We start from the raw sequence: 111,828 nt of genomic DNA on the forward strand, positions 1-111,828 counted from the left end.
CAGAGGGAGCGCTTCGGTGGCGTCGGTCAGTCCGCTTCGTCGATCCAGGCCATCTGGATGGCCTCCAGGATCTTCTCGCCGCAATGGGCGGGGTCGTCGCTGAATTCAGGCAAGGCCATGACCCATTCGCGCAGTTGCGTAAAACGCAGCGTCTTGGGGTCTACGTCCGGATGCGCGTCGACCAGCGCGGCGGCAATGTCGTAGGTGTCGGTCCACTTCATCAATGGCCCTCTTTGGCGTGGTTGATGGTGTACTTGGGAATCTCGACCGTCAGGTCGGTATCGGTCACCAACGCCTGGCACGACAGGCGCGACGTCGGGGTCAGGCCCCAGGCCTTGTCCAGCAAGTCCTCTTCGTCGTCCGTCGCGTCTTCCAGCGCGGAATAACCTTGCTTGATCACCACGTGACAGGTCGTGCACGCGCACGACAGCTCGCATGCGTGTTCGATGTCGATGTGGTTGTCCAGCAGGACACGGCAGATCGACACGCCCTTGGGCGCGTCTTCGATCACGGCGCCCTCGGGGCAGTAATCGGGATGAGGCAATACAGTCAGTTTCGGCATACGTCTAATCAGGCGATCTCATCAAGTTTGCGGCCCGCCAGTGCGGCACGGATGCTGCGGTCCATCCGCCGCGCGGCAAAGTCGTCGGTCGCAGCCGACAGCGCTTGCACCGCGTCTTTCACCGTGTCCACGTCCTGCGCGGACTGCGCGGCAATGGCGGCCTGCAGGCATTCGTCAACATGCTTGCGTTCTTCCGCGTCCAGCAGGTCACCGTCGACGGCCAGGGCCGCCTGCACGGATTCCACCAACTGGCGCGCATCCACTTGCTGCTCGCGCAGCATGCGGGCGCGTGCGTCCGTATCGGCCTGCGCCACGCTGTCGGCCAGCATCTGCGCAATCTCGTCGTCGGTCAGCCCGTACGACGGCTTGACCGACACGGCGGCCTCGACGCCCGTGCTTTGTTCGCGGGCAGTCACGCTCAGCAGGCCATCCGCATCCACCTGGAAGGTCACACGAATGCGCGCGGCGCCCGCCACCATCGGGGGGATGCCACGCAGCTCGAACCGGGCCAGCGAACGCGAATCCGCCACCAGGTCGCGCTCGCCCTGCACCACATGGATGCTCATGGCCGTCTGGCCATCCTTGAACGTCGTGAATTCCTGGGCGCGGGCGACAGGAATGGTGCTGTTGCGCGGAATCACGCGCTCGACCAGCCCACCCATGGTTTCCAGCCCCAGCGACAGCGGAATCACATCCAGCAGCAGCCAGTCTTCGCCCGGCGCGCGATTGCCTGCCAGCAGGTTGGCCTGCAAGGCGGCGCCCAGCGCCACCACCTGATCCGGGTCCAGATCGGTCAACGGTTCCGTGCCGAATACACGGCCAACGGCGGCGCGCACGACGGGCATGCGCGTTGCGCCACCCACCATCACCACACCGCGCACATCGACCGCCTTCAACGACGCATCGCGCAGCGCGCGGCGCGCGCAATCCAGCGTACGCTCTACCAGCGGTTGCGCCAGTGCCTCGAATTCCGCGCGCGTCAGCACGACGTCGACGTCGCGCCCGTCCGCCAGCGTCAACTTCAGGTCGGCGGATTCGGCATCGGACAACGCTTCGCGCGCAGCCCGCGCCGCCATCAACAGCCCGCGTCGGTCGGCCGGCGAGAACTCGCCAGCGGCAAGCTTGGCCACGGCGTGGTCGGCAATCAAGGCGTCGAAGTCGTCGCCGCCCAACGCCGTATCGCCGCCGGTGGAGATCACTTCGAACACGCCTTGGGTCAGGCGCAAAATGGAAATATCGAAGGTGCCGCCGCCCAGGTCGTACACGGCATACACGCCTTCCGAGGCGTGGTCCAGGCCATAGGCGATCGCCGCGGCCGTGGGTTCATTCAGCAGGCGCAAGACATTCAGGCCGGCCAGTCGGGCGGCGTCGCGCGTGGCCTGGCGCTGGGCGTCGTCAAAATACGCCGGCACGGTGATGACCGCGCCCACCAGGTCGTCGCCCAGGACGTCTTCGGCACGCTGGCGCAACACCGCCAGGATCTGTGCCGACACCTCGACCGGGCTCAGGTCGCCCTGCGCCGTGCGGATGCGCACCATGCCGGGCGCGTCCACGAATTCATACGGCGCACGCGTGGCGCGCGCCTCTTCCAGCGAACGGCCCATGAAGCGCTTCACGGACACGACGGTATTCAACGGGTCTTCGGCCTGCTGAGCCAGCGGCTCGCGGCCGGTGGTGACTTTGCCACCCGGGAAATAGCGCACGGCCGAAGGCAGCAAGGCATGGCCTTCTGCATCAGGCAGCACTTCGGCGACGCTGCTGCGCACGGCCGCGACCAGAGAATTGGTAGTGCCCAGATCGATCCCCACCGCCAGCTTGCGCTGGTGCGGCGCGGGCGACTCGCCGGGCTCGGATATCTGCAATAAAGCCATGATTGTATTTTTCTGCTCAGTAGGCGGCGAAATCCGGGCGCCTGCTTCAGGCGCCCCAACGCGGCTTGGACTATCCGGCGGGCTGCGCGTGCGCCAGCTCTTCCGCCAGCTTTTCCACGAACATCCATTCCCGGATCTTCAGCCCGGCAGTCGCGTAGTCGCGCTCGTTGTCCAGCAGACGCGTCAGCGTGGCGCGCATCGCAGTGCGCGCCGCTTCCAACTCCGTCTGCAAGGCGGCCAGGGCATCGGCGTCGTCGCGCGCATCGTCCAGCATCTCGCGCCAGGTCATCTGCTGCATCAGGAAAGCCGTGTCCATGGACGTATTGCTTTCGGTCTGCAGATCAATGCCTGCCTGCTCACACAGGTAACGTGCGCGCAGCAAGGGATCCCGCAGCACGCGGTACGCCTCGTTCGCGCGCGCCGCCCACTGCATGGCCACGCGGCGCTCCGCGGGGCTGGCCGTAGCATAACGGTCGGGATGCACTTGCGCGGCGACAGCACGCCACGCGGACTCCAACGCTTGCGCGTCCAGGTCAAAGCGTGCCGGCAAGCCGAACAGGCTGAAGTGGTCGTCTCCAGCCAAGACTTACACCGTGAACGACTCGCCGCAGCCGCAGGTCGCCTTTTCGTTGGGGTTGCGGAACTTGAAACCTTCGTTCAGGCCTTCGCGGGCATAGTCCAGCTCGGTGCCATCCAGGTAAGCCAGGCTCTTCGGGTCAATGAAGACCTTCACGCCGAAGCTTTCGAACACGGCGTCTTCCGGCGCCGAGTCGTCCACGTATTCCAACTTGTAGGCCATGCCGGAGCAGCCCGTCGTCCTAACGCCGAGCCGCAAGCCAATACCCTTTCCGCGCTTCTGCAAGTAGCGCCCGATATGGGTGGCAGCCTGTTGGGTCAGGGTAACGGACATGATCAGCCTGCCACCGCTTCGGCCGGAACCGAGTGCTTTTCTTTGTAGTTCTGCACCGCGGCCTTGATCGCGTCTTCGGCCAGGATGGAACAGTGAACTTTCACCGGCGGCAATGCCAGTTCTTCAGCGATCTGCGTGTTGCGGATGTTCATCGCCTGGTCCAGCGTCTTGCCCTTGACCCATTCGGTCACGAGCGAGCTGGAAGCGATGGCCGAACCGCAGCCGTAGGTCTTGAAGCGCGCGTCTTCGATCACGCCGGCTTCATTCACCTTGATCTGCAGCTTCATGACGTCGCCACAGGCGGGTGCGCCGACCATGCCGGTACCGACCGACTCGTCCGACTTGTCGAACGAACCGACGTTGCGCGGGTTTTCGTAGTGATCCAGAACTTTGGTGCTGTAAGACATGTTATTTCTCCACGTATTTCTTGGCGCGGGCGCTTAGTGCGCGGCCCACTGCACGGTGTTCAAGTCAACGCCTTCCTTGGCCATTTCCCAAAGCGGCGACATGTCGCGCAGCTTGCCCACGCGGCTCTTGAGCAATTCAATGGCGAAGTCCACTTCCTTTTCGGTCGTGAAGCGGCCCAGGGTGAAACGAATAGAGCTGTGCGCCAACTCGTCGTTGCGGCCCAGCGCGCGCAGCACGTAGGACGGCTCCAGGCTGGCCGAGGTGCAGGCCGAACCGCTGGACACGGCCAGTTCCTTGATCGCCATGATCAGGGACTCGCCTTCGACATAGTTGAAGCTGACATTCAGGTTGTGCGGAACGCGCTGGTCCATGTCGCCGTTGAGGTAGACCTCTTCGATTTGCGACAGGCCATTCCAGAGACGATCGCGCAACATGCGGATGCGCTCGTTCTCGGTGCCCATTTCTTCACGGGCCAGGCGGAACGCTTCGCCCATGCCGACGATCTGGTGCGTGGCCAGCGTGCCCGAGCGGAAACCGCGCTCGTGGCCGCCGCCGTGCATTTGCGCTTCGATGCGGATGCGCGGCTTGCGGCGAACATACAGCGCGCCGATGCCCTTGGGGCCATAGGTCTTGTGCGCCGAGAACGACATCAGGTCGACCTTCAGCTTTTGCAGGTCGATTTCCACCTTGCCCGTCGCCTGAGCGGCGTCCACGTGGAAGATGATGCCCTTTTCACGGCAGATCTCGCCCAGCGTCTCGATATCCTGGACCACGCCGATCTCGTTGTTCACCATCATCACCGACACCAGCACGGTATCGGGGCGCAGCGCGGCCTTGAAGGTATCCAGGTCGATCAGGCCATCGTCTTTCACATTCAGATACGTGACGTCGAAGCCTTGGCGTTCGAGCTCGCGACAGGTATCCAGTACCGCCTTGTGTTCGGTCTTGACGGTGATGATGTGCTTGCCGCGTTCCGCGTAGAAGTTCGCGGCGCCCTTGATGGCCAGGTTGTCGGATTCGGTGGCGCCAGAGGTCCAGACGATCTCGCGCGGGTCGGCGTTGACCAGCTTGGCAACTTCTTCGCGGGCGCGCTCAACGGCTTCTTCGGAATCCCAGCCGAACGAGTGGCTGCGCGATGCCGGGTTGCCGAAGTTCTCGTACAGCCAAGGCACCATCTTGTCCACGACGCGGGGGTCAACGGGCGTCGTGGCCGAATAGTCAAAATAAATCGGGCGGGTGGTCATATCTACAACTCCTGATACTGCTTATACGGTGGCATTGGCGGCGACGGTCGTGGTCGGGGCGTTGGCGGCGGCGTTCGTGCCCCCTACCCGATTCACACGTACCGCGCAGGCCTGCGCTTGATTGTTGGCTTCCTGCAATTGGCGCACGCGCTGCTGATCAACCAGATCTTGCAGGGACACCGAATCCAGGTAATCGACCATCTTGCGATTCAACGTGGCCCAGAGCTCGTGCGTCATGCACTTGCCCGGCTTGCCGTCGTTGCCGCTCGTACAGTCCCGTTTGCCGCCACAGCTCGTGGCGTCCAGCGGCTCATCGACCGCGAAGATGATGTCGGCAACGGTCACGTTGCGCGCAAGGCGTGCAAGCGAATAACCGCCGCCCGGGCCGCGTACGCTATCCACGAGTTCGTGGCGACGCAGTTTCCCGAACAGCTGTTCCAGATAGGAAAGCGAAATATTCTGACGCTGGCTGATGGCCGCAAGAGTGACCGGGCCGCTATGCTGCCGCATAGCCAGATCGATCATGGCAGTCACGGCGAAACGCCCTTTGGTAGTTAGCCGCATGGTGGGTTCCCTGTGATTCGGCAATGGCCGCCAGCGAATCTAGCGGTCAATACCCGAGTAATTGGCTCAAGTATAGCCTATTCCCGACTAATTTGGTATGGCTCCCGGCTAGAAAAAACCGCGCATGTGCGCGGTTTTTTCACTGCCAAGTACGCCGAGAGCCGCTCAGTGGGCGGCTCTACGGCCTAGACGGTCACGCCGCCTGGTACTGGGTAGCGCGCTTACGGACCAGTTCAAGAACACCCTGACAGGCGTCTTCCAGATAATCGAGCACCTTGCCGAAACCATCGGCACCGCCATAGTACGGGTCAGGCACGGTGGCCTCCTCGAACTCATTGGCAAAGCGCATCAGCAGCATCAATTTGTGCTGATAGGTTTTGGGGCACTGCTGCTGCATGGCGGACAGATTGTCCCAGTCCATGGCGAGGATAAGATCAAAGTCGCGGAAATCTTCCGCGGTGACCTGACGCGCCTCACAGTGCGTGATCTCGTAGCCGCGCTTACGCGCCGCAGCCTGCGCCCGGGCATCAGGCGCCTCGCCGATATGAAACGCGTGCGTGCCCGCGGAGTCGATGCGAACAACATCGCCCAAACCCGCGTCGTTCACCAAATGGCGAAACACGCCCTCTGCGCTCGGCGAGCGACAGATATTGCCCATGCAAACGAAAAGTACCTTGGTCATCATGGAAGTAAGTGTGCGGGAAAACCCGAGATAAGGCAAGCTTTTTTTGCAATTATCCGATTGGATAAGGGCTGCCGAATATCCGGACTATTGTCATTGAAATCAATGAGTTAAGCGGATATTCAGTCGCAGGAAACAGGCTCGGATCCCGGGGATTCACGAAGATTGTGAAGCCGCAATTGCAACATTGCGGGTTTTACACATTTTCAGGAAGGCGTCAGCAAACAGACACGTTTTGATACGTGCTTTGCTACACCGCCCCATCCAGGAGCACCCGTTGCTTCAAGGCCGTCAAGGCATCGCGGGCGGCAGCGGCCTGCTCGAACTCCAGGTTCCGGGCATGGTCCATCATCAGCTTTTCCAGGCGCTTGAGTTCGCGCGCCAGGGCCTTTTCGTCCTTCAGGAATTCCGCCGGCACGGCGGCTTCCAGCGCATCGTGCTGAACCGGGGCGACGATACCGTCGATCAGTTCGCGCACCGCCTTCTGCACCCCGCGGGCCGTAATGCCGTTGTCGATGTTGAATTGCAACTGCTTGGCGCGGCGACGGCTGGTTTCCTCCATTGCGCGCTGCATCGAATCCGTAATGCGGTCGGCGTACAGGATGGCGTGGCCGTTCAGATTGCGCGCCGCGCGGCCAATGGTCTGGATCAGGCTGCGCTCGGAACGCAGGAAACCTTCCTTGTCCGCATCCAGGATGGCCACCAGCGACACTTCGGGGATGTCCAGCCCTTCACGCAGCAGGTTGATCCCCACCAGCACGTCGAACGTGCCCAGGCGCAGGTCGCGCAGGATTTCCACGCGTTCCACCGTGTCGATGTCGGAGTGCAGATAGCGCACCTTCACCCCGTGCTCGCTCAGGAAGTCCGTCAGGTCTTCCGCCATGCGCTTGGTCAGGGTAGTGACCAGCACACGCTCGCCCAGCGACACGCGCGCCTTGATCTGGCCCAGCAGGTCGTCCACCTGGGTGCGGGCCGGCAACACCTCAACCAAGGGATCGACGAGCCCCGTGGGCCGCACCACCTGCTCGACCACGTTGTCCGCGTGCTCTTTCTCGTAGGCGGCCGGCGTGGCCGACACGAAAACGCACTGGCGCATCCGCGTTTCGAACTCCTCGAGCTTGAGCGGCCGGTTATCCAGCGCCGATGGCAGGCGAAAGCCGTACTGCACCAGGGTTTCCTTGCGCGAGCGGTCGCCGCGGTACATGCCGCTCAGCTGCCCGATGGTGACGTGGCTTTCGTCGATGAACATCAACGCGTCCGACGGCAGGTAATCGATCAGCGTGGGCGGAGGATCCCCCGGCGCCGCGCCGGACAGGTGCCGCGAGTAGTTTTCGATGCCCTTGCAGAAACCCAGCTCCTGCAGCATCTCCAGGTCGAACCGGGTGCGTTGCTCCAGCCGTTGCGCCTCAACCAGATGACCGTCGTCGACGAAGCGCTTGACGCGTTCGCGCAGTTCTTCCTTGATGGTCTCGATGGCGCGCAGGACGGTGTCGCGCGGGGTCACATAGTGCGAGCCGGGGTAGACGGTGAACCGCGGCAACTTCTGGCGGATGCGGCCGGTCAGCGGGTCGAAGAGCTCCAGGCTTTCGATCTCGTCGTCGAACAGCGTCAGGCGCAGCGCGAGTTCGGCGCTTTCCGCCGGAAAGATGTCAATGGTCTCGCCACGCACCCGGAAGACGCCCCGGGTGAATTCCGCGTCGTTGCGCGTGTATTGCATCGCCACCAGGCGGGCCAGGATCTCGCGGCGGGAAATCTGGTCCCCGCTGCGCAGGATCAGGACCATCGCGTGATAGTCGCCCGGGTTACCAATACCGTAGATGCACGACACCGTGCCCACGATGATTGTGTCCCGACGCTCCAAGAGGCTCTTGGTGGCCGACAACCGCATCTGCTCGATGTGTTCATTGATGGACGAATCCTTTTCAATGAACAGGTCGCGCGTGGGCACGTAGGCCTCGGGCTGGTAGTAATCGTAGTAAGAGACGAAATACTCGACGGCGTTCTTGGGGAAGAACTCCCGCATTTCAGCGTAAAGCTGCGCCGCCAGCGTCTTATTGGGGGCCAGTACCAATGCGGGCCGCCCCATCCGGGCGATCACGTTGGCCATGGTGTAGGTCTTGCCCGATCCCGTCACGCCCAGCAACGTCTGGAACATGAGGCCATCTTCGACCCCCTGCGTCAGGCCGTCGATGGCCGCGGGCTGGTCGCCTGCAGGAGGATAAGGCTGATAAAGCTGAAACGGGCTGTCCGGATACTCGACGAATCCGGGCTTCACTTCCAGCCCCGGCACGGACGCAGCCGATGCCGACGCCGCCGTCAGATCCGCAGCGAGATCATCATTCAGATCTCCCGCGCTGCTCGGGTCTATTGGGCTCTTGGGCATGCTAGACTGTTCCAGGGTAAACCCCCCATTATCCACAGCACACCGTACTGCGTCCACCCATCCTCATCAGAGTCCCATGAGCAACCTTTTCGATTCCGTCGAACTCGCGCCGCGCGACCCCATTCTTGGTCTGAACGAACAATTCAACGCGGATACGCGTCCCGGTAAAGTCAACCTGGGCGTGGGCGTGTACTACGACGATCAGGGACGGATCCCCCTGCTGGGCGCCGTACGCAAAGCCGAAACCGCCCGCATCGAGGCCGCCGCCGCACGCGGCTACCTGCCGATCGAAGGCATCGCCGGCTACAACCAGGGCGCTCAAGCGCTGCTGCTGGGCAAAGAATCCCCGTTGGCCGCCGCCGGCCGCGTTCTGACCACCCAGGCTCTGGGCGGCACGGGCGCGCTGAAGATCGGCGCCGACTTCCTGCGCCAGTTGCTGCCGACCTCCAAGGTCCTGATCAGCAACCCCAGCTGGGAAAACCACCGTGCCCTGTTCGAGCGCGCCGGCTTCGAAGTCGGCACCTACTCGTACTACGACGCCGGCACCCGCGGCCTGAATTTCGACGCCATGCTGGCGGACCTGAAGGCCGCACCGGCCAAGACCGTCGTCGTGCTGCACGCGTGCTGCCATAACCCGACCGGCGTGGACCCCACCGCCGACCAGTGGAAGCAGATCGCCGCCGTCGTGAAGGAAAACAATCTGGTCCCGTTCCTCGACATCGCCTACCAGGGCTTTGGCGAAGGCTTGACGGAAGATGCCTCGGTCGTGCGCCTGTTCGCCGACCTGGACATGACCATGTTCATCAGCTCGTCGTTCTCGAAGTCGTTCTCGCTGTACGGCGAACGCGTGGGCGCACTGACGGTCGTGGCTGGCAGCAAGGAAGAAGCCACCCGCGTGCTGAGCCAGCTGAAGCGCGTCATCCGCACCAACTACTCCAACCCGCCCACCCATGGCGGCACGGTGGTGTCGACGGTGCTGAACACGCCGGAACTCTTCGCCATGTGGGAAGAAGAACTGGCCGGCATGCGCGACCGCATCCGCCTGATGCGCAAGCAACTGGTCGAGAAGATCAAGGAACACGGCGGCAAGCAGGACTTCAGCTTCGTCCTGCAGCAACGCGGCATGTTCTCTTATTCGGGCCTGACCGCCGCGCAAGTGGATCGCCTGCGTGAAGAGCACGGCGTCTACGCCGTTTCCAGCGGCCGCATCTGCGTCGCCGCCCTGAACAGCGGCAACATCGACAAGGTTGCCGCCGGCATCGCCGCCGTGCTGTAACCCAGAGCTTGGGCCATCTGGCCTGATTGCTGAAAAAGCGGAGCCTTCGGGCTCCGTTTTGCTAAAGGGGCCCTGGACTGGCTTGCTTTTTTGCGCTACGTCCCCCAGAATGGCGCTGTATATATGTACAGTCCGCTCGCACCGGATCATCGCCATGGCCAGCAAACTTACAGATCGCCAGCAACAAATCCTGGACCTCATCCGGCAAACCGTCACGCGCACCGGCTTCCCGCCGACGCGTGCCGAAATCGCCCAGGCCCTGGGTTTCCGTTCGCCCAACGCGGCGGAAGACCATCTCAAGGCATTGGCCCGCAAGGGCGCCATCGAGCTTACCGCCGGCGCCTCGCGGGGCATCCGCCTGAAGGACGGCGCCTCCGCCTCTTCGCAGGCTTCCCTGCCCATACCCTCGCTGGCGCAGCTGCTGCTGCCGCTGGTGGGCCGCGTCGCCGCCGGCAGCCCCATTCTTGCCGCTGAACACGTCGAACGCGAAGTGGGCGTCGACCCCCACCTGTTCGCGCAAGCGCCCGACTACCTGTTGAAGGTGCGCGGCATGAGCATGCGTGACGCCGGCATCCTCGAAGGGGATCTGCTGGCCGTGAAGAAGGCCTCTGAAGCCCGCAACGGCCAGATCGTCGTGGCCCGCCTGGGCGACGACGTCACCGTCAAGCGCCTGCAGCGCACCAACGGGCATATCGAGCTTCTGCCCGAAAACCCGGACTTCCAGACCATCGTGGTGGAAGCCGACCAGGAATTCGCACTGGAAGGCATTGCGGTTGGCCTGATCCGCACGCACGCGCTGCACTAGCCCGCGATCTTCTTCAAAGCCTCTGGCGCCAACGCGCCCTTGGCGCAAAAGAAAAACCCCGCCGCAGCGGGGTTTTTCATTGGGCGCCCTCTTTCGAAGGCGCCCTTGGGGTCGTGATCAGTGCTTGAGCACCGGATCGGTCGAACCCGGCTCAGCCGGCTTGGCCACCAGGGGCTCCTTTACCGCTTCTTCCTCAGCCAGCGGCTCAGGCAGGCGTTCCAGGGCCAGTTCCAGCACCTTGTCGATCCAACGGACCGGCACGATCTCAAGGTGGTTCTTGACGTTGTCCGGGATCTCCGCCAAGTCCTTGACGTTTTCTTCCGGGATCAAGACCGTCTTGATGCCGCCGCGGTGCGCAGCCAGCAGCTTTTCCTTCAGGCCGCCGATCGGCAGCACTTCGCCGCGCAGCGTGATCTCGCCGGTCATGGCAACATCGGCACGCACCGGGATGCGCGACAAAGCCGAAACCATGGCGGTCGTGATCGCGATACCCGCGGACGGACCGTCCTTGGGGGTCGCGCCTTCCGGCACGTGCACGTGCATGTCGTGCTTCTCGAAGACGCTGTCAGCAAACCCCAGACGGCGGGCACGCGAGCGCACCACCGTACGAGCCGCCTCGACCGACTCCTTCATCACATCGCCGAGCGAACCCGTGCGCTGGATGACGCCCTTGCCGGGCATGTCCGCGACTTCGATCGTCAGCAGGTCGCCACCGACTTCCGTCCACGCCAGGCCGGTCACCTGACCGATCTGGTTTTCCTTTTCGGCCATGCCGAAGGTGTAGCGGCGCACGCCCAGGTAGTCGCTCAGGTTTTCACCCGTGACATTGACCGGCTTGACCTCAAAGGTCTTGCCTTCGGCCTTGGCGCGATCGGTCTGGGTCAGCAATTGCTTGATGACCTTGCGGCAGATCTTGCCCACTTCGCGTTCGAGCGCACGCACACCGGCTTCGCGGGTGTAGTAGCGCACGATGTCGCGCAGCGCGGAATCGTCCACCGTCAGCTCGCTGTCCTTCACGCCGTTGTTCTTCATCAGCTTGGGCAGCAGATGGTCGCGGCCGATATGGATCTTTTCCTCTTCCGTGTAACCGGACAGGCGGATCACTTCCATACGGTCGAGCAGCGCCGGCGGAATGTTCAGCGTGTTGCTGGTGGCCACGAACATGACGTCCGACAGGTCGAAGTCGACTTCGATGTAGTGGTCCTGGAACGTGTGGTTCTGTTCCGGATCCAGCACTTCGAGCAGCGCCGACGAGGGGTCGCCACGGAAATCCATGCCCAGCTTGTCGATTTCATCAAGCAGGAACAGCGGATTGCGCACGCCGACCTTCGACATGTTCTGAACGATCTTGCCCGGCATGGAGCCGATGTACGTCCGGCGGTGGCCACGAATCTCGGCCTCGTCGCGAACGCCGCCCAAGGCCATGCGCACGAACTTGCGGTTCGTCGCCTTGGCGATGGATTGGCCCAGGGAGGTCTTACCCACGCCCGGAGGTCCAACCAGGCACAGGATCGGGGCCTTCACCTTGTCCACGCGCTGTTGCACGGCAAGATACTCGAGGATGCGTTCCTTGACCTTTTCCAGACCGTAGTGGTCGTTGTCCAGCACCGTCTCGGCATTGGCGATCGAGTTGTTGATCTTGCTCTTCTTCCTCCAGGGGAGGTTGATGAGCGTATCGATGTAGTTGCGCACCACGGTGGCTTCGGCCGACATGGGCGACATGAGCTTGAGCTTCTTGAGCTCGGCATCGGCCTTCTTGCGCGCCTCTTTGGGCATGTGGGCAGCGATGATCTTCTTTTCAAGCTCTTCGATGTCCGCGCCCTCTTCGCCTTCGCCCAACTCCTTCTGAATGGCCTTGACCTGCTCATTCAGGTAGTAGTCGCGCTGGCTCTTTTCCATCTGCTTCTTCACGCGGCCGCGAATCCGCTTCTCGACCTGGAGGATGTCGATTTCGGTTTCGAGCTGGGTAAGCAGACCTTCAAGGCGCTCGGACGTGCCGACGATCTCGAGCATCTTCTGTTTCTGCTCGAGCTTCAGCGGAAGATGCGCGGCGATCGTGTCGGCCAGGCGACCGGCATCATCGATGCCAGCCAACGAGGTCAGGATCTCCGGGGGGATCTTCTTGTTGAGCTTTACGTATTGTTCGAACTGGGCAACGATCGCGCGGCGCAACGCCTCGGTCTCGGAGCCTTGCATGGCGTCCGGCTCGATCGGCGTCACCTGGCAGGTGAAGTGCGAATCGGCGTCTTCAATGCTGTTGATGCGGGCACGCTGGGTACCTTCGACCAGCACCTTGACGGTGCCGTCGGGCAGCTTGAGCATTTGCAGGATGCCGGCTACGCAACCAATCTCGTAGACGTCTTCGGGGGTGGGGTCATCTTTGCCGGCGGACTTTTGGGCCACGAGCATGATGCTTTTGCCCGCTTCCATCGCAACCTCGAGCGCGCGAATAGAGCGCGGACGGCCGACGAACAGCGGGATGACCATGTGCGGGAACACCACGACATCGCGAAGTGGGAGCAGGGGCAGGTCGATCGGGTCGGAAGGCAGGGTCTGGCTGGCAGACATAGGAGGTTCCTCGGTATGACTCGGCGTATCGGGGACAGGAGGCCCGGGTATACCCCGAGCTATCCACGTCAGTTACGTCTGTTATGGGAACAATAGCCGAAAATTCAAGATCCCGGCGGTCCGATAAACAAAAGGCAAAAAAAAATGCCCCTGCGGGCCGCCAGGAAGGAAAAAAACCCGTTACAGGAACGGGTTTTGTTGAAATATCAGGCTGCGGCGTCGCGGACTTCTCCGCGGTCCGGCTTTTCCGTTTCGCCGGCTTCGTCGGCGTAGATCAGCAGGGGCTTGCCTTCACCTTCAATGGCGTTCTCGTCCACCACGACACGCTTGACGTTGCCTTGGGACGGCAACTCGTACATGGTGTCCAGCAGCGTCTGCTCGATGATCGAGCGCAGGCCACGGGCGCCGGTCTTGCGCTTGAGCGCCTTACGGGCAATGGCCTTCAATGCGGCTGGCCGCAGGTCCAGCTCGGCGCCTTCCATCGCGAACAGCTTCTGGAATTGCTTGAGCAAGGCGTTCTTGGGCTCGGTCAGGATCTGCACCAGGGCCGCTTCGTCCAGCTCGTCCAGCGTGGCGACGACAGGCAGGCGGCCAACCAGTTCAGGGATCAGGCCGAACTTGATCAGATCTTCGGGTTCGACTTCCGAGAACAGTTCGCCCACGCCGCGTTCCGACTTGGCGCGTACGGACGCCGAGAAACCGATGCCCGATTTCTCGGTGCGATCGCGGATGACCTTTTCCAGCCCGTCGAAAGCGCCGCCGACGATGAACAGGATGTTCGTCGTGTCGACCTGGACGAAGTCCTGGTTGGGGTGCTTGCGGCCGCCCTGCGGGGGCACCGAGGCAACCGTGCCTTCGATCAGCTTGAGCAAGGCCTGCTGCACGCCCTCGCCCGAGACGTCGCGGGTGATGGACGGGTTGTCGGACTTGCGGGAAATCTTGTCGATTTCGTCGATGTAGATAATGGCGCGTTGCGCCTTCTCGACTTCGTAGTTGCAGTTCTGCAGCAACTTCTGAATGATGTTCTCGACGTCTTCGCCCACGTAACCGGCTTCGGTCAGCGTGGTGGCGTCAGCCATGACGAAAGGCACATTCAGCATGCGCGCCAGCGTCTGCGCCAGGAGCGTCTTGCCCGACCCGGTGGGGCCGATCAGCATGATGTTGCTCTTGGAGAGCTCGACTTCGTCACCCTTGATCTCGCCGTGACGAATGCGCTTGTAATGGTTGTAGACCGCTACGGCCAGCATGCGCTTGGGCGAGTTCTGCCCAATCACGTACTGATCCAGGAAGGTCTTGATTTCGGCCGGAGTAGGCAGTTCGGAACGAATCGCCGCGCGCGCGGTCGCTTGCGCTTCCTCGCGGATGATGTCGTTGCACAGGTCTATGCATTCATCGCAGATGAACACCGACGGACCCGCGATCAGCTTGCGGACTTCATGCTGGCTTTTATTGCAAAACGAGCAATGCAGCACTTTTGCGTCTGCCGATCCCTTTTTTTCAGGCATATTTGTTTCGTATCTCAGGTAAAGATGCGCCAGACCGGATAAAGGGTCCAGCGCATGCGCTTACTCAAACTTGATGGCAGCGGGTTTGGATCAACCGGGAAGTCAGCCTTCCGAACGGGAGGTCATCACCTTGTCCACCAGTCCATACGATACCGCATCTTCGGCGGACATGAAGTTGTCACGTTCCGTGTCCAGGCCGATACGCTCCATCGACTGGCCGGTGTTCTCGGCCAGGATCCGGTTCAGGCGTTCACGCAGGTCCAGGATCTCGCGAGCCTGGATCTGGATGTCGGACGCTTGGCCCTGGGCGCCGCCCGACGGCTGATGGATCATGATCCGCGAGTTGGGCAGCGTGAAACGCTTGCCCTTCTTGCCAGCCGCCAGGAGGAACGCGCCCATGCTGGCCGCCAGGCCGGTGCACAGGGTCGATACGTCCGGCTTGATGAACTGCATGGTGTCAAAAATGGCCATTCCCGCATACACCGACCCGCCGGGCGAGTTGATGTACAGGGAAATGTCCTTGTCAGGATTCTCCGATTCCAGGAACAGCAACTGCGCCACAACCAGGTTGGCCGTTGCGTCATTGACCGGACCCACCAGGAAAATGAGCCGTTCGCGGAGCAGACGCGAATAGATGTCGTAGGCGCGCTCGCCGCGCCCCGACTGCTCGATAACCATGGGAATGTAGCCCAGGCCGGTGGGGGTCACCGAAGACCCGCCATTCATTGCCGCATAGAAATCGGTGAATCTCTGCATAGTGTTACGCCATCCCCATCAACTGATCGAAAGGCACCTTTTCTTCGGTGACCTTGGCCTTTTCCAGCACGTGCGCGACAACGTTGTCTTCCAGCACGATAGCCTCGATTTCAGCACGACGCTGGCGGTCAGCCAGGTAATAGCTGACAACCTGAGCGGGTTGTTCGTAGTTCTCGGCGAATTCTTCAATGCGCGCGCGAACTTGCTCGGGCTTGGCTTGCAGCTGGGCTTGCTTGACCAGTTCCGACACCAGCAGGCCCAGACGGACGCGGCGTTCGGATTCGGTCGAGAAGGCTTCAGCCGGGATCGGCACGGACTCGGCGTTCGGGATGCCGCGCTGCTTGAGCTCTTCGCGGGCAGCGGCAACACGGCCTTGCACGTCGTTGTCGATCAGCGACTTCGGCACATCGAACTTGCCGGCTTCGACCAGGGCGTCCATGACGCTGGACTTGGTACGGCCAGCCGAACGGACCTTGACTTCGCGCTCGATGTTGCTGCGGATGTCGGCCTTCAGCTTTTCGATGTCGCCTTCGGCCTGGCCGAGCGACTTGGCGAATTCGCCGTTCAGTTCGGGCAGGACGCCTTCAGCCACTTCCTTGACGGTGATGGTGAATTCGGCGGTCTTGCCGGCGACTTCCACGCCTTGGTAGTCGTCAGGGAACTTCAGTTCGAAGACCTTGGTTTCGCCAGCCTTCAGGCCGCGGGCGGCTTCTTCGAATTCCGGCAGCATGCGGCCTTGGCCGAGCACGAACGGGAAGTCTTCGGCCTTGCCACCTTCGAACGGCACGCCGTCGATGGTGCCGGCGAAGTCCAGCGTGACGCGGTCGCCGTCTTGCGAGGCGCGGCCTTCACGGGCTTCGAACGTGGCGCGCTGCTTGCGCAGGACGTCCAGGGTCTGTTGGACTTCGGCGTCGGTGACGGCGGTGTCAAAACGGGTGACGGCCAGGGACGACAGGTCCGGCACGACGACTTCGGGGTAGACCTCGAACGTGGCGGTGAACGCCAGCGTGTCGTCGGTGACGCCTTCAGTCTTGGGTTCCAGGTTCGGGGCACCAGCGACGCGCAGCTTGGCGCCGTCGATGGCTTGTTCGAACGCACGGCCAACTTGGCTATTGATCACGTCGTAGCGGATGCTGGGGCCATGGCTGCGCTCGAGCATGGCGAGCGGAGCTTTACCCGGGCGGAAGCCGGGGACCTTGGCGGTGCGAGCCACGCGCTTCAATTGCGCCTGGACTTCCTTTTCGACGTCGGCCACCGAGACGGCCAGATCAACACGGCGCTCCAGGCCGGAGAGGGTTTCAACCACAGGCTGCATTAAAAGACCTATTTTCCGAGAGATGAGATTACGGGCGGATAAACGCGGCATTTTACCGGAAACTTCCGGATCCCTGACGCAAAGGGGCGCGAGCCCCGGATTTGCCCGGATGCTCGCGCCCCGTTTTCCGCCCGAAAAGGGAGGGAGAACGTCTTTTCGACGCCTTTATTTGGCCTTGGCGATGCGATCTTCGATGTGCTGAGCGCGCTTGGCCGAGGACGGGTGCGAGCTCATCATATCGCTCTTGCCGCCATCCAGCTCGGCCAGCTTCTGAAATGCCGTCACCAGACCACGGGTGTTGAGCTTCTTGGCCTGCAGCTGGTCGAACGAATAGTCATCCGCGGCGCTTTCCTGCGATTGCGAGAATTGCGCATTGATGAACTTCTCGGTCAGGTCGCCCAGCTGCGAGGAATTCAGGGCGGCAACCGTCGCGCCACCAGCGGCACCCGCGGCGTCACGCGCGGCCGACACAGTGTAGGCCGTCTGCATGGCCTTCTTGCTGTGGCCCAGCGCCACGTGGCCGATTTCGTGGCCGACCACGCCCAGCACTTCGTCGTCGGTCATCATGTCCATCAGGCCGCTGTAGACGCGGATGCAGCCGTTGGCCATCGCCCAGGCGTTGACGTCCTTGGTGATGTAGACCTTGTAGTTGGCCTTCTGGCCATTGACCGTGCCGCCCAGCGACTTGGCGATCTTCTGCAGACGGACGTCGTACTTGCTGCCGGGGGCAGCGATTTTTTCCTGCGAGTCGCTTTGCGCGCAAGCCTTGTCGGACAAGGTCTTGATTTCGGCATCGCTCAGGGTGGCAGCTTGCACAACCTTGCTGCCAGCGCCCACCAGGCCGCCGATATCGAGGGCATGCGACGCAGAATAAGGGGCAAGCGCAACGGTCAACGCGGCAACGGTGTAGCGGATCTTCATGGGAACAAACTCCTCTTGACTGGCTCTATGCGAGTGAGGCGGCAATTCTATCCATGCCAAAAGCGCTCAAAGCGTTTCGCCACAGAGTTTCGCAAATGGCAGTTTCGCTTACATAAAAGCCCAGCAAACCGCGCACAGGCGTGCTATTGCGCGGCTTTCCCCAACATGAACGCGCCACAAAAAACTCATGCCCGGCAAGTCCGGGCATTGATAGAATTGCCGCCGCACTTTTCATCGCCCCATTACAAACGGCTCGCACCCAACATGCATAACACCCCCCCTCCCCGCCTAGGCCTGCTGCCCAGCCTGATCTTCAGTTCCCGCTGGCTGCAATTGCCCCTGTACCTGGGCCTGATCGTCGCGCAAGGCGTGTACGTCATGCTCTTCCTGAAAGAGCTTTGGCACCTGGTGACGCACGCCAGCAGTTTTGGCGAAATGGAAATCATGCTGCTGGTCCTGGGCCTGATCGACGTGGTCATGATCTCGAACCTGCTGGTGATGGTGATCGTGGGCGGCTACGAGACCTTCGTGTCCCGCCTGCGTCTGCAGAACCATCCGGATCAGCCCGAATGGCTGAGCCACGTCAACGCCAGCGTCCTCAAGGTGAAGCTGGCGATGGCCATCATCGGCATCTCGTCGATCCACCTGCTGCGCACCTTCATTGAAGCCGGCACGATCGGCACGCCCAACGCGCGCTTCACCGAAGCCGGCGTCATGTGGCAGACGATCATCCACGCGCTGTTCATCCTGTCGGCGCTGGGGATCGCGCTGGTGGACAAGCTGTCGACGACATCGACGCAAAAGCACTAAGTGGGCAAAAAAAAGCCCCCATGCGTTGCGCATGGGGGCTTTTTTATGGGCCGAACACCGGGATCCACCCCGGGGCGCTACCCGGAAAACATCAGGCCGCGACCTTGATGTTCTTGGCGCTCGGACCCTTGGGGCCGGTGCCGACCTCGAAGGTGACGCGCTGGTTTTCCTGAAGCGACTTATAGCCTTCGCTGCGGATTTCGGAGTAATGGGCGAAAAGGTCTTTGCTGCCGTCGTCGGGCATGATGAAGCCATAACCCTTTTCGGCGTTGAACCACTTAACGATGCCGGTTGCCATGGAGTGTCCTTGAACCTAGAAAATGCGATTGCTCGCGGGGCGCCAGATCATCAAGGATGGGAGAGGAAGCAACCGCAGCACCACTGACGGCGACAAGTTAACGCAGACCGCGTCGCTTGAGAATCTCGCTGAACCCAGTGTATTGGTGAACCCCGAAAAACGTCAAATATGCGAATGGTCGACGCGTCAATTCAATGCGTACGTCCGCATGACTAAGACGCTGGTCGCGGCCACTTGAAACGCGTCGTGCGATTGAACATTTTCACCTTGGCATGAACAGATACATGCCGATACCGGGTGCCGGTGAGGCCGTGCCGAGACTTTGGCTCCGCCCCGTTGAACACGCTAGCCAGAAAAGCCGCCGGCATCCAGGAATTGCTGCTCGGCCTGGGTGGTCTGGCGGCCCAGCGCCGCATTACGGTGCGGGAAGCGCCCGAAGCGCTTGATGATGTCCCGATGCAGGACGGCCCAGCGCAGGGAATCCGCATCCAGCGGCTCCATCAGCGCGACGCTGCGGTTTTGCGTCACGAGGCTTTCGGCGTGTTCGAACGGCATATAGAAGAATTGGCGCAGCTGCGGATCCACCGCCAGGTCGTGGCCGGAAGCGATCGCGCGTTCAGCGAAATACTGGGCCAGGGGATCGGTGGCAAACATGTGCGCCGTGCCGCGATAGGCATTGCGCGGGAATTGGTCCAGCAGGATCATCAGCGCCAGCGCGCCGTCGGCATCTTCCAGCCAGGCATCCAGATCACGCGACGCGGCGGCCCAATGCGCGGCTTCGAACCGCTGGCGGAACTCGGCATCGAAAGCGTCGCTCTTCGTGAACCACTGCTGCGGGCCTGCATCCATCCAGAACGCGACCACGTCTTGCGGCTGAACGGCAAGGGGCTTCGGGGATGATGAGGTCATGGCGGGGATCCTGGAGGCATGGTGAGCCCGCATGGCGGGCAACGCCCCTGCAGACCGAACTTCAGAAGGATACCGCGCAAAAACAAAAAAAGCCCCCGAAGGGGCTTTTTTGAAAACTCAGACCTTTACAGGACCTGAATCTTCGTGGCTTGCGGGCCCTTGGGGCCATTGGCCGTCACAAAGCTGACGCGCTGGTTCTCTTCCAGAGACTTGAAGCCAGAACCCTGGATTTCGGAGAAGTGAGCGAACAGATCCTTACCACCCGCTTCCGGGGTGATGAAGCCATAGCCTTTTTCCGAATTGAACCACTTAACGACGCCGGTTTCCATACTGTATTTCCTAGAGATAATGGGCAAATGCCCGGAGGTCACGAATCAATCAAGGAGGGGACAGTAGAACAATAACGCTGAGCCGGAAAAGGCACGGCACTGAACGAAAATCGCAACGCTTGTGATCGTGTGCCGACACTATCGTTATGTTCCCCTCACAAGTCAACATAATCCTAAAAAATACGTGCCAATAATGCAACAAAGAGAAACTGCGTTGAAAATTTGCACGTTTTCATAGGCAAAACTTGTCCCTGCATAGGTGTAAACACCCATACATTCATAAAAAAACAATCAAGGCTTATATAAATGCCGTCTAAACCCGTACACCCCTCATACGTCGTTCAGATAGGCACTTTGGTTTGCCGCCAGGCTTACTCGTCGATAGGTAAACCCAACAAATCGAGCGCCGCGCCAAAAGCATCGGAACCCGAGCAAAGGAAAACCGCCACGTCGCCGGGATTCATATTTTCCAGGACTTGGTCGATTTGTTCTTGCGCATTATCAACATTGTCGACATTTGAAGCGTGTATATCCGCCCCAGCTTCGACCTTTTCGATGGGAACGATGTCCGCGATCGCATTGAGATCGGTTACGCCCACCACGACATAGACGCTGATGGACTCGCCATCGATCGTCGTGAGCAGCTCGACGCCGCCCGTCACGTCGGCAAGGTGCCGACTTACTATTTCCATGTTCAATCTTCCTTGATCAGCGGGCCAAGCCCGCTTGGGCGCACGCACCGTGAAGGTGCAATCTCACGCCCAGGCGCGACTATAACAGCCTTATGCTAATGCTTCTTGACATTCGGACCCAGGGACTGCCTGGCGGCGCCGGACGTGGCTGCGACGCTACGGCAGCGCACCCCGGCTTCGGCCAGGACGCGGATCAGCGGCTTCTGGGCGGCCAGGAAGGCGTCCTTGTCGTCGCCGGCCAACTTGCAGATGAACATCTGGGCCAGCAGCTGGGTGCGGCGCGCCTTGCGGTTGCCCGCTTCTTCGGCCAGCCATTCGCCGATCCAGGTGGCAACGGCCTCGGCGTCGCCCTGCTGCTTGACGTGACCCAGCAGGTCATAGACCGTCACGCCGGCAATGCGGTCGTCTTCGCCGCGCGAAAGAAAGAGCTTGGCAGCCTGGCCCGAGTAACCGGGGATCAGCGCGAGGCAATCGCGTTCAGCGGGTTTCTTCATAGCGTTCTGTGTGTTTCGTTGTCGAGAACCCTGGACTGTAACCCGGCCTTGCGCCCTGTCGCATCGGCGCCACGGAACTCTGCTATTGTCGGCTTACCCATTTTCTACACGGTGAACATCATGCAACGCGATTTCGATCTGGTCGTCACGATTCTGGGCGCCCTGCGCGACGCGCCTGGCCCCAACCTGAGCACGCACGACATCAAGAACGCCGCCCTGGCCCCGCACCCCGAAGAGCAAGGCCTGCAGACCATTGCGCACCATCTGGACCTGCTGTCCGACGCCGGCCTGGTCAAGCAAGTCAGCGAGACGGCCGCCAGCGCCGCCGCGACGCGCTGGCGCATCACGTGGAAGGGCTACGATGCCCTGGAGCAGGACGAGGACGACGAAGAAGACGCCGAAGACTTCGACGCCGAAGAATAAGGCGGTAGCCTGGTGCTCAGCGGCGCTGCAGGATGCGCCGCGTGAGCAGCGATGCGGCAGTGCCGATCACCAGGCTGAACATGAAGGCGGCGATCGACAGCATCGCCGACAGGTCGCTGAAGCCACCATGGCGCGACAGCAGGAAAACCGCCACGAACACCGCGGCGGCCAGCGCGACCACCCCGATCAGCACCTGTTTGACCGAGCGCAGGCGGCCACAGAGCGAGCCGCCGACCAGCGCGGCCGCCACCATCGCGGCCATGGACCAGAACAAATATTCGTACTGCATGCGAACGTTCTCCCCCGAAGGCATGAAGGCGCCCGCATTATAGGCGCGGGATCAGCCCTGGGCGGCGACCGCCACCACGCTGATCTCGACCAGCGCGCCGTAGTGCAGCTCACGCGTGGGCACGATGGCCCGCGCGGGGCGGTGGTCACCGAATACCCGTTCGTAGACCCGGTTCACCTCATCCCATAGCGCGATATCCGGGATATACACCGTGACGCTGGCGACCGTTGCCAGCGAGGCGCCGGCGGCTGCCAGAATCGCCTTCACGCTGCGCAGGGCCTCTTCGGTCTGGGCGGAAGCCCCGTCCGCCAATTGCGGCTTGGCGCCTGCCTGCGCGGGCGCCCGAAACCCCAGTTGCCCCGAGACGAAGACAAAGCCATTCGCCCGTACCGCCTGTGAGTAATGCCCGGCGGGCGGCGTGGCGTCGGGGGTATTGATCAATTCCATCGTGGACTCCTGTTGATGTGGGTCGGGCGCGCCAGGACTTACCAGCCGCGGAAGCGTTCCCAGCGGGCCACCACGCCCGGCTCGCCCGGGCGCACCACCTGATAGGCCTCGTGCTGGGCGCAGGTGGCGCATGCGTGGTTGGGCACGATGCGCAGCTTCGTCCCCAGGGGCAGATCGGGCAGGCGCGCGCTGCTTCCCGCGCGCAGCATGATGATGCCCTGTTCCTGGTTGGTTTCGGCCAGCAGCAAGTCGGGATAGACCTTGCCGTCGATGTCGCACACCAGGCCATACAACTGATCCACCGGCTGCTTGGCCGTGCCGCGGTCGCGCGACATGGCCATCCAGCCGGCGTCAACAAGGATCCAGCCCTTGTCGGCCTGATGGCCGATGACGGTCGTCAGCACGGTGGCGGCGATGTCGTCGACCGAGCACACGCCCAGCCCTGCCATCACCAGGTCGAAGAACACGTACACGCCCGCGCGCACTTCCGTCACGCCATCCAGGTGGCGGGCGAAGTGGGCGGTGGGCGTGGAGCCGACGCTGACGACCGGGCACGGCAGCCCTGCCTGGCGGATCGCTTCGGCGCAGCTGACGGCAGCCCAACGCTCTTGTTCGGCCATGTCGGCGATCGCCTCCAGGCTGCGGCAGCCGTAGGACTCGCCGGCATGCGTCATGACGCCGCGCAGGCAGCCTGCGGCATGCAGCACGCGGGCAATGGACAACAGATGCTCGTGATTACCCGGCTGCACGCCGGCGCGGTGGCCGTCGCAATCGATCTCGATCAGCGTGGGCACGGGGCGGCCCTCGGCCGTGGCACGATCGGCGACCGCCTGGGCGGCTTCGATGCTGTCGACGACCACGGTCAGGTCCACGCCCTTGCCGCGCAAGGCGAGCACGCGGTCCAGTTTGGAGGGGGACACGCCGACGGCATACAACAGATCGGTGACGCCAGCCGCGGCGAACTGTTCGGCCTCTTGCAGCGTGGACACGGCGGCCGGGCCTTGGGGGCTGGCCATGACGCGGCGGGCCACGTCGATCGATTTAGGCGTTTTCAGATGCGGCCGCAATTGCACCCCATGGCCGGCCATCAGCGCGTTCAGGCGCTGGATATTGCGCGTCATGCGGGTTTCGTCCAGCAGCAGGCAAGGCGTGTCCAGGGTATCCAGGGGGGTCGGTAGATGGGCGGGTGTCATTGGGGCGGGTCTCGGCAGTTCAGATCGGGAGGACGCCAGGCGAGCCCGGGATCCAGTTGCATGAAGTATGGCGCGGCGCGCTCCGCACGTGTTTAATACAAGCTTAATTTTTAATTAAGCCGAATCTGAATGATCACCACCGATGACCTGCGGTTTTTCATGACCTTGGCGGCCACCCCTTCCCTGGCGCAGGCGGCGCGCGCCCTGGACGTGACGCCCCCTGCCGTCACGCAGCGGCTGCACGCGCTGGAAAAGCGCCTGGGCGTCAGGCTGGTCAACCGGTCGGGGCGCGGCACGGCACTGACCGACGAAGGGCGGCTGCTGGCGTTGCGGGCGGGACAGATCTGCGGCGAATTGGGCGATCTGGCGGATGAACTGGCGGGACGTCGCGGCGTGGTGGCAGGCCATTTGCGCGTGGTGGCGCCGTTGGGTTTCGGCCAGCGCTACGTGGCCGGACTCGTGGCCGGTTTTCGCAAAAGCAGCGACAACATCACCGCGAGCCTGACGCTGTCGGATGGCCCGCCGCGGCTGGCGACCGACAACTGGGACGTGATGGTGCATATCGGCGAGCTGCGCGATTCCACGCTGGTGGCCTACCCGCTGGCACCCAACCGCCGCATCCTGTGCGCGTCGCCCGTTTATCTGGCGCGCCATGGCGCGCCCGCCAAGCCGGAAGACCTGCGCGACCACGACTGCATCGCCTTGCGCGAAAACGACGAGGACGTGACGCTGTGGCGCTTCAAGCGCGGGCGCGGGCCGGCTGTCGGCGTGCGCATCGCGCCCGTGTTGTCGAGCAATACCGGCGCGGCCGCGCTTGAGTGGGCGCTGGCCGGGCACGGCATCGTCGCACGGTCGGAATGGGATGTGGCCGAACACGTGAAGGCGCGATCGCTGGTGCCATTGCTGGCCGGGTGGAACCTGCCTGACGCCAATGTGGTGGCCCTGGTGAAATCGCGCCAGGACCTGTCTGCGCGAACCGCCGGATTCCTGGCGCATCTGCGTGCGGCGTTCACCGCCACGCCCTGGCGCGAAAAAACCTAGGCGCGCCTAGTCCAGCATCGCTTCGGCTTCGATCTCGACCAGCCATTCGGGCAGGGAGAGCCCGCTGACGATGACCCAGGACGAGGGCGGCGGGTCCACAGGAAAGCGGTCGCGCAAGGCTTGCGCGATTACTTCCTGGTCTTCGCGGACCGTCTCGCAGATGTAGATGCGCAGCATGATTACCTGCGCCATGGTGCCGCCCGCCGCCGCCAGCACGCGTTGGATATTGTCCAGCGCGGCCTCGGTCTGCTCTTGCAAGCCGGGCCCGACGGTTCGTTCGTTGATGTCGACGCCGACCTGGCCGGATAGCAGCATCCGGCGCTGCCCCGTCACGATGACGGCCTGGCTGAATCCATACTGGACGGTGTTGAAAACGGTGTCGGGATTGACGACGGTTCGGGACATGATGTGCTCCTGTAGGCGGCGCGCCCCGCAGCGCGCCGGAACCGCCATTCTATCGAGACGCCCGCCTCAGGAAGCCACGCGCCCTGCCGCGCCGGCCCGCGCCCCCGGCAAGGCCACCAGCAGCACGATGGCGCCGGCGACGACCGCCGTCCAGAATCCCGCCCGGACGCCGTAGTGGTCGACCACCCAGCCCGCCATCGCCGCGCCGGCAGCCACGCCCGCGCCCAGGCCCGTCACCAGCCACGTCAGCCCTTCCGTCAGGCGCTGTCCGGGCACGCTGCTTTCAACCAGCGCCATGGCGATGATCATGGTGGGCGCAAACGACAGCCCGGCCAGCAGCACGCCCAGCGAGAGCGTGATGAGGTCATTCACCAGCAGCAACGGCAAGGTCGTGAAGGCCGTGACCGCCGCCGCAATGGACAGCATCCGCGCAAGCGGCATCTGGAATTTCAGCACGCCGAAAAGCAGCCCCGCCACGCAGGAACCCAAAGCATAGGCGGACAGGATCAGGCTGGCGCCCGCCGGCACCCCTTGCGCCCGGGCGAACGCGACGCTGAGCACGTCGATCGTGCCGACAATCACGCCCATGGCCGACATCATCGCCACCAGCGACTGCATCGGGGGCATGCGCAGCACCGAGGCCTCGCGCCCTGCTTGCCTGACCTGGACGGCGGGCGCGGTCGCCCGCTGCAGGACGAACGCCGTCACACCCACCGCCAGCAGCAAGGCTGCGGCGAGCGGTGCGGCCTGGGGAAACAAGGCCACGCTCAGCCCCACTGAAATGGGCGGCCCCACGATGAAGCTGAGTTCATCCGCCACGGATTCCAGCGCATAGGCCGTGCGCAACTGCGGTTGGTCGCGGTAGATTTCCGTCCATCGGGCGCGGATCATCGCGGGCATGCTGGGCAAGGTGCCCGCCAACACGGCAAAGACGAACAGCGTCCAATCCGGCGCGTTCCATTGGACGCATGCGGCCAGGCCGATCAGCGCCTGCACGCAAATGCCGGCCGCCACCGGCAGCACTCGCCCTTGCCCATGCCGATCCACCAGGCGCGAGATGCGCGGGGCCAGCAAGGCAGTGGCCAACGCAAAAGTGGCGGCAACGCCCCCCGCCAGCGCGTAGGCCCCGCGCACTTCCGACAGCATCGTGATGATGCCGATGCCGATCATCGGCAAGGGCAGGCGCGCGATCGCGCCGGCCAACACAAAACCGGTGGCGCCAGGCGCCTTGAACAACTCACGATACGGATTGGACACCGATAACCTTTAGAACCTGGTAGACGGCGAGATCGTATTCACATACATTGCGTATGTCAATTAACATACGCGCCGTATGTCACTGGAGAATTGCATGTCGCGTTCCCGCGCCGAGATGATCGAGGCCACTCGGACCAAACTGCTGGCGACCGCCCGGCACGCCTTTCATCACACGGGCTACGCCGCCACGTCGATGGACGATCTGACCGCAGCCGCTGGGCTGACGCGAGGGGCTTTGTATCACCATTTCGGTGACAAAAAGGGCTTGCTGGCGGCCGTGGTCGAACAAATCGACGATGAAATGGACGAACGGCTCAATGTGGTGTCGGCGCAGGCGGCCGCCCCCTGGGACGCCTTGCGCGGACGCTGCCGCGCGTACCTGCATATGGCGACCGAACCCGACGTCCGGCGCATCGTGCTGCAGGACGCGCGGGCGGTGCTGGGCCCGGCTTCCGAGGCCGCCCAGCAACAATGCGTCGCGTCGTTGGCCGGGCTGCTGCAGGGCCTGATGGCGGCGCACATCATCGAAGACGCCGATCCGCACGCGCTGGCGCGGCTGATCAATGGCAGCCTGGCCGACGCCGCGTTCTGGATTGCCGATGCGCCGGCGGGGGCTCTCCGCCTTGAGCAGGCCTTGCATGCGTTGGACCTGCTGCTGCGCGGCTTGCGGCGGCTCTAGGACACTCACTGCAGGACAGGCCTTCGATTGTGCATCGGCTGCAATGCACGTATTATCAAAGGATAAACTTGTTTAAATAATCCTGGAGACTGTTGTGGCCGTCAGCACCACCCCTGATTCAAGCGCTTCCTGGGCCGACCTGCTGCATGGCGCCAACGCCCTGCGCTCCATCGCCCTGGCAGGCGGCGTGGCGCTGCACGCCATCAATGTCTATATCGTCACCACCATCCTGCCCAGCGTCATCCAGGACATCGGGGGGCTGGAGTACTACGCCTGGAACACGACACTGTTCGTCGTGACCTCCATCATCGGATCGGCGCTAGCGGCCAAATTGATCGAAACGTTGGGTCCGCGCGCGGCGTACCTGGTAGCCGTCGCCATCTTCACCGCCGGCGCCGTCGTCTGTGCTCTGGCGCCCAGCATGCCGGTGTTGCTGGCCGGCCGCAGCGTCCAGGGGCTGGGCGGTGGCATTCTCTTTGCGCTCAGCTATGCGCTGATCCGGCTGGTGTTCGATGCGCCCCTCTGGTCGCGCGCCATGGCGCTGGTGTCGGGCATGTGGGGCGTGGCCACTTTGTGCGGTCCGGCGATCGGCGGCATCTTCGCCCAGACCGGCCATTGGCGGCTGGCGTTCTGGGCCTTGCTGCCTGTGGCCGCCGCACTGGCTTTGATCGTGACGTTCAAGGTCGGCGGCCGGGCTTCGGTGCCCCCTGCCCCGCCTTCGTCCTTGCCCCTGGGCACGCTTGCGCTGCTGGTGGCGTCCGTGCTGGCCATCACGCTGGCCAGCCTGTCGACGGATCTGGGCTGGAACCTGGCGGGCATCGCTGGTGGGCTGGCGATCGCCACACTGATCGCCCGAGTGGATTCACGCGCCAAGAAGCGCTTGCTGCCGACAGGCGCGTATTCGATACGCGCACCGCTGGGTGCGCTGTATGCCGTGATGTGCCTGGTGGTGGCCGCCATTACGACCGAGATCTTCGTGCCCTACTTCCTGCAGGTCATCCATCGCCTGTCGCCGCTGACCGCGGGCTACATGACGGCCGCGATGGCGGCGGGCTGGACACTTGCCGCGATGCCGAGTTCGACGCGCACGGGGGCCGCCGCCGATCGCCTGGTACGCCTGAGCCCCGTCGTGATCCTGGCTTCGCTGATCGGCCTGGCCATCATGACGCCGCAGACGGCGGTGCTGTCATCCGTGGCAGGCCTGGCGGCCTATATCGTCGCGCTGGCAGGCGTGGGATTCGGCATCGGGCTGGCATGGCCGCATTTGCTGACCCGGATCTTCAACGCCGCGCCCAAGGGCGAGGAAACGCTGACGTCGTCCTCGATCACCACCGTGCAACTGTACGCATCGGCGGTGACGGCCGCGCTGGCGGGGGTGGTCACCAACAGCGCGGGATTGGCCGACCCAGGCGGTGTCGAAGGTGCGCAGCACGCGGCGCGCTGGCTGTTTGCCGCCTTTGCCGTCGCGCCCGCGCTGGCCTGGCTGCTGCTTGCACGGGTCACGAGAGCGAACGCCGCCAAGCATTGAACCCGCGCGGTATCGACGAATCTTGGACCATCGGGCCTGAAATCCACCAAACGCGGTATGGAACGTCACACGGGTCTTTGTTACGCTGACGACACCTGAACAAGGTGACGTCCATGAGCAACAAGATCCGACTGCTTTGCGTTCAACCTTCCTCGCTTTCTGCGCGTTTCGCCTTCATGGCGATCGCCTTGCGATGGTCGATGGGAGCCACGCCACGTCCCTCCCGCCTGATGATCGGGCCGCACGAACTGGAACCGGTCGGCACGGAATCGGCCTTCTGGCAGTTTGCGCTACGCCATGCGCTACTTGGCCAGTCCTTCCTGGTGACGCGCGGCAGCCACTGGGATGTGGCCGCCTCGGTGGACGGCGACGAGGTCCGCGCGTTCGGCCGCAAATTTACCCTCAGCCAGTGCTTGTACTGACGGGCGGCTACACGCCGAATTCGCGCTTGCGATGGAATGCGGCCAGCTCCTCGGCCGTCCAGCGTTGCCGCGCCTCTTCCTGACAGCAAGTACGAAAGACAAGGGCTCCGACCTCAAGGAAGCGCGTGACGTCGGCGTCCGATAGTTTGGCCTGTACCTGCAACAGGCAATCTGCATAGGCCGAGAGTATGCCGTCCCAACCGTCGACCTTGCCCGGCGCAACGGGCTGCGAGATCATGCGCACCATCATTTCACTATGGTCCATGCGATTGTCCCCCCTCTGATACCGTGCCGGCGCCCTCTTCCAGCAGCCGGTCGCATGGAGCTTGCAGCAAGTGCCGTACCCGCGCCATGTGCCGCGCCCGCCCGCCTGCCGCACGCAGGCCGTCGCCGGCGAGGCGGTAAGGGCAAGCCCTGCAATGAAGAAACTACTTCCGGGCGGGCGTATCCGCCGCCCTTCCTCGCAGCAACGCATCGGGATGCGCCTGGAGATAATCCGATAGCTCCCGCAGCGATCTGGCAGCCCTGCCCAGTTCGCGCAACGCGACGTCCGCGTTCTGCGGCAACACGGCATCCGGCGCCAGCAATCCGCCCACGGCCGCCAGGGACCGATTGGCCTGCCGCAGCAAGGCCTGCGCCTCGGGCGCCAGCTTCGTGTCCATTCGCCTGACCAGGCTGGAGGCTGCGCGCAATGCCCCGCTCAGCTCGGTCCCGATCGCGTCGAACGGCACGCGGTCAAGCTTCGTGAGGATGCTGTTGACCTGTTGCTGCAATTGATCCAGGTTGTTCGGCACGGTGGGAATGAAGGGCTCGTCCTCCATCTTGAACGTGACCGGCTTGGCGTCCGGGAATTCGACCATCGCCACGTACAGCTGGCCGGTCAGCAGGTTGCCGATGCGCAACTGCGCGCGTGTGCCGCGTTCGATCATCGCCGCCAACAGTTTGCCGCTGGGGTGCTGCAAGTCGCTTCCGGCGTATTCCCTGATCTTGCCGAAGGTCTGCCCGCCCAGGCGTTCGGGATACAGCGTGGCGGACGCCACCGCGTAGAACTGCTGAGTGGTCCTGTCGAAATCCAGGTTGATCGCCGTCACGTTGCCGATGGTCACGCCATACGCATCGATGGGCGCGCCAACCACCAGGCCGCGCACGGACTGGTCGAATCGCATGCGGATGCGCAGCGGAATACCGTCGGGCTGGGCGCGGGCCGCTTCTTCGTTCTGGTAGATGACAAACGACGCATCGGCGGCCGCCGCCTGGTGGCTGCGCTGCTCCTGCGTGTCGAACGCCACGCCGCCGATGATCACCGACAACAGGGATTGCGACCGCATCTGCAACCCGCGGGCGTCCACGCTGAAGTCCACGCCGCTGGCATTCCAGAAGCGCGTGCCTTCATTGACATAGGCATCGTTGGGGGCGTCGATGAACACCTGCACGTCCACGCCCTCTCCGCCCTTGGACAAGCGGTATCCCACCACCTGGCCCACGGCGATGCGGCGGTAGTACACGGGCGACCCGATATCGAGCGACCCCAGATCCTTGGCCTGCAGCGTGAAGCGCTTGCCAGCGCGGTCCTGCGCCACCTCAGGCGGCACTTCCAACCCGGTAAATTCATACCGGCTCTTGGGACTTGCGCCATCCTTGCCACGGCTTCCCGCCGGATCCAGGCCGATATACGAACCCGACAGCAACGTGCCCAGCCCGGACACGCCACTTAGCGTCAGGCGGGGCCTGACCACCCAGAACACGGTGCCGTCCTGCAGCAGGCCGTTGGCGTCCTTATCGACGCGAATGGTCACGTCCACGCCGGAACGCTCCTGATTCAGGGCGACGCGTTCGACGAGGCCGACGGTGACCTCCTTGTAGCGAACCTGGGTTTTGCCGGCCTCCAGCCCTTCGGCGGTCTGGAAATGGATGACGGCCGTGGGACCCGCGCTCAGCCAGACCTGCAACACCAGCAGCAATCCGCCCACCGCCGCAACGATGGGCACGAGCCAGATCCAGGAAAGTCGCCGCCGCTTGTGCGGCAGGCCGGATGGCGTTTGACCAGCGGCAGAACCAGACTCAGCCATAGAGGGCAACCCCTTTGTGTACACGTCCGGACGCGAGGGCGGATTCCTACGCTAGCGTCGCGCCGCAGGCCAACCGGCGCAAGTGGGGGGATTCCCGGTGACCCACCTTCCACCCTGCCTGCAAATCCGCGCATTAGCGGGTAGCATGGCCGTCCCATTTGGAGGAAGTCAACGTGAATATCACCATCCGCCCCGCCACCCCTTCGGATGCGGCCCAAATCTACGCTTTCATCACCGAACTGGCCGTCTACGAGCGCGCCGCGCACGAGGTGATTGCCAGCGCCGACGACGTCGCCCGCACCTTGTTCGCCCCCCAGGCCCCCGCCAAGGCCCTGATGTGCCTCGTGGACGGAAAGGCGATCGGTTACGCCGTCTATTTCTACAGCTATTCGACCTGGCTGGGCAAGAACGGTATCTATCTGGAAGATTTGTACATCACGCCCGAACACCGCGGTATCGGAGCGGGACGCGATCTGCTTCGCCATCTGGCGCAGGAAGCCGTCGCCAACGGCTGCGGCCGGCTGGAATGGAGCGTGCTGGACTGGAACAAGCCGGCGATTGATTTCTACCGGTCCATCGGCGCGCTGCCGATGGATGAATGGGTGCGCTACCGTCTGGCCGACGAGGCGCTGCGCGGCTTTGCCGAAGGCCGCCGCGCCGCCACCTAGAACTCGGGCAGATCGAACAGCGTGTGCAGCGTGGAGCTGGGGACCGGCACGGACGCCAGATGCTCGCGTCCGTCGTCGTCGACCAGCACCCGCACTGCACGCAAGGCCACGCTGGTGCCTTCTACGCTGAAGGCCGTTTCAACATCCCCGCCGTCCTTGATGACGTCGATCACTTCCGATGCCGCCGCCGTCACGGGTTCAGTGACCCAGCCGGGCACGCCGCGCTCGGCCTGGCCCCAGCGCACGTAGGCGATATGCCCGCTGACGGGTTCTTTTCGAACGGCGACGATCACATGCAAAGACATCCAGGCCTCCCTAAAGTGTGGCCTGGATCGTATAACAAGTTGACGTAGGCAGGATGACAGCCCGCGTCACGGTTCGATGTCGATGGGGGCAAAGGACTTCACCAGGTCGTCCAGCTGCTTGAGCTGGGTGAGGAACGGTTCCAGCTTGTCCAGCGGCAAGGCGCTGGGGCCGTCGCATTTGGCGTTCTTGGGGTCGGGGTGGGCTTCCAGGAACAGGCCGGCCAGACCGACCGCCATGCCGGCACGCGCCAGCTCGGCGACCTGCTCGCGGCGGCCGCCGGAAGCCGCATCCAGCGCCGAGCGCTGTTGCAAGGCGTGCGTCACGTCGAAAATCAACGGACGGTTGCCCGTCACTTTCTTCATCACGCCGAAACCCAGCATGTCGACCACAAGGTTGTCGTAACCGAAGCTGGTGCCGCGGTCGCACAGGATCAGCTTGTCGTTGCCGGCCTCGGTGAACTTCTCGACGATGTTCAGCATCTGGGTCGGGCTCAGGAACTGCGGCTTCTTGATGTTCACCACGCGCTGCGTTTTCGCCAGCGCCACCACCAGGTCCGTCTGGCGCGCCAGGAAAGCGGGCAATTGCAGGATATCGACCACTTCAGCCACCGGGGCGGCCTGCCAGGGTTCATGCACATCGGTGATGACCGGCACGCCGAACTCCTTCTTGACCTCTTCGAAGATCTTCATCCCCTCTTCCAGCCCCGGGCCGCGGTAGGAGTGGATAGACGAACGGTTGGCCTTGTCGAACGACGCCTTGAACACGTACGGAATGCCCAGCTTGCGGGTCACGCGCTGGTATTCCTCGCAGGCGCGCAGCGCCAGATCCAGCGATTCCAGCACATTGATGCCGCCAAACAGCACGAAGGGGCGATCGTTGGCGCAGGGGATCGACGGGGAAATAACGACTTCTGGGGCGGTCATGATGAAGGAATCCTGTAGTGATAAGGCAGGTGACAGTGCGTAATGTACAACCTGCCCCGCCCGCTTTTCACCTTCCGGCCCGTATTTCCCGGCGTCTTACCGGCTGGCAAGCATGCGGCGCAGCACGCCGTCGCGCAGGACGTAATGGTGAAACAGGGCCGCCAGCGCATGCAGCAACGCCAGGATGATGATCGTCCAGGCCACCGTATCGTGCAGCCCGCCGATGAATCGGCGCTGCTCGTGGTCGATGGCGATCAGCGTGGGCACGTTGAACAGGCCGAAGAAGGCGAACGGCTCGCCCTGGGCCCAACGGAACAGGAATCCCAGCACGATCTGCGCGGCCATCAGCAGGTACAGCAGGCCGTGTACACCCGTACTAGCCACCCGGAGCCAGCCCCTGGAGGCGGGTGGCAAGCGCCTGCCCTGACAGAGGCGCCAGACGATGCGCAACACGAAGACCGCCGCGAACGCCAGGCCGAATGAGATGTGCAGCGATTGCAGCAAGCGGCGCGTTGGCGTTCCGCGCGGCAGGAAGCTCCAGGTCTCGGCCAGTGCGAACAGGCCGACGACCAGGAAGGCCGTCAGCCAATGGAACGCGATCGTGGTGCGGTCGTAGCGCGCCGCATCCGGATGGGCGGCGGGTAAAGGGGACGTCGTCATCAGCAGCGCTCTTGGGCAGGCAACAGCCCGCAAGCGTAGGGACATCCGACTTACGGCGTCCTGAGCGACAGGCTTTATCGCTGGACGCGATGAGGTTCACTGGCCACAATGATCCGTTGCGGACCGGCCGTCGCGCCGCCCGGCACTTGAAACAAAGGTGGGCTCATGGGTTTTTTCGATTCTCTCTTCCGGCGCAAGCCCTCGCCGGACCAGTTCGCCAAGCTGTTCGTCGCCGCGGCGCGGCGCGAAGGCTTCTCAAACGCGCTGACCTACAAGCCGGATGAATTCCGCCTGCTGCTGGGCGAAGGCTCGTACTTCAACCTGCACAACGCCTACCACGCGTATTGCAACACCCGCGGGGCGGAACAGAAGCGGGCCTTGCAGGGCTTCGTGTCCGCCTTGTCCAGCAGCACGCAAGGCACGCCGCAACAGGCCTCCGTCGCCCGGCCGATGCTCAGGGCCGTCATCCGCGGCCGCAGCGCGCTGGAGGACGTGCGCCTGCACCACGTCCGCACCGAGGGCAACGACTCGGCCTTTCACCCCGCCTTCCGCCCTTTTGGCGACGATTGCGTCGTTCTGCTGGCACTGGACCATCCTGACGCCATCTCCACTCTGACCAACGGCCCCGAGGCCGCATGGGGATTGACGTTCGAAGAGGCGCTGGCGATCGCCATCGACAATCTGCGGGACGCTCCCGACCATTTTTCCGAATTGGCGCCGGGCGTCTACCGCGGCGGCTGGGCGGACGGCTATGACATCAGCCGCGCGCTGCTGCCCGACATGCTGGAGCGCGTACCCGTGCGCGGCCGCCCCGTGTTCATGATGCCCACCCGCGACGTGCTGCTTGTCACGGGGGACAACGACGACGACGGACTGGTCGCTATGGTGGAATTCTGTCTGCAGGCGTTGCAGCATGGGCGGGTGGTCAGCGCGCACATGTACCACTATGAAGACCGCGAACCCTTGCGCTACCAACCAGGCAGCCCCGCGCTGGCGCATCGCCTGGCGCACTTGGCCCGCTTGCTGGACAAGTCGGAATACGACGCCCAGAAAGAGGCGCTGGATCACATCCACGAAGAACAGGGCATGGATATCTTCGTCGCCAACTACAACCTGTTCACCCAGGAGGAGGACCCCGCCACCTCGTTCTCGCTGGCGTCATGGACGCGTGGCGTGGACACGTCGCTGCCCAAGGTCGATCGCCTGGCGCTGGTCCGCCCGGATGCCGAAGACGAGATCGGCGAAGTCCGGGTCGTGTCATGGGAGCAGGCGGCGCATCTGCTGGAACCCCTGCTGACGCAGGAAGTCGGTTACCCCGTCAGGTACCGCACGCAAGGATTTCCGGCAGACGCCCTGCTGGCGCAGTTGAACGAAGTGACTTAGGTGTTGTTCGGCTAGCCCCGCTCTGCCGCCGGATTGCTGACCAGGCGGTAGGCGATGGCGCCGATGATGGAGCCGGCGATCGGCGCAACCCAGAACAGCCACAACTGCTCTATCGCCCAACCGCCCACGAACAGCGCCGGCCCGGTCGAACGTGCCGGATTCACCGACGTATTCGTGACGGGGATGCTGATCAAGTGGATCAGCGTCAGCGCCAACCCGATCGGGATGGCCGCAAAGCCGGCCGGCGCGCGCTTGGACGTAGCGCCAAGGATCACGAACAGGAAGCCCGCGGTCATCACTACTTCCGTCACCAGCGCGGACGCAAGCGAGTACTTGCCGGGCGAATACGCGCCATAGCCGTTTGCCGCGAAATGGCTGCCCTTGAGGTCAAAGCCCAGTTTGCCGCTGGCGATGCAGGCCAGCACGGCCGCCGCCACGATCGCCCCCAAGACCTGCGCGATCACATAGGGCAGGATGTCCTTGGCGGGGAACCGGCCGCCGGCAAAGAGGCCGACGGTAACCGCCGGATTGAAGTGGCCGCCAGAGATATGGCCCACCGCGAACGCCATCGTCAGCACCGTCAGGCCGAATGCCAGCGCGACGCCTGCGAAGCCGATGCCCAATTGGGGAAATCCGGCCGCCAGCACCGCGGCGCCGCACCCGCCCAGCACCAGCCAGAACGTGCCGAAAAACTCTGCGCCACAACGCTTGGGAAGCGAATACATGTCAACTCTCCGAATGCGAAAAGCCCAAGGTATCGCGCAGCGGCGACCACGACTTTAAAGAACTGAAAATCTTGACAGTTCTTGTCCGGGCCGGCGCCAGCGCCAGGGCATTGCTGACGGTAAGGCCCCCGGCAGGATCCGGCGATCGTGCAAACGGCCGATGCTGAAAGGCCCGGGTTTTTCGCGCTATCCTGATGTCGCCTCGAACCGCCCCAACAGGACATGGACGCCCCCACCCTCTTTCTCTATATCGTTGCCGTCAGTGCGGTGATGATCACGCCTGGCCCGTCGATGCTGCTGGCCTTGAACAATGGTGCTTGCCACGGCATGCGGGTCGCTCGCTGCGGCATCGCCGGCGCGGCGTTATCGGACCTGATCCTGATCGGCGCGGTGGGTTGCGGGCTGGGCGCGCTGTTGCAGGCGTCCGAGCAGTTGTTCTCGATCGTGAAATGGGGTGGCGCGGCCTATTTGCTTTATCTGGCATGGGCCATCTGGCGCGCTCCCGCGCAAGCCTTGCGGGCGAATGCCGAATCGTCGCCCGCAAGCGGCCGTTCAGCATTTTTCAGGGCGCTGTTCGTCGGGTTGTCCAATCCGAAGGGCGTCCTGTTCTTTTCGGCGTTCCTGCCGCAGTTCATCCAGCCTGCCGCGCCCGTGGCCCAGCAATACCTGGTGCTGGCAGTGACCAGCGCCGCCATCGACTGCGTGATGATGAGCCTTTACGCCTTCGGCGGACGCCACGCCATGCGGACGTTTTCCGCCCGGGTAATGACGTGGGTCAACCGCGGTTGCGCCGGCATGCTGGCTGCCCTGGCGCTGGGCCTGACGCTTTACCGGCGCAGCGACCTGCGCTGAGTCCGCGAAGGCGGATCAGCCCTGCACACGAGTGCACAACTCCACAAGCGTGCCGTCCGGGCAACGCAGATACGACACGACCTGCCCCCACGGCTTGGCCACCGGTGCGCTCAGTTCCGTGGCGCCCGCCGCGACGGCTCGCGCATGCGCTGCGGCCACATCGTCCGTCACGAAAGCGACTTCCATGCCCAGCGGTTTGGGGGACGACGAGGCTTCGATATGCCCGCCGTCGAAATTCATGTCGCCCAGCGCATGCGCGGCGAACGACAGCGTGGTCTCGCCCGTGTCGAGTTCGCCATAGGTTTGAGATTCATGCAGAAAGCGGCGGGAAAAGCCGAACGCGCGTTCGAAGAAAGTCAGCGATGCCGCGACGTCGGGCACATAGATGATGGTGTATCCGAATTTCATGATCAGCCTTAGCAAGTGAAACCGGCCCGGCCTTGCGGTTCGCGGCGGGTGGAACCCTTGATTTGATCAGAATGCTGGATATATATCCAGCACAATGATCCGACCGTTCCTTACGGTCAGATCATTGGCACTGAAGAGCGGATTGGCTCGCAGCGGGATGGCGTCAGCCCTTGAGCTGCCGCGGGTCCAGGCTCCACAAGGCATGGTCGCTGGTTGATACGCCCACCGCGCCGTGCTTCATCGCGATACCGATGTCCGTCTGATTGCAGACGAACCCCGACGCCACAATGGGAGGCAGGGCCTTCAGGTCCTGCTCCGCCATGTGCGTAAGCATCGGCGCCGGCATCAGCTGGACCAGATTGGGGTCGCTCTGCTCCAGCGCCTTGACGCTGCGCGGCCAGGTCGAGCGGTCGGTCACGAACACCTTCTGCATCGTGACCATACCCGCCCGGTTGGCGCGCTGGATGGTGGCCACGCGGGTGGACACCAGGCTGGCCACGCCGATATCGGCCAGGTACTCCACGCCGCCCTTGTCTTGCGACAGGCCTTCGCAGCTGTCTATGTTGACGATCGCGAACTTGCCCGCCCGGTTGAGCGCCGCGATCACGGGCGCCAGCTTGCGCAACTCGACGTTGGCGACGATGCCGATCTCGGCCACGCTGCCCACGAAGGTATTGATCTGCTCAAGCCCGTACATCGTCGCGATGACGGGATGGCGCGCTAGACATGCCCCGAATGACCTATCCATGGTTATCGATCTTCCTGACCGTAAAAGCGCGCATCGCTCAATCCCAGCTTGCCGGGGTTAAGGATGTTCTGCGGATCCAGCGTGCGCTTGATCGTGCGCAGCACGTCGAACGCGCCGCCCAGCGATTCCTGCATGTACGGCGCGCGCAACAGGCCCACCCCGTGATGGTGGCTGAGCGCGGCATTATATTTAATCAGCACGGCATTGGCCGCATCCCAGGCCGCGCGATACCACTGCGCGCGCCGCTCCACCTCGACCTCGCCGCGCAATGAGAAATACAGGCAGGCCCCGTCGACATAGGCATGCGACTGATGCGCGGAACCCGCCAGCGTGCCCGGCACCGCGTTGACCGCGGCCACCACTTCGGCGTAGATGCCCGGCAGATCGCTCCAGCGGCCCGCCATTTCCAGCGTGTCGGCCACAAATCCCGGGCTGCGCTTGAAGCCTTCGGCGCTCTTGCCGGTCAGGTAGCGGGTTTCCAGCCAGCGTTCGAAGACCGCGTCCCCATCCAGCTTCTCGCCCAGTTCCTCGCATACGCCCTGGCTGATCTCCATGACGGCGTCCACGATCTGGCGCGCGCCTTCGTCGGCCACCAGCAGCACGTTCAGGTCGGGCCGGTTGAACTGCACGCCGCTTTCCAGTTCGTCATACAGCCGCAGCGCCGCCGGGTTGGCGCCGCGCTGCATGATTTCGCGGCACGCCTCCAGGCCGATGGCGAACGTCTTGAAGCCATAGGCAATGGCGCGGCCGTAGTCCGGCAGCCGATGCAGTTTCAGGCGCAAACGCACGATCACGCCCAGCGTACCTTCGGACCCGATGAAGACCTGCTGCAGGTCGGCACCCACCGCCGCGCGGGAATAGCCGCCTACGCTGATCAGGCTGCCGTCGGCCAGCACCACATCCATGCCGAATACCATGTCTTCGATCTTGCCGTAGCGCGTGGACAACTGGCCCGCCCCCCGGCACGCCGCCCAGCCGCCCACGGTGCTGATGCCGAACGATGATGGCCAGTGGCCCATGGTCAAGCCATACTCGTTCTGGATCGTCTCTTCGAACACGTCGCCGAACATGCCCGCCTCCACCTCGACGATCTGGCTTTCGCGGTCCACGCCGATCAGCTTGTTCAGTTGGCAGACGTCCAGCACGATGCCCCCGCGCACGGGCAAGGCGGCGCCGGTGACGTTGCTGCGGCCCGCCGACACGGTGACGGGGATGGCGTCCGCGTTGGCGATGCGCATCACCGCCTGCACCTGCTCCACCGAAGACACCCTGACGATCACCGCCTGCGGCGTGGCAGGTTTGCCACCCGTTTCCGACATCATCGACCCCGCCCACCAATCGCGGGTCCAGGCGACGACATCGGTGGTGTCGGTCAGCACCTCGTCGGCCAAGTGGCGCAACGCGTCGATCTGCCCCGCAGACACGCGCACCGGATCGCGCTGCAACCCGGGTTCCGAGCCGGTCTGGGCCAATGCGGCGGCATAGGCCGGCGGCGTGTGCGCGCCAACGACGTAGTTGCCACGGTTGTAGCCGCGCTTGATGGCTTCTTTGCTGATCATTCCTTGTCTCCCATGAGTATGGATTTTTCGTGCTGGATCGCAGCCAGGTAGTCGTTGACCTGCTGCGTAATAACGGAGGGCGCCAAGCCCAATTCGGATTGCAGGATCTGTCCCACACGCGCCGCGGCCACGGCGGATGCGTCGCGCGCCATCAGGCGCGCGCGCATCCTGCGCGACAGCACGTCCTCGACCGTGCCGGCCAATTCATGGCGCACGGCGTACAGGACTTCGGCCTCGGTGTACGGCAAGCCCTGGACGATGGGCGTCTGCAGCGCCGGCGCGGCCTGCATCAAGTCGCTGACAAAGCGCGCCTCGGTGCCATACCGCTCGCCCAGATGCGCCGACATGCCGCCCGAGGCCACAATCGCCTGCGGGTCGTAGCCCGCCGCGCCTAGCAGATAGGCTTTCTTCGTCTGGCACGGATTGCGCTGGCCGATGACCTGCTGCGCGGCGTCGATCGTCTGTTCGGCCATGTGACGCGACGTGGTCAGCTTGCCGCCCACGATCGTGACCAGGCCGTCCGCGGCCACGCGGATTTCATGATTGCGCTTCATCTCCAGCGTCTTGCCGCCGGGAGGCCCGACCAGCGGCCGGCAGCCCGCGATGCTGCCCACGACGTCCTCGGCCTGCAGATCGGTCTTCAAGGCCGAGCGTGCGCCTTCCAGCAGGAAGTCCAGCTCGCGGCGTGTGCAGTACACGTCGTCCAGATCGCCTTCGTAGTCTTCATCCGTGGTGCCCAGATACGACACATTGCCCCAGCGCGTGATGGTGGCGCGGCGGCTGCGGCCCGGCACCGGGATGGTGACGGTGCAGTCGTTGCGTACCTTCAGCCAGGGCACCGCCACGTGCACCCCTTTGGCGGGACGCACGTGCAACGCCGACGCATCACCCCGCTTCGCGCCGCTCCAATCCCGCAACCAGACGCCGGTGGCCATGATGACCACGCCGGCGCGCGCGCGGATCTCTTGCTGGCCCGCCTGCACGATCACGCCGTCGACCTTGCCCTGCGCATTGCGCGTCACCTCGATCGCTTTGGCGTGATTGATGACCGTCGCGCCATGGAAGGCCGCTGTACGCGCAACGGCGAGCGTCAGCCGAGCGTCGTCCACGCGCGCATCGAAGTACAGGAATCCGCCCAGCAGCCCCTCTTCCTTGAAGGTCGGGCAATGCGACAGCACTTCCGCGGCAGTCAATTTCTGATGCAGGATGCCTTCGCGCCAGCCGCCTGCCATGTCGTACGTCCACAGCAGGCTTTCAAAGGCCTTGGCCAGGCGCTTGTCGAACACCCCGTCGCGCTCCAGGATCGGAAACAGAAACGGCAGGCGCTGCACCAGATGCCGCGCATTGCGGCGCAAGCGTTGGCGTTCGTGCAAGGAATGCCGCACCAGCCCCAGGTTGCCCTGTTCGATGTAGCGCAGCCCGCCATGCACCATCTTCGACGACTTCGAAGACGTGCCCGATGCGAAATCGTCCTTCTCGACGACGGCCACGCGGTACCCGCGCAAGCTGGCGTCCAACGCCGCATACGCGCCGGTAATGCCGCCGCCCACGATAAGCATGTCGTACTGCTCACTGCCCAACCTGTCCAATTGCTCTTGCCGCATCAGACGTAATGGCTCGGTGTTCGTCATATCGGCCCGGTCCTTCCTGGGCTTTCTGGATAGCCAACCGATCATTTGTGCAACGCCTCCTCTTTTTCCTGCTTGAACTGCCTGACGTGCCCCAATTCCGAGCCCACCCGGGCGTGCCACAATGCCCGGCGCCGCGCGCGTTCTGCCGCATCGATGGCTGGCTGGAACACCGCATCGGTCGCAATGGTCTTGCAGGCATCATGCAGCGACGGCCACAACAGCCCGGACGAACCCGCCAGATAGGCAATGCCGCGCAGGCTGGCCCGGTCGGATTCCTGCATGCGGCGGATCGGGATGCCGATCAAATCAGCCTGGATCTGCAGCAAGGGATCGCTGCAAGACAAGCCGCCACCCACCACCAGTTCGGACACCCGCACGCCCGACACGGCTTCATCGGCCTCGATGCAGCTGGTGACCGAGTGCGCGATGCCTTCCAGAATGGCGTAGGCGACTTCGGCCTGGGTCGTCGCCATCGATACGCCGGTCAACGAGGCGCGCGCGGCCGCTTCCATCTGGGGCACGCGCAAGCCCGTCAGGGCAGGCACGAACGTCACCCCCTGCGATGCGTCCACCGTCGCCGCCAGCGCACTGATCTCGCGCGCATCCGCAAACCACTTCAGCTTTTCGCAGACCCAGTTCAACGCGGACCCCGTCGTCGCCACAAAGGTCTCGACGGCAAAGTGCGACACGCCGTCCTGGCGCCGGGCCGTCATGGTCAGCGAACCTTCGGACAGCCCCGAGTTCACGGGCGGCTCGGGGCCGATGATCAAGTCCACAAAGCTGCCCGTTCCGTGCACGCACATCGCCTGTCCGCGGTCCAGGCAGCCCAGGCCGATGGCGCCAGCGTGCTGGTCGCCCGCGGACGCCAGGATCGGCACCTCGATACCCAATACCTCGGGACGCGTCCGGCCGAAGTCGTCCGCGTCCTGGCGCAAGGCGGGCAAGAGCTCGAACGGGAAGTCCAGTTCTTGCACCCATTCCAGGTAATAGCGGTGATCCGCCAGCACATAGGCCCCGGACGACGTGGCGTTGGTCGGTGTTGTGACCACCTCGCGGCGCTGCGAGAAATGCCACAGCAGCCAGCTGTCCACCGTGCCGAACGCCAGACGCTTCTCGCGCCAGGCCTGCCCGACCTGCGGCGTATCGCGTAGATGGCGGGCCGCCCACAGATACAGCGACCGTACCCCCACGGGACGGCCCACGCGGTCCAGCAACCGCGCGTCCCAGTCGGGCGCCAACTGATCCAGCTCGTCGACGAAGCGGGTGTCCTGCCACACCATGGCCGGCACCAGCGCAGCGCCCGTCCGCGTGTCCCACAGAACGGCGGTGGCGCGCTGCGTCGCCAGCGCCACCGCCGCGATCTGCTGCCCCGCCCGTTGGGCCTGGGCGATGGTGGCGCGGCAGACGCTGATCGTCTTTTCCAGGATCTCGTTGGCGTCCTGCTCCACCACGCCGGGCCGGGGCGTCTCCACGTGCAGCGTCTGATATTCCAGGCACGACACGTGGCCGTCGGCGGACACGGTGGCTGCCCGCGTGCCGGACGTGCCCTCATCAACGGCCAGAATCACAGGGTTGTTTGTCATCGCGAGGCTTTCCCAATGGCGGGGTCCAGGGTAGCCAGCGCGTCGTCGTCCTTGAATTGGGGCGCGCCGGTCTCGGTATCGGGGTTGATCGTGGTGCGGGTGGGGTCCCACTTGATCACGAAGCAGATGATGCTGGCGATGAGGGGCACGACCGACAGGATCAGAAAGGTCCTTTCCAGGCCGTAGTTCTCGCGAAAGATCGGAAACACCAGCAGGCCCACCGCGGCGCCGGTGGAACCCAGCGCGCCGATGATGCCGTTGGCGCCGGCGCGCAGTTCGCTGCGGAAAGACAGCGACGACAGGCTCTTGCCGTTGGCCCCCGGGCCGCCGGAGTGGAACAGGATGAAAAGCGACGGCAGCGCCACCGCCAGCCACAACGGCATCTGCCCGTGGAAGGTGCCCAGGATGAGCAGGATCACGAACACCATCGCAAAACCGAACGCCGAGGCGCGGCGCAATCCCAGCTTGCGTCCGATGTACGGCGACAGGAAGCCGCCAAAGATGCCGAAGATGTTGAACACCAGCGCGCCGATCGTGGCGTAGATGAAGTCCTTGCCGAACAAGGCCGCGCTGATCAGCGGCAGATACCAGCCCACGGCGAAGTATTGGATCGACTGGCCGATCTGCACCGTGGCGGCCAGGATCGTGCGCGGCAGGTACACGCCACGGAAGATCAGCAGCACGTTGGCCAGGCCCCGCTTGGCCTGGTTGACGACCGGCACGCGTTCGGCCGGCGGCGCGGCGACAAAGGCCTGCCCGTAGATGCGCGTCATGGCCTGGGCCGCCTGCTCGACCCGTTCCTTGCGGGCCAGCCAGATCGGGCTTTCGACCATGTAGCTCAGCTGCAGCACCAGAATGACCAGCGCGAAAATCGCCGTGGCCGCAACGGAATAGCGCCAAATCGAATCGCCCACATCCCACGAAAAGAACAGCATCGCCAACAGCAGGTTCGTGCAGACGGCCGTGTACCACATGCCCTGCCAGGTGTTCAGGCGGCTCTTGAATTTGACGGGGGTGAACTCGGCCAGAACGGCCATCGCGATGGCGAAGTCGATCCCGTAGGCCGCGCCCACGAAGAAGCGGCCCACCAGAATGACTTCGAAACTGGGCGCGAACATCACCAGCCCCGCGCCAATGACGGCCAGGAACTTGGCGATGATCAAGGGACGGATGCGCCCCCAACGATCGGCCATCCAGCCGCCGATGGGATTGAAGGCAATGGCCACCCAAGAAGCAAACGAGGTCATCAGCGCGACCTGGCCCGCTTTCAGGCCCAAGTCGCGCGTCATCGGGCCCAAGCCCGCGCTTAACGCCGAATTCGCAAACGCATCCAGGAACAGTCCGCCCAGCGCCAGCCACCAGATGAGGCCGGCCCGGCCAGCAATGCCGGGGCGTGAATCGATAAAAGCGATGACATCGTCGATGCCACGTATTTTCACGGTCGATGATTGCACAGTCGTCTCCTCTTGGAATTATTTCTGTAAGAGGTCGACGCAATCTGCACGCGATAAAAGACCACCTTACAGATGGTCTTTTATCTAAATCTGTGCGGTGACTTTATGGGTTGCGCGATGGGGTGTCAAGCAGGTTGGGCATCAGGACAAACCCTGTTCCGCGGCAATATTCGCCTGCTGAAAAAAGTATCCAAAGTCGCTGGAAAGTATATGGAAAACGTAATTCTTATACTTTTTTATCTTTATTTTTCAACGACTTGCATTAAATACACAAGCTGGCACACTACGGCCGATTCCAAGAAACGCTCGACATTGCCGGCGCCGCATTTACGCGCCGCGCATTCGCACATTTACGCAAACCCGCAAAGAGGCGATCACCCGATCACACAACCCGACTGAAAAGGAATTCAGATGCGCTTAATCACCGATCAAGAACTCGGCAACATGTCGACCGAAAACAAACGCCGCCGCCACACGGAGTTGGACAAAAAACTGGCGGTCGCGGCAGAACGCGGCTGGTCGTGCATGCATCGCATTGAAGCCAGCCGCGCAAAAGTGCATGCCGCGATCTTGATGGATGTGCAATTGGGACGCGATGTGGAACCCCGGACCGAGAAGCGGCGCGATCGCGTCAAGGTGAAGAACTGATCAGACGGCCGGCCTGAGGCGAATCAGGGCTTGTCGCTTTCGGAGGGTTCTGGATAAATTCCATGTTGCCCGCCAACACGGAAAAAACCTGCCCATGACGATTGTTGTACATACCCCGAACGCCAAAGGCCTCTGGATGACGATCCAGAATAATCTGAAGCGCACCGATGACGCCGCCGCAAGAGGCGTCAGCGCGTGGCGCAAGGACGATACCGGCCGGGCAGTCAAGATCTATCATGCCCCGCCCGCGGGCGGCCTGGACGAACGGGCTTATTTCGTGGGCACGGTACGCACCGGCCAACTTCTTTTGCTGGACCTGCTGCCGGGTAGCGAACCGCTGAACTGGACCCGCTTCGGGTTGCTGCATGGCCACCTGGTGGGCATGCTGATGACGGAATACGAACGCGAAATCATGTCGCTGAACGTATTCCCGAACCGCCCGGCGCCGGAGGCCGAAGGCGGGTAGTCGAGAAAGGCGCTGAGCTTGAAATTGCTCAGGCGCCCATCAGAATCCCCAGGCGGCTATTCCAGGTATCGCCATACCCTTTACCGGCCACGGGGATATTGATCAGCGGTCGCTTTAGGTCGCTAGTGGAAAAGGCGAAATGGACATTCTTGAACGCGAGCCCACCGTTGCCTGAAACCTCGGTCCATTTCAATTGCCATTGCCGAATATAAGAAAAATCGAGCACCTCGCCCGGATCATTCTTGCCCGACACCATGCAGAGCTTTTGCGTTTGGGGATCAAATGCAATGACGACCTTCTTGTCCTTATCGCTAAGAATCAGTTCGCTGTCGACGCTGTCTTCGGGGAAGGACGTGCCAAGTCGCTGGTTGTGTTCGCGAAACTTAGCCAACAATGCGTTATGCCGCTTCTTTTGGCGATGAATTGCCCAGGCAATCAGGGCAACGATGGTTACGACGATAGAGATGAAATCAAACATGGCGCTGTTTTTCCGGTGGCTTATGCAAGCTGTATCGGCATTAACGGCAACCGGGGCGGAAACTTGAGCGTCGCATTGGGAAGAGGCGCGCGGATTCTGCAGATAACGCGATTATTGGAACGACCGTTGCAAGCGCGCCGCGACGATTAACGTGCCCGTCAGCTAGCCCGGCGTAGCCTCATCCGACCGCTCCGCGTATAGCGGAGTGCGGAAAAAAACAACGAGGAGACAAGCATGAGCACATTCGATCCGGATGGGCGCAGGCGCTTCCTGCGCCAAGCCTGTACCGTGGGCGCAGCCGGCACGCTGGCCAGCCATAGCCTGATCGGCCTGGCCGCCCCGACCACAGTCACGCTGCCTTTCGCGAACGGCGAGCGCGACCTGATTGCCTACCCCCAGAAACGCCCCCTGATCCGCCAGACCTCGCGGCCACCGCAACTGGAAACGCCGTTCGAGGTGTTCAACGACAGCGTCATCACGCCCAACGATGCCTTCTTCGTGCGCTACCACCTGGGAAACATTCCCACCGCCATTGACCCCGCCACCTACCGGCTGCGCGTCGGCGGCCTGGTCGGCACGCCCCTTGAGCTGTCGCTAACCGACCTGAAGCAGCAGTTCGGCGCGCCCGTCGAACTGGTCGCCGTCACCCAATGCTCCGGCAACAGCCGGGGTTTTTTTGAACCACGAGTGGGGGGAGGCCAACTGGGCAATGGCGCGATGGGCAATGCCCGTTGGGTGGGCATTCCGCTCAATCGCATCCTGGAAAAGGCGGGCATCCAGGCCGGCGCCCGCCAAATCACCTTCGAAGGCCTGGATCGGCCCGTGCTGCCAGGCACCCCGGAATTCGTCAAGGCGCTGGACGCGGCCCACGCCATGGACGGCGAAGTCATGCTGGCCTACGCCATGAACGGAACCGACCTGCCCTTGCTCAACGGCTATCCCGTGCGGCTGGTGGTGCCCGGTTACTACGGCACCTACTGGGTAAAGCACTTGGCCGACATCCAGGTGTTGAACACCGAGTTCGACGGCTTCTGGATGCAGAAGGCCTACCGCATTCCCGATAACGACTGCGCCTGCAGTCCGGTGGGCAAAGCGCCAGAAAAAACTCGCCCCATCGGCCGCTACAACGTGCGCAGCTTCATCACCGGCCTGGCAGACGGCGCCCGCGTGACCAAGGGCCAACGCGTGCCGGTTCGAGGCATTGCCTTCGATGGCGGCTACGGTATTCGCGACGTGCAATTCTCGGCCGACGGCGGCAAGACCTGGCGCGCCGCCTCTCTGGGCGAGGACCTGGGCCGCTATTCCTTCCGCGAGTGGCACGCCGACTTCACGCCTGAGCAGGCCGGCGCCTATGTCCTGAAGGTCCGCGCCACTAATACGGCGGGCGAAACCCAACCCTTAGACCCGCTGTGGAACCCGTCCGGGTATATGCGCAACGTGGTCGAAACCGTGCGCGTCGACGCCGCGTAAGGAGCCCCCATGACCCGCCCCGCCTGTCGCCACCCCCACGGCCACCTGGTCAGGCTAGCCATCGCCCTGGCCGCGATGTCTGCCTGCGCATCCGCCGCTGCCCTGGACATCCAGCTCCCGCCGGAAACCGCAACGCTGCACCCCGGCACCGGCGCCGGAGCCCAAAACGCGGCCCTGTGTCTGATGTGTCACTCGGTCGATTACTTGTCGTCGCAGCCGCCGATGCCATTGGGCTTCTGGGATGCCGAAGTCAAAAAGATGGTCGGCACCTACGGCGCCCCCATTCCGGCCGAACAAGTGCCGCTGATCGTGGAATACCTGAACCAAGCCTATCCACCGCCCCAACCTGCCGGGTCCCCAAAGCCCTGAGGCCTTGGTTTCCTCGGCGCTGTCCTTACAGACTTTGGCGCGTCATGTGTCCCCTTATGGGGGATGCCTAAGCTGGAAGCAAAAGAAAACCCCCGGCGCATTCGAGCGCTCGGGGGTTGTATGACATTGTCGGCGTAACGCCAAACAACGTCAGGCGATATGTGGTGCGAAGGAGGGGACTCGAACCCCTACACCTGTTACGGCGTCAGGACCTAAACCTGGTGCGTCTACCAATTTCGCCACCTTCGCTAAAGGTCAAGCCCGCTATTGTAGCTTGCTTGTTAAAATCTTGCGTCATGAATCCGCGCCTCGATGCTTTACACCCCTACCCGTTCGAAAAACTGCGGGCGTTGCTGGCTTCCGCCAGCACGCAGCCGGACGGCCTGACGCCCATCAATCTGTCGATCGGCGAGCCCAAGCACGCCGCGCCGGAACGTATCGCGCAGGCGATCCGCGACCACATGGGCGGCCTGTCCGTGTACCCGTCCACCAAGGGCGACCCGGCGCTGCGCCAGGCGATTTCGGGCTGGCTGGCCCGCCGCTACAGCATCCCCGCCCCCGATGCCGACACGCAGGTGCTGCCGGCGCTGGGGTCGCGCGAAGCGCTGTTCGCCTTTACGCAGACGGTGATCGACCCGTCGGCGGGTTCGGTGGTCATCTGCCCCAACCCGTTCTATCAGATCTATGAAGGCGCCACGCTGCTGGCGGGCGCCACGCCCTACTTCGTCAACGCCGATCCGTTGCGCAATTTTTCCAGCGACTGGAGCCACGTGCCCGACGAGGTCTGGAAAAAGACGCGGCTCGTGTTCGTGTGCTCGCCCGGCAACCCGGCCGGCAACGTCATGGCGCTGGACGAATGGGAAACGCTCTTCAAGCTGTCCGACCGCTACGGCTTTGTCATCGCGTCTGACGAGTGCTATTCCGAGATCTACCTGGACGAAGGCAACCCGCCCCTGGGCAGCCTGCAGGCGGCGCGCCGCCTGGGCCGGGACGACTACCGCAACCTGGTGGCGTTCTCCAGCCTGTCCAAGCGGTCCAACGTGCCTGGCCTGCGGTCGGGTTTCGTGGCGGGCGACGCGGCGCTGATTGGCCGCTTCCTGCTGTATCGCACGTATCATGGCAGTGCGATGAGCCCGCTGGTTTCCGCAGCCAGCGTCGCTGCCTGGTCGGACGAGGCGCACGTGAAGGACAACCGGCGCCTGTACCGCGAAAAGTTCGACGCGGTCGTGCCTATTCTTGAAAACGTACTGGACGTGTCGCGCCCGCAGGCGTCTTTCTACCTGTGGGCGGCCACACCGGGGTCGGATACGGCCTTTGTCCGCGACCTTTACGGCCGTACCGGTGTTACCGTTCTGCCGGGCAGTTTCCTGGCGCGGGAAGCGCATGGCGTGAATCCCGGCCACGGCCGCATCCGTATTGCGTTGGTGGCGCCTTTGGCTGACTGCGTGCAGGCAGCCGAGCGCATCGCCCATTTTGTACATACTTCTGTTTGATCAACCTTTAAAAAGCTGAGCCGCTATGACTCTCGACCTGCAGACCACCATCGAAAAAGCCTGGGACGACCGGGCCAACCTGTCGCCCGCCGACGCCAGCGCCGAGGTGCGCGAAGCGGTGGAACACACCATCGACGGCCTGGATCTGGGCCGCTTGCGCGTGGCCGAGAAAATCAATGACGACTGGGTGGTCCACCAGTGGATCAAGAAGGCCGTGCTGCTGTCGTTCCGCCTGAGCGAAAACGCCATCATGGGCCAGGCGCCCCTGCAGTTCTACGACAAGGTGCCGCTCAAGTTCTCGGAATACGGCGACAACGCCTTCAAGCAAGGCGGCTACCGCGTGGTGCCGCCCGCCGTCGCCCGCCGCGGCGCCTTCATTGGCCGCAACGTGGTGCTGATGCCCTCCTACGTGAACATCGGCGCCTACGTCGATGAAGGCACGATGGTCGACACCTGGGCCACCGTCGGTTCGTGCGCCCAGATCGGCAAGAACGTCCACCTGTCCGGCGGCGTCGGCATCGGCGGCGTGCTGGAACCGCTGCAAGCCAACCCCACCATCATCGAAGACAACTGCTTCATCGGCGCCCGTTCGGAAGTCGTGGAAGGCGTGGTCGTGGAAGAGAACTCGGTGCTGGCCATGGGCGTGTTCCTGTCGCAAAGCACCAAGATTTTTGACCGCGCCACCGGCAAGATCACCTACGGCCGCGTGCCGTCGGGTTCGGTCGTGGTTCCCGGTTCGCTGCCGTCGGCCGACGGTTCGCACAGCCTGGCGTGCGCCGTCATCGTCAAGCGTGTCGACGCGCAAACGCGCGCCAAGACCAGCATCAATGATCTGCTGAGGGCGTAATGAGCAGCACGACCGCACGGCCGCCCGAAGCCGTATTGGATCTGGTCAAGGACCTGATCGCCCGCCCCTCGGTTACGCCCGCGGATGAAGACTGCCAGGCGGCGCTTGCCGCCCGGCTGGAACGCATCGGCTTCACGTGCGAGACCATCGCCCAAGGCGGCGTCACCAACCTGTGGGCCCGGCGCGGGAGCGCCGCGCCGCTGACCGTGTTCGCCGGTCACACGGACGTGGTGCCTCCGGGTCCGCGCGAAAAGTGGGAGAGCGATCCGTTCGTTCCCACCGAACGCGACGGCTGGCTGTACGGTCGTGGGGCGGCCGACATGAAGAGTTCGATCGCTGCCTTCGTGGTGGCGGCCGAGGAATTCGTGGCGGCCCACCCGCAACACGGCGGTTCGATCGCACTGCTGATCACGTCCGACGAAGAAGGCCCGTCGATTGACGGCACCGCCATCGTCTGCGACGCGCTGAAAGCGCGCGGCGAACAGCTGGACTACTGCATCGTCGGCGAGCCGACCTCGGGCGACGTGCTGGGCGATACCTGCAAGAACGGGCGCCGCGGTTCCCTGTCGGGCAAGTTGACGGTCAAGGGCATCCAGGGCCACGTGGCTTACCCGCATCTGGCTCGCAACCCGGTGCACCAGATGTCTCCGGCGCTGGCGGAAATCGTCGGCATCGAATGGGACAAGGGCAACGAGTACTTCCCGCCCACGACGTTCCAGGTGTCGAACCTGAATTCGGGCACGGGCGCCACCAACGTGGTGCCGGGCGAAGCCGTGGCGCTGTTCAACTTTCGGTTTTCGACGGCCAGCACGCCGGAAAGCCTGAAGGCACGCGTGCATGCGGTGCTGGACAAGCACGGCCTGGAATACGACCTGGACTGGGAATTGGGCGGCGAGCCGTTCCTGACCCCGCGCGGTTCGCTGACGGATGCGCTGGTGCAGGCGATTCACGCTGAAACCGGCGTGACCGCCGAGCTTTCCACCACCGGCGGCACGTCCGACGGCCGTTTCATCGCCAAGATCTGTCCGCAAGTGATTGAGTTCGGCCCCGGCAACGCCACGATCCACAAGGTCAACGAGCGTATCGAAGTGGCTTCGCTGGAACCGCTCAAGAACATCTATCGGCGCACGCTGGAAAACCTCCTGCTGTCCAAATAAGTCCCAGCCCCCAAAAAGGGGGGCTTTTTCCCCTTGGAATAGCCCTGCGGGGAAAACGCCCGGTTGGGATAAAGGTCTAACTATGTATCAATCTGCCCGCCAAGAACTGCTGACCCTGCGTGACCTCATCCGTTATGGGGTGTCGCGTCTGAACAGCGCCCAGGTGGCGCTAGGACACGGCAGCGACAACGCCTGGGACGAGGCGGTCTACCTGACGCTGCACGCCCTGCACTTGCCGCTGGACACGCTGGAACCGTTCCTGGACGCCCGCGTGGTGCGCGAAGAGCGCGACCGCGTGCTGGACCTGCTGGAACGCCGGGTGACCGAGCGGGTGCCCGCCGCCTACCTCACCAATGAGGCCTGGTTGCGTGGCCATCGTTTCTACGTGGACAAGCGCGTCATCGTGCCGCGCTCGCCCATCGCCGAACTGCTGGACCAGGGCTTGTCGCCGTGGGTGCAGGACGCGCTGGCAGTGGAAAACGTGCTGGACATGTGCACCGGTTCCGGCTGCCTGGCCATCCTGTCGGCCCTGGCCTTCCCCTACGCCCACGTGGACGCGGTGGACGTGTCGGCCGACGCGCTGGAAGTCGCCCGCCGCAACGTGGACGACTACGGCCTGCAAGACCGCCTGGACCTGCACGAAAGCAATTTGTTCGACAGCCTGCCGGCACGCCAGTACGACGTCATCATCTGCAATCCGCCTTATGTGAACAGCGGATCCATGGACGTGCTGCCGCAGGAATACCGTCACGAACCGCACCTGGCCCTGGCCGGCGGCGAAGACGGCATGGACCTGGTGCGGCGCATTCTGGCGGCGGCTCCCCAGTACCTGACGCAAGACGGCGTGATCGTGCTGGAGATCGGCCACGAACGCGACTTCTTCGAAGCCGCCTTCCCGCAGCTATCCCCCGTGTGGCTGGATACGGAAGAGGCATCGGACCAGCTTCTGCTGCTTACCCGAGAGCAACTTACCCTGTGATACGCGCTACTGGATTGACCCTGCGCCGCGGCACGAAAGTGCTGTTGGACGGCGCTGAATTCGTTGTTCATCCGGGCGAACGCGTCGGCATCGTGGGCAAGAACGGCGCAGGCAAGTCCTCGCTGTTCGCCTTGCTGACCGGCGCCCTGGACCTGGACGCCGGCACCGTGCACCTGCCCGTCGGCTGGCGCATCGCCAGCGTTAAGCAGGAACTGGATGCCGACGACCGCCCCGCCCGTGAATTCGTCATCGACGGCGACACGCACCTGCGCGAATTGCAGGCGCGCCGCGCTACGCTGACGGACGATCAGGGCACGCAGATTGCAGAAGTCGAGGCGGCGCTGGTGGAAGCCGGCGCCTGGAGCGCGGCCTCGCGCGCCGAACAGCTGTTGGCCGGCCTGGGCTTCAAGCCGAACGAGTGGATGCAGCCGGTAGAGAGCTTTTCCGGCGGCTGGCGCATGCGCCTGGCCCTGGCAAGCGCGCTGATGGCGCCGTCCGAATTGCTGCTGCTGGACGAACCCACCAACCACCTGGATCTGGACGCGATGCTGTGGCTGGAGAAATGGCTGGCCGCCTATCCGGGCACCGTCATGCTGATCTCCCACGACACCGAATTCCTGGATGCGGTGGCCAAGTCGATCCTGCACTTCGACCACGCAAAGCTGGTGCGTTACCGTGGTGGCTATGGCGACTTCCTGACGCAACGCGCCGAGCGCCTGCGCCAGACCAATATCGCCTACGAACGCCAGACCCGTGAGACGGCTCGCCTGCAAGGCTTCATCGACCGATTCAAAGCCAAGGCGTCCAAGGCCAAGCAGGCGCAAAGCCGCGTCAAGGCGCTGGCCCGCATGCAGGTGCTGGCGCCCTTGCATGCCGAAGCGGGCATCGACATCCGCATCCCGTCGCCCGACCAGGTGCCGGACCCCTTGCTGACGCTGGAACACCTGTCCGCCGGGTACACGGACGCAGCGGGTAATGCCGTTCCCATCCTGCGCGATGTGACCCTGATGGTGCGCGCCGGCAGCCGCGTCGGCGTGCTGGGCGCCAACGGCGCAGGCAAGAGCACGCTGATCAAGACGCTGGCCGAAGAGATTCCCGTCCAGGCGGGCGAACGCCGCGCCTCGCGCGGACTGGCCATCGGCTACTTCCACCAGCATCAGCTGGACATGCTGGACGTGGACAGCACGCCCATCGCGCATCTGGCCCGACTGGCGCCCGAGACTCGCGAACAGGAACTGCGCAACTACCTGGGCGGCTTCGGCTTTTCGGGCGACACGGTCACCAGCAAGGTCGGGCCCATGTCGGGCGGCGAGAAGGCGCGCCTGGCGCTGTCCCTGATCGTCTGGCAAAAGCCCAACCTGCTGCTGCTGGACGAACCCAGCAACCACTTGGACGTTGAGACCCGCGAAGCCCTGGCCGCCGCGTTGGCCGACTTCGGGGGCAGCATGCTGTTGGTGTCGCATGATCGGCACCTGCTGCGCACCACCGTGGACAGTTTCTGGATCGTGGCGGACGGCGCAGTGCGCGAGTTCGACGGCGACCTTGAGGACTACCGCGATTGGCTGGCGGCCCGCAATGCCGGAGAACGTGCCGAAGCGGCACGCGAAAACGCCGAAGGCGGCGAACCCGTCGTGGACCGCAAGGCGCAACGCCGGGCGGAAGCCGAGCAGCGGCAACGCCTGTCCGCCCTGCGCAAACCGCTGGAAGCCAAGCTGGCCAAAGTCGAATCCGAAATGGAAAAGCTGCGGACCAAGCTCCACGCGCTGGACGCCGTCATCGCCGATCCGGACCTTTATTCGGACGCGCGCCGCGCGGAACGCCAGAAGGTCATGGCCGAACACGGCGAACATGGCAAACGCATCGACGAGCTTGAAGAGCAATGGCTTGAGATCCAGGGTTCCCTGGAAGAAATCGACCAAAGCGAAGCCTAGCGTGACGCTTGAGCGGCGGGCCGGTCCTGCTGCTCAAGCCTCCGCCGCTACCTATTAATAATAACCATTATCATTTATACTTCGTCGCGAAATTGACTCCATCTGGCGCCAGGCGCCAGCGACATGTCTACGCTTACGGACGTATTTCTCCGCCACTACCGCGAACTGCTTGGCTTTCTCTCGATGCGCACCGGCTCACGCGACGTGGCCCAGGACTGCGCACAGGACACCTGGATCAAGCTGGCGGAATTCAACGACCGCACCCGCCCCGACAATGATCGGGCATACGTATTCCGGGTGGCGGCAAACATCGCGACCGATTGGCATCGTCGCCGCACGCGTGAGCTCTCTGCCACCGCCGACTACGCCGCGGCGCTGCCCGTGGCGTATGCCGCCGACACCTTCGACGTAGCTTCCGCCCACCAGACCCTGCGCCGCCTGGAATCCGCCCTGCTCGCCCAGCCTCGCCGCAGCCTGGACGTCTTCGTGATGCACCGCCACGAAGGCCTGACCTACGGCGCCATCGCCGAGCGCTTCGCGATATCCGTCAGCGCTGTTGAAAAGCACATGATGCGCATCCTGCTGGCCTGCGACCTGGCGCTGGCAGGCTGATGGCCACGCGCGTTCGCCCGCCCGACCCCGTTGAAGAAGCCTCGCGCTGGGTCATCCGCCAGAGCGGCCAGCGGCTGGACGACGCGGCCCATGCCGAGTTCGAAGCCTGGTATCAGGCCGATGCCCGGCACGCGGCCGCGTATGACCGCTTGTCGCGCCTGTGGCGCCGCATGGGCGAGATCGATCGCGGCAAGCTTGCCAAACGGCCTGCCCGCAAGCTGCGCGCCACCGCCCTGCTGGCGCTGCTGACGGCCGCATTCGCCGGCTGGTTCGGGTCCACGGACCTTCCGCAGGCCGACTACAGGGCCGATGCGAGGGTACGCCACATCACGCTACCGGACGGCTCGGCGGTGGTGCTGGATGCGCACGGCGCGCTGGCGCTCGACTATGCCGACGGCCGTCGCCAGGTTCGCTTGCTGGCCGGACGCGCCCAGTTCGAACCGACGCCGCGACAACCCGGCATGGCGCCGTTCTCCGTGATCACGCGCGAGGCCTCCGCCACTGCGCTGGGCACGCGCTTCACGGTGGAACTGGGCCAGGACGGCACCCGCGTAGCGGTACAGGAGCACCAGGTCGCCGTGCGCTGCCTGCCGTGCGCAGACGATCAAGGCCTGACCTTATCCGCCGGCGAAACGGTGCAGGTGACGCCCGCAGGCGTCAAACGCGAAGCCGAGGCCGGCAGGGCGTCGCCCGGTTGGACGCGAGGCCTGCTCAGCTTCGACGACGTGCCGCTGCAGACCGTGGCGGATGCGCTGGCGCGCTACAGCGCCAAGCACATCCTGGTGATTGGTGAAGCGGCCAAGGCGCAACGCGTGTCAGGCACCGCGCTCGTCGCCGACCCGCAACGCGCATTGGAACTGCTGCTGGCGCAGACGCCCGTGCGCGTGACCGAACTGCCGGGTTTGCTGATCTTGCGATGAAGGCGTTCGGCCCGAACTCAATCGGTAAATGAGAATCGATATAAATTATTCATCGCCATACTGATGAGGGGTTTGGGCAGTGCCGACGTCCTACGGCTGAAATTACTGCTTAGGACTTACGCATGTCTTCCCGCATTTCCACGCGCCGCCTCCGCGCCGCAACCATCGCGTTGAGCGCAGCGCTGACGCTGGCCAACCCGGTGCTGGGCCAGACCCGCGCCACACCAGTTGCCTTCGACATCCCCGCCCAGCCGCTGGGAAGCGCCTTGCTGGCCCTGGGGCAGCAGGCCAATCTGGAGGTGTCGTTCGTGCCGGCCGCTGTCGCGGGAAAATCGGCGCCCGCGTTGCGGGGCACCTTGTCGCCGCTGGACGCGCTGGATCAGTTGCTGCGCGGGTCAGGCCTGGCCCTACGCGGCGACGGCCCTGGCCGCTACATCATCTACGTCGACAAGACGAACCAGTTTTCCGCGCTGCGCCTGGACGCGGTGAAGGTATACGGCGAACACAGCGATGAACGCGTCTATACCCAGGAAGAGATCGCCACCACGCCTACGGCCAACCAGGACCTGACGTCGCTGGTGGCCACCCACCCCGCGGTGCGCACGAATGCCCCGGCCAATGGTTCGACGAACCGCGGCTCGATGAATGTGGAGGACATTTCCTTCCACGGTTCCAGCCCCTACCAGAACCTGTTCCAGATCGACGGGATGGACGCGACCAACCGCGTCGACCCGGCCAGCAAGAACCTGAACCTGCAGATCGCCAACATTCCCAGCAACTCGCAGTCCTACTTCGTCGATACCAATCTGTTGGGCGAGGTCCGTGTGATGGACAGCTTTGTGCCTGTGGAATATGGGCGCTTCACCGGCGGCGTGGTGGACGCGCGGCTGCGCCGGCCATCGGGCGAAAACCATCTGCAACTGGACTACCGCTGGAACACGTCGAAGATGACCCAGCAGAAAATCGCCGAAGGCGACGAGACCGGCTGGGGCCAGGGCAAACCGGGGTTCTCTCCGGAATGGAAGAAGCGCTTCTACACCGCCATCGGCGACATCGCCATCAATGACAAGACGGGCGCGGTGCTGAGCATGTCGCGTCGCGAATCCAGCATCCGGCGCTGGAACATGGGCGTGGATGGCGACCAGCCCACCCAAGGCGAAGACAACTACGATGACCGCATCGACAACTTCCTGGGCAAGTTCACGGTGCGGGCCACGGCGGACACCATTTCCGACCTGACGCTGAAGTACAGCGACCGCCGCGAGACGCTTTCAAGCGACACGTTCCGGGACACGCAATGGGACAACACGCATGCCGCGCGCGGCGTGGGCTGGAACCTGGATCACGCATTCCAGGGGGGCCGCGCTTCGGTGCAGGCGGGTTGGGACAATGCGCTTAGCAACCGCTCGTCCGACGCGACATCGCTGGTCACGCACAAATTTCCGTCGATCCCGTTGTACGTGACGGGCGGCTATGGCAAAGAGCAGAAGGAACAAAACACCTGGACGCTGAAAGGCCGGATCGACCTGGACCCGATACGCACGGGGCCCTTCACGCATACGCCGTATGCGGGGGTAGACCTGCAGCGCATCGGCGTGAATTTCGAGCGCTTCGACGATTCGTATTCGTACATCGCCACCCATGCCGCCAACGGCTCGGAACGCCATTCCAGCAAAGTGCACAATCTGCAAGGAACCGTCAGCACCAAATACAACACGGCTTCGCTCTACGTGTCGGACCGCGTGGAACTGGACCGCGTGGCCTTGACCGGCGCCCTGCGCTACGACCGCGAGACTTTCCTGGGCAACACCAACCTGTCGCCGCGCACCCGCCTGGATTGGGATGCGTTCGGCGACGGCAATACCGTGGTCAGCGGCGGCTGGGCCCGCTACTACGGCTCGGAAGTGCTGAACATTGCGTTGGAAGAGCGGATCAACACGCTCAGGCGACAAGTGCTGGACCGCTACGGCAACCCGGTAGCGGACGGATCCAAGCCGTACTACGTGTCCTACGAAGGCCTGCGCACCCCGTACGACGACGAATGGGCGCTGTCGGTCAGGCAGCGGATGGGCAGCCTGGAAGGGCTGGCGGCCTATGTGCACCGCAACGGGCGCGATCAGGTCAGCAAGAGCGGCGACAGCATCCAGGGCTACCGTTACCTCAATAACGGCAAATCCACGACGGACACCATCAGCTTGTCGCTGCGGACGCTGACGCCATGGCGCCTGATGGATACCCGCTGGACGGCGCGTGCCGACTGGAGCTACCAGAAGCGCAAGGTCAACGCGGATCTGGTCGAAGGCTATGAGGGCAATGCACGCGACCCGGACGAATACATCTTGTACGACGGCGAGCGCATGCGCGCCATCGACCGTCCGCCCGTCTCGTTCTACCAACCCCAAAAAGCCTCGTTGTCGCTGACCGGCATCTGGCCCAAGGGCGGGCTGACCTGGGACAACAGCATCCAGTGGCGCAGCTCGCGCATGTCGTCCGTCTACGTGGGATACGGGCCGCGTCCCGAATCGCTGCAAAGCTACCGCAGCACCCGGCTGGCGTCGTACTGGACCTGGGACACCCGCCTGATCTGGGAGCCCACCTTCGCGCGCAACGTCGCTTTCACGCTGGACGTCCTGAACGTGTTGAACAAGACGCCGGCCATCACCGCCTCCAACCCCAATTTGGCGATCAACCGAAACACCTATCAAGTCGGCCGCGAGATCTGGGTGCAAGCCAGCTACCGCTTCTGATGCGCCGCGCATACCTACGCCGCGGCCTTCAAGCGGCGGCCGTCGCCCTCACCCTCGCCCTTGCCGCCGGTTCCGCCATCCCGGCCGAGCCGCCTGGGATGACCACGGCGGTAGCCTGCCACGAAGCAGGCGCCTGGAACATGGCCTGCCTGCGGGACCGTTATGCCGAGCCCCTAGGCCAATGGCCCGCCCCCACCGTTGATCCGGGCATCACATGGACGGAATGGGCCGCGGTGCCTCCGGTGGACGCGCCGCCGCTGACCTGGATGGCCGCGAATGCCGGCCGTCCTGAACTGGCGCGGGACGTGCAACAACCCGACGTCGTGGCGCTGGGCCAGATGCTGTTCTTCGATGCGCACTTGTCCCGCAAGGGGCAGGTCTCTTGCGCGTCCTGCCATATGCCGCAGCGCGCCTTTACCGACGGCCGGCCGCTGGCAGTCGGCGAAGACCGGCTGATGGGCAGGCGCCGGTCGCCCTCGCTGCTGGCTGCGCCCTTCGCGCCACGCCTGTTCTGGGACGGACGCGCCGACACGCTGAAAGCGCAGGTGCTGGGCCCGGTCCAGGACAGCCGCGAGATGAACCATGACCTGGGAAGCGCCATTGCACGATTGCAGGCCCTGCCGCCCTATCCTCAGCAATTCTTGAAGGCTTTCGGGCCGGCGGCGGGCAATGCCATTGACACCGACCGGCTTGCCCGTGCGCTGGCCGCCTACGTCGCCACGCTTCGCCCCCAGCCCACGCGATTCGACGCTTTCCTGGCAGGGGGCCCGGGCGCATTGAACGACAAGGAACTGCTGGGCATGCATCTGTTCCGCACCCAGGCCCGCTGCATGAACTGCCACAGCGGCGCGCTATTGACGGACCATCAATTCCACAATATTGGCCTGTCGTTCTATGGGCGGCGCAACCAGGATCTGGGGCGCTTCGAAGTCACCCGCGATCCGGCCGACCTGGGCACATTCCGTACGCCCAGCCTGCGCAATGTCTCGCTGGCAGGGCCGTGGATGCACAACGGCCTGTTCGCGGACCTGAAGGGGTTGCTGCGGATGTACAACGTGGGCATGGGCCGGGAGGCCGCCCCCGCGGATCCCCCAGACCCTTATCCGCCGCGCAAGTCCGAACACATCCGGCCGCTGGATCTCAGCGCGGACGACATCGACGCCTTGCTGGCGTTCATAAAGGTCTTGTAGGGAAAGGGGAAGGCGGCGCCCCAAGGCGCCGCCAGCCTGGCATTACGAGTACGGGCGCTCGCGCAGGCGGGTGTGATGGTCGACCACGGTGTCGATCACTTCGCGCAGGATGGTCTCAGCCAAGGCAGGCGGCACGCCCGCCTCTTCGGCCAGGCGACGGATGCGCTCTACCTGCTGGGATTCCCGCTGGGGATCCACCAGGTCCATGCCATGGTTGGTCTTGAGTTCGCCGATCATGTCGGTGCAACGGAAGCGCACACCCAGCAGCAGCATGATCTGCTGATCGATTTCATCGACCTCGGCGCGCAGCGACGCCAACTCGGCTTTCGGGGAATCGGTGTTGGCCATTTTCTAACGCTGAACAATATCAAGCTTGGCGATGCCCAGCGCCAAGGTCTTGGCGCCGACGTCGCGGAACTGGATCTCTGCCTGCGCGTCTTGTCCTGCGCCGCTCAAGCCAATAATCGTGCCGTCGCCAAACCGCGCGTGACGCACGCCCTGACCCACACGATACTGCTTGTCGCCCACCGTGACACCGCTTGCCACGCCGCGCGGTTGACGCGGCGCAATGGTGTTGGTGGCCTTGCGGCCGAACGCGTCGCCGCGGTTGCCCCCGCCCCAGCCCGCGCCCGTGCTGCTGACCGGCGCCAGGCCGGCCTTGGGCGACAGCCACTTCAGGTGCTCTTCGGGAATCTCGTCCAGGAAGCGCGAACGCATGGCGTAGCGCGTCTGGCCATGCAGCATCCGGCTTTGGGCCAGGCTGATGTACAGGCGCTGCCGCGCGCGGGTGATCGCCACATACATCAGGCGGCGCTCTTCTTCCAGCCCGGACTGTTCCAGGATGCTGTTCTCGTGCGGGAACAGCCCCTCTTCCAGGCCGGTAATGAAGACCGCGTCGAATTCCAGGCCCTTGGCCGCGTGCACCGTCATCAGTTGCACGGCGTCCTGGCCTTGCTGGGCCTGGTTGTCGCCGGCCTCCAGCGCCGCGTGCGACAGGAACCCTGCCAGCGGCGTCAGGCCGTCGGAGGCCACGATGGGCGCGTCGACCACGCCCGGCATCAGCGTCGACGAGGTGGCCTGCTCAGGCACCACGCCGGCGGGCATGCCGTCGTAGTTCTCTTCGGAAGCGAACACAGCCGCGGCCGTGATCAATTCGTTCAAGTTTTCCAGCCGTTCGGCGCCTTCGCGTTCGGCCTTGTAATGGGCGTTCAGGCCGCTGGCCTCAAGCATGTGCTCGACCATTTCCGGCAACGGCAGATCGCGCGTTTCTTCGATCAGGCGATGAATCAGCTGCGCGAATTGGGCCAGGTTGGACCCGCCCTTGCCGCCCACCAACGCCACCGCCGCATACAGGCTGGTGTCGTGCGCGCGGGCTGCGTCGGCCAGTTGTTCCAGCGTACGCGCGCCAATGCCGCGCGTCGGGAAATTGACGACCCGCATCCACGACGTGTCGTCGTTGGGGTTGGCCATCAACCGCAGGTACGCCAGCGCGTGCTTGATTTCCTGGCGCTCGAAAAAGCGCAGGCCGCCGTAGACCTTGTAGGGAATGCCGGCCGAGAAGATGGCGTGCTCCAACACGCGCGATTGCGCGTTGCTGCGATATAGCACGGCGATCTCGCGGCGCAGGCTGCCGTCATGGATCAGCGAACGGATTTCGTCCACGATCCATTGGGCTTCCATGCCGTCGGAAGGCTGCTCGATGACGCGCACCGGTTCGCCTTCGCCCTGGTCGGTCCACAGGTTCTTGCCGAGGCGGCCGTTGTTATGGCCGATCAGCGCATTGGCGGAATCCAGGATGTGGCCGAACGAACGGTAATTCTGTTCCAGCCGGATCACGGTGCCATGCGCGTAGTCGCGCTCGAAGTCGGACATGTTGCCGACGTTGGCGCCGCGGAAGGCATAGATGGACTGGTCATCGTCGCCCACGGCGAAGATGGCCGCGCCGCCGCCTGCCAACAGGCGCAGCCACTTGTACTGCAGCGTGTTGGTGTCCTGGAACTCGTCGACCAGGATGTGGCGGAAACGGCGTTGGTAGTGTTCGCGAACCGGCGCGTTGCGCGACAGCAGTTCGTACGCACGCAGCAGCAGCTCAGCGAAGTCGACCACGCCTTCGCGCTGGCACTGGGCTTCGTAAAGCTGGTAGATCTCGATCAGGCGGCGGCGATGGGCGTCATAGGCTTCGACGTCCTGCGGACGCAGGCCTTCTTCCTTGGCGCCATTGATGAAGCGCTGCACATCGCGCGGCGGGTACTTTTCGTCGTCGACGCCATTGGCCTTCATCAGGCGCTTGATGGCGGCAAGCTGATCAGTGACGTCCAGGATCTGGAAGCTTTGCGGCAAGCCGGCATCGCGGTGATGCGCGCGCAGCATGCGGTTGCACAAGCCGTGGAACGTCCCGATCCAGAGACCGCGGGTGTCGATCGGCAAGATCGCCGACATGCGCGCCAGCATTTCGCGGGCGGCCTTATTGGTGAACGTGACCGCCAGAAGCCCAAAAGGCGAAGCCTGGCCGGTTTGAATCAGCCAGGCCATGCGGGTAGTGAGTACCCGGGTCTTCCCGCTGCCCGCCCCGGCCAAGACCAGGGCGTGCTGCGGTTCTAACGTTACTGCGGCGCGTTGTTCAGGGTTGAGCTTCTCTAGCATCATGCCGCGTAGCGGCGCAGATGTTGAGCAAACTGCTCGAGCCCGGCGATGCCGCTTTGCTGGGCGCGCTGGCACCAGGCCTGCAAGTCATGAAGGAGCTGTTCGCTGCTGGCGCTGGAGCTTTCCCAGATGCGGCCGAGTTCGCGGCGCATTTGCACCAGGGTCGCGAGCGACTTGTTCTGGGCGATGGCCTTGTCCACGGCGGCAAGCTGTTCCGGCTGGAGGATGTCCTCGTTGCGGTGGATGGCGCGGCGCACTTGATGCAGCTTGGTATAGCCGCATTCGGCGTTGCCTTCCTGGCGCGAGGCCTTCAGCTTGCTCAGTTCTTCGCGGGCAGCGCTCTTGATCACGTCCGCATAGCGGGCCATGACTTCGTAGCGGTGCGTGATCACGCCTTGCAGCGTGCGCAGGTCGATGCCCGTGCGGGTGTCATCCAGCTTCAGCTTGGGCGCAACCTTCTTGATCTTGGCCAGGCCGAAGAACTTCAGGATGTTGATGTAGCACCAGCCGATGTCGAATTCGTACCACTTGGCCGAGAACTTGGCCGACGTGCCGTGGGCGTGGTGGTTGTTGTGCAGTTCTTCGCCGCCAATCACGATGCCCCACGGAAACACGTTGGTGCTGGTGTCCGGGCTGTTGTAGTTGCGGTAGCCCCAGTAGTGGCCGATGCCGTTGACGACGCCAGCCGCCCAGAAGGGAATCCAGGCCATTTGCACAGCCCACACCGTCACGCCGATGGCGCCGAACAGGGCGACGTCGATGGCCAGCATGGACAGCACGCCCCACAAGCTGTGCTTGCTGTAGACGTTGCGTTCGAGCCAGTCGTCAGGCGTGCCGTGGCCGAACTTGGCCATGGTTTCATTGTTGTTCGATTCTTCGCGATACAGCTCCGCACCGCGGAACAGCACCTTCCAGATGCCGAACAGCATGGGCGAGTGAGGATCGCCTTCCTTTTCGCACTTGGCGTGATGCTTGCGGTGAATGGCGACCCATTCCTTGGTGACCATGCCGGTCGTCATCCAGAGCCAGAAACGGAAGAAGTGCATGACAGCCGGATGCAAATCCAGACCGCGGTGCGCTTGGCTGCGATGGAGAAAAACCGTGACCGCAACAATCGTGATGTGCGTCACGACAAGGGTGAATACGACGACCTGCCACCAAGTGGCTTGGGTCAGACCGCCGGCAATGAAGGAGAGGATGTAATCCATAAAGCTGTTATGAGCCTCGCTTGAGAAGTGCCTGAAGTTTAGCTTACCTTTGTCTTCTTATGACAAGGGAGTTTCAAAATAGTTTTGAGCGAAATCAAGGACTAAGCCCCGATTTTAGAGCACAAAAGCCATCTCTCGCGGCCATTTCGGGCAATCGCGAGGCCGAGCCTTGCGGACATCCGGCGCGTGGGGCCGGCTACCCCATGAAAGTGGGGGGGTATTCGCAATGGCACTAGGTTTTGGCTACATTTCGCTACTAAAGTTCCTGTCAGCAAGGGGATTTCGTCTTGAGGACGCCACGTTCGCGGCGCACACTTGCCGCCCTTGCCGCTGACCATTTGTCTCTTTTGCCCCACTGATGTTGCCGAAAACAATCCGACCCTATTTATTTTCAGCCCTGTCGACGCTGGCCATTGCGTTCGCCGCGCCCGCCCCCGCCCAGACGATGAAGTCGGGCGACGTCGTCGTACTGGCCTCGTATTACGAGATCCGCGGGTCGGATTGCCTGGCGCTGCGGGCGCCGCGCGTGCAGATCACGCAGAGCCCGAAGCTGGGCAAGGCCAGCATCATGCAGACGCGTGGCCAGTCCAGCGATTCGGGGCGTTGCGCCTACCGGCCAGTGGCGGTCTCGCAGGTGGTCTACCAGGCGGACCAGCCGGGCGCCGACACCCTGGCCTGGGAAGTGAAATACCAGAACAAGACGCTGGGCACCCGCCGATTCAGCGCGACAGTCGGCGTCACGCCGGCTCCCTGAGCCGGCGCGAACCGATCGCGCATCAGGCCGGCTTGTCTTCCTTGGCCGCGTCGGCCTCGGGGACGGCGTCAGCCAGGGTTCCGGCTTCGGATTCGCCCGCAGGGGTCGTCTCGGCCGTGTCGGCAGCAGATGCTTCGGCCTTGACCGGCGCGTCCGCGTCCTCGGCCCCGTCCAGGGCCGAATCAACATCGGCGTCCAGATCGGCGTCGGCGTCCGCCGCGTCGGCAGCTTCGGCCGTTGCGCCGGCTGCGCCCTTCTTTTTGCGCTCGAACACTGCGGCAAAGAAGCCGTCGGTGCCGTGCACGTCAGGGCGCAGCTGGACGTAAGGACCTTCCAGCTTCAGCGTTTCGCAACGCGCGGCCAGGATCTCGGCGGCGTCCAGGCGCTCGAATTCGGGGTGGCTGGCCAGGAAACGCTCGGCCTGCACCTCGTTTTCTTCCGCCAGCAGGCTGCACGTGGCATACACCAGGCGGCCGCCGGGCGCCACGCAACGCGCGGCGCTGTTCAGGATGCGTTCCTGCAACCGGCCCAATTCGGCCAGCGCCTCGGGGTGCTGACGCCATTTCAGGTCCGGATTGCGGCGCAAGGTGCCGATGCCGCTGCAAGGCGCATCGACCAGCACGCGCTGGGCCTTGCCGGCCAGGCGCTTCACGCGGGCGTCGTTCTCGCTGTCGATCACGACAGGCACCACGTTGGACAGGCCGCTACGCGCAAAGCGCGGCTTGGCTCGGGCCAGGCGCGCGGCCGATACGTCGAAGGCGTACAGACGCCCGGTGGAGCGCATCAGCGCGCCCAGCAGCAGCGTCTTGCCGCCGGCGCCGGCGCAGAAGTCGATGATCATTTCGCCGCGGCGCGGGGCGACCAGCAGGGCCAGCAATTGGCTGCCTTCGTCCTGCACTTCGATGCTGCCGTTTTCGAACTGCGGCCAGCGATTGATGGCCGGACGGCCTTCCATGCGGATGCCCCACGGCGAAAACGGCATGGCCACGGGTTCGTAGCGACCGGCGCTCTGCTGCAGTTCCGTCAACATGGCGTCGCGCTCGGCCTTGAGCGGGTTGACGCGCAGATCCAGGCTGGCTTGGCGGTTCAGCGCTTCGACCAGGGCTTCGGGGCTGTCCATCTGGCTCAGGCGTTCGTCCAGCCAGTCGGGGATACTGCCGCGCACCGCGCGGGGCAAGGTCGCCAGATCGATCTGCGACACGCGCTTGAGCCATTCGGCTTCGGCGGCGTCCATGCCCTCTTCCAGCGCTTCGGCGCCCAGGGTGGCGTTCAGGCCCAGGATGGCCAGACGGCGCGAGGCCGGGCCCACGCCGCTTTCACCGAACTGGCGGTAGCGGCGCAGATGGCGCAGCACGTCATAGACGGCTTCGGCGACTTCGGAACGGTCGCGCGCGCCCAGGTTGGGATGGTGGCGCAGCCAGTGCGACAGCGCAGAATCGGCCGGATAGGTCCATTGCAGGATTTCGCCCAGGACGCGCTGCACCTGGTCGATGCGGATGGCCGCATAGGATTGGCGCGGACGGTTGAATTGCGGCTTTTGCGGGGCCTGCTCGCGATGGCCGTGCGAGGCGTCATCACCGCGCGGCGCATCATAGGACGGCCGGTTCTGGCCTTCGCGGCGCTCGGAACCATACGACGTCCGTTCGCCGCCACGGCTGTCGCCACGCGGGCCATTGCCGTACGACGGACGTGAATCCGGACGGCCGGAGCCTTCGCGGCGATCCGAACCGTAGGAGGCACGTTCGCCGCCACGGCTGTCGCCGCGCGGGCCGTTGCCGTACGACGGGCGCGAATCCGGACGGCCGGAGCCTTCGCGGCGATCCGAACCGTAGGAAGCGCGTTCGCCGCCACGGCTGTCGCCTCGCGGGCCGTTGCCGTACGACGGACGCGAGTCCGGACGGCCCTGGCCTTCACGGCGGTCCGAACCGTAGGGAGCACGTTCGCCGCCACGGCTGTCGCCTCGCGGGCCGTTGCCGTAGGACGGACGCGAGTCCGGACGGCCCTGGCCTTCACGGCGGTCCGAACCGTAGGGAGCACGTTCGCCGCCCCGGCTGTCGCCACGCGGGCCGTTGCCGTACGACGGACGCGAGTCCGGACGGCCCTGGCCTTCGCGGCGGTCCGAACTGTAGGAGCCCCGATCCCCGCCCCGGCTATCGCCACGCGGGCCGTTGCCACGGTTCTCGCCACGCGGTGCGTCGTAGGACGGACGCGGCGTGGGCCGGCCTTGGCCTTCCCGGCGATCGCCGCCGAAGGCGCCGCGTTCGCCACGGTTTTCACCGCGGTTCTCGCCACGCGGCGCGTCGAACGCCGGGCGCGGGGCCGGACGGCCGGCATCCCGGCTGGGACGCTCGTCGCGGCCGCGATCGCTGCGCTCGCGCTGGGGCGCCTCGCGGGCGTCGCCCTTGGGACGCGAGAAAAAGGACCGACCGTCGCGCCCTTCGGAGGCTGCCCTCGGGGTGCCTGCCGGACGAGAACGCGGAGATTGGGGTTTAGTCATGGTGTGTTCCAGTGGGGCGGAGGAGTTCCGCCCGATAAAAGCGATTCAGTGCGATTCGGGGCCGATCAAGCGGCCGGCGACCAGGTGAACAGGCGCGCGGGATCGCCCTGCACGTCCACCCGGTGGTCATTTGTCAGCGTAACCCGGCCTTCGGCCAGCCAGCGCACGGCAGCCGGAAAAGCCTGATGTTCCACTGCCAGCACGCGATTAGCCAGCAGTTCCGGCGTATCGCCGGCCAGAACCGGCACGCAGCCCTGGGCGATGATGGGGCCGTGGTCCAGCACCGGTGTCACGAAATGCACCGTGCAACCGTGTACGCGCACCCCCGTCGCCAGAGCTTGGGCGTGGGTGTGCAGCCCGGGAAACGCCGGCAGCAGCGAGGGGTGGATATTGACCAGCCGGCCGGCATAGTGGTTGACGAAGCCCGGGGTCAGGACGCGCATGAAACCCGCCAGGATGACGTAGTCGGGCGCGTAGCGGTCGATTTCAGCGGCCAAGGCGGCGTCGAACGCTTCGCGGCTGGCGTAGTCCTTATGGTACAGGGCTGCCGTGGGAATACCGTGGGCGGCCGCCCATTCCAGGCCGCCGGCATCCGGCCGGCTGGCGATGACGGCGGCGATTTCGGCCGGCCAGCCCTCGTCGCGGCACGCTTCGGCCAGCGCCTGCATGTTGCTGCCCCGCCCCGAGATCAGGATGACGAGGCGGCGTTTAGAAAATTGTGTTTCCGGCAAGATAGAAGAATCCAAATATTTAGCCCCCAGGGCGCCCGGCAGGGGCGCCTTGCTTGTCGCAAAAGGGCTTGTCCGCCGCCATTGCGCACCCCGGAAATACCGGTCGCGCAGAAATGGTTGGGGGGATTAGAACAAACCCGGAATCCAAAATTGTAAACTCTCGCTCGTGAAACCATCGCTGCGCATCTACCGATCCCTGCCTCCGCCCGACCGGCGCGCCCCTTGCGCGCTTACGATCGGCAATTTCGACGGCGTCCATCGCGGGCACCAGGCCATGCTGGCGCGCGTCTGCCAAGTCGCTCGCGAGCGCGGCCTGACGCCCGCCGTCATGACCTTCGAGCCGCATCCGCGGGAGTATTTCGCCACCCTGAACCAACGCCCCGAACTGGCGCCCACCCGGATATCCGGACTGCGCGACAAGCTGGCGGCGCTGGCGCGCTACGGCGTGTCCCAGGTCGTGGTGGAACGCTTCAACGCCCGGCTGGCCGAAATGTCGGCCAACGCCTTCATCGAGAACCTGCTGGTGCAGGGGCTGCAAGCCAAATGGCTGCTGGTGGGCGAGGATTTTCGCTTCGGCCACAAGCGCAGCGGCGATATCGACCTGCTGCGCGAAGCCGGCATGCGCCATGGTTTCGAGGTGCAGACGCTGGCCGACGTGACCGATCAGCAAGGCCACCGGATTTCCAGTTCCGAGGTCCGCACGGCGTTGGCCGTGGGCGACCTGGACCGCGCCCGCCACCTGCTGGGCCACCCGTACCACATCAGCGGCCACGTGATCCATGGCCAGAAGCTGGGCCGGACCCTGGGCTTTCCCACGATGAACCTGCGCGTGGCCGAACGCTGCGCCGCCCGCTCGGGCATCTATGTGGTGCAGGTCTATGGCCTGGCCGAGCGCCCGCTGCCTGCGGTTGCCAGCCTGGGCGTGCGCCCGACGGTCGAAGACCGCGGCCGCGTGCTGCTTGAGTCGCACCTGCTGGACGACACGGTCAACGCTTACGGTAAACTCGTACGCGTCGAATTCCTGCACAAGCTGCGGGACGAAGAAAAATTTCCTGATCTCCCTTCCCTGACTGCCGCCATCGCCGAAGACGCGCGAAACGCGCGCGCCTATTTTGCCGTTCATGGACTATAAAAAGACCCTCAACCTGCCCGATACCCCCTTCCCCATGCGGGGCGACCTTGCCAAGCGCGAGCCCGCCTGGATTTCGCAGTGGGAGGAAAACCACGTCTACCAAGCGATCCGTGCGGCCAGCCGCGGCCGGCCCCGTTTCGTGCTGCACGACGGTCCGCCCTACGCGAACGGCGACATCCACATCGGCCACGCGGTCAACAAGATCCTGAAGGACATCATCGTCAAGAGCCGCAACATGGCCGGCTATGACGCGCATTACGTGCCGGGCTGGGACTGCCACGGCATGCCCATCGAAATCCAGATCGAAAAGAAGTACGGCAAGCACCTGCCCGTGGCGGAAGTGCAGTCGAAGGCCCGCGCCTACGCGCTGGAGCAGATCGACCGCCAGCGCAAGGACTTCAAGCGCCTGGGCGTGCTGGGCGGCTGGGACCGCCCGTACATGACGATGAACTTCAGCAATGAAGCCGACGAAATCCGGGCACTGGGACGCATCCTGGACAAGGGTTACGTGTTCCGCGGCTTGAAGCCCGTGAACTGGTGTTTCGACTGTGGCTCGGCCCTGGCCGAAGCCGAAGTGGAATACGCCGACCGCGTCGACCCGGCCGTTGACGTCGCCTTCCCGTTTGCCGATCCGGCCAAGCTGGCCAAGGCCTTCGGCCTGGAGTCGGTGGAAGACGGCGCCATCGTGATCTGGACGACCACGCCCTGGACCATCCCGTCCAACCAGGCGCTGAACGTGCATCCGGAAATCGAGTACGCACTGGTGCGGGTGTCCCCGGCGCCCAAGTTCGGCCCCCTGCTGCTGGTCGCGAAAGACCGCGTCGAAGCCTGCCTGAAATCCTGGAACCTGGAAGGCGAAATCATCGCCACGGCACCGGGCGAAGCGCTGTCGGGCATCGAATTCCGTCATCCGCTGGCGCAGTTCAATGCCGCGTACGATCGTCGCTCGCCTATCTACCTGGGCGACTACGTCACGGCCGACTCGGGCACGGGCGTGGTGCACTCGGCGCCTGCCTACGGTATTGAAGACTTCGTGTCGTGCAAGGCGCACGGCATGAAGGACACTGATTTCATCAGCCCGGTCATGGGCGACGGCAAGTACGTGGACAGCCTGGCGCTGTTCGGCGGCCTGTCCATCTGGGACGCCAACCCCAAGATCGTCGAAGCGCTGACCGAAGCCGGCGCGCTGATGCACGTCGAAAAACACAAGCACAGCTACATGCACTGCTGGCGCCACAAGACGCCGATCATCTACCGCGCTACCAGCCAATGGTTTGCCGGCATGGACGTGGCCCCCAAGGATGGCGGCCCGACCCTGCGCGAATCGGCGCTGGCCGGCATCGACGCCACGGCCTTCTACCCGGCCTGGGGCCGCGCCCGCCTGCACGCCATGATCGCCAACCGCCCGGACTGGACCCTGTCGCGCCAGCGCCAGTGGGGCGTGCCGATGGCCTTCTTCGTGCACAAGGAAACCGGCGAGCTGCACCCGCGCACCTCCGAATTGCTGGAACAGGTGGCGCAGCGCGTCGAGCAAGGCGGCATCGAAGCCTGGCAAGCCATTGAACCCAGCGACTTGCTGGGCGACGAAGCCGACCAGTACGAAAAGAACCGCGACACGCTGGACGTCTGGTTCGATTCGGGCAGCACGCACGCCACGGTGCTGGGCGGCAAGGACGGCGAATTCGCCGGCTCGCACGGCGCTGAACTGGGTTGGCCCGCCGACCTGTACCTGGAAGGCTCGGACCAGCATCGCGGCTGGTTCCATTCTTCGCTCCTGACCGGCTGCATGCTGTACGGCCAGCCGCCCTACAAGGCGTTGCTGACGCACGGCTTCGTGGTGGACGGCCAGGGCCGCAAGATGAGCAAGTCGGTGGGCAACGTGATCGCCCCGCAAAAGGTGTCGGACTCGCTGGGCGCGGAAATCCTGCGCCTGTGGGTGGCGTCCACCGATTACTCGGGCGAACTCTCCATTTCGGACGAGATCTTGAAGCGCGTGGTGGAAGGCTATCGCCGCATCCGCAACACGCTGCGCTTCCTGCTGGCCAACCTGGCCGACTTCGACGCGGTGTCGCAATCGGTGCCGTACGGCGAGCTCTTCGAGATCGACCGCTACGCGCTGGCCATGACGGCGCAGATGCAGTCCGAAGTGCAGGCCAACTACGAACGCTATGACTTCCACCCGGCCGTCTCGCGCTTGCAGACGTTCTGCTCGGAAGACCTGGGCGCGTTCTACCTGGACATCCTGAAAGACCGCCTGTACACGTCGGCCCCCGGCAGCGTGGCGCGCCGCTCGGCGCAGACGGCGCTGCTGGACATCACGCAAACGCTGCTGAAGCTGATGGCGCCGATCCTGTCCTTCACGGCTGAAGAAGCCTGGAAGGAACTGGTCGGGTCCGCCCTGAAGCACCAGGCCGACGCGGCCCGCACGACGATCTTCACCGAGGTCTACCACGCGCTGCCGCCGTTTGCCGACGCCGACGCGCTGACCGCCAAGTGGACGCGCCTGCGCGCCATCCGCGCCGACGTTCAGCGCAAGCTGGAAGAAGTGCGCACGGCGGGCGACATCGGTTCGTCGCTGCAAGCGGAAGTCGACTTGTACGCCAATGGCGACGACCAGCAACTGCTGGCCAGCCTGGGCGACGACCTGCGCTTCGTGCTGATCGTCTCGCGCGCCACCGTGCACGCGGGCGAAGGCGAGACCCGCATCGAGGTGACGCCGTCGACGCACAAGAAGTGCGAACGCTGCTGGCACTGGCGCCTGGACGTGGGCCAGGACGCTGATCACCCCGAGATCTGCGGCCGCTGCGTGTCCAACCTGTTCGGCTCGGGCGAAGCCCGCGACAAGGCTTGAACATGGCCCGCCCCTCCGATCCGGGAGTGACGGGCACGGCCCCCACCCGCGCCGCGCCGGCGCGCGTGGGCGGCTGGCTGGCGCTGGCGCTGTTGATCATCGTGCTGGACCAGTTGACCAAGGTGTACTTCAACACCTCGTTCCAGTACGGCGAACGGGTCAACGTGCTGCCGGTCTTCGATTTCACGCTGCTGTTCAACCGGGGGGCCGCATTCAGCTTCCTGGCATCCGAGGAAGGCTGGCAACGCTGGCTGTTCACTGCCCTGGGCATCGTGGCGGCAGTGGTCATCACGATCATCCTGCGCCGCACGCATGGGCAGCCCCGGTTCAGCCTGGCGCTGACGCTGATCCTGGGCGGGGCCATCGGCAACGTCATCGACCGCGTGGTGTATGGCCACGTGGTGGACTTTCTGCTGTTCTATTGGAAAGACTCCTACTTCCCCGCCTTCAACCTGGCGGACGTGGGAATCAGCTGCGGCGCCGTGCTGCTGGTGCTGGACGAGCTGCTCCGCAGCCGCAAGAAACCGCAAGCCTGACGACCGCCGCCGGGGCGCAACGCCCCGGCCGCCCCTCCCCCGGGGCTGGGTTTTGCCCTATTTGATCCCCCCTGAATGCATCGCGAACGGCGCAATGCCGCAATGCAGAATAAAATCACCCTCCATTCCTCGTTTTCACGGCGCTGAACCCGCCGCCACGCCCTCATGCTCGATCTCGCCCGCAAACGCATCGTCCTCGGTCTGACCGGGGGCATCGCCTGCTACAAAATCGCCGAGCTGGTGCGGCGCATGACCGAACAAGGCGCCACGGTCGACGTGGTGATGACCGAGGCGGCCACGCACTTCATCACCCCCGTCACCATGCAGGCCCTGTCGGGCCGGCCGGTGTTCGTGGACGCCTGGGATGCGCGCGTGCCCAACAACATGGCGCACATCGACCTGACGCGCGGCGCGGACGCCGTGCTGATCGCCCCCGCCAGCGCCGACTTCATGGCGAAGCTGGCGCACGGCATGGCCGATGACCTGCTGTCCACGCTGTGCCTGGCGCGCGCCTGTCCGCTTCTGGTCGCGCCCGCGATGAACCGCGAGATGTGGGCCAACCCGGCCACGCAGCGCAACGTCGAACAATTGCGCGCCGATGGCATCAGCGTCCTGGGCCCCTCGGCCGGCGAACAGGCTTGCGGCGAAACCGGCGACGGCCGCATGCTGGAAGCGCATGAGCTGTTGACCGACCTGATCGCCTTCTTCCAACCCAAGCTGCTGGCCGGCCGCCACGTGCTGCTGACCGCAGGCCCCACGTCCGAACCGGTGGACCCCGTGCGCGTGCTGAGCAACCGCTCGTCGGGCAAGACCGGCTACGCGCTGGCCCGCGCGGCCCGCGAAGCCGGCGCCCGCGTCACGCTGATCACCGGCGCCACCTTCCTGCCCGTGCCGCGCGGCGTCACCGCGCTGTCGGTCATGACCGCGCGCCAGATGCACGACGCCGTAATGGCCAGCGCCACCGACGCCGACATCTTCATCGCGGTAGCTGCCGTGGCGGATTGGCGCGTGAAGAACGTCAGCACGCAGAAGCTGAAGAAGACCAGCGAAGGCGGCGGCGCGCCGCTGATGGAATTCGAACCCAATCCGGACATCCTGGCCGAAGTGGCCAAGCTGGAAAACGGCCCGTGGTGCGTGGGATTTGCCGCTGAAACCGAAAAGCTTGCGGAACACGCCGAAGCCAAGCGCGCCCGCAAGGGCATCCCGCTGCTGGTGGGCAACCTGGCGCATAAGGTCATGGACGCAGACACCACCGAACTGGTGCTGTTCGACGAGCAAGGCGCACACCCCCTGCCCGCCGCCGACAAACTGGACGCCGCACGCCGCCTGATCGCGGAAATCGCCGCAAGGTACCCGGCGTAGGATGGGTGAAGCGCGGGCGATTGGCGGCAAGAACTCTGCCGTCGAACGCGCGTAACCCATCAAGCAGCGGCCGCGTTGTGGCTGAACCGGCTTAGCAAGCCAGCGTTGTTTGATGGGTTACGCGCGCTCCACACGTGGGTTCTTGCCGCCGGTCTCTCGCGCTTCACCCATCCTACGAAGGATCGCGGGCATCGCGCATGCCACACGATGGCAGAAAGAAGTCACCCGGCGCTTGCCGGGTGTCATTGGGACCAACGCCTCCCTAGCCGCTTACTGCTCCAGGCTGATGTTCGCGGCCTTCACGATATCGGCCCACTGCTTGCGGTCGTTTTCCAGGAACTGGCTGGTCTTCTCGGGCGTCATGTCCGTTACCGGCTCCGAGCCCAGGCCCGCCATCTTCTCGATCACACCAGGCTGCTTGAGCACGTCTTGCAGCGCGGCGTAGTAGGCCGCCAGCACGTCGGCGGGCAAGCCTGCCGGCGCGAACACGCCCTGCCACGTCGGCATGTCGAAACCCTTCAGGCCCTGTTCGTCCAGCGTCGGCACGTTGGGCAGTTGGGGCGCGCGCTTGATCGATGCGACCGCGATGGCCTTGACCTTGCCTTGCGAGGCCAGGGGCGCCGCGGTCGAGATGTTGTCCATCGTCATCGCGATGTGGCCGCCCAACAGGTCGGTAATGACCGGCGCGGCGCCGCGATAGGCGGCGTGTGGGACTTTCACGCCCATCTTGTACAGCATGGTTTCGGCGATCAGGTGGTTGGAAATGCCCACGCCCGCCGTGCCGTAGGTGGCGGTCGGCGTCTTCTGGAAATATTCCTTGAGCTCGGCGAGATTGTTGGCGGGCACGTCCTTGTTCACGATCACCACGTTCGGCTGGACCGCAGCCAGCGTGATGGGGGTGAAGTCCGCGGGCTTGTAGTTGGTGCCCTTGGGGTTCAGCACGTGGGTGATGGCCATGGAACCGGCCGCCGCAATGCCTATGGTGTAGCCGTCGGCGGGCGATTGCGACAGGCGGAACGCCATGATGTTGCCGCCGGCGCCAGCCAGGTTTTCGACGACGACCGTCTGGCCCAGCCGCTGCGACAGCGGTTCGGCCAGCAGGCGCGCCAGCGTGTCGGCCGAGCCGCCGGGCGCAAAGCCCACCAGCAGCCGCACGGGTTTTGTGGGTTTCCACGCATCGGCGGCGACCGCCGTGGAGGCGGCCGTCAGGGCGGTGATGGCGAACAAGGCGCCAACGGCGCGGTGCAGGGTAAGGCTGAACATGAAAGGACACTCCGAACGATAAATTGACGAAGACAGCTTCGTCTCCCCTCGCCGCTCATCCGGCACGGCGGCAGACAACGGATCCGCAACCGTGCATCGGCCAGCGTTGGCGGCGTTATTCCAATAGTTGAGACAGCGCCTGCGCGACCAGGCGGTTCGACAGCAGCACCGGGCGGCCGGACGCCTGCGCGACGGCCTGGCGCATGCGCTCCGCGTAGCCCATGCAATGCATGACGATCAGGTCGCATGACGCCAGCGCCTGGCCCGCTTGCGCGAAATTGCGGGCGGCCTGGCCGGCATCGGCTTCATAGGGCGAGGCGTGCACGACCTGCGTTTCGCAGGACAGCGGCACGGCCATGTGAAAGAAGTCGACCTGTTCGGCCAGCGGCACCACCAGCCCCACCTTGCGGCAGTGCTGCGACAAGCCCGCGACCAGATGGTCGACGACCTGCTGCGGCTCGACGACCAGCGTGCGCATTGGCGCGATGGCGGTGCCGGTGCACAGCGGCACCAGCACGTCGTAGCCGGCGCCGTCCGCCTGCTGCATGACCGCTGCCAGCCGGGCTTCGGCGGCGGCGGCATCCAGCTGGATCTGGGCGCCATCGCGCAAGCGCGTGGCGAAACGGTATTCGCCGTCCCGCGGGGCCATTGCGGCCAGCGCCGCGGCGTCCAGCCCATCGAGCGCGCCGAATTCATTGATCTGCACGGCGTCGCCCAGCAACCGCGCCATCTCGGGCACGACATCGCTGCGCGGCGATTCGCCGATGGTGAAGAACGCCACTCGGCGCGAATGGGGCGCGCTCATGCCGCGCCGCCGTCGACACGGCCGACGGTCTGCAGATGGGCCATCGAGCCGTAACGGCCTTGCAAGGCCGCCCATTCCGCGTCGTCGAAGAACGTCATCGTGCGCTGGCCGTACAGCTTGGCGATCTCGATGCAGAAACGCATCGCCACGTCGGCATCCACCGCATTCGTGACGCCAGTCGCGCAACCGGGCACGGTGGTCTGCGCGGTCAGCGCCACGCCCACGACCGGCGCGTCCGTCACGATCGCTGGCTGCATCAGCGAATTCACATGCCACAGGCCGTTCTCGTACGGCGTGATGTCCTGCGTGGTCAGCGGCAGGGTCACGGGCAGTTCGCCGCTGACCCAGCCCATCACGTCCAGCATCGTTTCCGGAATGCGCAACAGGTAGCCCTGCTTGGCGACGGGCGTCAACGCCACGCCGCGCTTGTTGACCAGGCGATTGCCGCGCGTCGTGTCGACCGACAAGATGGCGTCCATGCGCGGATCGACTTCGTGCGACATCATTTCGCGCATCGGGAACGGCGAACGCATCATCGGCACGGGATGGTGCGGACGCGTGCCGGCGCGCGGGCAGATGTGCGTGCGGATGCGCACGGTGCCCGGCATGACGTCACCCTGGCGTGCCATCGCCATCAGCTTGAGCGCCGCGGCAATGGCAACCACCGCGCCGTCGCTGTCCGACACCAGGCCCGTGACTGCCGGGCGGGCGCCGATGCCGCCCAAGCGGCCGACAATGCCCAGCTGCGGCGCGGTGTCATCCGCGCCGGGGATCACGATGGACAGAAAATCCGTGGCCGCGCCGTCGCGTTCAAGGCGGGTCACTTCCACCTCGCACTGGCCGGCATCGCGCAGCACCTGCGCCACGGCTTCGCCCGTGATGTGCGCGGACGACAGCAGCTCGATGGTATCGATCACCTGCTTCATGCCGGGATCTCCAGCGGACCCGGACGGAACACGCGCGGCTCGGCGTGGCCCTGGAACAGCGGGGCGTCATGCGGGCCGATCAGCGAGACCTTGTCGCCGCGCACGCGCAGCGCCGCGCCTTCGGGCAGTCCCAGCACGGGCATCGTCGGATTCAGCGTGCAGAACTCGGCCAGGCGCTGGGCGCGCGTTTCGCCGCGGTGCCCCGGCGGGTGGGCGTTGGTGTAGTGCGGGTTGATCTGGAACGACAGCAGCCCCAGCGCGTCGAAACCTTCCGGATCAGTGATGGGCATGTCGTTGGTGGTGCAGATGCTGGGGCACGTCAGATTGGAACCGGCGCTCCACCCCAGGTAGGCCGCACCGGCACGCACGCGGCGCGCGACCACGTCCAGCAGGCCCTGGCGGCGCAGCTGGCCCAACAGATTGAAGGTGTTGCCGCCCCCGACGATGATGACCGCGGCGCTTTCCAGCGCGGCCACCGGGTCTTCGGCGCGGTGCAGGCCCTGGATGGCCAGGCCGGTGTCGGCCAGTGCCGACACGACCAGCGCGGTGTAGTCATCCCAGTCGCGCGTGACGCCGGCGAACGGCACGAACACGGCCGGCGCGCCTTGCGGCAGGGATTCGATCAATTCGCGGATGTCCGGCATCGCGTGGACCAGGTAGCCGGCGTCACTGCTGGAATTGCTGAGGAGCAAGAGGTTCATGGGGGAAGATTCCGTCAAGGGGTGTTCTGGATGGCGCCCGCGAGGACGCATCGGGAAAGGGAGAAGTTCAGCTCAACCAGTAAGGGTCATTCAATTCGCGGCCTAGCGCGGCCACTTGCTGCAGCACGGATTCACGCAGGCGCGCCACACGCGCCGCATCGGCCTGGAACGACACGAACGACAGGCACAGCCCGCGCAATTCGCCCGTTGCCGGGTCGCGCACGGCGGCCGCCACGGCACCGATGCCGGGCATGGCCTGATCAATGGCCACGCCGCAATGGTCTGCACGGGTCTGCGCGACCAGGCGGGCCAGATCGCCGACTGTGGCGGGGCAGTCGCGCCCTTCCATCGGCAGGGGCTGGGCGGCATCCGTGCCATACAAAGCCTGGAATTCGGAATCGTTCAGGCGCGACAGCAGCGCGCGCCCCATGGCCGTGCCCGAGGCGTTGCGGCGCGAGCCGGGCGGCGACAGCACCTGCACGGGATGCGAACCGTTCAATCGTTGCAGCACCACGGTTTCACGCTGATTAAGCGTGGAAAGATAGGCCGTCAGGCCGCTGTCGTCCGACAAGCGCGCCAGCACGGCGCGGCAAGCTTCATCCAGCGGCGTGGCAGCCATGCCGGCGCGCACGGCCTGGGCCAGCAACGCGCCGGGACGATAGCGACGCGTGGCTGCGTCTTGGTCCAGCATGCCGTAGTGCTGCATCTGGTTCAGCAGGCGGGAGGCCGTGCTCTTGGGCATGGCCAGGCGCGCGGCGACGTCAGTGAAACTCAGTTCCGCCGCGCCTTCCGCATACAACCCGAGGACGCGTTGGACTCCATCGAGAATACTCATACTTGTTCCATAAATCGGAACTTCAGTTCCTTATTAGGGAACCAGAATAAATCAACGCGCGACAGACAGTCAATATGGAGGCTCCCCTCTCAATTGATTAATTCATTTGAATGAATTAAATTGCGGGCCTGTCTCAACCCTCCCATCAGGACTTCGCCTTGCCTACCTTTCCTTCCCCCCTCACCCTCGCTGAACGCGACCGCCGCTGGCAACTTGCCCGCGAGGTGATGCATGCCGAGCGCCTGGAAGCCCTGATCGTGTATGGCGACCGGGAGGCCTGCGCGCCTGCCGGTTTTGCCCAGGACTGCTACTTCACCAACGACCGCCCCGGATCGATGGTGGTTTTCATCGGCGACGAGACGCCGCGGGTCTACACCTTTGCGTCGTTGATGGTGGCTGACCACCTGCAAGCGGCCCTGCGCGGCGACCTGCAATGGATCGCGCCCGAACAGTTGTTCGTTGGCAAGACGGGCCGCGACGTCGGCGCCTGGCTGGCAAGCCGCGGGATGAACGGCACCCGGATCGGCATCATCGGGCTGGAACCCTATCCGCCCTTTTATTTCGACGGCGCCATGCCGGCCAGGACGCTTCAGGCATTGGAGGCAGCGATGCCCGACGCGGCATTCGTTCGGGTGTTCCGGGCCTTCTTCCAGCGCGCGTCCGTAAAAAGCGAAGAAGAACTTGGCTTGCTCCGTTACGCCGCACATATCGGCGAAGCCATGAGCGAAACCCTTAGGGCCACCGCCAAGCCGGGCGTCTCCGAGGCCGAATTAGTGGCGGCGGTGACGGCAACCTGCTTTTCGATGGGCGGCTATACGGCCGAAATACTGCTCGGGTCGGGCCCGGAGTATGTCGGTTGGGGACCTGCGGCATGGCAATACCGCGCCCAGGCGCCCAGGGTGCTGCGCGAAGGGGATTTGATCCTGTCCGAGATCTTCGCCCTGTACGGCATGATGGAAACGCAACACCAGGCTGCCGTGGCGCTCGGCGAGGTGCATCCCGATATCCTGCGCGCGGCCGACATCGCCCGCGCAAGCTACGAGGCAGGCGTGCAGACATTGCGCGTTGGCCGCACGTTTGGCGATGTGGTGGACGCCATGGAAGCCCCGTTGCTGGCGGCAGGCGGCTGGCACGTCCATCCGCTGATCCACAGCATCAATCCTTACGGTCCTGTAGGATTCGGCACCGCACCGGGCATCGAATCGCTACCCGAAGCCGCCCGCTATCCTGCGCTGAAGCGACTGCCCACCGTCGGGCGCGACGTTCCGCTGCAAGAGGGCATGTGCTTTGCCTTCGAACCGAATTGCGCCTTCGGGCGGCACATGGCTAATATCGGCGGCACTGTGCTTGTCGGCGCCACGGCAGGGGTCGAACTGAACGACAACTCCACGCGGCTGATGCACGCCGATATCTAGCAAGGCGCGAACGCCTGGAAATGACGACATTGATGCAAGATCTGGACACGCTCAACGCGCGCACCCGCGACACCCGGGACCGGCTTATCCGGGCCGGGCTTGCCCTATTCAGCCGCCAGGGGCTCGACGGCGTACGGACACGGCAACTGGTGGACGAAGCGGGCGTGAACCAATCTGCCATCCCTTACCACTTCGGCGGCAAGGAAGGCGTGTACGCCGCCGTGCTGGAACAGGTGGCCGCGGGCATCGTCGACCGCCTGGATCTGCGGCAACCCGCGGCTGCCTCGGCCGACGCGGCTCGCGTCGCGCTCAAGTCGCTCATGCGGGACTTTGCCCGCACCCTGCTGGACTCCGAGGCATCGACAGCCGGCAGCCTGCTGCTGGCGCGCGAACAACTCCGGCCAACAGAAAAATTCGATGCGCTCTACACGCGGCTGTTCCTGCCGCTGCATACGAACGTCGCGGATCTGGTGGCCGACATCCGGAACGAGGACCGCGGCCGCCGGGATCAGGTGCTTCGTGCCCACGCGATCCTGGGCCAGGCGCTTGCGTTTGCGGTCGCGCGCGAGGCGCTGCTGCGTCGGCTTGGCGTATCGGCATTGTCTGAACAGGACGTCGCGGACATTGCCGAGATGGTTGGCGACATGGCAATCGCCGCCTGCACCTGACCCGCACACGCCACGCGCCTACTTCGTCGACAGCACCGACCAATCGGCCAACGGCAAGGGCGGCTGCGCGTGCAGAATGCGAGCCAACACCAATTTCAATTCGGCCCACCCGCCCCGCTCGCTGGGCCAACTGGACGGCGTGACCGGCTTCCAGCTGCCGTCCGCCGTGCGCTCGGCCATCTTGAAGCGGAAGGTATAGTGCCCCGCCATGCCCATGCGCAGGTCGGTCACCACCAGCGCGTCGCCGATCGCGTCGTAACGCAGCCAGTCATCCGTGAACCACCGCAGCCGCTGGAGCAAGGGCACGTCGGCCAGCGTTTGGCCCAGATCCAGGTTCAAGGGCTGGCGCAGCCATTCCGGCTGGCCGCGGTCAAACAGGCTGCTGACTGATTCGTAGTAGTCGCCGTCCGCCGTCTTGGCGATCACGCGCCACAACAGGGTATTGAACGGCATCGACACGGCGCGCAGTTCCGTGACGGCGATGCCCTGCTGCCGCATCGCGTCGCGCACGCGCTCTTCGGCCACCATGCGGCTGGCCAGGCCAAAGCCCAGGTAGGCCGTGCTGAAGATCAAGGCGGCCGCCAACAGCCGTCGCGCGCGGTCCGTCATGCCCACCGCGATGGCGAATACCACGCCCGCCAGCAGCGGCACCGTATAGACCGGATCGATGATGAAGATGGCCGACCAGCTTTCGGGAATGGTCGCCAATGGCCAGAAAAGCTGCGTGCCGTAGACCGTGAACGCGTCCAGCACCGGATGCGTCACCAGCACCAGCCATAAGGTCAGGAACAGCCTTCGCCCCCCATACGGCGCCTGCGGCCAGTATTTGCGTATCAGCCAGGTCAGCAAGAGCGCCAGGCCGGTCAGCACGAACATCGAATGGGAAAAGCCCCGGTGATAGGTCATGAGCGAAACCGGGTCCGGATAGCGCATCAGCACGTCCAGGTCCGGCACCGTGGCCAGCGCGGCGCCGTAGATCAGCGCCCGGCGCCCCTGAAAGCGCCCCAGCATGACGCCCTGTATGCCCGCGCCCAGCACGGCTTGTGTCACTGAATCCATAGTTCCTCAATGCGTCGCATCATTCAGATAGCCTAGATAACATTTGGCCACCAAAGCAGGCGTTAAGATACCCGATTGCTTTCAGCTAATTTTCAGACTTCGCCCTCATGGACCAATACATAGACAAAATCGGCCTTTTCATCGAGGCCAACCAGGTGTGGGCCGGCCCGATCACGTTCCTGCTGACCCTGGGTGAATCCATGGTGCTGCTAGGCCTGTTCATTCCTGCCACCGCGCTGATGCTGCTGACGGGCGGCCTGATCGGCGCCGGCACGCTGGCCCCCTGGGGCATCATCGCCTGGGGCATTGCGGGCGCCATCGTGGGCGACGCGCTGTCCTATTGGCTGGGGCGTTGGGCCGGCCCCGGCGTCTTGCGCCGCTGGCCGCTCAAGCAGCAACGCACTGGTGTGGCGCGCGCCCGTCTGTTCTTCTACCGCTACGGCTTCGCATCGGTGCTGATCGGCCGGTTTCTGGGACCGATCCGCTCCACCATCCCCACCGTCGCCGGCGTGATGGGCATGGCGCAAAGCCGCTTCCAACTGGCCAATGTGCTGTCGGCCTTCCTGTGGATGCCGCTGATGCTGGCGCCGGGGTATATCACCGCGCGCAGCCTGGGCACCGCGGAAAACGCGCAACAGATTGCCATGATGATCGGCGCAGGGCTCTCCGTGCTGCTAGGATGCGGACTTCTGCTCGCCATGGTCCGCAAGCGCCGTCAACCGGCGCGGGTCCGGCGCGGCAATTGAACCGAAAGAGGGAGTCATGGCGATAGATCTGGAGCCGAAAAACGGCGATTTCGCGCGCTATATCGAGAATCTGACGAATGCGGGCGGCACCACGCCCGGCCGGGTTCCCGACAAGCGCGAAGCCAGCCGTAAATCCGCCCCGCCGGCCGCCGTGCCCGTGCCGCCGCCTGCCTCCGACTCGCTGTCCACCGCGCCCTGGGGCAAACCGGCTTCGCCCCCCATGCAGGCCCGGCGCGACGCCGCCTCGCCGGGCGCCACCGCGCCGGCGCAAAGCGACGAAGGCACGGTCTCGCTGGCCCGGCGCGCCCGGCAGCGCAAGATCGGCGCCATCCTGACGATCGGGGGCGTCCTGGCGGGCTGGGCCGCCGTCAACATCGCATTCCGTGCGTTCCGCAGCCCGCAGTTCGAGCTGGACGAATTCGTGCCCGCCGTCTTCCTGGGGTTCTTCGCATTCATGCTGATCAAGGCGGCCGGCGCCGCGCGCAATCCGCGCAAGACGCTGCCGGGGAAGCTGCCGCCGCTGAAAACGTCGTCGTACCGGAAGGACGGCGGCTGACGCCAGCGGCCCGACGGCACGGTGGCTAAGTGCTAACATTTCCGCCGCGATTGAATACCCCCATGAAACCCCGGAGTGAAAGTGAATAACGTTGTCGGATTGAACCAGGCCCAGGCGGCCACGATGCTGAAGTTGCAGGACCACTTGAACAGCATGATCAATCCCGACTGGGTCAACGGCGGAGCCCGCTTCCTGCGCGCCGCCTTCGTCGAGTCCGCCGAAGCCCTGGAGCACTACGGCTGGAAGTGGTGGAAGAAGCAGACCATCGACCTGCCCCAGGTGCAGATGGAACTGGTCGACATCCTGCACTTCTACCTGTCCCACACCATCGTCGAGGCCCGCGGCCAGCTGGATGGCGCGGCCGATGCCCTCGTGGCCGATCTGGCCACCGCGCCCTCGCTCGTGCTGGACGGCAAGACCTACGCGCTAAACGGCCTGCCCGTGCCGGAACTGCTGGAACTCATCGGCGGCCTGGCCGTCTGCGGCCGCGCCAGCTACAAGGTGCTGGAACAGACCATGACGGCGTGCGAAATGAGCTGGAACGACGCCTACACGCAATACGTGTCGAAGAACGTGCTGAACATCTTCCGCCAACAGCACGGCTACAAGGAAGGCACGTACATCAAGATCTGGAACGGCGAAGAAGACAACGTCGTGCTGGCGCGCCTGCTGTCGCAACTGGACCCGGCCAGCGCGGATTTTGCCGATGCGCTGAACCGCGAGCTGGAACAGGCCTATTCGCGCCTGTAAACCGCGCCCTGCCCTGAATGAAAAACGCCGCATCAATGCGGCGTTTTTCATGCGCGTGTGAACGCGCGGCAATCAAGATGGGTCAGCGCTGGCCGAAGCGCGTCTCGCCGAACAGTTCCTTCAGCTCGCGGGGCTGCGAACGCCAGTACTGGCGCGGCGCCGTCACCTGACCGCCCAGTTGCGCCGCCGCATGCCACGGCCAGCGCGGGTCGTAGAGCATGCCGCGCGCCAGCGCGACCATGTCGGCCTGCCCTTGCGCCAGGATGTCTTCGGCCTGCTGCGCTTCGGTGATCAGCCCGACCGTGATGGTGGGCATGCCGACCTGGCGCTTGATCGCTTCTGCGAACGGCACCTGGTAGTTCGGCCCCACGGGGATCTTCTGCTGCGACGACACGCCGCCGCTGGACACGTCGATGAATTCACAGCCGCGCGCTTTCAGCGCCTGCGCAAACACCAAGGTCTGTTCCAGGTCCCAGCCGCCTTCCACCCAATCGGTGGCCGATACGCGCACGCCCAGCGCCACGGAAGATGGGGTGACCTCGCGCAGCGCCTGGAAGACTTCCAGCGGGAAACGCATGCGGTTTTCCAGCGAGCCGCCGTAAGCGTCCTGGCGCTGGTTCGACAGGGGCGACAGGAACTGGTGCAACAGGTAGCCGTGGGCGGCATGCAGTTCGATGGCGTCAAAGCCCAGGCGGATGGCGCGGCGGGCGCTATCCACGAACGCGTCGCGCACGCGCGTCAGGCCGGCCTCGTCCAACGCATGGGGCGGAGGTTCAGACGCATTGTGCGCAATGGCCGACGGCGCCCAGCCCTGCCAGCCGCCATTGGCGGGCGGGACAAGCTGGCCACCGTTCCAGGGGGCGTCACTGGACGCCTTGCGGCCGGCGTGGCCCAGCTGGATGCCGAGCTTGATGGGGGAATAGCGGCGCACCGCGGCCACCACGCGGCCCAGGGCGGCCTCGGTCTCGTCCGACCACAGGCCCAGGTCCCCCGGCGAGATACGGCCATCGGCCTCGACCGCGGTGGCCTCCGTGAACAGCAACGCCGCGCCCGACAAGGCCAGATGGCCCAGATGGATCATGTGCCAGTCGGTGGCACAGCCCTCTTCGGCCGAGTATTCGCACATGGGGGCGATGACGATGCGGTTGGCAAGCGGGACGTTGCCGATCGCCGTGGGACTGAACAGATGACTCATGCTGGGGCCTCCGGGCCGTTGGACGCCACAGCATAGCGCCCGCCGTTGGCCCCGATCCCAATCCCAACGCCCCCGTCAGGGTTAAATGCCGCCCCCGCGCATCCGCTATTGGCCTTCGATCACGCTGTCCAGGAACTGGCGCGTGCGCGCTTCTTTCGGCTGGCTGAACAGCACCGGGGACTCGGCGTCCTCGACGATATTGCCTTCGTCGAAGAACAGCGTGCGGTCCGAGCTGCGTTCGGCGAACTTCATCTGGTGGGTGACGATGATCATCGTCATGCTGCGCCGGGCGGACAGGTCCCGCAGGATCTGCAGGATGCCGCCGACAAGCTCCGGATCCAGCGCGGAGGTGACTTCGTCGAACAGCATGATCTCGGGGCACATGGCCAGCGCGCGGGCGATGCCCACCCGCTGCTTCTGGCCGCCGGACAATTGCGCCGGATAGACATCCAGCTTGTCGCCCAGGCCCACCATATCGAGGTATTCCACGGCGCGCTCGCGTGCCTGGTCTTTCGGCATGCCCAACACATGCACCGGCGCCTCCATCGCGTTGCCCAGCGCCGTCATGTGCGGGAACAGGTTGAAGTGCTGGAACACCATGCCGATCTTGCCGCGCACGCGGCGCAGGTGTTCGGAATTGGTGCCCACGGGGCGGCCCTGCTCGTCCTTCCACATGGATTGGCCGTCGATCTCGATATCGCCGCTGGTGGGCTGGTCCAGCGTCATCAGCACGCGCAGCAAGGTGGACTTGCCCGACCCGGACGGGCCGATCACCGCCACCGTCTGGCCTGCCGGAATCTCCAGATTGATGCCGCGCAGCACCTCCAGCTCTCCGTAACGCTTATGCAGATTCCTGATGTTCAAGCTGGCGCTCATCGCTTTCCTCCATATCGTTGCAGGCGGGCCTCCAGGCCGCGCACACCCCACGCCGCCACCAAACTCAGGGCCAGGAACAGCAGGCCCACCAGCGTCAGGGGTTCGGTGTACCGGAACGTCGCAGACCCGATCATCTTGCTTTGCTGCAGCAGTTCCACCACGGTGATGGCCGACAGCAGCGGCGTGTCCTTGAACATCGCCACCAGGTAGTTGCCCAGCGCCGGCACCACGGGCGGGATCGCCTGGGGCAGCACGACGCCAATGGCGGTGCGCCAGCGCGACATGTTCAAGGCGGTGGCCGCTTCCCATTGCCCGCGGGGCACCGCTTCGATGCCGGCGCGGTAGACCTCGGCGCAATACGCGGCATAGTGCAGGCCCAGCGCCACGATGCCAGTCGTCAGCGGCGACATCTGCGCCCCCGTCAACGGCAGCACATAGAACAGGAAATACATCTGCACCAGCAGTGGCGTGCTGCGCACGAACTCGATCACGAACGCCGTGGGCAGCGACACGATGCGCAGCCGAGACCGCCGCAACATCGCCAGCACCAGGCCCAGCGTGACCGCCACCAGCATGCCCAATACCGTCGCCTGGATGGTGATGATGAGGGCGGAGCCCAGCGTGGGCAGGATCTCCAGCGCGAAAGACCAGTCGAATATCGGTGTCATCGGACGCGGACCCTCCGCTCAAGCAGGCGCACGCCCGCGGTGATCAGCAAGGCCACCCCGAAATACATCAACAGCATCAAGGCGAAGATCTCCGTCGTGCGCAGCGTTTCGCTGCGCAGCAGCTGGCCGCGGAAGGTCAGGTCGGTGATGGTGATCAGCGACACCAGCGCCGTGTTCTTCATCAGTTCGATCAGCAGGTTGCCGGCGGGCGGCAGCATGGCGGGAATCGCCTGCGGCACCACAATGCGGCGCAGGATCTGGGCACGGGTCAGGTTCAGCGCCACGCCGGCCTCGCGCTGACCGGGCGGCACGGCGCGGATGGCGCCGCGCACCACTTCGGCCCCGTAGGCGCCGGCGTTCAATGCCAGCACGACAATCCCCACCAGCATGGCCGGCAACTGGACACCGAACAGCGGCAGCACGAAATAGAACCAGAACAGCTGCACCAGCGCCGACGTGCCCCGGAAGACTTCGACATAGACCGACGCCAGCCAGCGCACCGGCCGCAACGGCGACATGCGCCCGATGCCGGAGGCCAGGGCCAGGGGCACGGCCAGCACGACGGCGCCGGCCATGATTTCCAGCGTGACGACCAGCCCCTCAAGCAGGGGCGGCACCAGCTCCGCGATGTGCTCTGAAATCAGTTGCATCGGCGCCCCTTATTGTCCGGCGCAGAGCTTGGCGGCGGTCACGCCCTGGGGCAGTTCCTCGCTGGTGAAGCCGAAGGGCGCCACCAGCTTCTTGTGTTCATCGGTGCCGATGTACTTGGCCAGTTCCGCATTGAAGGCATCGGCGAAGGCCTTGTCATCGGTGCGGAACGCGTAGGCGCCATAGCCGCGCACGCCCTTGCCGTCGATCACGGGGTCCGTGAACGGGTCGGCCTTCTCCAGCCCGCTGCCGTCCTGCGTCTTGCCCATCAGATCGTTGATGGTCAGCGCGGTGGCGGCGTAGGCGTCGGCCCGGCCGGCCTGCACGCCGGACAAGGCGCTGACGGCGTCCGGGAACACCACGACCTGCCCAGCGGGAATCTTCACTTTCTGGGCATAGTCGCCCTCGATGGCGCCCACCACGACGCCCAGCTTGGCGTCGGGATTTTTCACCACATCTTCATAGCTGTGCAGGTTCTTGGGGTTGCCCTGCTTGACCAGGAAGGCCTCGCCCACCCCGTACGTCGGGTCCGAGAACGCCACCTGCTGGCAGCGCTCGGGCGTGACGTACATGCCGGCGGCAATGATGTCGAAACGCTTGGCGGCCAAGCCCGGAATCAGGGAGCCGAACTCGGTCAGCACGCCCTCGACTTCGTTGATGCCCATGCGCTGGAGCACAACGCGAGCAATCTCGACGGATTCACCGGTGACCTTGGCCTCTTTGCTGTCCATGTAGGCGAACGGCGCCTCGTTGGCGTAGCCGATGCGGATCTTGCCTGCGGCCTTGGCCGCTTCCAACGTGTTCGTCGCGCCTGCTGGCGCGCCGCCCCCCGTTGCGGCCTTATCGGCCCCCGAGTCGGAACACGCGGCCAATACGCCCAGGCTCAAGGCCAACAACAAGCGTCTGGATTGGAGCAAGGTCATGGATTTTTTCTCCCGAATTTATTTCTAGGTGCATGGCTTCACTAAAAATAATACGCTATTAAATGATTTCTATACGAATCATATGGGCGTGAAAAAGCAGGCCTAAGCCTGCTTTTGGGGACTGATGCCCTATGGAGCGTCAGTAAATGCTACGAAAGGTAGGTATCTATGTTTACGGCTACTGCGCGTAGGAGAACCGGCCGTTCTTGACGACACCCATCACGCGGGCACGTTCGTCGAAACCCTGATGATTGTCCTTCGAAATATTCAGCACGCCGTTGGGCACGACCAGATCGCGCGTATTTTCCAGCGCATCGCGCAAGGCCGCGCGGAATTCCGGCGTGCCGGGCTTGGCGCCCGTCTTCAACGCCCGTGCCACTGCCGAATCCAGCAGCATCCAGGCGCCATAGGCGTCGCCCGCGAACTGCGTCAGCGTATTGGCCCCGTACTGGCCTTCGTACTTGTCGGCGAACGCCACGGCCACTTTCTTGACCGGATTGCTGTCAGGCAGCTCTCGAGCCACCACGCCCGGGCCGGTCGGGAACAGGGTGCCTTCCACGTCCTTGCCGCCGACCTGCAGGAATTCCAGGGTGCCGATGCCGTGGGTCTGGTAGATGGCGCCGGTGTACCCGCGTTCCAGCAGCGTCTTCTGCGGCAAGGCGGACGGCGTGCCGGCGCCGGCGACCAGGACGGCGTCCGGCTTGGCGGCGATCACCTTCAACGCCTGGCCCACGACCGACGCATCGGTACGCTGGAAGCGCTCCTGCGCCACGATCTTCAAGTCGTCGCCAGCGGCGGCGGTGAATTCCTTCCACCAGCTGTCGCCATAGGAATCCGCGAAACCGATGAAGGCCACGTTCTTCAGGCCCTTCTTTTTCATGTCTTCCACCAGCACGGTCGCCATCAGGGAATCGTTCTGCGGCATCTTGAACGCCCAGGCGCGCTTGGGGTCGGACAAGGGCTCCACGATGACGCTGGAGGCCGCCAGCGCGATCATCGGCGTCTTGGTTTCGGCCAGCACGTCCAGTCCGGCCAACGCGGCGGCCGTGGTGTTGGGGCCGACGATGGCGTCCACCTTGTCTTCGGAGGTCAGCTTGCGCATGTTCTTCACCGCGCGGCTGACATCGGTGCCGTCGTCCAGCACCACGTAGCGCGCCGGCTCGCCACCCAGCGTGTTCGGCCACAGGCGAATCGCGTTGTTGGTCTGGATGCCGATGGCGGCGGCGGGCCCCGTGGTCGACACGTTCACGCCGATCACGACGTCGGCGTGGGCGGACAAAACGGGAAAGACCAGCGCGGCGGCGCAGGCATAACGCAGGAAATGGCGTGACATGACAGCAGGCTCTTCGAGTTGAATGAAAGCGATGGCGCTATTTTGCCTGATGGGACTGGCGCGCTTCGGCCTGCCGTTACATCGGCTTGCCGTTGCGCACCGGTGGATTCCGCGCCCGCCCCCTAGCCTCGCCGTATCATGAACGATGCCGCCTTCGGCAACATGCACCGCCCGCAGCGGCGGATCGCATCCCTGCACCGGACGCGCCCGTGATGGGCGCGCCCCCCTCAACAGGAGTCACCATGAAGAAAACCGCATCCGCCGCCTGGTCGGGCGATCTGAAGACTGGCAAGGGCACGATCTCCACCCAAAGCGGCGCGCTCAAAAGCCAGCCCTACGGCTTCAATACGCGCTTCGGCGATACCCCGGGCACCAACCCCGAGGAATTGCTGGGCGCCGCGCACGCCGGCTGCTTCACCATGGCGCTGTCCAACATTCTGTCGGAATCCGGCCTGGTAGCCACCAGCCTGGACACCAAGGCTGAAGTCACGCTGGACAAAGTGGACGACGGCTTTTCCATCACCGCCGTCCACCTGACCGTGGAAGCCGTCATCCCCGGCGCCACCGCGCAAGCCTTTGAGGAAGCCGCCCGCAAGGCCGAGACCGGCTGCCCGGTGTCGAAGGTGCTCAAGGCCAAGATCACCATGGACGCCAAGCTGAAGTCCTGATTCTGCCCTGCCCTGATGGCGTGTCCCTGGGGGACGCGCCATTGGGCACCCCTATCCCGGTCTTGCCCAAAATCAATTTGACGGCCGGCACTCTCTTCTGGACAATGAGAATCATTCTCAGGAGTGTCGTATGACCGGATTCATCTACGCGATATCGGGCGGCAAAGCCGCCCTTGCGCAAGACGCCCAGGTGTCGGCGAATCTGCGCCGCATGGTCGGCTCCGGCATCCTGGTGGCCGTGGGCTACATCGATCCGGGCAACTGGGCCACCGACATCGCCGGCGGCAGCGGCTTTGGCTACGGATTGCTGATGGTCGTCATCACCTCGGCGTTCCTGGCCCTGGGTTTCCAGATCCTGGTATCGCGCCTGGCGCTGGCCACCGGGCAAGATCTGGCCACGCTGACGGCCCGCCACCTGTCGCCACGCTGGTCCAAGGCAGCGTGGCTGGCTGGTGAAGCCGCCATCCTGGCCACTGCCCTGGCCGAACTGATCGGCGGCGCAATCGCGCTGCGCCTGCTGTTCGGCCTGCCGCTGATCGCCGGCGTGGCCGTGACCGGTGTCGGCACCTTTGCCGTGCTGGCGCTGACCCGAGGCAATGCCGACCGCCACGAACGCGTCATCGCCCTGCTGCTGGCGGTCGTGGCCGCGTCCTTCGTCTATCTGCTGTTCAAGGCCAATCCGGCGTGGACGGAAGTGGCGCACGGCGTCACGCAAACCGGCCATGCGCTGCGCGACCCGCAAGGCTTCCTGATCGCCCTGGGCATCCTCGGCGCGACCCTGATGCCGCACAACCTCTATCTGCACTCCGGCTCGCTGGCCGAACGCGCCAAAGCGCTGCCGCCCTCCGCGCTCGACATGGCGATGCGCCTGGCTCGCAACGACACCATCGTGTCCCTGGGCGTGGCCATGCTGATCAACTCGGCGATCATGATCGTGGCGGCGGCCTCGCTGTCCGGTTCGGGGCTGATCGTGTCCAGCCTGGACGACGCCCATGCCGTGATCGGCCAGACGCTCGGTATCGGCGCCGCCATCGTCTTCGCCGTGGCGCTCTATGCCGCGGGCCAAAGCTCCACGATCACGGGCGTGCTGGCTGGACGCATCCTGTCCAAGGGCTTCCAGATCCGCAGCAACTGGTCGGACCGCCGGCGCGCGCTGATGACCCGCCTGATCGCGGGCGCCGCCGCCGTGGGCCTGCTGATCTTCACGGGCGGCAAGGATCCCGACGAACTGCTGGTGCTGAGCCAAGTCATCTTGAGCCTGGCCCTGCCCTTCGCCTTGGGGCCGTTGGTGCTGCTGGCCTGCCGCAAGGGCGTCATGGGCCAGCATGCGCTGCGCGGCGCCTGGGCCTGGGCCGCAGTCAGCGCCACGGTCGGCATCGTGATCCTGGACGGCTACCTGCTGGTCGACATGGTGGTCTGAGCCGGGCTACCGGCATCGCCTGGGGGCGCCCCCCAGCGCAAAAAAAACGCCAGCAATCGCTGGCGTTTTTTCTGTCGGACCGCTAGCGCTCAGTGGCGGGCGGAGATGACCGGATGCTGCTGTCGGCCGGCGTCCATGTCATGCAGGACTTCGCCCACGGCGCCGCCCCACGAAGCCAGGCGCGTCTTCAGGCGCAGCCAGGTGCCACGGGTGAAGGGGCCGGACAGGGTTTCCGCTTTGACGGCCTCGCGGATCAAGGACCGCTCCAGCGCATCCGACATACGGGCATTTTTCAACGCGGTATCGCTCATGATTCTCTCCTTGAGAAAGGCGATGTGGAACAACACGAATTCATGTTAGATCCGCGTTTGCTGCGTTGCAACGAAAATATCAACCATTAATTTGTTCGTTGCGCAATGGGTACAAACACCACCATAACGGTGCATGCGGCACCACATTAAGCACTGCTTTTGTGCAGCGCAATACGCCTTTCAGCCGGGCAAATGGGCCTGGATCAGCTTATCGGCCATCTCGCCCACCCTTCCCGCCGGACCTCCTTCGCCGAACAGCTGGCTGGAAACGAAAGCGCCCTCGATCAACAGCAGCAAGCCATCGGCCAGCGCCTCGGGGTCGCCCGCGCCCATGCCTGCCGCCATCTCGTTCAACCGGCGGCGTAACTCCAGCTTGTGTTCGACGGCAACCGCCCGGGCCGGATGCTCGGGTTCGGGATACTCGACCGCCGCATTGGTCAGCCCGCAGCCCCGGTAACCACTCAACACGGCGCGCTTGCTCAAGCCCGACAGGTAATCCAGCAGTTGCGCGCGCGGATCGCCCGGATGCGCATCACAAGCGGCATTGAAACGCGCCCAGAATTCCGCGTCGTAATCGCGCAAATAGGTCGCCGCCAGCTCGTCCTTGGACGAAAAGCTACGGTACAGGCTGGGCTTGGTCACGCCGGCCTGGGTCACGATGGCGTCGACTCCGACTGCCCGGATCCCATCGCGGTAGAACATTTCGCGCGCGGTCTTGCGGATGCGGTCGGCCGCCAGCAGCGGTTTGGTTGCCGGCTGGTCCGGGGTGGCGGACGGGGCGGAGGGTTTGCTGGCCATTCGGGTCTCCATCAAATAGTGCTTGACGATGTTACTGACCGGTACGTACTATTCGCAAACCTAAATACGTACCGGTCAGTAACATGAGTATAGCCCACCCCCCCATCCCGTTCCGGCGCGCCGGCCAAAAGTACGCCTTTGTCGTGGTCGCGGTGATTTTCCTTTCGTTGCTGGTGTCGGCCGGGCTGCGCTCGTCGCCCAGCGTATTGCTGGTGCCGCTTGAAGAAGCGTTCGGCTGGAGCCGCAGTTCGATCTCGTTCGCCGCGGCCGTCGGCATCTTCCTGTATGGCCTGATCGGCCCCTTCGCCGCCGCCGCGATGGAGCGCTTCGGCTTGCGCCGCATCCTGATCGGGGCGCTCGTGCTGATGTCCGCCTCCAGCGCTGTCAGCGCCTACATGACCGAACCCTGGCACCTGCTCATGACCTGGGGCGTGTTCTCGGGCATCAGCTCGGGCGCGGTGGCCTCGGTATTGGGCGCCACCATCGTCAACCGCTGGTTCACCAAGCATCGCGGCCTGGTAATGGGCCTGCTGACCGCCAGCACCGCCAGCGGTACGCTGGTGTTCCTGCCGGTACTGGCCACGCTGGCTTCCTCCGGCGACTGGACCCGCGTGGTCTGGACGGTGGCCGCCGCCGCCGCCGCGCTGGTGCCGCTGGCCTGGTGGCTGGTGCCCGACCGCCCTTCCAGCGTCGGCCTGGTGCCGTTCGGCAGTGATCCGAACGCGCCGCCCGCCCCCGCCGCACCGCGCACCGGCATGGTCGCCGCCACCTTCGGCGCCCTGGCGCGCGCCGCCAAGACCCGCACGTTCTGGTTCCTGTTCGCGACCTTCTTCATCTGCGGCTTCACCACGAACGGCCTGGTCGGCACGCACCTGATCGCGCTTTGCGGCGACCACGGCATGCTGGAAGTCCAGGCAGCCGGCCTGCTGGCGATCATGGGCATCTTCGACTTGATAGGCACCACGGCCTCGGGTTGGCTGACCGACCGCTACGACCCGCGCAAGCTGCTCTTCGTCTACTACGCGCTGCGCGGCCTGTCGCTGATCTACCTGCCCTATTCCGACTTCTCGTTCTACAGCCTGTCGATCTTCGCGATCTTCTTCGGCCTGGACTGGATCGCCACGGTGCCGCCCACGCTGCGCCTGACGACGGAAGCGTTCGGCGAACGCGATGCGGCAATCGTCTTCGGCTGGATCGTCGCCGGCCACCAGTTGGGCGCGGCCACCGCCGCGTGGATGGCCGGCGCCATCCGCGAAGCGCAAGGCAGCTACATGACGGCCTTCATCATCTCGGGCGCAACCGGCCTGATCGCCGCCGTGATCGCGCTGCGCATTGGCAAGAAGCAACTGACGGCGCAGCCCGCTTGACCGGCGCGGGCCGGGTTCAGGATTTGACCGCAGCGCCTGGGCGGCCACGAAGGTTGTAGGCCTTCTTGCCGCCCACGTGCTTGCGGATCAGCGTTTCGGCGCGCTTGCCGTCGCGCGCCATCAGCGCCTGCACGAAGGCCTCGTGGTCCGCGACCGCCGTCGTCCATTCGTCCAGATCAAAGTTGGACTTGTAGCGCAGCGCCTGCACCTGCAGGTTCAGCCGGTCATAGGACTGTGTCAGCGCGGGATTGTGGGCGGCGCGGTTGATCGCGATATGCGTGCCCATGCTGGCCGCGAAGTACGCGCGGATATCCCGCTTCTCGTAGTTTTCAAGCATCTGCGCATGCAGGCGAGCGATCTCGGCAAGCTCCGCCTCGGACGCGCGCTCGGCCGCGCTACGCACAGCCAATCCCTCCAGCACGGACAGCACATCGAAAATGTTCTCGATGTCGTCGGCCGACAACTCGATCACCATCGCCCCGCGCTTGGGCTGCAACGCCACCAGGCCGTCCGAGGCCAGCATCCGGTAAGCCTCGCGCAACGGCGTGCGTGAAATCTTCAATTGATCGCACAGGTCCCGCTCGTTGAGCCAGGTGCCGGGCTTCAACGTGCCGTCGATGATCAGCTGTCGCAGCCGCTCGGCCACGACCGCCGGCAGGGTCGGGTGGTGGATCGCCAAATCGGGGACGGATATTTCCGGGATCGGACTTTCAGGGTTAGCCATGGGTTGTTCACGCTCACAACATCGATTATTTTTGTATCTGGTATACCAAACACCAAAGGAATACCAACCTGACCCCATCATAAATCAAGCAACGCCCGGGCAGGTTCCATCCACCAAGGAGACTCCATATGAACAAGCATGCTCGCGCCTGGACGGGCGCGCTGGCGTTGGCGGCCGGCGTGGCCGCCGCCAGCCCCGCCCTGGCGCAGGACCCGGCGAAGTGGCCGGAACGCCCCATCCGCCTGGTCGTCGGGTTTGTGCCCGGCGGCGGCACAGACGTCTCGGCGCGCATCGTGTCCGCGCGCCTGTCCACCCTGCTTGGCCAGCAGATCGTGGTCGAGAACAAGCCGGGGGCCTCGGGCCTGATCGCCGCCGATTACGTGGCAAAAGCCGACCCCGACGGCTACACGCTGCTGCTGGCGAACATGCAGTCCACGGTCGCCGCGCCCTATGTCGTGCAATCCAGCATCGACCCCATCCGAGATTTCACCGCGGTGCGGTACATCGGGTCGGTGCCCAACGTGCTGGTCGTGAACCCCACCAAGCACCGCTACGCCACCGTCCAGAACCTGGTGGATGACGCCCGCGCCAAACCCAAGCAGCTGATGTACGCCTCGTCGGGCATGGGCAGCCCGCAACATCTGAGCGCCGCGCGCTTCTCGCAGATCGCCGGCGTGTCGATGGAGCACGTTCCCTACAAGGGCAGCGGCCAGGCCATGACCGACCTGCTGGGTGGCAATGTGGACATGAACTTCGACACGCTGCCCGGCGCCATCAACCAGATCCAGGCGGGCAAGCTACGACCGCTGGCGGTCACCAGCGCCGAACGCAGCAAGCGGCTGCCCGACGTGCCCACCTTGGCGGAATCCGGCATCAAGGGCCTGGACATCGTGCAGTGGTACGCGGTGCTGGCCCCGGCGCAGCTGCCCCGCCCGATCATGGACAAGCTGGACCGGGCGCTGGCCCAGACCCTGGCCGACCCCGAGATCGCGGCAAAGCTAGCCGACCAAGGCATGGACCTGGGCGGCGGGCCGCAAACCCCCGCGGCCTTCGCCGCCTATGTGCGCGACGAATGGACCAAGTACGGCAAGCTCACCGCCAGCCTTGGCCTGACGAAACAGTGATCCCCTGCGGGGGCTCGCCCCCGCGCCCGACCAAAGGAACCCCATGAGCGCTACTTCTACCCCCGACTCCACGCCCATCCTGCTGCAACGCGAGGGCGACATCGCGACCGTGGTGCTAAACCGGCCCGAAAAGCTCAACGCCTTCACCATCGACGGCTGGCGTCTGCTTGGCGACATCTTCCTGGAACTGGACCGCGACGACAGCGTGCGTTGCGTGCTGCTGCGCGGCGCTGGCGAAAAGGCGTTCTCGCCCGGCAACGACATCAGCGAATTCGAAACCGCGCGCAGCAACAAGCGGCAGGCCGTGGAATACGGCGCCGTCATGCGCCGCACGATCGAGGCCATCGGCGGCTGCCGTCATCCGGTCGTGGCGCAGATACACGGCATCTGCGTGGGCGGCGGCCTGGAGATCGCCAGCCTAGCCGACCTGCGCATCTGCGGCGAAAGCTCGCGGTTCGGGGTCCCGATCAAGAATCTGGGGCTGGTGATGTCGTATTCGGAACTGGCGCCGCTGGTGCGCCTGGTCGGGCCGACCACCGCGCTACATGTGCTGCTGGAAGGAACGATATTCGACGCCGCCGAAGCGTTGCGCCTGGGCGTGGTCACGCGCGTCGTGCCCGACGATCAGGTGGCCGAGCAAGCCCAGGCCGCCGCGCGCCGCATCGCCGACGGAGCGCCGCTCGTGGCCCGCTGGCACAAGAAATTCGTGCGCAACCTGGTCCAGGGCAAGTCATTGACCGACGCCGACCGCGACGAAGCCTTCGACTGCTTCGACACCGAGGACTTCCGAGCCGGCTACCGCGCCTTTCTAGCCAAGGCCAAACCGCAATTCAACGGCCGCTAAACGCCGATCAAGGAACCTGCATGCATAATGACACCCGCGGCTCCGGCCGCCCGCCCTCCTCCAGCTCCGATGCGCCCGTCGGCGCGTTGGCCGGCATGCGCGTGATCGAGCTGTCGCAGATCATGGCCGGCCCTACCTGCGGCATGATGCTGGCCGACCTGGGCGCCGACGTCATCAAGGTCGAAAAGATCGATGGCGGCGACGATTCCCGCCAGTATCGCGACCCGCAGATCAACGGCATCTCGGCGCCCTACCTCATGCTCAACCGCAACAAGCGCGCCATCGCCCTGGACTTGAAACACCCCGAAGGCAAGAAGGTCCTGCTGCGCATGATCCGCGACGCCGACGTCGTCACCGAGAACTTCCGCAAGGGCACGATGGAAAAGCTGGGGCTGGGCTACGACACGCTGCGCCAGGAAAACCCGGGCCTGATCTATTGCGCCGTATCGGGGTACGGCACCACCGGCCCCTACGCCGACAAGGGCGGCTTCGACCTGGTGGCGCAGGGCTTCTCCGGCCTGATGGCCATTACCGGCGAACCCGGCGGCCCGCCGCTGCGCACCGGCAATTCCGTGGCCGACATCAATGCGGGCCTGCTGGCCGCGTTCGGCGTGCTGGCCGCGTATCAGCACAAACAGCGCACCGGCGAAGGCCAGATCGTCGAGACCTCGCTGTTGGAAGCCAGCCTGCAGCAACTGTACTGGCACGCCGCGATCTACTTCGGCAGCGGCGTCTCCCCCGGCCCCACCGGTTCGGCCCATGTGCTGAGCGCGCCCTACCAGGCATTTCCCACGGGCACGGACTGGATCATCATCGGCGGCGCGAACGAAAAGAACTGGCAGCGCATTGCGCAAGCGCTGGGCAAGCCGGAGTGGGCGGACGATCCGCGCTACGCCCGCAACCGCGATCGCATGAATAACCGCGACGACCTAGTGGCGGAGATGTCGGCCATCCTGGAGACGCGCAGCGCGCAGGAATGGCTGGACGTTTTCGACGAGGCCGGCGTGCCCGCCGGCCCGGTGCATTCGATCGCGCAGGCGCTGTCGCATCCGCAGACGCTGGCGCGCGGCATGGTGGTCGAGCAGGACCACCCGGTGGCCGGCAAGGTGCGCACCGTCGGCATGCCGGTAAAGTTGTCGGCCACGCCCGCGCAATACCACCGCGCGGCGCCTCGCCTGGGCGAGGACACCATCGCGATCCTGGGAGAGTTCGGCTACGGCCAGCAGGAAATCGACGCACTGATCGAGGCCGGCGCGGTCATGGCCGTGGACCGTGAACGCGCACCGGCTTAGAACATTTTTGGCTGGATTGCTGACGGTCGGTTTCGGGAGGCAGGGTTCTTGAGTCGCCGGCGTCCGAGCTGCGGGATTCCGATGCTCGCCCCGGCGGGGCTGCACTTCGGATCCCTCCGCCCGGCCGCCGGCTCACGGCCCCTGAACATGAAAGGGTTCCAAAACCGCCACATGAGGCCGCCGTCAGCCGAGGCTGCCCGGAGCCATCCGAAGCGCAGCCCCACCGGGGCGAGCATCGGAATGACGCAGGGCAGCCTCGGCGGTTAAAGAACCTCGACATCCGCAAGCCCGAAGCCCTGCCCAAGATCGACGCGCCCTACTCGGACTCGCCCAGATAGGCCGCACGCACCTTGGGATCGTGCAGCATGTCGCCGGCGGGCCCGGACAGGATGATCTCACCCGACTCCATCACATAACCACGATGGCTGGTCTCCAGCGCCAGGCGCGCGTTCTGCTCGATCAGCAGGATCGTGACGCCTTCGCTGGCGATGGTGCGCACCACCTCGAAGACCTTCTCGACCATCAAAGGCGCCAAGCCCATCGACGGCTCGTCCAGCAGCAGCAGCTTGGGGCGCGCGATCATCGCGCGGCCCATCGCCACCATCTGCTGCTCGCCGCCGGACAAGGTGCCCGCCGCTTGCTTGCGGCGTTCGGCCAGGCGCGGGAACAGCGTGAAGACGCGGTCGGTGTCCTGGCGGATCTGCGCGGCATCGCGGCGGATGTACCCGCCCATTGCCAAGTTTTCCTCGATGGTCAGCTGGCCGAAGATGCCGCGGCCTTCCGGCACCATGACCAGGCCCTTGCGGACCAGTTCATGCGACTTCTGGCCGCCGATCGATTGGCCGCCATAGACCACTTCGCCGCCCGCCAGCGGCACCAGGCCGCAAATCGCGCGCAACGTCGTGCTCTTGCCGGCGCCGTTGGCGCCGATCAGGCACACGAGTTCGCCTTCGTCCACGCGCAGATCGATCCCGCGCACCGCGCGGATGCCGCCGTACGAGACCTGCAGGCCGCGCAGTTCCAATAAGGGTTGGGATGCCGTCATGTTGCCGGGCTCTCTTTGTTAATCAGCGGGTCCTGCGCCGCGCCGGCGCCCAGATACGCTTCGATGACCTTGGGATCGCGTTGCACCTGGGCAGGCTTGCCCATCGCCAGCACCTTGCCGTATTCCAGCACCAGCACGCGGTCGCACAGCCCCATCACCAGCTTCATGTCGTGCTCGATCAGCAGCACCGTAACGCCGTCGCCGCGGATCTTCTCGACCAGCTTGCGCAGCACCACGGTTTCCGACGCGTTCATGCCGGCGGCGGGTTCGTCCAGCGCCAGCAGCTTGGGATCCGTCGCCAGGGCGCGCGCGATCTCAAGTCGGCGCTGGTCGCCATAAGGCAGCGAACGCGCCACGTCGTTGGCGCGATGGCCGATGCCCACGTAGTCCAGCAGCTCTTGCGCCCGCGCCTCGATGGCGGCCTCTTCTGCGCGCGTGCCGCGTGTGCGCAGCACGGCGCCCAGCACGCCCGCCTTGGTGCGCATGTGGCGGCCGATCATCACGTTCTCGATGGCCGACAGGTTGGCGAACAGGCGGATGTTCTGGAAGGTGCGCGCCAGACCCGCAAAGGCGACTTCATGCGGCTTCTTGCCCGACATGGATTCGCCATTGAAGGTGCAGCTGCCCTCTTCCGGGATGTACAGGCCGGTCAGCACGTTGAACAGCGTGGTCTTGCCCGCGCCGTTCGGGCCGATCAGGCCATAGATCTCGCCTTGCTCGATATCGAAACTGACGTCCGACAAGGCTTGCAGGCCGCCAAAGCGCTTGCCCAGGCCCTGGGCTTGCAGCAGTTTGCTCATGCCGCGCCCCCTTGCGTCTTGGTGGCCAGTTCACGCTTGCGCACCGCCGACGGCCACAGGCCCGCAGGACGGAACAGCATGACGCACACCATCGCCAAGCCGAACAGCAGCATACGGATGCCTTCGGGGTCCAGGATCACGGCGCCGAACACCATGTGCTGGAAAGGCTCGACGACCGCACGCAGGAACTCCGGCAAGGCCGCCAGGATCAGCGCGCCCAGGATCACGCCCGGGATATGGCCCATGCCGCCCAGCACCACCATGCACAGGATCGAGATCGACTCCATCAGCGAGAAGCTCTCGGGGCTGACAAAACCCTGCATCGACGCGAACAACGCGCCCGCCACTCCGCCGAACGAAGCGCCCATCGCGAACGCCAGCAGCTTGATGTTGCGGGTGTTGATGCCCATCGCCTTGGCGGCGATCTCGTCTTCACGAATGGCTTCCCACGCGCGGCCGATACGCGAATTCTGCAGGCGCACGCACACCACGATGATGATGAGCGTCAGCGCGAGCAGCAGGTAGTAGTACTTCTCGGGCCCGGTAAAGCGGATGCCGAAGAGGCTTTCCGTGCGCCCGAACGCGAATTCGCCCACCTTGAAGGTGTCGATGCGGTTGATGCCCTGCGGCCCGTTGGTGATGTTGATCGGGGCATTCAGGTTGTTCAGGAAAATGCGAATGATTTCCCCGAAGCCCAAGGTCACGATGGCCAGATAGTCCCCTCGCAGCTTGAGCGTGGGCGCCCCCAGCAGCACGCCGAACAGGCACGCCACCGCCAGCGCGATCGGCAGGATCGCCCAGAACGGCAGGTGCAGCCCGAAGTGCGGCGAGGCGAGCAAGGCCCAGGTATAGGCGCCCACCGCGTAGAACGCGATGTAGCCCAGATCCAGCAGGCCGGCAAAGCCCACCACGATGTTCAGGCCCAGCGACAGCATCACGTACAGCAACGCGAAGTTCAGGATGCGCACCCAGCTCTGGCCGGCCATGCCGATCACAAAGGGCAGCACCGCCAGCACGATGCCGATCAGCGCGATGCCGATCAGGTTGCGGGTCGACAGCCCGCTTGCTTTCAACGAGGAACTCATGCGCGGTCTCCCACACGTTCGCCCAACAGGCCGGACGGACGGAAGATCAGCACCAGCACCAGCACGAAGAACGCGAACACGTCCTGGTAATGGCTGCCCAGGAAGCCCCCGGTCAGGTCGCCGATGTACCCGGCGCCCAGCGATTCGATGATGCCCAGCAGCAAGCCGCCGGCCATCGCACCCACCATGTTGCCGATGCCGCCCAGCACGGCGGCCGTGAAGGCCTTCAGGCCCAGCATGAAGCCCATCGTGTATTGGGACACGCCGTAATACGTCGCGACCATCATGCCCGCCACGGCGGCCAGCGCCGAACCGATCAGGAACGCGGCCGAAATGACCGTATTGATGTTCACGCCCATCAAGCCCGCGACTTCACGGTTCTGCGCGGTAGCGCGCATCGCCGTGCCCAGGCGGGTCTTGTGCACCACGGCCAGCAGGCCGCCCATGATCAGCGCCGCGATCACCACGATGGCGATCTGCAGCGTGCTCATGCGCGCGCCGGCGAATTCGAAGACGTGCGGCGACAGCACCTGCGGGAAGTTCAGGTAGTTGCGGCCCCAGCCCATCATCGCCACGTTCTGCAGGATGATGGACACGCCGATCGCCGTGATCAGCGCCGCCAGGCGGGGTGCCCGGCGCAGCGGCCGGTAGGCCACGCGCTCGGCCGTCCAGCCCACCGCCATGCACAGCGGCACGGACACCAGCAGGCCCACGCCCAGCACCACGAAGGCGGACACGCCGGGATCACCGCCCACCAGCGAAATGGCGATCGTCGTGGCCGCCATGGCGCCGATCATGACGACGTCGCCATGCGCGAAGTTGATCAGCCCGATGATGCCGTACACCATGGTGTAGCCAAGGGCGACCAGGGCGTACACGCTGCCTAGCGTGACGCCGTTAATCAATTGTTGAATGAAGATATCCATAGGGGCCGCGGAAATAAGCCTGGAAAAGTCGCGCGGGGCGCGCGGCCGGAGCCGTCACGGGCCGGGCGCGGGGTGCGCGCCGCACACGCCGGGCGGCGCGTGCGGACAAAGTGGGCGGACACCGGCGCGGCCGGCATCCACCTGGTTCAACCCGCCTTAGTTGGCCTGGCTGACCATCGTTTCAACCATCTCCCACTTGCCGTTCTTGACTTCGTAGATGGTGACCGAGATTTCCTTCAGATCGCCCTTGGCATCGTAGGAAATGTGCTCGCTGGTGGCGCCCTTGCGGTCCAGCTTGGCCAGCACGGGCAGGTACTTCTCGGGCTTGGCGGAACCGGCCTGCTCGATCGCGGTAATCATGTTCCAGGCGCCGTCGTAGGCATAAGGCGCGTACACGCCCGGGGCCTTCTTGAAGCGCGCCTGATAGCGCTGTTCGAAGTCCTTGCCCGCGACCATCTTGTCCAGCGGCACGCCGGCAAGCGAGGCGTAGGTGCCGTCGGCGGCGTCGCCGGCCAGCTTGATGAACGTGTCGCTGCGGGTCATTTCACCCGAGACCAGCGGCGCCTTCAGGCCCAGCGTGGCCAACTGGCGCTTCATCGGGCCGGATTGCGCATCCAGGCCGCCGTAGAAGATCGCATCGGGCGCGGAACCCTTGATGTTGGTCAGGATGGCGGTGAAGTCGTTGGCCTTGTCCGTCGTGTATTCGCGGCGGACCACTTCGCCACCGGCGGCCTTGACGGCCTTTTCGACTTCGTCGGCCAACCCCTGGCCGTAGGCGGTGCGGTCATCGATGATCGCGACCTTCTTGGCCTTCAGGTTCTGCACCATGAACTTGCCGACCGCGGCGCCCTGCTGGGTGTCGCTGGTCATCATGCGGAACGTGGTTTCGTAGCCCTGCTTGGTGTATTCGGGCGAGGTCGCCATGGCGATCTGGGGCAGACCGGCCTCATGGTAGACGCGCGACGCGGGGATCGTCGTGCCGGAGTTGAAGTGGCCCAGGATGCCCACGACGTCCTGGTCGACCAGCTGTTGCGCCACCTGTACGCCCACGCGCGGATCGGCCTGGTCATCACGCGACACCAGCACAAACTTGGCCGGCTGGCCATCGACCTTGATGCCCTTCTTGTTCGCTTCTTCCAGGGCCAGGTTCAGGCCGTTCTGCATGTCTTCGCCGTAGTGCGATTGCGGACCCGTCAGCGGGGCGGCAAAGCCGAGCTTGATGTCGGCGGCGTGTGCGGCGGCCGTCATGCCGACGGCGGCGATGCTGGCGGCGAGAAGCTTCAAAGTGGTGCGGAACTTCATGGGGAATCCTCCGGGGTGTCGGACTTATTGCCTTGTTATACCTGAGCTTTTAGCCAGGCTTTTGGTTTCTTTTACTACCGCAGCCCCGGCGGTGACCAGGTGCTGCGCATGCATTTTCTGCAAAGTCCGGATGCCGGGTTGCGACATCCGGACTTGAGGTGCGACCGGATTTTGCTTCCAGTGCAACCTTGCCCGATATTGGAGATAACCCTCGGTTACTGGACGATAACCCCCGTGGTCCAGGAGTTACCGTCCGGTCACCCTCAGCCGATCGTCATCAGGCTGGCGTTGCCGCCTGCCGCAGCGGTGTTGACGCTGATGGAGCGCTCGGTCAGCAAGCGTTCCGGCACGTAGCCGGCGCCGGCCGCCAAGGCGTCGGACGTCAGGCCATGCACCGACAGGATGGCACCCGGCCGCTGCGCGATGCGCTGGTTCAGCGCCTGCAGCGCGTCGCCATCACCCTCGAACAACACGGCCTGGTAGTCCGCCTGATCGACCTCGTCGTCGGCCAGGATGCCTGCTTGCCCTTGCTGCTCGACATCCAGCGTGGCCAGCAGCGCCTGCGCGGCCGGCGTATCGGCGAACCAGGCATGGTTACCCGTCAGGCGGGCCACCGACCATTGCGCCCGTGCGCCGGCCTCGGTCGCCGCCACGCAGTAGACGGCGCCGCGCGGTTCGACCATATAGGTATTGGTCTCGCCCGTGGGGCCGGGCAAGGCCATGCGCTGCGGCAGGGGCGCCGCGGCGTCCAGCGCCGGCGGCAAGCCCGCCGGACGCGTGCCCAGCAGGCGGTACATATACAGCGGGCCGCCCGCCTTGGGGCCAGTGCCCGACAGGCATTCGCCGCCAAAGGGCTGCACGCCCACGACCGCGCCCACGATATTGCGGTTGACGTAGACGTTGCCGGCATGCACCTGCCCCGTCACGTGCGCGATCGTTTCGTCGATACGGGTATGCACGCCGAAGGTCAGGCCGTAGCCGGTGCCGTTGATGGCGTCCAGCAAGGCGTCCAGCTCATCGCGCTTGTAGCGCACCACGTGCAGCACCGGGCCGAACACTTCGCGCGTCAGTTCGCTGATGTGGTCGATTTCGATGATGGTGGGCGCCACGAAGGTGCCATGGCGGCATTCGCCATTCAGTTCGACCTGATCCACGCGACGGCCTGCGGTGCGCATCGTCTCGATGTGCCGCTGGATGCCGTTGCGCGCGTCGGTATCGATGACCGGACCCACGTCCACAGACAGGCGATCCGGATTGCCCACGCTCAGCTCGCGCATGGCGCCGCGCAGCATCGTCAGCACGTGGTCGGCGTTGTCTTCCTGTACGCACAGCACGCGCAGCGCCGAGCAGCGCTGGCCGGCCGAGTCGAAAGCCGAGCTCAGCACGTCGAACACCACTTGCTCGGACAGCGCCGACGAATCCACCACCATCGCGTTCTGGCCGCCGGTTTCAGCGATCAGCGGAATGGTGTGGCCGTTATCGTCCAGGCGATCGGCCAGCGTACGCGCGATGATGCGCGCCACGTCGGTCGAGCCGGTGAACATCACGCCGCGCACGGCGGGGCTGGCGACCAACTGGGCGCCCACGGTCTCGCCGCGGCCCGGCAGCAGTTGCACGGCGCCGGCAGGCACGCCGGCCGCGCGCAGAATGGCCACCGCTTGCGCGGCGATCAACGGCGTCTGCTCGGCAGGCTTGGCCACCACGGTATTCCCCGCGGCCAAGGCGGCCGCGACCTGGCCCGTGAAGATGGCCAGCGGGAAGTTCCAGGGGCTGATGCACAGCACGGTGCCCAGCGGGCGGTGCGTGTCGTTGCTGAATTCCTGTTCGGCCTGGTCGGCGTAGTAGCGCAGGAAGTCCACGGCTTCGCGCACTTCCGCGATTGCGTTGGGCAGCGACTTGCCGGCTTCGCGCACGATCAGGCCCAGCAGGGTCTGCATCTGCTCTTCCAGCAATTGCGCCGCACGACGCAGGCACTGCGCCCGCTCCGCCACCGGCGTCGACTGCCAGATGGGGGCCGTGTTGGCGGCCGCGCGCAAGGCGGTGTCGGCCTCGTCGGCTTGCGCTTCAATCACATGGCCCACGATGTCGCGCAGGTTGGCGGGGTTGCGCACTTCGATGGCGCGCGCCGCATCCCAGGCCTCGCCGCCCTCGCCCAGCATCGGACCCGCACGCCACGGCGTGCCAGCGCTGGCCAGCAACGCGGCGGACAGCGACCCCAGCCGGTGTTCGTTCGTCAGATCCAGGCCCGCCGAGTTGGCGCGGGCGCCCTGCTGCGGATTGCCATAGAGTTCACGCGGCAGCGCGATCTTCTCGTGCGGCGCGCCCAGCGGCACGATGCGCGAAGCGGCTTCGACCGGATCGGCCACCAGCGTTTCCACCGGAATGCTGTCGTCGCCGATCAGGTTCACGAATGAGGTGTTCGCACCGTTTTCCAGCAGGCGGCGCACCAGGTAGGCCAACAGCGTTTCGTGCGTGCCGACCGGTGCATAGATGCGGCACGGACGGTTCAGCTTGCCCTGGGCCAGCGGGCCCACCACTTCGTCGTACAACGGTTCACCCATGCCGTGCAGGCACTGGAACTCGTACTGGCCGGGATAGTAGTTCTGGCCGGCCAACTGATAGATGGCCGCCAGCGTGTAGGCGTTGTGCGTGGCGAACTGCGGGTATACGGCTTCGGGCGCGCCCAGCAGCTTGCGGGCGCACGCCAGGTAGGCCACGTCGGTGTACAGCTTGCGGGTGTAGACGGGATAGCCTTCCAGGCCGTCCACCTGGGCGCGCTTGATCTCGCTGTCCCAGTAGGCGCCCTTGACCAGGCGCACCATCACGCGATGGCGGCTGCGGCGGGCCAGGTCGATCACGTAGTCGATCACGAACGGCGCGCGCTTCTGATAGGCCTGGATGACGAAACCGATGCCGTTCCAGCCGTCGAGCTCGGGCGCGAAACAGAGCGCCTCCAGCAAGTCCAGCGAGATCTCCAGGCGGTCGGCTTCTTCGGCGTCGATGTTCAGGCCGATGTCGTAGCTGCGGGCCAGCGCCGTCAGCGCCTTCACGCGCGGCAGCAGTTCCGCGATGACGCGTTCGCGCTGGCTGCGCGAATAGCGCGGGTGCAGCGCGGACAGCTTGATCGAGATGCCCGGGCCTTCATAGATGCCGCGGCCGGCCGCGGCCTTGCCGATGGCGTGGATGGCCTGCTCGTACGAAGCGTAATAGCGTTCGGCGTCTTCCGCGGTGGTCGCGGCTTCGCCCAGCATGTCGTAGGAATAGCGGAAGCCACGCGCTTCCATCTTGCGGTTGTTGGCCAGCGCTTCGGAAATGGTCTGGCCCGACACGAACTGCTCGCCCATCATGCGCATGGCCATGTTCACGCCCTTGCGCACCAGCGGTTCGCCGCCCTTGCCAATCAGGCGGGTCAGCGCCTTGGACAGCGATTGCTCGCTGCTCACGGCCACCAGCTTGCCGGTGATCATCAGGCCCCAGGTCGCGGCGTTGACGAACAGCGACTGCGAACCGCCCATGTGGGACTTCCAGTCACCCCGGGCGACCTTGTCGCGGATCAGCGCGTCGCGCGTGGCGCGGTCGGGAATACGCAACAGCGCTTCGGCCAGGCACATCAGCGCCACGCCTTCCTGGCTGGACAGCGAAAATTCCTGGATCAGCCCCTCCACCCCACCGCCAGTGCGCTTGCCGCGCAGCTTCTTGACGAGGTCGGACGCCATCGCATGCACCTTTTCCAGGTTCGGCATGCGGGCCTGGCCCAGCAGCAGCGGCACGCACTCCGGCTCGGGGCGGCGATAGGCCGCGGTGATGGCTGCGCGCAGCACGGACTGCGGCTGCACGTCCTGGCCAAACTCGTAGAACGGCGGCGTGGGCGCCGACTGGCTATCGCCGGCGTCGTCTTCCGTGCCGGCATCGATACCCAGATGCGACATTTCGGCAGGCAGGTGCCCGCGCTCGATCTTGTCCAGGTAGGCAAGGATTGCCTGCTTGTGCAGCCAATGCGGCGTGCAATTGAGCTTGTGCGCGGCTGCCTTCAGGCGGTCGCGTAGTGCGTCATCGACTTTGACGCCAAGGGTCGTGCTGGCCATAAGAGATTGCTTCCTGTCGCATGGCAAAGGTAATACTGGATCCGAAAGGAATCCAGCATGGGTAGGACCGTATGCTAGACAGGTTGCAACCGTGTTTGTATTAAGGTTAACCCTAGGTTAACCACTTGAGATCACGCGGCTTTCTCAGTCCTTCAAGGCTGAGCAACCCAACATTTGCACCGAACCCGAGCCTGCCGGGGTCTGCCCACGCATGACCGAGGCCATGGCGCCAGCCAGGCTGACCACCGCGCGCTGCTGGGCGGCGATCAACGCCGGCACGCCGGCTTCCGAAACGTTCTCCGTGACCACGCTGCGGCAAATCTGGCCCGTGCCCTTCATGTTGACCGGGCGTACGCGCCAGGTGGCATCCAACTGCGCCATGCTGCCGGAGACCAGTTCAAAGCGCTGCACGTCGGTCTGCACCCGCCACACCGCGGCGCCGGGGCCGGGCTTGACCATCTGCACATCCAGCGCGCCCAGCTCCCGCTTCAACGCATCGGATAGCGCGCCGCGCAGCTCGTCGCCCAGCGGCGAACTCCAGCGTTCGGAATACAACGCCGACACACTGCCGTCGCCGGTGCGCACCATCAACTGCGGCTGATCGGCCTGCGTCGACAGGCTGACGGGCTGGACTTCGATCAGGAAGGCCGCCGGTGCACCCGCCGCCGACGCCGGGGCCGCCGGCCCTTGCAGCGTGTAGTAGTGCACCGGTGGCGACGAGCCGCAGCCCGCCAGGGCAGCGCCCGCAACCAGCAGGGACAGGACGGTACGCATCGAGGAAATAGTCATGTTCTTCAGTTCCTGACAGGGCCTGCGCCGGGAATCGGATCATTGCCGCGGCCACGCAGCAAGGCTTCGGGGTTCGATTGCAGGAAGTCAGCCAGTGCGCGCAGCGAACGCGCCGCGCGGCTCAGCTCCTGCATCGCCTTTTCGGTATTGACCGGCAGGGACGCGTCCGAGGCCAGCATGGCATTGATGTTCGCCATGGACTCCTTGGCCTGCTTCAGCATGCTCTGCGCTTCCGGCGCCACCTGCTTGTCCAGGCGGTTCATCAGCTTGGACGTGCTGGCCAGCGTCGTCCGCAGGTCTTCGCCAATCTTGTCGAACGGAATCTTCTCGATCTTGGCGACGATATTGCTGACCTGCTGCTGCAACTGATCCAGGTTGCCCGGGATGGTCGGAATGATCGCCGGGTCGGACGGCTTGAAATCGACCGGCTTGGCGTTCGGGAAATCATCCAGCACCACGTACAGCTGGCCCGTCAGCAGGTTCGACGTGCGCAACTGTGCGCGCAGGCCGTGCTTGATCATCACGCCCAACAGTCGGGTGCCGGCCACGTCGCCGTCCTTCACTGCCCGGTCGCGCACTTCTTCGTACACGCGGCCCAGGCGTTCCGGGTACAGCGTCGCGTCCACCAGCGAATAGAAGCGCTTGGAGACCGGATCGAAGTCCAGGTTGATCTGCGTCACGTTGCCCAGCGTAATGCCGCTGAAGTCGATCGGCGCGCCCACCGCCAAGCCGCGGATCGATTGGTCAAAACGCATGCGGATCGGGAAGGCCTCGCCGTCCGGGTTGGCCTTGGCGGCCGACTCGGTGGGATACAGGTCGAAATGGGCATCGGCAGGTGCCGGCGAGGTGCCGTCGCGCGCACTCTGGACGGGCTCGAACGCCACGCCACCCACCGCCATGGACACCAGCGACTGCGTGCGCACCTTCAGGCCGTCCGCGTTCACGCTGAAGTCCACGCCGCTGGCATTCCAGAAGCGCGTGCCGTTGGTCACGAACTTGTCGTTGGGCGCATCCACGAACACTTCGACATTCACGGCGCCGCCCGTTTTGTCCAGCGCATAGCCGATCACGCGGCCCACATTGATGCGGCGGAAGTAGACGGGTGACCCGATGTCCAGCGAACCCAGATCCGAGGCCTTGAGCATGAAGCGCTTGCCGGCGCGGTCATGCGTGACCGCCGGCGGAATCTCCAGCCCTTCGAAGTTGAGCTTGGTGGCCTTGCTGCTGGATCCGTTCTTGCCCTCGACCGCGTCCACGCCGATGTAGGCGCCCGACAACAACGTGCCCAGGCCCGACACCCCGCTGACATCCAGCCGCGGCCGGACCACCCAGAAATTGGTGCCTTCGCGCGCCAGGTCCGCCACTTCCTTGGCCAGTTCGGCCTGCACGACCACCTTGCTGCGGTCGCTGTTGAAGCCGATGGACTTCACCGTGCCGATGTTCACGTCCTTGTAGCGCAGCTGGGTCTTGCCCACTTCCAGCCCTTCGGCCGTATTGAATGAAATGGAGATGTCCGGGCCGGCCTGCATCCACGTGCGCACGACCAGCGATATGCCCATCAGCGCCGCCACGATCGGCACCAGCCAGATCCATGAAATCCGGCTCTTTTGCTTGCGCGAGATGGTCGGCGATTGGTACTTCTTTTCGTCACCGGATCCAGGAGCTTGGTCGGACATCAATTTTCCTTTTTTCTTCTTAAGCGGCGAACCACGGGTGTTGCTAGCCCACTTCTTTGCTTGTTACAGGTGCCACGTGAGACGGCGGGGTCTGCGGCGCTTGCTCGGGGCGGGTCCGGCCCTCGACCTCAGGCATATCGATCTCGCTTTCGCCTGCCAGATCCCAACTGCGTCGCAGATCGAAGCTCATGGCCGCCAACATGGTCAGGATCACCACCACGCCAAAGGCCGCGGCGCCCGCGCCGGCGCTGATTTCCATCAGTCCCTGAAAATCGGCCAGCGCCGCCAGCAATATAACGACAAAAACGTCCAGCATCGACCATTGGCCGATGAACTCGACCATTTGATACAAGCGGGTACGCGGCCGCAGATTGGTGGTGCTGCGCCATTGCTCGGTCAGCAGCAGCAGGATCAGCGCCAGCAGCTTGGTCAGCGGCACGGCCACGCTGGCGATGAAGACGATCAGCGCGATGTCCCAGGACCCCATCTGCCAGAGCTCCACCACGCCGCCCAGGATGGTGTGGGCGCTGTCGCCCAGCACGGAACTGACCTGCATGACGGGCAGCACGTTGGCGGGAATGTAGAAGACGACCGCCGCCAGCAGCAGCGCCCAGGTGCGGGCCAGGTGGTCCGGCTTGCGGTAATGCACGACGGCTTCGCAGCGCACGCAATGGTGTTCTTCTTCGGGGTCCGCGTCGCGCGGCAGGGCCTGGACCTGCCCGCAGACATGGCAGCCCGCCAGCACGGTGTCGGGGCTGCTTTCGGGGATATGGACGGGTGCGACGCCCGCGGATTCCGCGAAACGCCACAGCACATGCGGCGACAGGCGCCCCAGCATCGTCAGGAAGATGGTCAGCACGCCGAAGGCGCCCAGCCCGATGCCGGGTGACACCGCGGCCATGCCGGCCAGCTTCACCACCGCCACCAGCACGCCCAGCAGGAACACGGGCACCATGCACCAGGGCCGCAGCACGCCCAGCAGACGCATTGCGCCACGGAATCCCGCGGGCTCGCGCCCTTGCGACAAGGGGCCCAGCACCCAGAGCAGCACCGTCAGTTGCAGGAGCGGCAGCGCAAAACCGGCCAGGCCGGTCATGATGGCGACCACCCAATGGCCTTGGCGCCAGGTGATGGAAATGGCGTCCAGCAACGACGCCTGCTGCACCATGCCCTGAACGGACATGGAAGCGACCGGGTAGGCGTTGGCCACCCCGAAGATGATCAGGGCAGAGATGGCGAGGGCCAGCCAATTGGACAAAGTAAGCCCGCTGTAGCGCCAGAGTATGGCTCCGCAGCGGGCGCAATTGGCAGTCTCGCCAGGTTCAAGCTGATGTCGGCGATAAACGCTTGCGCAATGTTCGCACTCGATCAGCGGCTGGCGGTCCGCGGTCATCAATCGATCAGTTCGACTTCCTGCTTGTCCGGCGCATCCGACGAAGGCGGCTTGCCGCTGTCGTCGAAGTCCAGCGTCACCTTGCCCGCATCGTCCAGGTCAACCGTGACCGAACCGCCGTCGACCAGCTTGCCGAACAGCAGTTCGTCGGCCAGCGCGCGGCGGATGGTGTCCTGGATGAGACGTTGCATGGGACGTGCGCCCATGAGCGGATCGAACCCCTCCTTGGCAAGGTGTTCGCGCAGTTTCGTGGTGAACACGGCTTCCACGCGGCGCTCATGCAGCTGGTCTTCCAGTTGCATGAGGAACTTGTCCACCACGCGCAGGATGACCTCGCGGTCCAACGCGGCAAACGGAATGATCGCATCAAGGCGGTTGCGGAATTCCGGCGTGAACATGCGGCGAATTTCCGCCATTTCGTCGCCCAGCATCCGCGAATTGGCAAACCCGATCGACGGGCGGTTCAAGGTTTCGGCGCCCGCATTCGTCGTCATGATCAGGATGACGTTGCGGAAGTCCGCCTTGCGGCCGTTGTTGTCGGTGAGCGTGCCGTGGTCCATGACCTGCAGCAGGATGTTGAACACATCCGGATGCGCCTTTTCGATTTCATCCAGCAGCAGCACGCAATGCGGCTGCTTCGTGATGGCTTCGGTCAAGAGGCCGCCCTGGTCGAACCCCACGTATCCCGGCGGCGCACCGATCAGGCGCGACACCGCATGGCGTTCCATGTATTCCGACATGTCGAAACGCAGCAGCTCGACACCCAGCGTGAACGCCAGTTGGCGTGCCACTTCGGTCTTGCCCACGCCCGTGGGACCCGACAGCAGGAATGCGCCGATCGGCTTTTCCGGCTTGCCCAGGCCCGAGCGCGCCATTTTGATGGCGGCAGCCAGCGCATCGATGGCGCCGTCCTGGCCGAACACGACCGTCTTCAGGTCGCGATCCAGCGTCGCCAGCTTGCTGCGGTCGTCGTTGGAGACGGACTGCGGCGGAATACGGGCGATCTTGGAGACGATGTTCTCGATGTCTACCTTGCCGATCACCTTCTTCTGGCGCGAACGCGGCAGCAGGCGCTGTGCGGCGCCGGCCTCGTCGATCACGTCGATGGCCTTGTCGGGCAGGTGACGGTCATTGATGAAGCGCGCGGACAGCTCGGCGGCGGCCGACAAGGCTGCAGCTGAATAGCGCACGCTGTGGTGTTCTTCGAAGCGGCTCTTGAGCCCGCGCAGGATCTGCACGGTCTGTTCGACGCTGGGTTCGGGCACGTCGATCTTCTGGAACCGGCGCGACAGCGCGTGGTCCTTTTCGAACACGCCGCGATATTCCGTATACGTGGTGGCGCCAATGCACTTGAGCTGCCCGGAAGACAGGGCGGGCTTCAACAGGTTGGACGCATCCAGCGTGCCGCCCGAGGCCGAACCGGCGCCGATCAGCGTATGGATTTCGTCGATGAACAGGATCGCATCGGGGTTGCCGCGGATCTGCTTGAGCACGCCCTTCAGACGCTGTTCGAAATCGCCGCGGTACTTGGTGCCGGCCAGCAACGCGCCCATGTCCAGCGAAAAGACCTGGGCGGCCTGCAGGATTTCGGGCACTTCGCCGCGCGTGATGCGCCAGGCCAGGCCTTCGGCGATGGCGGTCTTGCCCACGCCGGCCTCGCCGACCAGCAGCGGGTTGTTCTTGCGGCGGCGGCACAACACCTGGATCACGCGCTCGACTTCGTGCTCGCGTCCGATCAGGGGATCGATGCGGCCCGCCAGCGCAGCGGCGTTCAGGTCGGTGGCGTACTGATCCAGCGGCGACTGACGCGATTCGCCCTGCTCTTCACCATTGGTC

Annotated in this window: 108 protein-coding genes and 1 tRNA gene (1 of these 109 only partly in view); 40 read left to right on the top strand and 69 right to left on the bottom strand. The window is 64.7% G+C overall.

The window, feature by feature from the left end; translation table 11 throughout:
* Positions 1–26: 26 nt before the first annotated feature.
* The 10 genes from iscX to uvrB form a co-directional block, all read right to left on the bottom strand.
* Complete coding sequence (iscX, locus tag AC27VE_RS10690) at positions 27–221, bottom strand: Fe-S cluster assembly protein IscX (RefSeq protein ID WP_006225292.1); 195 nt, start codon at positions 219–221, stop codon at positions 27–29.
* Positions 221–562, bottom strand: coding sequence for an ISC system 2Fe-2S type ferredoxin (gene fdx, locus AC27VE_RS10695; RefSeq protein WP_006225293.1), 342 nt, complete (start codon positions 560–562; stop codon positions 221–223). The genes iscX and fdx overlap by 1 nt, the downstream gene beginning before the upstream one ends.
* Positions 563–570: 8 nt before the next feature.
* Entirely contained in the window at positions 571–2,433 is a 1,863-nt protein-coding gene (gene hscA, locus AC27VE_RS10700; protein ID WP_488703823.1) for a Fe-S protein assembly chaperone HscA, read from the bottom strand.
* 70 nt (positions 2,434–2,503) lie between these two features.
* The gene (gene hscB / locus AC27VE_RS10705; RefSeq protein ID WP_006225295.1) at positions 2,504–3,016 is read right to left on the bottom strand and encodes a Fe-S protein assembly co-chaperone HscB; all 513 of its coding nucleotides are present in this window, start codon (positions 3,014–3,016) and stop codon (positions 2,504–2,506) included.
* Between the two features lie 3 nt (positions 3,017–3,019).
* The gene (gene iscA / locus AC27VE_RS10710) at positions 3,020–3,343 is read right to left on the bottom strand and encodes an iron-sulfur cluster assembly protein IscA (protein WP_006225296.1); all 324 of its coding nucleotides are present in this window, start codon (positions 3,341–3,343) and stop codon (positions 3,020–3,022) included.
* 2 nt (positions 3,344–3,345) lie between these two features.
* Positions 3,346–3,750, bottom strand: coding sequence for a Fe-S cluster assembly scaffold IscU (gene iscU, locus AC27VE_RS10715; RefSeq protein WP_006225297.1), 405 nt, complete (start codon positions 3,748–3,750; stop codon positions 3,346–3,348).
* A gap of 33 nt (positions 3,751–3,783) precedes the next feature.
* Positions 3,784–4,995 (bottom strand): IscS subfamily cysteine desulfurase, encoded by a 1,212-nt coding sequence (locus tag AC27VE_RS10720; protein WP_006225298.1) that lies wholly within the window; start codon positions 4,993–4,995, stop codon positions 3,784–3,786.
* A gap of 21 nt (positions 4,996–5,016) precedes the next feature.
* Entirely contained in the window at positions 5,017–5,559 is a 543-nt protein-coding gene (iscR, locus tag AC27VE_RS10725; protein WP_035213312.1) for a Fe-S cluster assembly transcriptional regulator IscR, read from the bottom strand.
* 193 nt (positions 5,560–5,752) lie between these two features.
* A complete protein-coding gene (locus AC27VE_RS10730) occupies positions 5,753–6,244 on the bottom strand; it encodes a low molecular weight protein-tyrosine-phosphatase (protein ID WP_006225301.1) in 492 nt (163 codons plus the stop codon).
* Between the two features lie 247 nt (positions 6,245–6,491).
* Entirely contained in the window at positions 6,492–8,624 is a 2,133-nt protein-coding gene (uvrB, locus tag AC27VE_RS10735) for an excinuclease ABC subunit UvrB (RefSeq protein ID WP_006225302.1), read from the bottom strand.
* Between the two features lie 76 nt (positions 8,625–8,700).
* Between uvrB and AC27VE_RS10740 the strand changes: the two genes are divergently transcribed.
* Entirely contained in the window at positions 8,701–9,900 is a 1,200-nt protein-coding gene (locus AC27VE_RS10740) for an amino acid aminotransferase (RefSeq protein WP_488703824.1), read from the top strand.
* Between the two features lie 154 nt (positions 9,901–10,054).
* Positions 10,055–10,705, top strand: a complete 651-nt coding sequence (gene lexA / locus AC27VE_RS10745; RefSeq protein WP_088590071.1) for a transcriptional repressor LexA — start codon at positions 10,055–10,057, stop codon at positions 10,703–10,705.
* A gap of 117 nt (positions 10,706–10,822) precedes the next feature.
* On the opposite strand, the gene lon is transcribed toward lexA, so the two are convergent.
* From lon to loiP, 5 genes are all read right to left on the bottom strand, one after another.
* Positions 10,823–13,273, bottom strand: a complete 2,451-nt coding sequence (gene lon / locus AC27VE_RS10750; protein ID WP_006225305.1) for an endopeptidase La — start codon at positions 13,271–13,273, stop codon at positions 10,823–10,825.
* Positions 13,274–13,479: 206 nt separating this feature from the next.
* The gene (gene clpX, locus AC27VE_RS10755) at positions 13,480–14,778 is read right to left on the bottom strand and encodes an ATP-dependent Clp protease ATP-binding subunit ClpX (protein ID WP_006225306.1); all 1,299 of its coding nucleotides are present in this window, start codon (positions 14,776–14,778) and stop codon (positions 13,480–13,482) included.
* Between the two features lie 102 nt (positions 14,779–14,880).
* Positions 14,881–15,534, bottom strand: a complete 654-nt coding sequence (gene clpP / locus AC27VE_RS10760) for an ATP-dependent Clp endopeptidase proteolytic subunit ClpP (RefSeq protein ID WP_183014005.1) — start codon at positions 15,532–15,534, stop codon at positions 14,881–14,883.
* A 4-nt stretch (positions 15,535–15,538) separates the two neighbouring features.
* The gene (gene tig / locus AC27VE_RS10765; protein ID WP_488703825.1) at positions 15,539–16,849 is read right to left on the bottom strand and encodes a trigger factor; all 1,311 of its coding nucleotides are present in this window, start codon (positions 16,847–16,849) and stop codon (positions 15,539–15,541) included.
* Between the two features lie 165 nt (positions 16,850–17,014).
* Positions 17,015–17,770 carry a metalloprotease LoiP gene (loiP, locus tag AC27VE_RS10770; RefSeq protein ID WP_183014003.1) on the bottom strand — a complete coding sequence of 252 codons (756 nt, stop codon included), beginning with the start codon at positions 17,768–17,770 and terminating at the stop codon, positions 17,015–17,017.
* 264 nt (positions 17,771–18,034) lie between these two features.
* Here loiP and AC27VE_RS10775 point away from each other — a divergent pair, with 264 nt between their 5' ends.
* A complete protein-coding gene (locus AC27VE_RS10775; protein ID WP_006225310.1) occupies positions 18,035–18,580 on the top strand; it encodes a TIGR00645 family protein in 546 nt (181 codons plus the stop codon).
* Between the two features lie 91 nt (positions 18,581–18,671).
* Here AC27VE_RS10775 and AC27VE_RS10780 read toward each other — a convergent pair whose 3' ends face one another.
* The 5 genes from AC27VE_RS10780 to AC27VE_RS10800 all read right to left on the bottom strand — a co-directional run bounded on the left by AC27VE_RS10780 (position 18,672) and on the right by AC27VE_RS10800 (position 21,302).
* Positions 18,672–18,878 carry a cold-shock protein gene (locus AC27VE_RS10780; RefSeq protein ID WP_006225311.1) on the bottom strand — a complete coding sequence of 69 codons (207 nt, stop codon included), beginning with the start codon at positions 18,876–18,878 and terminating at the stop codon, positions 18,672–18,674.
* Between the two features lie 345 nt (positions 18,879–19,223).
* Complete coding sequence (locus AC27VE_RS10785) at positions 19,224–19,787, bottom strand: DUF924 family protein (RefSeq protein WP_488703826.1); 564 nt, start codon at positions 19,785–19,787, stop codon at positions 19,224–19,226.
* Between the two features lie 125 nt (positions 19,788–19,912).
* Positions 19,913–20,116, bottom strand: a complete 204-nt coding sequence (locus tag AC27VE_RS10790; protein WP_006220190.1) for a cold-shock protein — start codon at positions 20,114–20,116, stop codon at positions 19,913–19,915.
* A gap of 371 nt (positions 20,117–20,487) precedes the next feature.
* Entirely contained in the window at positions 20,488–20,808 is a 321-nt protein-coding gene (locus AC27VE_RS10795) for a hypothetical protein (RefSeq protein ID WP_006225315.1), read from the bottom strand.
* Between the two features lie 95 nt (positions 20,809–20,903).
* Complete coding sequence (locus AC27VE_RS10800; RefSeq protein WP_006225316.1) at positions 20,904–21,302, bottom strand: hypothetical protein; 399 nt, start codon at positions 21,300–21,302, stop codon at positions 20,904–20,906.
* Between the two features lie 120 nt (positions 21,303–21,422).
* On the opposite strand from AC27VE_RS10800, the gene AC27VE_RS10805 reads away from it, so the two are divergent.
* A complete protein-coding gene (locus AC27VE_RS10805; RefSeq protein ID WP_006225318.1) occupies positions 21,423–21,725 on the top strand; it encodes a DUF2513 domain-containing protein in 303 nt (100 codons plus the stop codon).
* Between the two features lie 16 nt (positions 21,726–21,741).
* On the opposite strand, the gene AC27VE_RS10810 is transcribed toward AC27VE_RS10805, so the two are convergent.
* Genes AC27VE_RS10810 through AC27VE_RS10820 form a run of 3 tightly spaced genes read right to left on the bottom strand, consistent with a single transcriptional unit; the run spans position 21,742 to position 23,654 of the window.
* The gene (locus tag AC27VE_RS10810) at positions 21,742–22,014 is read right to left on the bottom strand and encodes a hypothetical protein (RefSeq protein ID WP_006225319.1); all 273 of its coding nucleotides are present in this window, start codon (positions 22,012–22,014) and stop codon (positions 21,742–21,744) included.
* Positions 22,015–22,065: 51 nt separating this feature from the next.
* A complete protein-coding gene (locus AC27VE_RS10815) occupies positions 22,066–22,461 on the bottom strand; it encodes a RidA family protein (RefSeq protein ID WP_488703827.1) in 396 nt (131 codons plus the stop codon).
* A 38-nt stretch (positions 22,462–22,499) separates the two neighbouring features.
* Complete coding sequence (locus tag AC27VE_RS10820) at positions 22,500–23,654, bottom strand: DSD1 family PLP-dependent enzyme (RefSeq protein WP_488703828.1); 1,155 nt, start codon at positions 23,652–23,654, stop codon at positions 22,500–22,502.
* Positions 23,655–23,783: 129 nt separating this feature from the next.
* Here AC27VE_RS10820 and AC27VE_RS10825 point away from each other — a divergent pair, with 129 nt between their 5' ends.
* Positions 23,784–24,695: a LysR family transcriptional regulator gene (locus tag AC27VE_RS10825; RefSeq protein ID WP_488703829.1), complete on the top strand. Its 912-nt coding sequence runs from the start codon at positions 23,784–23,786 to the stop codon at positions 24,693–24,695.
* Positions 24,696–24,701: 6 nt separating this feature from the next.
* On the opposite strand, the gene AC27VE_RS10830 is transcribed toward AC27VE_RS10825, so the two are convergent.
* Both AC27VE_RS10830 and AC27VE_RS10835 read right to left on the bottom strand, forming a co-directional pair.
* Positions 24,702–25,100: a RidA family protein gene (locus AC27VE_RS10830; RefSeq protein ID WP_006225323.1), complete on the bottom strand. Its 399-nt coding sequence runs from the start codon at positions 25,098–25,100 to the stop codon at positions 24,702–24,704.
* Between the two features lie 66 nt (positions 25,101–25,166).
* Positions 25,167–26,357, bottom strand: coding sequence for an MFS transporter (locus AC27VE_RS10835; RefSeq protein WP_488703830.1), 1,191 nt, complete (start codon positions 26,355–26,357; stop codon positions 25,167–25,169).
* Between the two features lie 94 nt (positions 26,358–26,451).
* Between AC27VE_RS10835 and AC27VE_RS10840 the strand changes: the two genes are divergently transcribed.
* From AC27VE_RS10840 to AC27VE_RS10850, 3 genes are all read left to right on the top strand, one after another.
* Entirely contained in the window at positions 26,452–27,036 is a 585-nt protein-coding gene (locus AC27VE_RS10840; protein WP_488703831.1) for a TetR/AcrR family transcriptional regulator, read from the top strand.
* A gap of 94 nt (positions 27,037–27,130) precedes the next feature.
* Positions 27,131–28,564, top strand: a complete 1,434-nt coding sequence (locus AC27VE_RS10845) for an MFS transporter (RefSeq protein WP_488703832.1) — start codon at positions 27,131–27,133, stop codon at positions 28,562–28,564.
* A 113-nt stretch (positions 28,565–28,677) separates the two neighbouring features.
* Entirely contained in the window at positions 28,678–28,986 is a 309-nt protein-coding gene (locus tag AC27VE_RS10850) for a hypothetical protein (RefSeq protein ID WP_088590059.1), read from the top strand.
* A 7-nt stretch (positions 28,987–28,993) separates the two neighbouring features.
* On the opposite strand, the gene AC27VE_RS10855 is transcribed toward AC27VE_RS10850, so the two are convergent.
* Both AC27VE_RS10855 and AC27VE_RS10860 read right to left on the bottom strand, forming a co-directional pair.
* Entirely contained in the window at positions 28,994–29,251 is a 258-nt protein-coding gene (locus tag AC27VE_RS10855; RefSeq protein ID WP_035213355.1) for a hypothetical protein, read from the bottom strand.
* Between the two features lie 163 nt (positions 29,252–29,414).
* On the bottom strand, positions 29,415–31,055 hold the full coding sequence (locus AC27VE_RS10860; protein ID WP_488703833.1) for a PqiB family protein: 1,641 nt from the start codon (positions 31,053–31,055) through the stop codon (positions 29,415–29,417).
* Positions 31,056–31,228: 173 nt separating this feature from the next.
* On the opposite strand from AC27VE_RS10860, the gene AC27VE_RS10865 reads away from it, so the two are divergent.
* Positions 31,229–31,723, top strand: a complete 495-nt coding sequence (locus tag AC27VE_RS10865) for a GNAT family N-acetyltransferase (RefSeq protein ID WP_488703834.1) — start codon at positions 31,229–31,231, stop codon at positions 31,721–31,723.
* On the opposite strand, the gene AC27VE_RS10870 is transcribed toward AC27VE_RS10865, so the two are convergent.
* From AC27VE_RS10870 to AC27VE_RS10880, 3 genes are all read right to left on the bottom strand, one after another.
* Complete coding sequence (locus AC27VE_RS10870; protein ID WP_006225331.1) at positions 31,720–32,028, bottom strand: hypothetical protein; 309 nt, start codon at positions 32,026–32,028, stop codon at positions 31,720–31,722. The genes AC27VE_RS10865 and AC27VE_RS10870 overlap by 4 nt on opposite strands.
* Before the next feature lie 66 nt (positions 32,029–32,094).
* The gene (kdsA, locus tag AC27VE_RS10875; protein WP_488703835.1) at positions 32,095–32,952 is read right to left on the bottom strand and encodes a 3-deoxy-8-phosphooctulonate synthase; all 858 of its coding nucleotides are present in this window, start codon (positions 32,950–32,952) and stop codon (positions 32,095–32,097) included.
* 96 nt (positions 32,953–33,048) lie between these two features.
* On the bottom strand, positions 33,049–33,612 hold the full coding sequence (locus AC27VE_RS10880; RefSeq protein WP_488703836.1) for a cytochrome b: 564 nt from the start codon (positions 33,610–33,612) through the stop codon (positions 33,049–33,051).
* 165 nt (positions 33,613–33,777) lie between these two features.
* Here AC27VE_RS10880 and AC27VE_RS10885 point away from each other — a divergent pair, with 165 nt between their 5' ends.
* Positions 33,778–34,995 carry a DUF1444 domain-containing protein gene (locus AC27VE_RS10885; protein WP_488703837.1) on the top strand — a complete coding sequence of 406 codons (1,218 nt, stop codon included), beginning with the start codon at positions 33,778–33,780 and terminating at the stop codon, positions 34,993–34,995.
* An 11-nt stretch (positions 34,996–35,006) separates the two neighbouring features.
* On the opposite strand, the gene aqpZ is transcribed toward AC27VE_RS10885, so the two are convergent.
* Positions 35,007–35,720 carry an aquaporin Z gene (aqpZ, locus tag AC27VE_RS10890; RefSeq protein ID WP_488703838.1) on the bottom strand — a complete coding sequence of 238 codons (714 nt, stop codon included), beginning with the start codon at positions 35,718–35,720 and terminating at the stop codon, positions 35,007–35,009.
* 222 nt (positions 35,721–35,942) lie between these two features.
* On the opposite strand from aqpZ, the gene AC27VE_RS10895 reads away from it, so the two are divergent.
* Positions 35,943–36,572, top strand: coding sequence for a LysE family translocator (locus AC27VE_RS10895; protein ID WP_427956625.1), 630 nt, complete (start codon positions 35,943–35,945; stop codon positions 36,570–36,572).
* 15 nt (positions 36,573–36,587) lie between these two features.
* Here AC27VE_RS10895 and AC27VE_RS10900 read toward each other — a convergent pair whose 3' ends face one another.
* The 6 genes from AC27VE_RS10900 to AC27VE_RS10925 form a co-directional block, all read right to left on the bottom strand.
* Positions 36,588–36,980 carry a VOC family protein gene (locus AC27VE_RS10900; protein WP_488703839.1) on the bottom strand — a complete coding sequence of 131 codons (393 nt, stop codon included), beginning with the start codon at positions 36,978–36,980 and terminating at the stop codon, positions 36,588–36,590.
* A gap of 163 nt (positions 36,981–37,143) precedes the next feature.
* On the bottom strand, positions 37,144–37,728 hold the full coding sequence (locus AC27VE_RS10905; protein WP_006225339.1) for a glycerol-3-phosphate responsive antiterminator: 585 nt from the start codon (positions 37,726–37,728) through the stop codon (positions 37,144–37,146).
* A gap of 2 nt (positions 37,729–37,730) precedes the next feature.
* A complete protein-coding gene (locus AC27VE_RS10910) occupies positions 37,731–39,287 on the bottom strand; it encodes an FAD-binding oxidoreductase (protein WP_488703840.1) in 1,557 nt (518 codons plus the stop codon).
* Positions 39,284–40,963: a glycerol-3-phosphate dehydrogenase/oxidase gene (locus tag AC27VE_RS10915; protein WP_488703841.1), complete on the bottom strand. Its 1,680-nt coding sequence runs from the start codon at positions 40,961–40,963 to the stop codon at positions 39,284–39,286. The genes AC27VE_RS10910 and AC27VE_RS10915 overlap by 4 nt, the downstream gene beginning before the upstream one ends.
* Positions 40,960–42,501, bottom strand: coding sequence for an FGGY family carbohydrate kinase (locus AC27VE_RS10920; protein ID WP_488703842.1), 1,542 nt, complete (start codon positions 42,499–42,501; stop codon positions 40,960–40,962). Before AC27VE_RS10920 ends, AC27VE_RS10915 begins: the two co-directional genes overlap by 4 nt.
* Positions 42,498–43,955 carry an MFS transporter gene (locus tag AC27VE_RS10925; protein WP_488703843.1) on the bottom strand — a complete coding sequence of 486 codons (1,458 nt, stop codon included), beginning with the start codon at positions 43,953–43,955 and terminating at the stop codon, positions 42,498–42,500. The genes AC27VE_RS10920 and AC27VE_RS10925 overlap by 4 nt, the downstream gene beginning before the upstream one ends.
* Positions 43,956–44,366: 411 nt before the next feature.
* On the opposite strand from AC27VE_RS10925, the gene AC27VE_RS10930 reads away from it, so the two are divergent.
* Both AC27VE_RS10930 and AC27VE_RS10935 read left to right on the top strand, forming a co-directional pair.
* The gene (locus tag AC27VE_RS10930) at positions 44,367–44,603 is read left to right on the top strand and encodes a hypothetical protein (protein WP_006225344.1); all 237 of its coding nucleotides are present in this window, start codon (positions 44,367–44,369) and stop codon (positions 44,601–44,603) included.
* A gap of 94 nt (positions 44,604–44,697) precedes the next feature.
* Positions 44,698–45,069, top strand: a complete 372-nt coding sequence (locus tag AC27VE_RS10935) for a hypothetical protein (RefSeq protein WP_035213362.1) — start codon at positions 44,698–44,700, stop codon at positions 45,067–45,069.
* Between the two features lie 28 nt (positions 45,070–45,097).
* Here the strand turns inward: AC27VE_RS10935 and AC27VE_RS10940 are convergent, their stop codons facing one another.
* Positions 45,098–45,547 carry a hypothetical protein gene (locus tag AC27VE_RS10940; protein WP_088590047.1) on the bottom strand — a complete coding sequence of 150 codons (450 nt, stop codon included), beginning with the start codon at positions 45,545–45,547 and terminating at the stop codon, positions 45,098–45,100.
* Between the two features lie 234 nt (positions 45,548–45,781).
* Between AC27VE_RS10940 and sorA the strand changes: the two genes are divergently transcribed.
* Both sorA and sorB read left to right on the top strand, forming a co-directional pair.
* Positions 45,782–47,017 carry a SorA family sulfite dehydrogenase catalytic subunit gene (gene sorA / locus AC27VE_RS10945; RefSeq protein WP_488703844.1) on the top strand — a complete coding sequence of 412 codons (1,236 nt, stop codon included), beginning with the start codon at positions 45,782–45,784 and terminating at the stop codon, positions 47,015–47,017.
* Positions 47,018–47,026: 9 nt separating this feature from the next.
* Positions 47,027–47,386: a SorB family sulfite dehydrogenase c-type cytochrome subunit gene (gene sorB / locus AC27VE_RS10950; protein ID WP_488703845.1), complete on the top strand. Its 360-nt coding sequence runs from the start codon at positions 47,027–47,029 to the stop codon at positions 47,384–47,386.
* Positions 47,387–47,548: 162 nt separating this feature from the next.
* On the opposite strand, the gene AC27VE_RS10955 is transcribed toward sorB, so the two are convergent.
* A tRNA-Leu gene (locus AC27VE_RS10955) sits at positions 47,549–47,635 on the bottom strand.
* Between the two features lie 47 nt (positions 47,636–47,682).
* On the opposite strand from AC27VE_RS10955, the gene dapC reads away from it, so the two are divergent.
* The 9 genes from dapC (at position 47,683) to AC27VE_RS11000 (ending at position 59,262) form a co-directional block, all read left to right on the top strand.
* A complete protein-coding gene (gene dapC, locus AC27VE_RS10960) occupies positions 47,683–48,879 on the top strand; it encodes a succinyldiaminopimelate transaminase (RefSeq protein ID WP_280028764.1) in 1,197 nt (398 codons plus the stop codon).
* A 25-nt stretch (positions 48,880–48,904) separates the two neighbouring features.
* A complete protein-coding gene (dapD, locus tag AC27VE_RS10965; RefSeq protein ID WP_006227943.1) occupies positions 48,905–49,726 on the top strand; it encodes a 2,3,4,5-tetrahydropyridine-2,6-dicarboxylate N-succinyltransferase in 822 nt (273 codons plus the stop codon).
* Positions 49,726–50,883 (top strand): succinyl-diaminopimelate desuccinylase, encoded by a 1,158-nt coding sequence (dapE, locus tag AC27VE_RS10970; protein ID WP_488703846.1) that lies wholly within the window; start codon positions 49,726–49,728, stop codon positions 50,881–50,883. The genes dapD and dapE overlap by 1 nt, the downstream gene beginning before the upstream one ends.
* Before the next feature lie 82 nt (positions 50,884–50,965).
* The gene (gene prmB, locus AC27VE_RS10975) at positions 50,966–51,862 is read left to right on the top strand and encodes a 50S ribosomal protein L3 N(5)-glutamine methyltransferase (RefSeq protein ID WP_006227941.1); all 897 of its coding nucleotides are present in this window, start codon (positions 50,966–50,968) and stop codon (positions 51,860–51,862) included.
* Positions 51,859–53,793 carry an ABC-F family ATP-binding cassette domain-containing protein gene (locus tag AC27VE_RS10980; RefSeq protein WP_085947003.1) on the top strand — a complete coding sequence of 645 codons (1,935 nt, stop codon included), beginning with the start codon at positions 51,859–51,861 and terminating at the stop codon, positions 53,791–53,793. The genes prmB and AC27VE_RS10980 overlap by 4 nt, the downstream gene beginning before the upstream one ends.
* Before the next feature lie 123 nt (positions 53,794–53,916).
* Positions 53,917–54,405 carry an RNA polymerase sigma factor gene (locus AC27VE_RS10985; RefSeq protein WP_315139528.1) on the top strand — a complete coding sequence of 163 codons (489 nt, stop codon included), beginning with the start codon at positions 53,917–53,919 and terminating at the stop codon, positions 54,403–54,405.
* Positions 54,405–55,325, top strand: coding sequence for a FecR family protein (locus AC27VE_RS10990; RefSeq protein WP_488703847.1), 921 nt, complete (start codon positions 54,405–54,407; stop codon positions 55,323–55,325). Before AC27VE_RS10985 ends, AC27VE_RS10990 begins: the two co-directional genes overlap by 1 nt.
* A gap of 122 nt (positions 55,326–55,447) precedes the next feature.
* A complete protein-coding gene (locus AC27VE_RS10995; protein WP_488703848.1) occupies positions 55,448–58,072 on the top strand; it encodes a TonB-dependent receptor plug domain-containing protein in 2,625 nt (874 codons plus the stop codon).
* A gap of 98 nt (positions 58,073–58,170) precedes the next feature.
* Positions 58,171–59,262 (top strand): cytochrome-c peroxidase, encoded by a 1,092-nt coding sequence (locus AC27VE_RS11000; RefSeq protein ID WP_488703849.1) that lies wholly within the window; start codon positions 58,171–58,173, stop codon positions 59,260–59,262.
* Positions 59,263–59,304: 42 nt separating this feature from the next.
* Here AC27VE_RS11000 and AC27VE_RS11005 read toward each other — a convergent pair whose 3' ends face one another.
* From AC27VE_RS11005 to AC27VE_RS11015, 3 genes are read right to left on the bottom strand one after another with little or no spacing between them, the layout of a single operon-like run.
* Positions 59,305–59,610, bottom strand: coding sequence for a chorismate mutase (locus AC27VE_RS11005; RefSeq protein WP_006227935.1), 306 nt, complete (start codon positions 59,608–59,610; stop codon positions 59,305–59,307).
* A 3-nt stretch (positions 59,611–59,613) separates the two neighbouring features.
* Positions 59,614–61,908: a UvrD-helicase domain-containing protein gene (locus tag AC27VE_RS11010; protein ID WP_488703850.1), complete on the bottom strand. Its 2,295-nt coding sequence runs from the start codon at positions 61,906–61,908 to the stop codon at positions 59,614–59,616.
* Positions 61,905–63,113, bottom strand: coding sequence for a DesA family fatty acid desaturase (locus AC27VE_RS11015; protein ID WP_006227933.1), 1,209 nt, complete (start codon positions 63,111–63,113; stop codon positions 61,905–61,907). The genes AC27VE_RS11010 and AC27VE_RS11015 overlap by 4 nt, the downstream gene beginning before the upstream one ends.
* 358 nt (positions 63,114–63,471) lie before the next feature.
* Between AC27VE_RS11015 and AC27VE_RS11020 the strand changes: the two genes are divergently transcribed.
* The gene (locus AC27VE_RS11020) at positions 63,472–63,867 is read left to right on the top strand and encodes a hypothetical protein (protein WP_006227932.1); all 396 of its coding nucleotides are present in this window, start codon (positions 63,472–63,474) and stop codon (positions 63,865–63,867) included.
* Between the two features lie 22 nt (positions 63,868–63,889).
* On the opposite strand, the gene AC27VE_RS11025 is transcribed toward AC27VE_RS11020, so the two are convergent.
* Positions 63,890–65,350, bottom strand: coding sequence for an RsmB/NOP family class I SAM-dependent RNA methyltransferase (locus AC27VE_RS11025; RefSeq protein ID WP_488703874.1), 1,461 nt, complete (start codon positions 65,348–65,350; stop codon positions 63,890–63,892).
* Positions 65,351–66,429: 1,079 nt separating this feature from the next.
* Positions 66,430–67,095 carry a phosphoribosylglycinamide formyltransferase gene (gene purN / locus AC27VE_RS11030; RefSeq protein ID WP_454677302.1) on the bottom strand — a complete coding sequence of 222 codons (666 nt, stop codon included), beginning with the start codon at positions 67,093–67,095 and terminating at the stop codon, positions 66,430–66,432.
* Positions 67,096–67,261: 166 nt separating this feature from the next.
* On the opposite strand from purN, the gene AC27VE_RS11035 reads away from it, so the two are divergent.
* The 4 genes from AC27VE_RS11035 (at position 67,262) to coaBC (ending at position 72,976) form a co-directional block, all read left to right on the top strand.
* Entirely contained in the window at positions 67,262–68,227 is a 966-nt protein-coding gene (locus tag AC27VE_RS11035; RefSeq protein WP_006227929.1) for a bifunctional riboflavin kinase/FAD synthetase, read from the top strand.
* Positions 68,217–71,078 carry an isoleucine--tRNA ligase gene (ileS, locus tag AC27VE_RS11040; RefSeq protein ID WP_488703851.1) on the top strand — a complete coding sequence of 954 codons (2,862 nt, stop codon included), beginning with the start codon at positions 68,217–68,219 and terminating at the stop codon, positions 71,076–71,078. The genes AC27VE_RS11035 and ileS overlap by 11 nt, the downstream gene beginning before the upstream one ends.
* Before the next feature lie 2 nt (positions 71,079–71,080).
* Positions 71,081–71,614: a signal peptidase II gene (lspA, locus tag AC27VE_RS11045; protein WP_052017968.1), complete on the top strand. Its 534-nt coding sequence runs from the start codon at positions 71,081–71,083 to the stop codon at positions 71,612–71,614.
* A gap of 165 nt (positions 71,615–71,779) precedes the next feature.
* On the top strand, positions 71,780–72,976 hold the full coding sequence (gene coaBC / locus AC27VE_RS11050; protein WP_488703852.1) for a bifunctional phosphopantothenoylcysteine decarboxylase/phosphopantothenate--cysteine ligase CoaBC: 1,197 nt from the start codon (positions 71,780–71,782) through the stop codon (positions 72,974–72,976).
* A 270-nt stretch (positions 72,977–73,246) separates the two neighbouring features.
* Here the strand turns inward: coaBC and AC27VE_RS11055 are convergent, their stop codons facing one another.
* The 5 genes from AC27VE_RS11055 to AC27VE_RS11075 form a co-directional block, all read right to left on the bottom strand.
* A complete protein-coding gene (locus tag AC27VE_RS11055) occupies positions 73,247–74,239 on the bottom strand; it encodes a Bug family tripartite tricarboxylate transporter substrate binding protein (RefSeq protein ID WP_427958793.1) in 993 nt (330 codons plus the stop codon).
* A gap of 115 nt (positions 74,240–74,354) precedes the next feature.
* Positions 74,355–75,044, bottom strand: coding sequence for an AroM family protein (locus AC27VE_RS11060; protein ID WP_427958790.1), 690 nt, complete (start codon positions 75,042–75,044; stop codon positions 74,355–74,357).
* Positions 75,041–75,970 (bottom strand): DUF1177 domain-containing protein, encoded by a 930-nt coding sequence (locus tag AC27VE_RS11065; protein ID WP_488703853.1) that lies wholly within the window; start codon positions 75,968–75,970, stop codon positions 75,041–75,043. The genes AC27VE_RS11060 and AC27VE_RS11065 overlap by 4 nt, the downstream gene beginning before the upstream one ends.
* The gene (pepE, locus tag AC27VE_RS11070; RefSeq protein WP_088590034.1) at positions 75,967–76,671 is read right to left on the bottom strand and encodes a dipeptidase PepE; all 705 of its coding nucleotides are present in this window, start codon (positions 76,669–76,671) and stop codon (positions 75,967–75,969) included. The genes AC27VE_RS11065 and pepE overlap by 4 nt, the downstream gene beginning before the upstream one ends.
* 67 nt (positions 76,672–76,738) lie before the next feature.
* Positions 76,739–77,506: an IclR family transcriptional regulator gene (locus tag AC27VE_RS11075; protein WP_488703854.1), complete on the bottom strand. Its 768-nt coding sequence runs from the start codon at positions 77,504–77,506 to the stop codon at positions 76,739–76,741.
* A gap of 158 nt (positions 77,507–77,664) precedes the next feature.
* Here AC27VE_RS11075 and AC27VE_RS11080 point away from each other — a divergent pair, with 158 nt between their 5' ends.
* The gene (locus tag AC27VE_RS11080) at positions 77,665–78,921 is read left to right on the top strand and encodes a M24 family metallopeptidase (protein WP_488703855.1); all 1,257 of its coding nucleotides are present in this window, start codon (positions 77,665–77,667) and stop codon (positions 78,919–78,921) included.
* 32 nt (positions 78,922–78,953) lie between these two features.
* Complete coding sequence (locus AC27VE_RS11085) at positions 78,954–79,589, top strand: CerR family C-terminal domain-containing protein (protein WP_488703856.1); 636 nt, start codon at positions 78,954–78,956, stop codon at positions 79,587–79,589.
* An 18-nt stretch (positions 79,590–79,607) separates the two neighbouring features.
* On the opposite strand, the gene AC27VE_RS11090 is transcribed toward AC27VE_RS11085, so the two are convergent.
* Positions 79,608–80,648 (bottom strand): metal-dependent hydrolase, encoded by a 1,041-nt coding sequence (locus AC27VE_RS11090; protein WP_488703857.1) that lies wholly within the window; start codon positions 80,646–80,648, stop codon positions 79,608–79,610.
* A 107-nt stretch (positions 80,649–80,755) separates the two neighbouring features.
* Here AC27VE_RS11090 and AC27VE_RS11095 point away from each other — a divergent pair, with 107 nt between their 5' ends.
* The 3 genes from AC27VE_RS11095 to AC27VE_RS11105 all read left to right on the top strand — a co-directional run bounded on the left by AC27VE_RS11095 (position 80,756) and on the right by AC27VE_RS11105 (position 82,700).
* A complete protein-coding gene (locus AC27VE_RS11095; RefSeq protein ID WP_488703858.1) occupies positions 80,756–81,394 on the top strand; it encodes a DedA family protein in 639 nt (212 codons plus the stop codon).
* Positions 81,395–81,410: 16 nt separating this feature from the next.
* On the top strand, positions 81,411–81,950 hold the full coding sequence (locus tag AC27VE_RS11100) for a hypothetical protein (protein WP_488703859.1): 540 nt from the start codon (positions 81,411–81,413) through the stop codon (positions 81,948–81,950).
* A gap of 99 nt (positions 81,951–82,049) precedes the next feature.
* On the top strand, positions 82,050–82,700 hold the full coding sequence (locus AC27VE_RS11105; protein ID WP_488703875.1) for a dUTP diphosphatase: 651 nt from the start codon (positions 82,050–82,052) through the stop codon (positions 82,698–82,700).
* Positions 82,701–82,782: 82 nt separating this feature from the next.
* On the opposite strand, the gene AC27VE_RS11110 is transcribed toward AC27VE_RS11105, so the two are convergent.
* The 6 genes from AC27VE_RS11110 to AC27VE_RS11135 form a co-directional block, all read right to left on the bottom strand.
* Positions 82,783–83,895 (bottom strand): NADH:flavin oxidoreductase/NADH oxidase, encoded by a 1,113-nt coding sequence (locus AC27VE_RS11110; protein ID WP_488703860.1) that lies wholly within the window; start codon positions 83,893–83,895, stop codon positions 82,783–82,785.
* A gap of 105 nt (positions 83,896–84,000) precedes the next feature.
* Entirely contained in the window at positions 84,001–84,771 is a 771-nt protein-coding gene (gene ehuA / locus AC27VE_RS11115) for an ectoine/hydroxyectoine ABC transporter ATP-binding protein EhuA (protein WP_006227913.1), read from the bottom strand.
* The gene (gene ehuD / locus AC27VE_RS11120) at positions 84,768–85,439 is read right to left on the bottom strand and encodes an ectoine/hydroxyectoine ABC transporter permease subunit EhuD (protein WP_088590026.1); all 672 of its coding nucleotides are present in this window, start codon (positions 85,437–85,439) and stop codon (positions 84,768–84,770) included. Before ehuD ends, ehuA begins: the two co-directional genes overlap by 4 nt.
* Positions 85,436–86,089, bottom strand: a complete 654-nt coding sequence (ehuC, locus tag AC27VE_RS11125) for an ectoine/hydroxyectoine ABC transporter permease subunit EhuC (RefSeq protein ID WP_088590025.1) — start codon at positions 86,087–86,089, stop codon at positions 85,436–85,438. Before ehuC ends, ehuD begins: the two co-directional genes overlap by 4 nt.
* 9 nt (positions 86,090–86,098) lie before the next feature.
* On the bottom strand, positions 86,099–87,010 hold the full coding sequence (gene ehuB / locus AC27VE_RS11130) for an ectoine/hydroxyectoine ABC transporter substrate-binding protein EhuB (protein ID WP_006227910.1): 912 nt from the start codon (positions 87,008–87,010) through the stop codon (positions 86,099–86,101).
* Between the two features lie 178 nt (positions 87,011–87,188).
* Positions 87,189–88,343 carry an ABC transporter substrate-binding protein gene (locus AC27VE_RS11135; protein WP_006227909.1) on the bottom strand — a complete coding sequence of 385 codons (1,155 nt, stop codon included), beginning with the start codon at positions 88,341–88,343 and terminating at the stop codon, positions 87,189–87,191.
* 242 nt (positions 88,344–88,585) lie between these two features.
* On the opposite strand from AC27VE_RS11135, the gene AC27VE_RS11140 reads away from it, so the two are divergent.
* Both AC27VE_RS11140 and AC27VE_RS11145 read left to right on the top strand, forming a co-directional pair.
* The gene (locus AC27VE_RS11140; protein WP_006227908.1) at positions 88,586–89,011 is read left to right on the top strand and encodes an OsmC family protein; all 426 of its coding nucleotides are present in this window, start codon (positions 88,586–88,588) and stop codon (positions 89,009–89,011) included.
* A 130-nt stretch (positions 89,012–89,141) separates the two neighbouring features.
* Positions 89,142–90,431: an Nramp family divalent metal transporter gene (locus AC27VE_RS11145; protein WP_088590023.1), complete on the top strand. Its 1,290-nt coding sequence runs from the start codon at positions 89,142–89,144 to the stop codon at positions 90,429–90,431.
* A gap of 89 nt (positions 90,432–90,520) precedes the next feature.
* Here the strand turns inward: AC27VE_RS11145 and AC27VE_RS11150 are convergent, their stop codons facing one another.
* Entirely contained in the window at positions 90,521–90,742 is a 222-nt protein-coding gene (locus tag AC27VE_RS11150) for a hypothetical protein (RefSeq protein WP_006227906.1), read from the bottom strand.
* A gap of 180 nt (positions 90,743–90,922) precedes the next feature.
* A complete protein-coding gene (locus AC27VE_RS11155; protein WP_488703861.1) occupies positions 90,923–91,540 on the bottom strand; it encodes a TetR/AcrR family transcriptional regulator in 618 nt (205 codons plus the stop codon).
* 83 nt (positions 91,541–91,623) lie between these two features.
* Between AC27VE_RS11155 and AC27VE_RS11160 the strand changes: the two genes are divergently transcribed.
* The gene (locus AC27VE_RS11160) at positions 91,624–92,907 is read left to right on the top strand and encodes an MFS transporter (RefSeq protein WP_427956180.1); all 1,284 of its coding nucleotides are present in this window, start codon (positions 91,624–91,626) and stop codon (positions 92,905–92,907) included.
* A 16-nt stretch (positions 92,908–92,923) separates the two neighbouring features.
* Here AC27VE_RS11160 and AC27VE_RS11165 read toward each other — a convergent pair whose 3' ends face one another.
* Positions 92,924–93,631: a GntR family transcriptional regulator gene (locus AC27VE_RS11165; protein ID WP_488703862.1), complete on the bottom strand. Its 708-nt coding sequence runs from the start codon at positions 93,629–93,631 to the stop codon at positions 92,924–92,926.
* Between the two features lie 128 nt (positions 93,632–93,759).
* Here AC27VE_RS11165 and AC27VE_RS11170 point away from each other — a divergent pair, with 128 nt between their 5' ends.
* The 3 genes from AC27VE_RS11170 to AC27VE_RS11180 are packed head-to-tail and all read left to right on the top strand — an operon-like array spanning position 93,760 to position 96,891.
* A complete protein-coding gene (locus tag AC27VE_RS11170; RefSeq protein WP_488703863.1) occupies positions 93,760–94,755 on the top strand; it encodes a tripartite tricarboxylate transporter substrate binding protein in 996 nt (331 codons plus the stop codon).
* A 43-nt stretch (positions 94,756–94,798) separates the two neighbouring features.
* Positions 94,799–95,599, top strand: a complete 801-nt coding sequence (locus AC27VE_RS11175; RefSeq protein WP_488703864.1) for an enoyl-CoA hydratase-related protein — start codon at positions 94,799–94,801, stop codon at positions 95,597–95,599.
* Between the two features lie 20 nt (positions 95,600–95,619).
* Positions 95,620–96,891: a CaiB/BaiF CoA transferase family protein gene (locus tag AC27VE_RS11180; RefSeq protein WP_427955207.1), complete on the top strand. Its 1,272-nt coding sequence runs from the start codon at positions 95,620–95,622 to the stop codon at positions 96,889–96,891.
* Positions 96,892–97,207: 316 nt separating this feature from the next.
* Here the strand turns inward: AC27VE_RS11180 and AC27VE_RS11185 are convergent, their stop codons facing one another.
* The 10 genes from AC27VE_RS11185 to clpA form a co-directional block, all read right to left on the bottom strand.
* Complete coding sequence (locus AC27VE_RS11185) at positions 97,208–97,936, bottom strand: ABC transporter ATP-binding protein (RefSeq protein WP_006227899.1); 729 nt, start codon at positions 97,934–97,936, stop codon at positions 97,208–97,210.
* The gene (locus tag AC27VE_RS11190; RefSeq protein ID WP_006227898.1) at positions 97,933–98,736 is read right to left on the bottom strand and encodes an ABC transporter ATP-binding protein; all 804 of its coding nucleotides are present in this window, start codon (positions 98,734–98,736) and stop codon (positions 97,933–97,935) included. Before AC27VE_RS11190 ends, AC27VE_RS11185 begins: the two co-directional genes overlap by 4 nt.
* On the bottom strand, positions 98,733–99,821 hold the full coding sequence (locus AC27VE_RS11195) for an ABC transporter permease subunit (protein ID WP_088590016.1): 1,089 nt from the start codon (positions 99,819–99,821) through the stop codon (positions 98,733–98,735). The genes AC27VE_RS11190 and AC27VE_RS11195 overlap by 4 nt, the downstream gene beginning before the upstream one ends.
* On the bottom strand, positions 99,818–100,747 hold the full coding sequence (locus AC27VE_RS11200; RefSeq protein WP_006227896.1) for a branched-chain amino acid ABC transporter permease: 930 nt from the start codon (positions 100,745–100,747) through the stop codon (positions 99,818–99,820). The genes AC27VE_RS11195 and AC27VE_RS11200 overlap by 4 nt, the downstream gene beginning before the upstream one ends.
* Positions 100,748–100,903: 156 nt before the next feature.
* A complete protein-coding gene (locus tag AC27VE_RS11205) occupies positions 100,904–102,049 on the bottom strand; it encodes a branched-chain amino acid ABC transporter substrate-binding protein (protein WP_088590015.1) in 1,146 nt (381 codons plus the stop codon).
* Between the two features lie 263 nt (positions 102,050–102,312).
* The gene (gene putA / locus AC27VE_RS11210; RefSeq protein ID WP_488703865.1) at positions 102,313–106,134 is read right to left on the bottom strand and encodes a trifunctional transcriptional regulator/proline dehydrogenase/L-glutamate gamma-semialdehyde dehydrogenase; all 3,822 of its coding nucleotides are present in this window, start codon (positions 106,132–106,134) and stop codon (positions 102,313–102,315) included.
* A gap of 144 nt (positions 106,135–106,278) precedes the next feature.
* Positions 106,279–106,923 carry a PqiC family protein gene (locus AC27VE_RS11215; RefSeq protein WP_488703866.1) on the bottom strand — a complete coding sequence of 215 codons (645 nt, stop codon included), beginning with the start codon at positions 106,921–106,923 and terminating at the stop codon, positions 106,279–106,281.
* A 5-nt stretch (positions 106,924–106,928) separates the two neighbouring features.
* The gene (locus tag AC27VE_RS11220) at positions 106,929–108,599 is read right to left on the bottom strand and encodes a PqiB family protein (protein ID WP_488703867.1); all 1,671 of its coding nucleotides are present in this window, start codon (positions 108,597–108,599) and stop codon (positions 106,929–106,931) included.
* A gap of 43 nt (positions 108,600–108,642) precedes the next feature.
* Positions 108,643–109,992 (bottom strand): paraquat-inducible protein A, encoded by a 1,350-nt coding sequence (locus AC27VE_RS11225; protein ID WP_488703868.1) that lies wholly within the window; start codon positions 109,990–109,992, stop codon positions 108,643–108,645.
* Positions 109,992–111,828 carry the 3' portion of an ATP-dependent Clp protease ATP-binding subunit ClpA gene (gene clpA / locus AC27VE_RS11230; RefSeq protein WP_006227890.1) on the bottom strand. It continues 476 nt past the right edge of the window, so the window shows 1,837 of its 2,313 coding nt (coding positions 477–2,313); its start codon lies beyond the right edge, outside the window — the gene reads right to left on this strand; it ends in the stop codon at positions 109,992–109,994. Before clpA ends, AC27VE_RS11225 begins: the two co-directional genes overlap by 1 nt.

The sequence above is a fragment of the Achromobacter sp. 18P8.1.1 genome (assembly GCF_057799415.1).

Excerpts from the sequence above, each read along its gene's own strand:
- AC27VE_RS11165 (WP_488703862.1), bottom strand. The coding sequence starts at position 93,631 with ATGGCTAACCCTGAAAGTCCGATCCCGGAAATATCCGTCCCCGATTTG.
- iscX (WP_006225292.1), bottom strand. The coding sequence starts at position 221 with ATGAAGTGGACCGACACCTACGACATTGCCGCCGCGCTGGTCGACGCG.
- AC27VE_RS11185 (WP_006227899.1), bottom strand. The coding sequence starts at position 97,936 with ATGACGGCATCCCAACCCTTATTGGAACTGCGCGGCCTGCAGGTCTCG.
- clpP (WP_183014005.1), bottom strand. The coding sequence starts at position 15,534 with ATGCAGAGATTCACCGATTTCTATGCGGCAATGAATGGCGGGTCTTCG.
- AC27VE_RS11150 (WP_006227906.1), bottom strand. The coding sequence starts at position 90,742 with ATGAGCGATACCGCGTTGAAAAATGCCCGTATGTCGGATGCGCTGGAG.
- prmB (WP_006227941.1), top strand. The coding sequence starts at position 50,966 with ATGTATCAATCTGCCCGCCAAGAACTGCTGACCCTGCGTGACCTCATC.
- AC27VE_RS11140 (WP_006227908.1), top strand. The coding sequence starts at position 88,586 with ATGAAGAAAACCGCATCCGCCGCCTGGTCGGGCGATCTGAAGACTGGC.
- hscA (WP_488703823.1), bottom strand. The coding sequence starts at position 2,433 with ATGGCTTTATTGCAGATATCCGAGCCCGGCGAGTCGCCCGCGCCGCAC.
- AC27VE_RS11175 (WP_488703864.1), top strand. The coding sequence starts at position 94,799 with ATGAGCGCTACTTCTACCCCCGACTCCACGCCCATCCTGCTGCAACGC.
- AC27VE_RS11010 (WP_488703850.1), bottom strand. The coding sequence starts at position 61,908 with ATGATGCTAGAGAAGCTCAACCCTGAACAACGCGCCGCAGTAACGTTA.
- AC27VE_RS10880 (WP_488703836.1), bottom strand. The coding sequence starts at position 33,612 with ATGACGACGTCCCCTTTACCCGCCGCCCATCCGGATGCGGCGCGCTAC.
- AC27VE_RS10830 (WP_006225323.1), bottom strand. The coding sequence starts at position 25,100 with ATGTCCCGAACCGTCGTCAATCCCGACACCGTTTTCAACACCGTCCAG.
- AC27VE_RS11075 (WP_488703854.1), bottom strand. The coding sequence starts at position 77,506 with ATGAGTATTCTCGATGGAGTCCAACGCGTCCTCGGGTTGTATGCGGAA.
- AC27VE_RS11000 (WP_488703849.1), top strand. The coding sequence starts at position 58,171 with ATGACCACGGCGGTAGCCTGCCACGAAGCAGGCGCCTGGAACATGGCC.
- uvrB (WP_006225302.1), bottom strand. The coding sequence starts at position 8,624 with ATGCCCAAGAGCCCAATAGACCCGAGCAGCGCGGGAGATCTGAATGAT.
- AC27VE_RS10990 (WP_488703847.1), top strand. The coding sequence starts at position 54,405 with ATGGCCACGCGCGTTCGCCCGCCCGACCCCGTTGAAGAAGCCTCGCGC.
- AC27VE_RS10885 (WP_488703837.1), top strand. The coding sequence starts at position 33,778 with ATGGGTTTTTTCGATTCTCTCTTCCGGCGCAAGCCCTCGCCGGACCAG.
- AC27VE_RS11100 (WP_488703859.1), top strand. The coding sequence starts at position 81,411 with ATGGCGATAGATCTGGAGCCGAAAAACGGCGATTTCGCGCGCTATATC.
- AC27VE_RS11200 (WP_006227896.1), bottom strand. The coding sequence starts at position 100,747 with ATGGATATCTTCATTCAACAATTGATTAACGGCGTCACGCTAGGCAGC.
- AC27VE_RS11095 (WP_488703858.1), top strand. The coding sequence starts at position 80,756 with ATGGACCAATACATAGACAAAATCGGCCTTTTCATCGAGGCCAACCAG.
- ehuC (WP_088590025.1), bottom strand. The coding sequence starts at position 86,089 with ATGCAACTGATTTCAGAGCACATCGCGGAGCTGGTGCCGCCCCTGCTT.
- AC27VE_RS10775 (WP_006225310.1), top strand. The coding sequence starts at position 18,035 with ATGCATAACACCCCCCCTCCCCGCCTAGGCCTGCTGCCCAGCCTGATC.
- AC27VE_RS10935 (WP_035213362.1), top strand. The coding sequence starts at position 44,698 with ATGACGATTGTTGTACATACCCCGAACGCCAAAGGCCTCTGGATGACG.
- AC27VE_RS10840 (WP_488703831.1), top strand. The coding sequence starts at position 26,452 with ATGTCGCGTTCCCGCGCCGAGATGATCGAGGCCACTCGGACCAAACTG.
- coaBC (WP_488703852.1), top strand. The coding sequence starts at position 71,780 with ATGCTCGATCTCGCCCGCAAACGCATCGTCCTCGGTCTGACCGGGGGC.
- AC27VE_RS11065 (WP_488703853.1), bottom strand. The coding sequence starts at position 75,970 with ATGAAGCAGGTGATCGATACCATCGAGCTGCTGTCGTCCGCGCACATC.
- AC27VE_RS11060 (WP_427958790.1), bottom strand. The coding sequence starts at position 75,044 with ATGAGCGCGCCCCATTCGCGCCGAGTGGCGTTCTTCACCATCGGCGAA.
- AC27VE_RS10795 (WP_006225315.1), bottom strand. The coding sequence starts at position 20,808 with ATGGAAATAGTAAGTCGGCACCTTGCCGACGTGACGGGCGGCGTCGAG.
- AC27VE_RS11170 (WP_488703863.1), top strand. The coding sequence starts at position 93,760 with ATGAACAAGCATGCTCGCGCCTGGACGGGCGCGCTGGCGTTGGCGGCC.
- AC27VE_RS10910 (WP_488703840.1), bottom strand. The coding sequence starts at position 39,287 with ATGATCAGCAAAGAAGCCATCAAGCGCGGCTACAACCGTGGCAACTAC.
- AC27VE_RS10820 (WP_488703828.1), bottom strand. The coding sequence starts at position 23,654 with ATGACACCCGCCCATCTACCGACCCCCCTGGATACCCTGGACACGCCT.
- AC27VE_RS10860 (WP_488703833.1), bottom strand. The coding sequence starts at position 31,055 with ATGGCTGAGTCTGGTTCTGCCGCTGGTCAAACGCCATCCGGCCTGCCG.
- AC27VE_RS10785 (WP_488703826.1), bottom strand. The coding sequence starts at position 19,787 with ATGACCTCATCATCCCCGAAGCCCCTTGCCGTTCAGCCGCAAGACGTG.
- kdsA (WP_488703835.1), bottom strand. The coding sequence starts at position 32,952 with ATGACCGCCCCAGAAGTCGTTATTTCCCCGTCGATCCCCTGCGCCAAC.
- putA (WP_488703865.1), bottom strand. The coding sequence starts at position 106,134 with ATGGCCAGCACGACCCTTGGCGTCAAAGTCGATGACGCACTACGCGAC.
- AC27VE_RS10800 (WP_006225316.1), bottom strand. The coding sequence starts at position 21,302 with ATGAAGAAACCCGCTGAACGCGATTGCCTCGCGCTGATCCCCGGTTAC.
- AC27VE_RS10780 (WP_006225311.1), bottom strand. The coding sequence starts at position 18,878 with ATGGCAACCGGCATCGTTAAGTGGTTCAACGCCGAAAAGGGTTATGGC.
- AC27VE_RS11180 (WP_427955207.1), top strand. The coding sequence starts at position 95,620 with ATGCATAATGACACCCGCGGCTCCGGCCGCCCGCCCTCCTCCAGCTCC.
- AC27VE_RS11205 (WP_088590015.1), bottom strand. The coding sequence starts at position 102,049 with ATGAAGTTCCGCACCACTTTGAAGCTTCTCGCCGCCAGCATCGCCGCC.
- AC27VE_RS11055 (WP_427958793.1), bottom strand. The coding sequence starts at position 74,239 with ATGTTCAGCCTTACCCTGCACCGCGCCGTTGGCGCCTTGTTCGCCATC.
- pepE (WP_088590034.1), bottom strand. The coding sequence starts at position 76,671 with ATGAACCTCTTGCTCCTCAGCAATTCCAGCAGTGACGCCGGCTACCTG.
- ileS (WP_488703851.1), top strand. The coding sequence starts at position 68,217 with ATGGACTATAAAAAGACCCTCAACCTGCCCGATACCCCCTTCCCCATG.
- AC27VE_RS11005 (WP_006227935.1), bottom strand. The coding sequence starts at position 59,610 with ATGGCCAACACCGATTCCCCGAAAGCCGAGTTGGCGTCGCTGCGCGCC.
- AC27VE_RS11220 (WP_488703867.1), bottom strand. The coding sequence starts at position 108,599 with ATGTCCGACCAAGCTCCTGGATCCGGTGACGAAAAGAAGTACCAATCG.
- ehuB (WP_006227910.1), bottom strand. The coding sequence starts at position 87,010 with ATGACCTTGCTCCAATCCAGACGCTTGTTGTTGGCCTTGAGCCTGGGC.
- AC27VE_RS11090 (WP_488703857.1), bottom strand. The coding sequence starts at position 80,648 with ATGGATTCAGTGACACAAGCCGTGCTGGGCGCGGGCATACAGGGCGTC.
- iscR (WP_035213312.1), bottom strand. The coding sequence starts at position 5,559 with ATGCGGCTAACTACCAAAGGGCGTTTCGCCGTGACTGCCATGATCGAT.
- AC27VE_RS10790 (WP_006220190.1), bottom strand. The coding sequence starts at position 20,116 with ATGGAAACCGGCGTCGTTAAGTGGTTCAATTCGGAAAAAGGCTATGGC.
- AC27VE_RS11135 (WP_006227909.1), bottom strand. The coding sequence starts at position 88,343 with ATGTCACGCCATTTCCTGCGTTATGCCTGCGCCGCCGCGCTGGTCTTT.
- AC27VE_RS10920 (WP_488703842.1), bottom strand. The coding sequence starts at position 42,501 with ATGACAAACAACCCTGTGATTCTGGCCGTTGATGAGGGCACGTCCGGC.
- AC27VE_RS11145 (WP_088590023.1), top strand. The coding sequence starts at position 89,142 with ATGACCGGATTCATCTACGCGATATCGGGCGGCAAAGCCGCCCTTGCG.
- iscA (WP_006225296.1), bottom strand. The coding sequence starts at position 3,343 with ATGTCCGTTACCCTGACCCAACAGGCTGCCACCCATATCGGGCGCTAC.
- AC27VE_RS11225 (WP_488703868.1), bottom strand. The coding sequence starts at position 109,992 with ATGACCGCGGACCGCCAGCCGCTGATCGAGTGCGAACATTGCGCAAGC.
- dapD (WP_006227943.1), top strand. The coding sequence starts at position 48,905 with ATGACTCTCGACCTGCAGACCACCATCGAAAAAGCCTGGGACGACCGG.
- loiP (WP_183014003.1), bottom strand. The coding sequence starts at position 17,770 with ATGAAGATCCGCTACACCGTTGCCGCGTTGACCGTTGCGCTTGCCCCT.
- AC27VE_RS10855 (WP_035213355.1), bottom strand. The coding sequence starts at position 29,251 with ATGGACCATAGTGAAATGATGGTGCGCATGATCTCGCAGCCCGTTGCG.
- aqpZ (WP_488703838.1), bottom strand. The coding sequence starts at position 35,720 with ATGTATTCGCTTCCCAAGCGTTGTGGCGCAGAGTTTTTCGGCACGTTC.
- AC27VE_RS10815 (WP_488703827.1), bottom strand. The coding sequence starts at position 22,461 with ATGGAATTGATCAATACCCCCGACGCCACGCCGCCCGCCGGGCATTAC.
- AC27VE_RS10940 (WP_088590047.1), bottom strand. The coding sequence starts at position 45,547 with ATGTTTGATTTCATCTCTATCGTCGTAACCATCGTTGCCCTGATTGCC.
- AC27VE_RS10805 (WP_006225318.1), top strand. The coding sequence starts at position 21,423 with ATGCAACGCGATTTCGATCTGGTCGTCACGATTCTGGGCGCCCTGCGC.
- AC27VE_RS10730 (WP_006225301.1), bottom strand. The coding sequence starts at position 6,244 with ATGATGACCAAGGTACTTTTCGTTTGCATGGGCAATATCTGTCGCTCG.
- AC27VE_RS11215 (WP_488703866.1), bottom strand. The coding sequence starts at position 106,923 with ATGACTATTTCCTCGATGCGTACCGTCCTGTCCCTGCTGGTTGCGGGC.
- AC27VE_RS10995 (WP_488703848.1), top strand. The coding sequence starts at position 55,448 with ATGTCTTCCCGCATTTCCACGCGCCGCCTCCGCGCCGCAACCATCGCG.
- AC27VE_RS10810 (WP_006225319.1), bottom strand. The coding sequence starts at position 22,014 with ATGCAGTACGAATATTTGTTCTGGTCCATGGCCGCGATGGTGGCGGCC.
- dapC (WP_280028764.1), top strand. The coding sequence starts at position 47,683 with ATGAATCCGCGCCTCGATGCTTTACACCCCTACCCGTTCGAAAAACTG.
- AC27VE_RS11190 (WP_006227898.1), bottom strand. The coding sequence starts at position 98,736 with ATGAGCAAACTGCTGCAAGCCCAGGGCCTGGGCAAGCGCTTTGGCGGC.
- AC27VE_RS10985 (WP_315139528.1), top strand. The coding sequence starts at position 53,917 with ATGTCTACGCTTACGGACGTATTTCTCCGCCACTACCGCGAACTGCTT.
- AC27VE_RS11155 (WP_488703861.1), bottom strand. The coding sequence starts at position 91,540 with ATGGCCAGCAAACCCTCCGCCCCGTCCGCCACCCCGGACCAGCCGGCA.
- AC27VE_RS11195 (WP_088590016.1), bottom strand. The coding sequence starts at position 99,821 with ATGAGTTCCTCGTTGAAAGCAAGCGGGCTGTCGACCCGCAACCTGATC.
- AC27VE_RS11160 (WP_427956180.1), top strand. The coding sequence starts at position 91,624 with ATGAGTATAGCCCACCCCCCCATCCCGTTCCGGCGCGCCGGCCAAAAG.
- AC27VE_RS10825 (WP_488703829.1), top strand. The coding sequence starts at position 23,784 with ATGATCACCACCGATGACCTGCGGTTTTTCATGACCTTGGCGGCCACC.
- AC27VE_RS11110 (WP_488703860.1), bottom strand. The coding sequence starts at position 83,895 with ATGAGTCATCTGTTCAGTCCCACGGCGATCGGCAACGTCCCGCTTGCC.
- AC27VE_RS11015 (WP_006227933.1), bottom strand. The coding sequence starts at position 63,113 with ATGGATTACATCCTCTCCTTCATTGCCGGCGGTCTGACCCAAGCCACT.
- tig (WP_488703825.1), bottom strand. The coding sequence starts at position 16,849 with ATGCAGCCTGTGGTTGAAACCCTCTCCGGCCTGGAGCGCCGTGTTGAT.
- sorA (WP_488703844.1), top strand. The coding sequence starts at position 45,782 with ATGAGCACATTCGATCCGGATGGGCGCAGGCGCTTCCTGCGCCAAGCC.
- AC27VE_RS10870 (WP_006225331.1), bottom strand. The coding sequence starts at position 32,028 with ATGTCTTTGCATGTGATCGTCGCCGTTCGAAAAGAACCCGTCAGCGGG.
- lexA (WP_088590071.1), top strand. The coding sequence starts at position 10,055 with ATGGCCAGCAAACTTACAGATCGCCAGCAACAAATCCTGGACCTCATC.
- iscU (WP_006225297.1), bottom strand. The coding sequence starts at position 3,750 with ATGTCTTACAGCACCAAAGTTCTGGATCACTACGAAAACCCGCGCAAC.
- AC27VE_RS10915 (WP_488703841.1), bottom strand. The coding sequence starts at position 40,963 with ATGATCGGTTGGCTATCCAGAAAGCCCAGGAAGGACCGGGCCGATATG.
- AC27VE_RS11020 (WP_006227932.1), top strand. The coding sequence starts at position 63,472 with ATGTTGCCGAAAACAATCCGACCCTATTTATTTTCAGCCCTGTCGACG.
- sorB (WP_488703845.1), top strand. The coding sequence starts at position 47,027 with ATGACCCGCCCCGCCTGTCGCCACCCCCACGGCCACCTGGTCAGGCTA.
- dapE (WP_488703846.1), top strand. The coding sequence starts at position 49,726 with ATGAGCAGCACGACCGCACGGCCGCCCGAAGCCGTATTGGATCTGGTC.
- fdx (WP_006225293.1), bottom strand. The coding sequence starts at position 562 with ATGCCGAAACTGACTGTATTGCCTCATCCCGATTACTGCCCCGAGGGC.
- AC27VE_RS10850 (WP_088590059.1), top strand. The coding sequence starts at position 28,678 with ATGAGCAACAAGATCCGACTGCTTTGCGTTCAACCTTCCTCGCTTTCT.
- ehuD (WP_088590026.1), bottom strand. The coding sequence starts at position 85,439 with ATGACACCGATATTCGACTGGTCTTTCGCGCTGGAGATCCTGCCCACG.
- lspA (WP_052017968.1), top strand. The coding sequence starts at position 71,081 with ATGGCCCGCCCCTCCGATCCGGGAGTGACGGGCACGGCCCCCACCCGC.
- AC27VE_RS10905 (WP_006225339.1), bottom strand. The coding sequence starts at position 37,728 with ATGGATAGGTCATTCGGGGCATGTCTAGCGCGCCATCCCGTCATCGCG.
- AC27VE_RS10895 (WP_427956625.1), top strand. The coding sequence starts at position 35,943 with ATGGACGCCCCCACCCTCTTTCTCTATATCGTTGCCGTCAGTGCGGTG.
- AC27VE_RS10740 (WP_488703824.1), top strand. The coding sequence starts at position 8,701 with ATGAGCAACCTTTTCGATTCCGTCGAACTCGCGCCGCGCGACCCCATT.
- AC27VE_RS11085 (WP_488703856.1), top strand. The coding sequence starts at position 78,954 with ATGCAAGATCTGGACACGCTCAACGCGCGCACCCGCGACACCCGGGAC.
- lon (WP_006225305.1), bottom strand. The coding sequence starts at position 13,273 with ATGTCTGCCAGCCAGACCCTGCCTTCCGACCCGATCGACCTGCCCCTG.
- clpX (WP_006225306.1), bottom strand. The coding sequence starts at position 14,778 with ATGCCTGAAAAAAAGGGATCGGCAGACGCAAAAGTGCTGCATTGCTCG.
- AC27VE_RS10720 (WP_006225298.1), bottom strand. The coding sequence starts at position 4,995 with ATGACCACCCGCCCGATTTATTTTGACTATTCGGCCACGACGCCCGTT.
- AC27VE_RS10930 (WP_006225344.1), top strand. The coding sequence starts at position 44,367 with ATGCGCTTAATCACCGATCAAGAACTCGGCAACATGTCGACCGAAAAC.
- AC27VE_RS10900 (WP_488703839.1), bottom strand. The coding sequence starts at position 36,980 with ATGAAATTCGGATACACCATCATCTATGTGCCCGACGTCGCGGCATCG.
- ehuA (WP_006227913.1), bottom strand. The coding sequence starts at position 84,771 with ATGAGCGCCAGCTTGAACATCAGGAATCTGCATAAGCGTTACGGAGAG.